Origin of the sequence: Mycoplasmopsis felis (genome assembly GCF_034647055.2) — a bacterium.
GTDB classification, from domain to species: domain Bacteria; phylum Bacillota_I; class Bacilli_A; order Mycoplasmatales; family Metamycoplasmataceae; genus Mycoplasmopsis; species Mycoplasmopsis felis.
In genome coordinates this window covers 519,042-634,384 of the sequence record NZ_CP141047.2, presented here as the reverse complement: position 1 = coordinate 634,384, position 115,343 = coordinate 519,042, and the positions used below count along the sequence as shown (strand labels likewise).

At 24.1% G+C, this 115,343-nt stretch carries 102 protein-coding genes, 1 tRNA gene, 2 rRNA genes and 2 pseudogenes (2 of these 107 cut by a window edge); 35 read left to right on the top strand and 72 right to left on the bottom strand.

The genetic code is table 4. From position 1 onward, the window contains the following. The 6 genes from gltX to RRG59_RS02735 all read left to right on the top strand — a co-directional run. A protein-coding gene (gene gltX, locus RRG59_RS02760) for a glutamate--tRNA ligase (protein ID WP_322902002.1) crosses the window boundary here: on the top strand, window positions 1-1,115 show its 3' portion. It extends 298 nt beyond the left edge of the window; 1,115 of the gene's 1,413 nt are visible here — the last part of the coding sequence; the start codon falls outside the window, past its left edge; its stop codon occupies window positions 1,113-1,115. Then, window positions 1,105-1,488 (top strand): DUF1934 family protein, encoded by a 384-nt coding sequence (locus RRG59_RS02755; protein WP_322902001.1) that lies wholly within the window; start codon window positions 1,105-1,107, stop codon window positions 1,486-1,488. Before gltX ends, RRG59_RS02755 begins: the two co-directional genes overlap by 11 nt. A 26-nt stretch (window positions 1,489-1,514) precedes the next feature. Then, a complete protein-coding gene (locus RRG59_RS02750; RefSeq protein WP_322902000.1) occupies window positions 1,515-1,904 on the top strand; it encodes a hypothetical protein in 390 nt (129 codons plus the stop codon). Between the two features lie 150 nt (window positions 1,905-2,054). Further along, window positions 2,055-2,252 carry a hypothetical protein gene (locus RRG59_RS02745; protein ID WP_322901998.1) on the top strand — a complete coding sequence of 66 codons (198 nt, stop codon included), beginning with the start codon at window positions 2,055-2,057 and terminating at the stop codon, window positions 2,250-2,252. Window positions 2,253-2,464: 212 nt separating this feature from the next. Beyond that, window positions 2,465-2,686: a hypothetical protein gene (locus tag RRG59_RS02740; RefSeq protein WP_322901997.1), complete on the top strand. Its 222-nt coding sequence runs from the start codon at window positions 2,465-2,467 to the stop codon at window positions 2,684-2,686. Between the two features lie 106 nt (window positions 2,687-2,792). Further along, complete coding sequence (locus tag RRG59_RS02735) at window positions 2,793-3,050, top strand: hypothetical protein (protein WP_322901995.1); 258 nt, start codon at window positions 2,793-2,795, stop codon at window positions 3,048-3,050. A 732-nt stretch (window positions 3,051-3,782) separates the two neighbouring features. Here RRG59_RS02735 and RRG59_RS02730 read toward each other — a convergent pair. The 17 genes from RRG59_RS02730 to RRG59_RS02650 all read right to left on the bottom strand — a co-directional run bounded on the left by RRG59_RS02730 (window position 3,783) and on the right by RRG59_RS02650 (window position 25,492). Then, window positions 3,783-4,943 carry an Mbov_0401 family ICE element transposase-like protein gene (locus RRG59_RS02730; protein WP_322901993.1) on the bottom strand — a complete coding sequence of 387 codons (1,161 nt, stop codon included), beginning with the start codon at window positions 4,941-4,943 and terminating at the stop codon, window positions 3,783-3,785. A gap of 96 nt (window positions 4,944-5,039) precedes the next feature. Beyond that, window positions 5,040-9,611 (bottom strand): Mbov_0399 family ICE element protein, encoded by a 4,572-nt coding sequence (locus tag RRG59_RS02725; RefSeq protein WP_419198143.1) that lies wholly within the window; start codon window positions 9,609-9,611, stop codon window positions 5,040-5,042. Next, on the bottom strand, window positions 9,601-10,161 hold the full coding sequence (locus RRG59_RS02720) for an Mbov_0398 family ICE element protein (RefSeq protein WP_322901989.1): 561 nt from the start codon (window positions 10,159-10,161) through the stop codon (window positions 9,601-9,603). The genes RRG59_RS02725 and RRG59_RS02720 overlap by 11 nt, the downstream gene beginning before the upstream one ends. 2 nt (window positions 10,162-10,163) lie before the next feature. Further along, window positions 10,164-12,932, bottom strand: coding sequence for an Mbov_0397 family ICE element conjugal transfer ATPase (locus RRG59_RS02715; protein ID WP_322901988.1), 2,769 nt, complete (start codon window positions 12,930-12,932; stop codon window positions 10,164-10,166). Next, window positions 12,932-14,227, bottom strand: coding sequence for an Mbov_0396 family ICE element transmembrane protein (locus RRG59_RS02710; RefSeq protein ID WP_322901987.1), 1,296 nt, complete (start codon window positions 14,225-14,227; stop codon window positions 12,932-12,934). Before RRG59_RS02710 ends, RRG59_RS02715 begins: the two co-directional genes overlap by 1 nt. Beyond that, window positions 14,227-14,595: an Mbov_0395 family pilin-like conjugal transfer protein gene (locus RRG59_RS02705; protein ID WP_322900596.1), complete on the bottom strand. Its 369-nt coding sequence runs from the start codon at window positions 14,593-14,595 to the stop codon at window positions 14,227-14,229. The genes RRG59_RS02710 and RRG59_RS02705 overlap by 1 nt, the downstream gene beginning before the upstream one ends. A gap of 47 nt (window positions 14,596-14,642) precedes the next feature. Then, window positions 14,643-16,397 carry a hypothetical protein gene (locus tag RRG59_RS02700; protein ID WP_322901986.1) on the bottom strand — a complete coding sequence of 585 codons (1,755 nt, stop codon included), beginning with the start codon at window positions 16,395-16,397 and terminating at the stop codon, window positions 14,643-14,645. A 27-nt stretch (window positions 16,398-16,424) separates the two neighbouring features. After that, window positions 16,425-16,637 (bottom strand): hypothetical protein, encoded by a 213-nt coding sequence (locus RRG59_RS02695; RefSeq protein WP_322876210.1) that lies wholly within the window; start codon window positions 16,635-16,637, stop codon window positions 16,425-16,427. 17 nt (window positions 16,638-16,654) lie between these two features. Then, the gene (locus tag RRG59_RS02690; protein WP_260622467.1) at window positions 16,655-16,897 is read right to left on the bottom strand and encodes a hypothetical protein; all 243 of its coding nucleotides are present in this window, start codon (window positions 16,895-16,897) and stop codon (window positions 16,655-16,657) included. A 70-nt stretch (window positions 16,898-16,967) separates the two neighbouring features. Then, window positions 16,968-17,270, bottom strand: coding sequence for a hypothetical protein (locus tag RRG59_RS02685; protein ID WP_260626776.1), 303 nt, complete (start codon window positions 17,268-17,270; stop codon window positions 16,968-16,970). Between the two features lie 15 nt (window positions 17,271-17,285). Further along, a complete protein-coding gene (locus RRG59_RS02680) occupies window positions 17,286-17,570 on the bottom strand; it encodes a hypothetical protein (RefSeq protein WP_322901985.1) in 285 nt (94 codons plus the stop codon). Continuing rightward, a complete protein-coding gene (locus tag RRG59_RS02675; protein WP_322901984.1) occupies window positions 17,563-17,904 on the bottom strand; it encodes a hypothetical protein in 342 nt (113 codons plus the stop codon). The genes RRG59_RS02680 and RRG59_RS02675 overlap by 8 nt, the downstream gene beginning before the upstream one ends. Further along, complete coding sequence (locus tag RRG59_RS02670) at window positions 17,904-20,060, bottom strand: hypothetical protein (RefSeq protein ID WP_322901983.1); 2,157 nt, start codon at window positions 20,058-20,060, stop codon at window positions 17,904-17,906. The genes RRG59_RS02675 and RRG59_RS02670 overlap by 1 nt, the downstream gene beginning before the upstream one ends. Window position 20,061: 1 nt before the next feature. Beyond that, a complete protein-coding gene (locus tag RRG59_RS02665; protein ID WP_322901982.1) occupies window positions 20,062-20,415 on the bottom strand; it encodes a hypothetical protein in 354 nt (117 codons plus the stop codon). 10 nt (window positions 20,416-20,425) lie between these two features. Next, window positions 20,426-22,987: a type IV secretory system conjugative DNA transfer family protein gene (locus tag RRG59_RS02660; RefSeq protein WP_322901981.1), complete on the bottom strand. Its 2,562-nt coding sequence runs from the start codon at window positions 22,985-22,987 to the stop codon at window positions 20,426-20,428. Beyond that, entirely contained in the window at window positions 22,987-24,225 is a 1,239-nt protein-coding gene (locus RRG59_RS02655) for a hypothetical protein (protein ID WP_322901979.1), read from the bottom strand. Before RRG59_RS02655 ends, RRG59_RS02660 begins: the two co-directional genes overlap by 1 nt. Window positions 24,226-24,583: 358 nt before the next feature. Continuing rightward, on the bottom strand, window positions 24,584-25,492 hold the full coding sequence (locus RRG59_RS02650) for a hypothetical protein (RefSeq protein ID WP_322901977.1): 909 nt from the start codon (window positions 25,490-25,492) through the stop codon (window positions 24,584-24,586). Window positions 25,493-25,962: 470 nt separating this feature from the next. Here RRG59_RS02650 and RRG59_RS02645 point away from each other — a divergent pair, with 470 nt between their 5' ends. Both RRG59_RS02645 and RRG59_RS02640 read left to right on the top strand, forming a co-directional pair. Then, window positions 25,963-26,214 (top strand): hypothetical protein, encoded by a 252-nt coding sequence (locus RRG59_RS02645; protein WP_322901975.1) that lies wholly within the window; start codon window positions 25,963-25,965, stop codon window positions 26,212-26,214. Between the two features lie 269 nt (window positions 26,215-26,483). Next, window positions 26,484-27,695: an IS256 family transposase gene (locus RRG59_RS02640; RefSeq protein ID WP_322901974.1), complete on the top strand. Its 1,212-nt coding sequence runs from the start codon at window positions 26,484-26,486 to the stop codon at window positions 27,693-27,695. 498 nt (window positions 27,696-28,193) lie between these two features. Here the strand turns inward: RRG59_RS02640 and RRG59_RS02635 are convergent, their stop codons facing one another. The 4 genes from RRG59_RS02635 to mnmG all read right to left on the bottom strand — a co-directional run bounded on the left by RRG59_RS02635 (window position 28,194) and on the right by mnmG (window position 34,647). Next, window positions 28,194-30,536 carry a DEAD/DEAH box helicase family protein gene (locus tag RRG59_RS02635; protein ID WP_322901972.1) on the bottom strand — a complete coding sequence of 781 codons (2,343 nt, stop codon included), beginning with the start codon at window positions 30,534-30,536 and terminating at the stop codon, window positions 28,194-28,196. Beyond that, window positions 30,523-32,199: a site-specific DNA-methyltransferase gene (locus RRG59_RS02630; protein ID WP_322901970.1), complete on the bottom strand. Its 1,677-nt coding sequence runs from the start codon at window positions 32,197-32,199 to the stop codon at window positions 30,523-30,525. The genes RRG59_RS02635 and RRG59_RS02630 overlap by 14 nt, the downstream gene beginning before the upstream one ends. Window positions 32,200-32,384: 185 nt before the next feature. After that, entirely contained in the window at window positions 32,385-32,819 is a 435-nt protein-coding gene (locus RRG59_RS02625; protein WP_322901968.1) for a 23S rRNA (pseudouridine(1915)-N(3))-methyltransferase RlmH, read from the bottom strand. A 1-nt stretch (window position 32,820) separates the two neighbouring features. Then, window positions 32,821-34,647, bottom strand: a complete 1,827-nt coding sequence (gene mnmG / locus RRG59_RS02620) for a tRNA uridine-5-carboxymethylaminomethyl(34) synthesis enzyme MnmG (RefSeq protein ID WP_322901966.1) — start codon at window positions 34,645-34,647, stop codon at window positions 32,821-32,823. Between the two features lie 77 nt (window positions 34,648-34,724). Here mnmG and trmB point away from each other — a divergent pair, with 77 nt between their 5' ends. The 8 genes from trmB (at window position 34,725) to tsf (ending at window position 42,647) form a co-directional block, all read left to right on the top strand. Next, window positions 34,725-35,336, top strand: a complete 612-nt coding sequence (gene trmB / locus RRG59_RS02615; protein WP_322901964.1) for a tRNA (guanosine(46)-N7)-methyltransferase TrmB — start codon at window positions 34,725-34,727, stop codon at window positions 35,334-35,336. A gap of 63 nt (window positions 35,337-35,399) precedes the next feature. Continuing rightward, on the top strand, window positions 35,400-35,555 hold the full coding sequence (locus tag RRG59_RS02610) for a hypothetical protein (protein ID WP_156951248.1): 156 nt from the start codon (window positions 35,400-35,402) through the stop codon (window positions 35,553-35,555). Between the two features lie 19 nt (window positions 35,556-35,574). Further along, a complete protein-coding gene (locus RRG59_RS02605; RefSeq protein ID WP_322900831.1) occupies window positions 35,575-36,951 on the top strand; it encodes an ABC transporter ATP-binding protein in 1,377 nt (458 codons plus the stop codon). Next, window positions 36,935-37,777, top strand: coding sequence for an ABC transporter permease (locus RRG59_RS02600; protein ID WP_161553121.1), 843 nt, complete (start codon window positions 36,935-36,937; stop codon window positions 37,775-37,777). Before RRG59_RS02605 ends, RRG59_RS02600 begins: the two co-directional genes overlap by 17 nt. Beyond that, entirely contained in the window at window positions 37,770-38,558 is a 789-nt protein-coding gene (locus RRG59_RS02595) for an ABC transporter permease (RefSeq protein ID WP_161553122.1), read from the top strand. Before RRG59_RS02600 ends, RRG59_RS02595 begins: the two co-directional genes overlap by 8 nt. Next, the gene (locus tag RRG59_RS02590; protein ID WP_322901962.1) at window positions 38,558-40,654 is read left to right on the top strand and encodes a type 2 periplasmic-binding domain-containing protein; all 2,097 of its coding nucleotides are present in this window, start codon (window positions 38,558-38,560) and stop codon (window positions 40,652-40,654) included. Before RRG59_RS02595 ends, RRG59_RS02590 begins: the two co-directional genes overlap by 1 nt. Window positions 40,655-40,915: 261 nt before the next feature. Continuing rightward, window positions 40,916-41,752 (top strand): 30S ribosomal protein S2, encoded by an 837-nt coding sequence (gene rpsB / locus RRG59_RS02585; RefSeq protein WP_161553443.1) that lies wholly within the window; start codon window positions 40,916-40,918, stop codon window positions 41,750-41,752. Between the two features lie 13 nt (window positions 41,753-41,765). Further along, the gene (tsf, locus tag RRG59_RS02580) at window positions 41,766-42,647 is read left to right on the top strand and encodes a translation elongation factor Ts (protein WP_161553124.1); all 882 of its coding nucleotides are present in this window, start codon (window positions 41,766-41,768) and stop codon (window positions 42,645-42,647) included. Window positions 42,648-42,672: 25 nt separating this feature from the next. On the opposite strand, the gene RRG59_RS02575 is transcribed toward tsf, so the two are convergent. From RRG59_RS02575 to efp, 23 genes are all read right to left on the bottom strand, one after another. After that, window positions 42,673-43,128 (bottom strand): hypothetical protein, encoded by a 456-nt coding sequence (locus RRG59_RS02575; RefSeq protein ID WP_322901960.1) that lies wholly within the window; start codon window positions 43,126-43,128, stop codon window positions 42,673-42,675. A 376-nt stretch (window positions 43,129-43,504) separates the two neighbouring features. After that, the gene (locus RRG59_RS02570; RefSeq protein ID WP_322901958.1) at window positions 43,505-43,855 is read right to left on the bottom strand and encodes a hypothetical protein; all 351 of its coding nucleotides are present in this window, start codon (window positions 43,853-43,855) and stop codon (window positions 43,505-43,507) included. Then, on the bottom strand, window positions 43,834-44,478 hold the full coding sequence (locus RRG59_RS02565) for a S8 family serine peptidase (RefSeq protein WP_322901956.1): 645 nt from the start codon (window positions 44,476-44,478) through the stop codon (window positions 43,834-43,836). The genes RRG59_RS02570 and RRG59_RS02565 overlap by 22 nt, the downstream gene beginning before the upstream one ends. After that, window positions 44,448-44,714, bottom strand: a complete 267-nt coding sequence (locus RRG59_RS02560; protein ID WP_322901954.1) for a S8 family serine peptidase — start codon at window positions 44,712-44,714, stop codon at window positions 44,448-44,450. Before RRG59_RS02560 ends, RRG59_RS02565 begins: the two co-directional genes overlap by 31 nt. Before the next feature lie 419 nt (window positions 44,715-45,133). Then, on the bottom strand, window positions 45,134-45,361 hold the full coding sequence (locus RRG59_RS02555) for a hypothetical protein (protein ID WP_322901952.1): 228 nt from the start codon (window positions 45,359-45,361) through the stop codon (window positions 45,134-45,136). A 210-nt stretch (window positions 45,362-45,571) separates the two neighbouring features. Then, window positions 45,572-45,712 carry a hypothetical protein gene (locus tag RRG59_RS02550; protein ID WP_322902741.1) on the bottom strand — a complete coding sequence of 47 codons (141 nt, stop codon included), beginning with the start codon at window positions 45,710-45,712 and terminating at the stop codon, window positions 45,572-45,574. A gap of 105 nt (window positions 45,713-45,817) precedes the next feature. Continuing rightward, on the bottom strand, window positions 45,818-47,482 hold the full coding sequence (locus tag RRG59_RS02545) for an IS1634 family transposase (RefSeq protein WP_322901920.1): 1,665 nt from the start codon (window positions 47,480-47,482) through the stop codon (window positions 45,818-45,820). A gap of 147 nt (window positions 47,483-47,629) precedes the next feature. Beyond that, window positions 47,630-48,043 (bottom strand): ATP synthase F1 subunit epsilon, encoded by a 414-nt coding sequence (gene atpC, locus RRG59_RS02540; protein ID WP_258408967.1) that lies wholly within the window; start codon window positions 48,041-48,043, stop codon window positions 47,630-47,632. 3 nt (window positions 48,044-48,046) lie between these two features. Beyond that, on the bottom strand, window positions 48,047-49,438 hold the full coding sequence (gene atpD / locus RRG59_RS02535) for a F0F1 ATP synthase subunit beta (RefSeq protein ID WP_322901950.1): 1,392 nt from the start codon (window positions 49,436-49,438) through the stop codon (window positions 48,047-48,049). Between the two features lie 11 nt (window positions 49,439-49,449). Then, complete coding sequence (gene atpG / locus RRG59_RS02530; RefSeq protein ID WP_322900839.1) at window positions 49,450-50,304, bottom strand: ATP synthase F1 subunit gamma; 855 nt, start codon at window positions 50,302-50,304, stop codon at window positions 49,450-49,452. Beyond that, on the bottom strand, window positions 50,297-51,874 hold the full coding sequence (gene atpA, locus RRG59_RS02525; protein ID WP_322900840.1) for a F0F1 ATP synthase subunit alpha: 1,578 nt from the start codon (window positions 51,872-51,874) through the stop codon (window positions 50,297-50,299). The genes atpG and atpA overlap by 8 nt, the downstream gene beginning before the upstream one ends. After that, window positions 51,875-52,423, bottom strand: coding sequence for an ATP synthase F1 subunit delta (gene atpH / locus RRG59_RS02520; protein ID WP_322901948.1), 549 nt, complete (start codon window positions 52,421-52,423; stop codon window positions 51,875-51,877). It abuts the gene before it with no gap. Further along, window positions 52,423-52,962 carry a F0F1 ATP synthase subunit B gene (gene atpF / locus RRG59_RS02515; RefSeq protein WP_036430929.1) on the bottom strand — a complete coding sequence of 180 codons (540 nt, stop codon included), beginning with the start codon at window positions 52,960-52,962 and terminating at the stop codon, window positions 52,423-52,425. Before atpF ends, atpH begins: the two co-directional genes overlap by 1 nt. Window positions 52,963-52,971: 9 nt before the next feature. Then, window positions 52,972-53,289: an ATP synthase F0 subunit C gene (gene atpE / locus RRG59_RS02510; protein WP_161553131.1), complete on the bottom strand. Its 318-nt coding sequence runs from the start codon at window positions 53,287-53,289 to the stop codon at window positions 52,972-52,974. 8 nt (window positions 53,290-53,297) lie between these two features. Then, on the bottom strand, window positions 53,298-54,065 hold the full coding sequence (locus RRG59_RS02505; protein ID WP_036430935.1) for a F0F1 ATP synthase subunit A: 768 nt from the start codon (window positions 54,063-54,065) through the stop codon (window positions 53,298-53,300). Continuing rightward, window positions 54,046-54,459, bottom strand: coding sequence for a hypothetical protein (locus RRG59_RS02500; RefSeq protein WP_322901946.1), 414 nt, complete (start codon window positions 54,457-54,459; stop codon window positions 54,046-54,048). Before RRG59_RS02500 ends, RRG59_RS02505 begins: the two co-directional genes overlap by 20 nt. A gap of 73 nt (window positions 54,460-54,532) precedes the next feature. Continuing rightward, window positions 54,533-54,901, bottom strand: coding sequence for a R.Pab1 family restriction endonuclease (locus RRG59_RS02495; RefSeq protein ID WP_473241510.1), 369 nt, complete (start codon window positions 54,899-54,901; stop codon window positions 54,533-54,535). A gap of 95 nt (window positions 54,902-54,996) precedes the next feature. Then, a complete protein-coding gene (locus RRG59_RS02490) occupies window positions 54,997-56,661 on the bottom strand; it encodes an IS1634 family transposase (RefSeq protein WP_322901944.1) in 1,665 nt (554 codons plus the stop codon). Between the two features lie 192 nt (window positions 56,662-56,853). After that, window positions 56,854-57,888 carry a nicotinate phosphoribosyltransferase gene (locus RRG59_RS02485; protein WP_322901942.1) on the bottom strand — a complete coding sequence of 345 codons (1,035 nt, stop codon included), beginning with the start codon at window positions 57,886-57,888 and terminating at the stop codon, window positions 56,854-56,856. A gap of 2 nt (window positions 57,889-57,890) precedes the next feature. Then, the gene (locus RRG59_RS02480) at window positions 57,891-58,838 is read right to left on the bottom strand and encodes an MAGa3780 family membrane protein (RefSeq protein ID WP_322901941.1); all 948 of its coding nucleotides are present in this window, start codon (window positions 58,836-58,838) and stop codon (window positions 57,891-57,893) included. A 1-nt stretch (window position 58,839) separates the two neighbouring features. Beyond that, window positions 58,840-59,160, bottom strand: a complete 321-nt coding sequence (locus RRG59_RS02475) for a hypothetical protein (protein WP_322900812.1) — start codon at window positions 59,158-59,160, stop codon at window positions 58,840-58,842. After that, complete coding sequence (locus RRG59_RS02470) at window positions 59,160-59,468, bottom strand: MMB_0454 family protein (protein ID WP_036430870.1); 309 nt, start codon at window positions 59,466-59,468, stop codon at window positions 59,160-59,162. The genes RRG59_RS02475 and RRG59_RS02470 overlap by 1 nt, the downstream gene beginning before the upstream one ends. Next, complete coding sequence (gene efp / locus RRG59_RS02465; protein WP_036430867.1) at window positions 59,468-60,031, bottom strand: elongation factor P; 564 nt, start codon at window positions 60,029-60,031, stop codon at window positions 59,468-59,470. The genes RRG59_RS02470 and efp overlap by 1 nt, the downstream gene beginning before the upstream one ends. Window positions 60,032-60,158: 127 nt before the next feature. Here efp and RRG59_RS02460 point away from each other — a divergent pair, with 127 nt between their 5' ends. From RRG59_RS02460 to RRG59_RS02450, 3 genes are all read left to right on the top strand, one after another. Next, a complete protein-coding gene (locus RRG59_RS02460; protein ID WP_322901939.1) occupies window positions 60,159-60,605 on the top strand; it encodes a hypothetical protein in 447 nt (148 codons plus the stop codon). A 23-nt stretch (window positions 60,606-60,628) separates the two neighbouring features. Beyond that, a complete protein-coding gene (locus RRG59_RS02455) occupies window positions 60,629-61,864 on the top strand; it encodes an ECF transporter S component (protein WP_322901937.1) in 1,236 nt (411 codons plus the stop codon). A 121-nt stretch (window positions 61,865-61,985) separates the two neighbouring features. Beyond that, window positions 61,986-64,382, top strand: coding sequence for a PTS sugar transporter subunit IIABC (locus tag RRG59_RS02450; RefSeq protein WP_322901935.1), 2,397 nt, complete (start codon window positions 61,986-61,988; stop codon window positions 64,380-64,382). 32 nt (window positions 64,383-64,414) lie between these two features. On the opposite strand, the pseudogene RRG59_RS02440 reads toward RRG59_RS02450, so the two are convergent. The 3 genes and pseudogenes from RRG59_RS02440 to dcm_N all read right to left on the bottom strand — a co-directional run bounded on the left by RRG59_RS02440 (window position 64,415) and on the right by dcm_N (window position 66,733). Then, window positions 64,415-65,569, bottom strand: a pseudogene (locus RRG59_RS02440) (MAG4270 family putative restriction endonuclease). 11 nt (window positions 65,570-65,580) lie between these two features. Beyond that, complete coding sequence (dcm, locus tag RRG59_RS02435) at window positions 65,581-66,354, bottom strand: DNA (cytosine-5-)-methyltransferase (protein ID WP_322901928.1); 774 nt, start codon at window positions 66,352-66,354, stop codon at window positions 65,581-65,583. Between the two features lies 1 nt (window position 66,355). Next, entirely contained in the window at window positions 66,356-66,733 is a 378-nt protein-coding gene (dcm_N, locus tag RRG59_RS02430; RefSeq protein ID WP_322901926.1) for a DNA (cytosine-5-)-methyltransferase N-terminal subunit, read from the bottom strand. A gap of 110 nt (window positions 66,734-66,843) precedes the next feature. Between dcm_N and RRG59_RS02425 the strand changes: the two genes are divergently transcribed. The 3 genes from RRG59_RS02425 to msrB all read left to right on the top strand — a co-directional run bounded on the left by RRG59_RS02425 (window position 66,844) and on the right by msrB (window position 68,544). Beyond that, window positions 66,844-66,927 (top strand) — tRNA-Leu (locus tag RRG59_RS02425). 64 nt (window positions 66,928-66,991) lie between these two features. Next, window positions 66,992-68,083 carry a M42 family metallopeptidase gene (locus RRG59_RS02420; RefSeq protein ID WP_322901924.1) on the top strand — a complete coding sequence of 364 codons (1,092 nt, stop codon included), beginning with the start codon at window positions 66,992-66,994 and terminating at the stop codon, window positions 68,081-68,083. An 8-nt stretch (window positions 68,084-68,091) separates the two neighbouring features. Then, window positions 68,092-68,544 carry a peptide-methionine (R)-S-oxide reductase MsrB gene (msrB, locus tag RRG59_RS02415; RefSeq protein ID WP_322901922.1) on the top strand — a complete coding sequence of 151 codons (453 nt, stop codon included), beginning with the start codon at window positions 68,092-68,094 and terminating at the stop codon, window positions 68,542-68,544. A gap of 249 nt (window positions 68,545-68,793) precedes the next feature. Here msrB and RRG59_RS02410 read toward each other — a convergent pair whose 3' ends face one another. After that, window positions 68,794-70,458, bottom strand: a complete 1,665-nt coding sequence (locus RRG59_RS02410; RefSeq protein ID WP_322901920.1) for an IS1634 family transposase — start codon at window positions 70,456-70,458, stop codon at window positions 68,794-68,796. 112 nt (window positions 70,459-70,570) lie between these two features. Here RRG59_RS02410 and RRG59_RS02405 point away from each other — a divergent pair. Then, window positions 70,571-70,747 (top strand): annotated as a pseudogene (locus RRG59_RS02405) (peptide-methionine (R)-S-oxide reductase); the annotation flags it as partial. 434 nt (window positions 70,748-71,181) lie between these two features. Here RRG59_RS02405 and RRG59_RS02400 read toward each other — a convergent pair. Together RRG59_RS02400 and RRG59_RS02395 are read right to left on the bottom strand one after the other, a co-directional pair. Continuing rightward, on the bottom strand, window positions 71,182-75,594 hold the full coding sequence (locus RRG59_RS02400) for a PolC-type DNA polymerase III (protein ID WP_322901918.1): 4,413 nt from the start codon (window positions 75,592-75,594) through the stop codon (window positions 71,182-71,184). Between the two features lie 10 nt (window positions 75,595-75,604). Beyond that, window positions 75,605-76,615 (bottom strand): phosphatidate cytidylyltransferase, encoded by a 1,011-nt coding sequence (locus RRG59_RS02395; RefSeq protein WP_322901916.1) that lies wholly within the window; start codon window positions 76,613-76,615, stop codon window positions 75,605-75,607. A gap of 56 nt (window positions 76,616-76,671) precedes the next feature. On the opposite strand from RRG59_RS02395, the gene RRG59_RS02390 reads away from it, so the two are divergent. Together RRG59_RS02390 and RRG59_RS02385 are read left to right on the top strand one after the other, a co-directional pair. After that, window positions 76,672-77,415, top strand: a complete 744-nt coding sequence (locus tag RRG59_RS02390) for a phosphotransferase (protein ID WP_322901914.1) — start codon at window positions 76,672-76,674, stop codon at window positions 77,413-77,415. 21 nt (window positions 77,416-77,436) lie between these two features. Next, window positions 77,437-77,787, top strand: coding sequence for a hypothetical protein (locus tag RRG59_RS02385; protein WP_322901912.1), 351 nt, complete (start codon window positions 77,437-77,439; stop codon window positions 77,785-77,787). An 84-nt stretch (window positions 77,788-77,871) separates the two neighbouring features. Here RRG59_RS02385 and era read toward each other — a convergent pair whose 3' ends face one another. The 5 genes from era to RRG59_RS02360 are packed head-to-tail and all read right to left on the bottom strand — an operon-like array spanning window position 77,872 to window position 82,070. After that, window positions 77,872-78,750 (bottom strand): GTPase Era, encoded by an 879-nt coding sequence (era, locus tag RRG59_RS02380; RefSeq protein ID WP_322901910.1) that lies wholly within the window; start codon window positions 78,748-78,750, stop codon window positions 77,872-77,874. Further along, window positions 78,750-79,148 carry a cytidine deaminase gene (gene cdd / locus RRG59_RS02375; RefSeq protein ID WP_322900797.1) on the bottom strand — a complete coding sequence of 133 codons (399 nt, stop codon included), beginning with the start codon at window positions 79,146-79,148 and terminating at the stop codon, window positions 78,750-78,752. The genes era and cdd overlap by 1 nt, the downstream gene beginning before the upstream one ends. After that, window positions 79,149-79,622 carry an rRNA maturation RNase YbeY gene (gene ybeY, locus RRG59_RS02370; RefSeq protein ID WP_411911580.1) on the bottom strand — a complete coding sequence of 158 codons (474 nt, stop codon included), beginning with the start codon at window positions 79,620-79,622 and terminating at the stop codon, window positions 79,149-79,151. Between the two features lie 38 nt (window positions 79,623-79,660). Then, on the bottom strand, window positions 79,661-80,065 hold the full coding sequence (locus tag RRG59_RS02365; RefSeq protein ID WP_322901908.1) for an MAG1140 family protein: 405 nt from the start codon (window positions 80,063-80,065) through the stop codon (window positions 79,661-79,663). Continuing rightward, window positions 80,052-82,070, bottom strand: coding sequence for an Mbov_0121 family peptidase domain-containing ABC transporter (locus RRG59_RS02360; RefSeq protein WP_322900795.1), 2,019 nt, complete (start codon window positions 82,068-82,070; stop codon window positions 80,052-80,054). The genes RRG59_RS02365 and RRG59_RS02360 overlap by 14 nt, the downstream gene beginning before the upstream one ends. Window positions 82,071-82,333: 263 nt before the next feature. Here RRG59_RS02360 and metK point away from each other — a divergent pair, with 263 nt between their 5' ends. The 7 genes from metK (at window position 82,334) to RRG59_RS02325 (ending at window position 90,141) form a co-directional block, all read left to right on the top strand. Next, window positions 82,334-83,455: a methionine adenosyltransferase gene (metK, locus tag RRG59_RS02355; protein ID WP_322900794.1), complete on the top strand. Its 1,122-nt coding sequence runs from the start codon at window positions 82,334-82,336 to the stop codon at window positions 83,453-83,455. Between the two features lie 129 nt (window positions 83,456-83,584). Then, window positions 83,585-83,836: a hypothetical protein gene (locus RRG59_RS02350; RefSeq protein ID WP_322901906.1), complete on the top strand. Its 252-nt coding sequence runs from the start codon at window positions 83,585-83,587 to the stop codon at window positions 83,834-83,836. Between the two features lie 7 nt (window positions 83,837-83,843). Further along, the gene (locus tag RRG59_RS02345) at window positions 83,844-84,233 is read left to right on the top strand and encodes a hypothetical protein (RefSeq protein ID WP_322901905.1); all 390 of its coding nucleotides are present in this window, start codon (window positions 83,844-83,846) and stop codon (window positions 84,231-84,233) included. A gap of 168 nt (window positions 84,234-84,401) precedes the next feature. Next, complete coding sequence (locus RRG59_RS02340) at window positions 84,402-84,626, top strand: hypothetical protein (protein WP_322901903.1); 225 nt, start codon at window positions 84,402-84,404, stop codon at window positions 84,624-84,626. A 65-nt stretch (window positions 84,627-84,691) separates the two neighbouring features. Beyond that, complete coding sequence (locus tag RRG59_RS02335; protein ID WP_322901901.1) at window positions 84,692-85,270, top strand: transposase; 579 nt, start codon at window positions 84,692-84,694, stop codon at window positions 85,268-85,270. Between the two features lie 416 nt (window positions 85,271-85,686). Further along, window positions 85,687-87,519, top strand: a complete 1,833-nt coding sequence (locus tag RRG59_RS02330) for a site-specific DNA-methyltransferase (RefSeq protein ID WP_322901900.1) — start codon at window positions 85,687-85,689, stop codon at window positions 87,517-87,519. A gap of 15 nt (window positions 87,520-87,534) precedes the next feature. Beyond that, window positions 87,535-90,141, top strand: a complete 2,607-nt coding sequence (locus RRG59_RS02325) for a DEAD/DEAH box helicase family protein (protein ID WP_322902738.1) — start codon at window positions 87,535-87,537, stop codon at window positions 90,139-90,141. A 293-nt stretch (window positions 90,142-90,434) separates the two neighbouring features. On the opposite strand, the gene RRG59_RS02320 is transcribed toward RRG59_RS02325, so the two are convergent. After that, on the bottom strand, window positions 90,435-91,646 hold the full coding sequence (locus tag RRG59_RS02320; RefSeq protein WP_322901548.1) for an IS256 family transposase: 1,212 nt from the start codon (window positions 91,644-91,646) through the stop codon (window positions 90,435-90,437). Between the two features lie 850 nt (window positions 91,647-92,496). Between RRG59_RS02320 and obgE the strand changes: the two genes are divergently transcribed. From obgE to RRG59_RS02305, 3 genes are read left to right on the top strand one after another with little or no spacing between them, the layout of a single operon-like run. Further along, a complete protein-coding gene (obgE, locus tag RRG59_RS02315; protein ID WP_322901898.1) occupies window positions 92,497-93,762 on the top strand; it encodes a GTPase ObgE in 1,266 nt (421 codons plus the stop codon). 9 nt (window positions 93,763-93,771) lie between these two features. Continuing rightward, the gene (locus RRG59_RS02310; RefSeq protein WP_322901896.1) at window positions 93,772-95,559 is read left to right on the top strand and encodes an ABC transporter ATP-binding protein; all 1,788 of its coding nucleotides are present in this window, start codon (window positions 93,772-93,774) and stop codon (window positions 95,557-95,559) included. 8 nt (window positions 95,560-95,567) lie between these two features. Then, window positions 95,568-97,496, top strand: coding sequence for an ABC transporter ATP-binding protein (locus RRG59_RS02305; protein WP_322901894.1), 1,929 nt, complete (start codon window positions 95,568-95,570; stop codon window positions 97,494-97,496). A 634-nt stretch (window positions 97,497-98,130) separates the two neighbouring features. On the opposite strand, the gene RRG59_RS02295 is transcribed toward RRG59_RS02305, so the two are convergent. From RRG59_RS02295 to RRG59_RS02220, 16 genes are all read right to left on the bottom strand, one after another. Continuing rightward, window positions 98,131-100,425, bottom strand: a complete 2,295-nt coding sequence (locus RRG59_RS02295; RefSeq protein ID WP_322901893.1) for a UU173 family protein — start codon at window positions 100,423-100,425, stop codon at window positions 98,131-98,133. Further along, a complete protein-coding gene (locus RRG59_RS02290; RefSeq protein WP_322901891.1) occupies window positions 100,415-102,061 on the bottom strand; it encodes a DUF2130 domain-containing protein in 1,647 nt (548 codons plus the stop codon). Before RRG59_RS02290 ends, RRG59_RS02295 begins: the two co-directional genes overlap by 11 nt. 176 nt (window positions 102,062-102,237) lie before the next feature. Then, window positions 102,238-102,663 carry a hypothetical protein gene (locus RRG59_RS02285; RefSeq protein WP_322901889.1) on the bottom strand — a complete coding sequence of 142 codons (426 nt, stop codon included), beginning with the start codon at window positions 102,661-102,663 and terminating at the stop codon, window positions 102,238-102,240. Between the two features lie 80 nt (window positions 102,664-102,743). Beyond that, window positions 102,744-103,031, bottom strand: coding sequence for a hypothetical protein (locus tag RRG59_RS02280; protein WP_322901887.1), 288 nt, complete (start codon window positions 103,029-103,031; stop codon window positions 102,744-102,746). After that, window positions 103,019-103,885, bottom strand: coding sequence for a hypothetical protein (locus tag RRG59_RS02275; protein WP_322901885.1), 867 nt, complete (start codon window positions 103,883-103,885; stop codon window positions 103,019-103,021). The genes RRG59_RS02280 and RRG59_RS02275 overlap by 13 nt, the downstream gene beginning before the upstream one ends. Before the next feature lie 203 nt (window positions 103,886-104,088). Then, on the bottom strand, window positions 104,089-105,213 hold the full coding sequence (locus tag RRG59_RS02270) for a YhjD/YihY/BrkB family envelope integrity protein (protein WP_322901883.1): 1,125 nt from the start codon (window positions 105,211-105,213) through the stop codon (window positions 104,089-104,091). Continuing rightward, on the bottom strand, window positions 105,197-106,618 hold the full coding sequence (gatB, locus tag RRG59_RS02265; protein WP_322901881.1) for an Asp-tRNA(Asn)/Glu-tRNA(Gln) amidotransferase subunit GatB: 1,422 nt from the start codon (window positions 106,616-106,618) through the stop codon (window positions 105,197-105,199). The genes RRG59_RS02270 and gatB overlap by 17 nt, the downstream gene beginning before the upstream one ends. Beyond that, on the bottom strand, window positions 106,611-107,936 hold the full coding sequence (locus RRG59_RS02260) for an amidase family protein (protein WP_322901879.1): 1,326 nt from the start codon (window positions 107,934-107,936) through the stop codon (window positions 106,611-106,613). Before RRG59_RS02260 ends, gatB begins: the two co-directional genes overlap by 8 nt. Beyond that, window positions 107,936-108,238, bottom strand: coding sequence for a glutamyl-tRNA amidotransferase (locus RRG59_RS02255; RefSeq protein WP_161553074.1), 303 nt, complete (start codon window positions 108,236-108,238; stop codon window positions 107,936-107,938). The genes RRG59_RS02260 and RRG59_RS02255 overlap by 1 nt, the downstream gene beginning before the upstream one ends. A gap of 8 nt (window positions 108,239-108,246) precedes the next feature. Next, a complete protein-coding gene (locus tag RRG59_RS02250; RefSeq protein ID WP_161553073.1) occupies window positions 108,247-109,086 on the bottom strand; it encodes an RluA family pseudouridine synthase in 840 nt (279 codons plus the stop codon). A gap of 86 nt (window positions 109,087-109,172) precedes the next feature. Further along, window positions 109,173-109,757, bottom strand: coding sequence for an SMC-Scp complex subunit ScpB (gene scpB, locus RRG59_RS02245; RefSeq protein WP_036431344.1), 585 nt, complete (start codon window positions 109,755-109,757; stop codon window positions 109,173-109,175). Continuing rightward, window positions 109,741-110,508, bottom strand: coding sequence for a segregation/condensation protein A (locus tag RRG59_RS02240; protein WP_036431346.1), 768 nt, complete (start codon window positions 110,506-110,508; stop codon window positions 109,741-109,743). The genes scpB and RRG59_RS02240 overlap by 17 nt, the downstream gene beginning before the upstream one ends. Beyond that, window positions 110,501-111,265 (bottom strand): lysophospholipid acyltransferase family protein, encoded by a 765-nt coding sequence (locus RRG59_RS02235; RefSeq protein WP_322900775.1) that lies wholly within the window; start codon window positions 111,263-111,265, stop codon window positions 110,501-110,503. Before RRG59_RS02235 ends, RRG59_RS02240 begins: the two co-directional genes overlap by 8 nt. Window positions 111,266-111,274: 9 nt before the next feature. Next, window positions 111,275-111,586 (bottom strand): 4'-phosphopantetheinyl transferase superfamily protein, encoded by a 312-nt coding sequence (locus RRG59_RS02230; RefSeq protein ID WP_036431352.1) that lies wholly within the window; start codon window positions 111,584-111,586, stop codon window positions 111,275-111,277. Between the two features lie 142 nt (window positions 111,587-111,728). Beyond that, window positions 111,729-114,615 (bottom strand): 23S ribosomal RNA (locus RRG59_RS02225). Between the two features lie 291 nt (window positions 114,616-114,906). Next, window positions 114,907-115,343: ribosomal RNA gene (locus RRG59_RS02220) — 16S ribosomal RNA — on the bottom strand (it continues 1,073 nt past the right edge of the window). Together the 16S and 23S rRNA genes form the textbook arrangement of a ribosomal RNA operon.

The following is a 115,343-nucleotide window of genomic DNA, read 5'->3' as shown; positions in this document are numbered from 1 at the left end:
TAGAAAAAGGTTATGCATATAAAGCTTACGATACTACAGAAGAATTAGAAGAACAAAAAAGAGAAAGCAAAGAAAAAGGTATCCCTAGTTTTAGGTATGATAAAAATTGATTAAAAATATCTGAAGAAGAAAAACAAAAAAGAGAAGCAGAAAATCAATTTTCTATAAGACTTTCTATGCCTAAAAATTTAAAATACGCTTGAAATGATATAGTTAGGGGAGAAATTTCTTTTGATTCGTCTGAAATAGGCGATTGAGTTATTTTTAAATCAGATGGATATCCTACATATAATTTTGCAGTAGTTATCGACGATCACGATATGGAAATAACTCATATATTAAGAGGTGAAGAACACATAGGAAATACGCCAAAACAATTAGCATTATATGATTTATTAAATTGACAAGTACCTGAATTTGGACATTTAACTATTATTACTAATATGGAAGGTAAAAAATTATCAAAAAGAGATACATCACTTAAGCAATTTATAGAAGATTATAAAAACGAAGGTTATATACCTCAAGCAATATTTAATTTTTTGAGTTTATTAGGCTGAACATCTGAAGATGCAAAAGAATTAATGACTAAAAAAGAAAATATTGATAAATTTGACCCACAAAGATTAAGTAAAAGTCCTTCTAAATTTGATATTTCAAAAATGATTTGATTTTCTAAACAATATATGAAAAACACTGAAAATTCTTACATAATAAATCATTTATCATTAAATAAATATGATAAAAATTCTGAATGATTAGACTTGTTTGTAGATACTTTTAAACAAAACTCTTCAACTTTTTCAGAATTATTAAATCATTTAAATACTTATTTAAACCCCAATGACATTAAATTTGACTTATCTTCTGAAGAAAAAGAAGTAGTTATAGAATTTTATAAAAACTTAAAAAATCAGAATGAATTTTCTGTTAATTCAATACAAGAATCAATAAATAAAACTCAAGAAGTATTAAAAGTAAAAGGTAAAAAATTATTTATGCCAATAAGACTAGCATGTACGTCTATTGAACATGGTCCTGAACTAGCAAAAAGCATTTATTTATTTGGAAAAGAATATACATATAAGGCACTAGAAAAATATTATGAAAATTAAATTTCATTCATTAATAAACCAAAATGATAATGAAAATATTATAGAATTTGAATCTGAAAGCGAATACTCAAAAGAAGATGGATATGAAATATTTTCATTTTATGAACCTTCAAATAATGTAAGAAATAGAATAGAAATTTCTGAAAATAAAGTTAATATATATGCAGGTAGCACTACTGTGTTTTTAGAATATAAAAAAGATGTCGATTTTGATTTAGATATAGAAAATAATAACAAAATTTCTTCATTAAAATTAACTTCTCATTGATTTAAAAAAGAATTTACAAATAATTCTTATTTATTTAAATACTCATTATCAAATGATAATTCAATTATTGGTGAATATGAAATTACCTTAACTGTTTTGAATTAATTTAGTCAAAAGTAAAATAGAATGTATTGGTTTTACCTTGGTTCCTATTTAAAGTAAAAATAAACGTTTTTATCTATTATATAGTTAAAAACGTTTATTTTTTTACTGAGATTTTAAGTCTTGAAAATAATAAACAAATCGAGAAATTAAATGAAAACTATAAAAAACTAATCGATAATATTATTACTAATTATGATGAAAAAGTAAATCCAGAACTTTTAAAAAATATAATTATGACAGGTTTCAATAAACCAAGTTATAAAAACATAAAAATTAATGCAGGTGTTGATGTTATTGAAAAATTTATAGATAAACTTAATCTTTTAAAGGATTTTAATTATGGAAAGCATAAAGTTATGGAAGAAATAATTAAATATAGTATGCAAATAAAATTTCTAATCCTTCCAGTATTTTAAATAGTTATTTCAAAAGAGATTTAAGTGGTTTAGATCTTGATTATTCAAAAAATAGTTTTTACCGTATGCTAAATTTATTACTAAATAATAAAAATACAATGTTAAAAAATATTGAAGAAATCAGAATAAATAACTCAACACAAAAAAATGATGTTCTTTGATTCTATAACATTATATTTTGAAAGTTTAACAAGAGATGGTCTAAGAAGACCTGGTTATTCAAAAGATTGAAAATTTAAAGAAGTTCAAATTGTTGTTGGTATGCCCTGTGATATTAATGGAATTACTATTTTTATAAAGTATTTCCCGGAAACACAAGTGATGTTAAAACACTGATTCCGTTTTTAATGAATTTAGAGAATTGTTCCCAAATAAAAAATGATTGTTATTGCAGATAGAGGAATGAGTTCACTGAAAACATAAAACATTTAGAAAGTAATAATATTGATTTTATTATTTCTTATCTCCCAAAAGCATCATCAAAAAAATTTAAGGAATATTTATTAGATGAAACTGATTATCAAAAAATAACTAACACACTAAGTTATAAAGAAAGATTTATGACTGTTTCTCAAGCTAGAAAAAATCCAATTGTTTATAAAAGAAAACAAATAGTTACACTAAGTGAAAAAAGAAAAGAACTAGACAAATTAAACAGAGAAATATTAATCCATAATTTTGTAAAAATGCAATATTCTAAAGGTTATGTTAGTGAAAAGCAAATGGTTGGTTATAAGAAAATGAAATTTTTCAGACAATTAAAAAAGAGACTTATGTTTTAGATAACGAAAAAATTGAAGAAGATAAAAAAAATGATGGTCTTTATGTTAACGAGACTTCACTAACAGAAGTTTCTGGAATAGATATTATTGATATTTATTACAATAAATGAAAATAGAAGAAAATTTTAGAACACTTAAGAACAATCTAACAATAAGACCAATGTATGTCTTTACTGATGACCATATTGAAGGACATCTTTTATTGTGTTTTATGTCATTATTTATTTTAAAAATATTACTTTTAATGTTGAAAAGATTCTATGATAATTATGGTATTCTCGTAAAATTAACAGAAGATGTAATTATAAAGATATTTAAGGATTTAAACTTTATAGCAACAACAGATTTAACAACAAAAAAATAATTAAAAAAGAAAAAAATGACAATGATTCATTCTCTGAAACATGAGATTTATATAGTAATATACAAGCATTTATTAAAAATATATAGTAAATTTTAATTTAAAAAAATTTTAGACCTACTGTATAGGTCTAAAATTTTTGTTATTTTACAACCAGGAAACTCAAGAGTGAGAAATCAATGTGAATTAAAAGACAACAAAATTGAGGTTATTTCACAAAATCTGTTATTTTAACATAAAAATTTTAGAAATATTTTAGACACCGAAGAAAAGAAGGGAGTAATTAATTACAAACTAAGCAATAAATATTCCTAAATTCTTACAAAAATATTATAACACAAACCAATCAATCAATAAAGCATTTTCAAAAAAAGGATGACCAAAAAGATAATTCTAAATTTTTCAGAATTATTTATTTTTTTCTTAATTTCTTCATTTTCCAAAGGATTTTTATAATTGTTTTATCAAAGATAAAACAAACTTCTTATTCGCGCGCTCACACGTACGCGCTACTTTAAAGTGCAAGAGAACGACGTTTAAATTTCTAACGAAAACTCTTATTTTACTATTACATAGTAATAGTAAGTTTAAAAAAATTTAGTGTTTACATTTTTACTTAACTGTAAGACACTTAGTAAGACATTTAGTAAACATTAATTTATTATATATACTTAAGTATATATAAATTTTATTTTAAAAGATTACACAAAGCAAACAAAGTACATTTTTATAAATTTAGCCTAAAAATCAATGAATATTTATTGCTTTACTGTTTTCACTATTTTTTAACTTATAGTAATCATTTATTCTTTCCTTAATTACACCTCAAGAAAATAAAGAAAAACGTTTAAAAACAGGACTTTTAATATATTGATTTATATGATATTCACATTGCCCATTTTTAACATTTCTATTAGTAAAAGTTTCATAAATATACCCTTCATTTTTCTTAAAATATCTAATAAAACTTTTAATTTCACCAACCTTAAAACCTTCTATTTTCTTATCAATTACTAAATTTTTAATATAAAAAATTAAGCTTTTCATTAATCAGAAATTGTTATTTTTAACACTTTTTAAAAGTAAATTAACTTCATTTATCAATTTATTTTCAATAAAAAATTCTTTATTTTTCTTAAATTTCTTACTTGTAAAACCAAAAACTTTTCACATTTTTTGAACAAAATGGAACTTATCTAAAGACCTAATCCCACCAACTTCATTAGCAATTTTTGTAAAAACCTTAGCAGCATCAGCGTTAATTATTATGTTATTCCTCTTAATTTTTTCATCTAAAAACGATTTAATTGTTAAAGAAATTTCATTAGTTTTATATTTAGAAACATCAAATAAAAGCATCGTTTTATGATTATTTTTACTTTCTAAAATCATTAACCTTAGACATATTTTCTTTTTGATTTTTCCAAAATTAACCTTAAAGTAAGTATCATCTATTCCAATATTTACTAAATTTTTATGTTTAATTTTTTCATTATTTTTATTATTTTTTATTCGTAAATTTCCTTTTTTAATATGATATTTAATTACATCTAAAGGAATTTCTAAACCCTTACAACTACTTCTTCTTTTATAGTTTTTAGTTAAATATTGAACGACTAAATCATCAGGATAATATTTCAATTTCCCAATCTTTTTTACTTCTTCATTATGATAATAAGTAAACTTTTTTCCAGTTTTTTTATCTAAATATACACCTAATTTATATTGATAAACTTTCCCAGAAATTATTATTTTCCTTAATCTTATATATTGTTTTCTTCAATGAATATATTTCTTATTTTGCTTTAAAATTACTTTTCTAAAATATTCTTCTTCTTTATTTCATTGATTAATTTTCAAAGTATTTTTTTCAAAAAAATTATTTATAAAATTCATATCAAAATTATAAATAACCACTATCAAAACACTTTTATCATAAATTTAAAGCATTAAAAAAAACATACACAGAAAAATGCTATGTATGTTTTTTATTTATTTAATTTTTGCTTTTGCTTTCTTTTTATTTTTTTTAAAAGAATTTATACCTATTTTAAATCCATATTTTATTGATAACGATTTAGCAATAAAAATTATTCCTATTAATGAACCAATAACACCAACAATACCAGAAACTATACTAATAACTTTTATAACTTCCTTCTTAGTTTCTTCCTTAGAATTAATTATATTTATTTCATCTTCAGTTTTTACATTATCATCTTTAATTAAATCTTCTACTTCTTTTATCTTATCTTCATTGATTTTGATTTCTTCTAATTCATTTTCATTAATAGAATTTATAATACCACCATAAGCATAATTAAAACTTTTGTTTTCCTTAGGTAAGATAATAAATTGTTTATAAAGACCTATCTTATCATTAACTATCATATTTAATAATGCTTCTTTTTGATTATTTAATAAATGAATTTCAGTTTCAGTTTCAGGTATAAATTTGATTAATTCACCATTTCTTAAAGCATTATTCTTATTTAAGAATTCCTTAAATTGACTTATTTTTTCTTTTCATCTATCACTTAATGTTTCATCATTAATATCTATTATTAAATCTAATCAATATAAAAATGTATTAGCACCATAAACTAAATAATTATCATTAATTTCTAAATTAATTTCTTTTCCTTTATTAGTTATTCATTGTAAAGTTTCATATCTTACATTTTCTAAATTAGAAGTATTTAATACCTTATTTGAACCAGTAAGTATTTTAGTAAAATCAGATAAATTAACTACATCATTTTTCCCAGAATTATTAAAAATAATTTCCTTGTAATTTAATAAATTAGCATTGTCTCCAATTAACCTTAAATAAATATCTTTATTAGGGCTATTCTTCAATCTACTAATTACTTCATCTTTATTAGTTATTAAAATATCTTTCCCTAATTCTAAATTAAATTCTTTTCCTTTATTATATTCAACTAAGAAATCATTAATTACTTTTTCTATTGCTTGATTTATTTTAGTTTCATAAAGATTATCTAAATAAGTTTCCCTATCAGTAAAGTTAGTATAAGAACTTAATAATTCACCATATTCGTCCCTTAATTCTTTCTTATCAACTCTTATTTTATTAATGAAATTAATGTTTAAATTAGATAAATCAACAGGAGGATAGATTGAATTTCAAGCAACATTAGAAATTCTAAATACAGCATTAGAATTATTATATTTTTTTAAACCAACTACATTAATATCAAAATAATTAACATCTAAATTTTCACTTTTCTTTTGAACAACACCAACTTTATTAATAAAATTTTGAGTATCTCTTTCATTTTGGAATTCTTCAATATAATAATCATTTTCATAAACTAAATCATTTATTTTATGAATATAACTAAATTTATTTAATTCTTTTTGTATAAATTCCTTAACTTTCTTAATAATAATTTCTTTTTGATCTAAAACTAATCCATTTAAATTCAGATTATTAAATTCATAACCTCCAAAAATATTATTTGAATTAATACTTTCAGAAGTTAAACTACCAAATAAATTATTATTAATAAAATCTAAATAATATTTCTTAACATTAACAAAAGATAGATTTTTAATTTCTTCTTCCTTCAGATTTCTATTATTAATTAAATAATAAGAAAAAGCATTAGCAACAGGATTGCTTATTTTTCAAAAATTACTTATATATTCATTAAGTTTAATTGAACCATTAATATTTAAATATTCTAAATTATTTGAACTACCAGGAATACTATTAAAATTAATTTTTTCTATTTCATCTAAGAAAAAAGAATCACTCTTATTATCTTCATCAATTAAGATTAATTGAATATCAGAAATACTATTAGCAGTTTTAGCCCACACTAAATAAATTCCTTCATTAGACATATAAGAACTTTCAGAAGATCCTAATTCAGCATTTAATGAAACTATCCTTTCTCCTTTATTTTCATATATACCTTTATTAACCTTATTAAATAATTGATATGAATAATATTCAGAATTAGCATTTCCTACAAAATTTCCAAATACATTTCTTAAAGCACCCTTCCCTAACACAGAAGCTTCAGCAAAAATACCAAAATTATATTTTCTATCTAACTTAGGAAAAGCAAAAGAAATTTTCCTTAATAATTCCGAATTACTTTTAAATAAATTAGTATCAATTCATACTAATTGCTTCTTAGTACCAGTTTGTTTATCAATAGAAGCATCATATTTAGGGTTAGGAATTTTGTTTCCATTTTTATCTTTAATATATTCACCATTTTCTATTAAATAAGGGGTTATTAAATCATTTTGATCTTTATTAATCTCAGGATTTCACGCATAGTATTTAATAGATTGCTCTATATCATAACTATCAATAATAAAATCAATCTTATACTTATATTCTTCTTGAGTATTATTAGTATTTTCTCTATACTTAATTAATTCAATACTATATTCATTTTTCTTATGAGAATTAGTTTCATTTGCTTCTTGCTTACTATTTTTATCATATAATTCTCTACTTTCATCATTAATACTTGAACGATTATCTCTTAAATCATACTTAAATCATCTATTCAAAACATCAACTCTATTCTTATTAATTAATAAAACTTCGCTTTCACTTAAATTTGCTAAAAATTTAACTTCGATCGGTGCTTTAACTTTTCATTTTCCACCATAATTAGCATTAGCATCAGGGGGAAGAATTTGAACTCTACGATCTAATTCTAAATAAGTATCTCTATTTCAATTATTTTGATTATTAATAAAATGATTTAATCTTACATTATCTTTAAGAACATAACTATAATTAAAAATAATTCTATCTTGTAATGCTAAATTATGAGAAATTCTCTTATATAAACTACTATCTTCTAAATCAATTTTAATATTAGACCTAATAGTTTTTGAATTATCTATTCAATCTTTAATATGATTTAAAACAAAATAAAGATATCTTCCATTTACATTAGTATCATTAAAGAAATTAAATGATTTTCTTAAATCATACCTTAAATTATTATTTAAACTATTTTTAATGCTACTACCAGAATATAAAATATCATCTAAGATTAATTTTAAATTCACATAATTTCTTCCATAAGAAGAAATTTGATAATCATACCTAAATTTTAAAGTTAAGTTTTTATAAACTATTTCAAATTTATTTTTATTTATTTCTTCTTCTAATTTTTCAATATTAGTTTTACTTCCAACATAAACACTTTTATTAATCTTATCAGTTAACAATGAAGTTTTCCCACTATCACTATAAATTAATATTTTATTATTATGAATTAAATTTTTAAATGCTTTAATATCATGTAAAGCATTATTTTCATTAATATTAATTAATGAATAAATTAAAAATTCAAATTCATCACCCTTAAGACCATAGAAATTATTAAATGTTATTTTTCCATTAGATTTTTCCCTTATATCAAAATCATAAGAAAATATCTTTTCAGGTACATTAGAATTACTATTAGAATTATGAGCAACTTTCTTTTGATCAATTATTCTTAATTTATCAATATTATAAGACCTTGAATTTACATTGAAATTTAAAGGAAATCCTTTTCGTAAATAATCTTCCATTTTACTTGAAAAACTAAGCAATGAATTTTTATAAACTAAGTTTCCACTTCAATAAAATAAACCCTTAATATCATTAAATCAATATTTCCCTAAGTTATCAACTTTCTTTATAATGATTTCTTTTCTTGTAGTATTATAAAGCAATTTATCAGCTAATGGCCTTGAACTATAATTTATATCTCTTGTATGATGAAATGAACCATAACCAGAAGGCCCAATTCTATGTGTCGTATTAGTTATAGACCAATCATCGCCATTAACCTCTTTAACAACCATACCATTTAATTTAGCAAATTCATTTAATGTTAACTTATAATCATCAGACAAACGTTTAATAAATTTATCAGCTTGAAAAATTTTGAATCGTTTTTCATTTGAATATGTATATTCAGAAACAGTACCATTATAAGAACTTGCTTCACTTAATGTTTTATAGAAATTCCTTTCCCACCTTCCATCGTATTCCTTAGCAGGAAACTTTATTCTATTTCTATCATTAAAATAATTGTAATTACTTCACGTATTAGAAAAATCAGAAATTCCATAATTATTAAAATCAGAATAGTTAATTTCCATAGCAGAAGTAGAACGATTTTTTCTTAAATCAAAAAACCTTATGTTATTTAAACCTTTATGATTTGTATTATGTAATCTAAAACTACTAAGTAAATAAGCATCATCAGTATTACTTCTAAATTTCAAAATATTATCTAATTCTTTTCTAACAGTTAAACCATTAAATAAAAAGTTTAAATCAGTATTATTTCTATAATAAGTATTAAAAACTTTTCTATTACTATTTAAATCAATTAAATTATAAGAATTATGTAATAAATTTCTATTAGCATTATAACTTCTAAAATCATTAGTACTATTATGAACCCCAAACCGATTAGAACTTACATTATTTGAAACATTAGTAGAAACTAAACCAACACTAAAAAACAAAAAAGGAGCAGTAAACCCCTTTAAAATAATTTTATTCTTCATCAAATTCTTCAATAAATTCTTCACTTTCAAATTCACCTTCTAAGTATTTATTAAAAGTGTTGCTTCTTTCTTTATCTAATTTTTCATTTTTTTCTTTAATTGCCTTTAATTCAGAACTTGAAATTTTCTTCATTTCTTCAAAATAACTAGCTTCTTTAAGTAATTCCCCAGGTATGTTTTCAATTTGAGATTTTTGATTAAATTCATTTGCTAATAAATTAATGATTAAATCTAATTTTTTATTCATAATAACTAATTGATTTTGATTTTCATTAATTCTTTCTTCTAAGGAATGCTTAAAAGGAGACATAGAAGCAAACATAGCTTTTCTTAAAGAATAAAAAATATTATCTTTACTTTTACGCATTGATACTTTAGTATCAGTATCTTCTATTTTTTCCATTAATATATTTCTAACAGAACTATAAACAGAACTTCCATTTTTTTCTATTTCTTGTTTTCAAATTAAATATTTTGCTATATCTTCATCACCATTGATTCGAAAACTTATCAAAACACTTTTATCAATAACTTTTGTTTTTCTTCGCATAATTAACCTTTCTTAAAGAATAATTGTTTTTCATAATCGTTATAATGTAAATCAATCTTATATCTAATATTATCAGTTATACCTAATAAGCATTGACCTTTCTTTTGTTGACTTAATAAATGAATTTCAGCATCAGTTAAAGCATTTTGAGAATTAGCAAATAATGATTTAACCGCATCAATATCAGAACTCTTTAAACCTAATAAAATTGAATAATTACAATTTTGTAAGATTCTTGATGCGTTTTCAGCTACACTCATTGAAGATTTATAATCAGAAGGATTTTGAGTAGTATGTATAGTAGAACCATCAAATTTCCTAATTGTTTTAGTAGTTTCAACAATATAATCTAATGCTAAAATATTTTTTTCCTTAATATAAATATGCTCTTCATCAATACAAAGAATAATTCTCTTAGTTAACATATCAATTTCATTAGCAGATAAATAATTTAACTTATTATCTTCCTTATACTTATTTCTTCTAACTTCATTTTCTAAAAAGTTTTGATAAATAATTTCATTACAAAAACTTAATACAAACATTAAACCTAATCTTCCAGCAACATCATCATTAGTATTAGTTAAATTATTCATCTTAAACACAATAAAATCATTTTTTAATTCTATAGTAGTATAACCATTAAATAAATCTTGGTATCTTCCATAATTTTCAAAACTATTAGAAAATTTATCAATTAAAGAATTAACATATTTTTTTCTTTCTTCAATATTAAATATGTTTTCATACTTATAATTTTTCATAAATTCAATAAAATCAGAAATCGTTTTTCACTCTTTATTTTTTATTTCCTTAATTGAATTTAATTCATAAATACCAATGCTTCTATAAAATTCTTTCAATAAACTTTCTAAAATATCCCAATTAATATCAGCATACAATGTTTTAAAGAATTTTTCTAATAAACTAATATGAGCATTAACTAATTGCGAAATACTTAATTGATCTTCAAAATCCCTAAGATTATTTCTAATTTGAATTATATTAATTCTTGTATTAATACCACTTCCTAAATCTATAATTTGGCCATTAAACTTCTTACAAAAATCTGAATATTCATTTTGCGGATCAATAATAATAACTTTATTATTAATTGCTAAATTAGATGCTAATATTTTTGAAACAACCGTACTTTTTCCAATCCCAGAACTTCCTAAAACAAACATATTATGATTAGTCCTATTAGAATTTCCTAAATCAAAAATATCTAAAGAAACAGGAGCATTAGAAGCTTTAGCAAAACCTAAAATTAAATTCTTCTTATCATTAAAAATTTCATATAAAAAAGGATAACCATAACCTAAAATATAAGAACTCATTTGGTATGCTTCCTTATGTAATTTGTAATTAATAGATAAGGAACTATCAACAAAACCTTGAAATTGAAAATAAGATAAACTTGATAATTTCATATTTCCCTTATTTAACAAAATATCATTTTCCCTTTCAATTTCCCTTAATTCTTTTAAAGAATTTGCTTGAACTATAACTATGAAATTAACATCTAATAATGAATAACCACCCTTAGAAATTTGATAAACAAATTCATTAACAGCATTAGCATCAATCCCAGCTTTAACTATTTCAGTAGCCTGTACTTCATTTTGAATTCGATCTTCAGAATGAATACTTGCTTTATTCAAAATCTTATCAATATCTTTTCTATTTTTATAAGGAAAGTTATTTTCTAAAATAGTACCATTTAAATTAAAAATTAATTTACTTCAGGTATTTTCTAATTCATAAGGTATCTTATCAATAGCTTTAATTGAATAAAATTTTCCATTAATCGTAAAATAATTTTTATGAAAAATCACTTCATCATAAACAAAAATATCATCTAAAATATCTTCATCAATCTTCTCATGATTGAGCATTATTTCTTTATTTTCTTCATATCATTTACAAAGTTTATCTTCAGAAATATTAAAGTTTCGATATTTATTTAAAAAATTCAATAATTCAATTTCTTCTAATTTCTTTAAAAGAATTTTACTTTCTAAAAATAAGTTATAAGCCAATGTAGCTTCATAGTTTAATTGATCAGGATTAGGAGCATTAATTATTAAATAATAATTACTTACTTTAACATCATTATTAACTATTTCTAAATCATTTTTATTATATTCTAAGTAAGTTTCTCATTCAGTTTCTTTCTTATAATTCTTTTCTAAGAAATTAATGTTATCTTCAAAATTAACATTTTCATCAATCTTAATAAAACTAAATTTATTGCTTAATGAACCTAATGCTTTTGTATACCTTTCTAACATTACATCTTGAGTTAATTGATCTTCATTAGCTAAATTAAAACCATGAATTTTGAATACACAAAAGCAATTAAACTGTACATCTTTCTTATTAATTAAACTATCACCTAAAACCCTTTTATTAATTACAATATCAGGGCCATATAACCTTGAAAAAGGATTTAATTCATATGTATCCCTTGATTTATTATCATTATTATTCTTATACTTCTTGGGAGATAATCAATATAAAAATATTCTTCAAATTTGATTATAAACTTTCCCTACACTTTCTTTATAAGGAATAATAAAGATAAAACCAAATAACATTAAAATAATTCAGCAAACATATTGAGCCCATGCTATTTCAAAATCTTTAAAAATAACTCATGATAAAGTATAAGTTAAAGCACAAATTACAATAATTTCTATAGCATCTCTTACACTAAATCACCTTGTTAACTTAGTCCATCTATTTTTTAATCTCTTAGGTTGAAGCATTATTTTTTCATCCCCACAATTCCTCTTAATATTCCCTTAGATACATCTTTAACAGCATCTAAACGGACTTTTCTTCTATCAGCAGCACCTAATTGCGAAATATGGTTTACTCCCTTTTCTTTTAATAATGAATTCTTAGCATCAGCATATTCAAAACCAACTCTTCCAGCGGCTTTACTATGCTTTAATAAACCAGCTCCCTTATTATTAGTATTTAATTCAGTACCAATATACTTAATAAATAAAGCAGATATACCCTTATAAGCACCAATAGAACCAGCCATAAATATCATCTTAATAAATACAGTTATCAAACCAGATACTTGATATATAAGCGGAAAAAATTTAGTATATCTTTTTGAATTATCTAAAGAATCAATAAATGAATTTCCTATATTAATAAATAATGAAATAAATTTTAAACCTATTAAATAAGCACTTAATGATAATAAAGCACTTAAATATTCATCTTTCCAAATCTTAAGTTTCTTTCCTCCATCACCAATAGACCATGGAACAATAACAGGAAAACTAACAAATAAAATCATCATTTGAAATAATTTTGAAATAATATCAAAAACCACCCCAAATATTATTTTTGCTATAATGATTAATAAAATAACACATAAGACAATAAAAACCATTAACCCAATAATTCCACCAGAATTATCATATAAATTAGAATATACACCTATAGAAAACGCTTCACCAATCCCAGTTATATTAGCATTACTAATTGCTTTAAAAATAGCATCCTCTTTATTTGGATCGTTAAAATTAGTATTTTCTAAAAACGATTTTAAGAATAACAAGACAAACATATTTTCAAAAGAAGCATCTCCAGAAACTAATAATGAAGTAATACTTAAAATAATAAAGTTTAAAACAAAGATTAAACCATTAATAATAAATAATAAACCAACACCTTTCATCGCCATAAAAAATGCGCTTTTAATTATTTCATTACTTTCATTAGAATTCCCTTTAACAGTAAATCTAATTACAGTAATCATAAACATAAGTATCCAAATTACTATGGAAACAATTAAGAAATGATATCAAACAGAAGGAACATTTAAAAAACTTTCATTTTGAAATGTAGCCGAATTAAAACCAAATAATAAATAGTTAGGGAAATAAAAGCAAAATACATAAATCATCTTAACCATTATTGAAATGATTAATAACCCTAAAATCAAAGGAATTAAAAATAAAGTAAATAATAAATAACCAGCACCATATTTAGTAATCAAAAGCGTTAAGGGACTAAATAATACTCCTAAGACAGCACCCATTAAAACCTACTTAAAACATTATTAAATTTAATTGATATATCACTTAAAGCATTAGGACTTATAGTTATTTGAGACTTAGAAACACTTGAAACAATCAAAGCAACTATTCCCCAAAAGAATAACACCCCAGCAATTCCAATAACAGCCCATAAGATTTTCTTATTATTTTGTTTCCGTAATTGAGGATCAGCAGTATTAGAATTTTGCGCTATAGAAACAATGATCGCCGTTACGAATAATAAGGCCATTATTCCAGCAGCAGCACCAAAAACTATATTAATTATTTTTCACATTTCATTAGTTACGTTATTAAACGCACCAGAACTAATTGAACCATCTTCAAAAACTTTTAAAATTTTACTATTCATATTACACCTCCTAAAAATTGAATAAAAAAATTAGTTATTAAATATAACTAATTAAAAATATTTTTTATCTTATTAATAAATGTTTTAACTCCAGCATTAGCTAATTTATTATTTAAACTTCTTAAATTCACTTTATATTCATCATAATTCAATCGATAAACTTTTTGCTTAGATTTTGCTTTCTTAGAATTTTCAAATAAATAATTTAAATAATAATGTATATAGTCATAAAACGGCTTATTTAAATTAGTAGCAGTCAAATCATAACCAGGCAAGAATTGATTCAAAGTAGTATCATTTTTATTTAATACAGTATAAAAAGGCAAGATTACATCATGTAATTCATTATTAGCAAATCTATAAGTATATTCAAAATCCCCGAATTTATTTTTTGGTAATAAATCAACAGCAACAAAATTATTCTTATACTTAGGTAATTTAGTTTCAGTTAAATTAAAAGTATTCGTACTTAAGAATTTAACAATTACATCTTTATATTCATCTAAAGCATTAATTCAATCATTATAAATATTTTGATTATCAACATCTAAAGTAATAACCCCATTAGCAATATTACTTAAATATAAACTAACTTCTTCACCTAATGGAACTATACTTATTAATTTATGATTAGCTAAATAAAATTTTAATGCCTTAATATAAAAATTCTTTTCCTTAGTTTCTAATTTAAATTTCTTCCCACCCGAATAAAATAATAAATCAATCATATTCGGCGGACCATATTCAACTATTTCCGTTTTCCCTAAATTCTTAACTTGAATTTGGTATCTTTCATCATAAGGATTTACTTTCCAATTATACTTACGTTTAATAAAATCATTATCCCCTAAAGAATAAGCACCAAATGATAATTGAAATAAAGGATTATTAAGAGGAGTTATGTTTAAATCACTTTCTTTTGTTTTTGAATTATTAATTTCTAAGACATCATTAATTCAATAATTCATTACATCCCTTTTTTGATTAATCATTAAATCATTAATACCTAATTTAAGAAATTCATTATAAGTAGAACTTAAACCATCTAAATCTCTTCTAAATGCTTCATATTCTTCAATAATTTCATCTTCACCTTCCCAGAATCTAACAAATGCTTTTTTATGCAAATCAGACTCAGGAATTTCATCTCTATAAAAATACGAATTATAATCAACTACTTTCTTATCAAAGAATTCCAGTAAATCATTAGCAAATTGAATATTAACTCCTGTTTCACTTGATATTTCATTATTAAGAACTTTTCTAACTAATGAAAATAACTTCCCATTAACTAAATATGAACTTAACTTCTTATCATCTAAAACAAATTCATTATCAATAAATTCAATTAAAGAATTCTTAAATGCTTTCTTTTCTTCAGTACTTTCATCTAATTTCTTTATCTTATTGTAATTCCTTAAAGAAATATAAGGCTTTTGTAATAATTCCTTCCAATTATGATTTATCAAAAGATTACTATTAAAATTCATATCAGTATTCTCATCTAATGCTAAATCTTGGAAAAAATACTTTTGATTAGGTAATAAGAAATTCTCAGAAGCATTTTCAAAACTTAAATAGTTATCTTCATTAACAAAACTATTATAAATTTTCTGTTCTTCAGGGCTATATTTTCTCTTAGGTGCTTCAGGCTTATCATTAGGATCTAATTTAGAATCACCTTCCCCAGAACCAATACCATTTCCAAAAGGATCACCCAACTTAATTTCAAAACATGATACAGCACTAACTAACGAACTAAAGGAACTAAGCATTAAAAATACCTTAACAAACTTCTTCATCTTTCCCCTTATAATTATTTTCAATAATTATAACATATTCTTATTAGTTTTTTTCTTCAGTTTTCAAAGAACAATATTCAAAAAGATTGAAAGTATAACAAATACAATAATACAAACACTAACAATCAATTTTGTTTCATTGCTTCAATCTAAATCCTTATCATTAACTCCATATCAATAAATCGATAAAAAGATATCTAACAATACAGTACAAACCAAAACAATAATACGAGTTTTCAAAGAAACTCTCCTATGATCTAAAATAATCTCTTACTCCTATGATCATGTTGCGATTTCTTAAAACCATATTTCTTTTCATACAAATAATTCCGATTAATTAATGAACCTTGAACTATTTCAATTTTATTTTCCTTAAACTTTAATAATTCCTTAGCTTCAGCATACTTCTTAAAGAACCCAATTACTTTCCTAGATCCATTTTCAAAAACTTCAAAAGCAATAAAATTTTTATCTAAGTTAAATAAAACTTCTTCTTCCATTATTATTCCTCCTTCGTATGTATGAGCACACATACACACATGTACGCATTATGCGTACGCATGCGTAAGACTATTCATTAAATAATAAATCAATTGAATGCCCTTTTAAAGATAATTCGAACTTATTTTCGTCCTTAACTTTCCGATAAACAATTTCACCAGATAATCTAACTAAACTATCTTTAACTAAACCTAATTCCCTTGATTTTTTCACTACAGCTTTATCAAAAACTACAATGTTATAAAAATACTTATCTTGCTTAACACTAATTACAAACATTTCTTCAGATTCCTTAGTTTCCATATTGTTATATTTTGAATAAGTAATTGAAGAAACCAAACCATCAATAATAAACTTATTTTCAAATTTCATCTTATTATTCCATTCTTAATCTATATAAAATTCCCTAAATGCGCCGCACTTAATATTAAATTTTCTACCATTACTTGTTTTTAAAACATCTTTTAAAAAGTTATTAAATTTCTCTTTATCAATATCAAATCTATAAGCAATACTCTTTAAAGATTTATACATCCTATAATCTTTAACCTTATAACCTAATTTTTTTAATTTATTAATTATTGCTTCTAACTTATCTATTTCAGATTTATTTTTAAGATCCAAAACAGAATAATTAACTCAATAGAATCTCTCTTCCTTGAATTTATACATTAGCCTTTTCCTTAAAATACATATTCTTTAAATCATCATAAGATAAAAACACAACTTTCTTTTGATAAATCATAAAATATTCCCTATCCCACAATTCATCAATCTTAATTAAATTATGATATTGCTTTAGTAAACTTAAATAATAACCACTATCTTTATAATTCTTAACTATCTCTAAAAAATTACTTCTTAAATAAATTTCCTTATTCTTAGCATATTCTTCAACTTGATTAATTAAAGCATTTAATTCATCTCTTTCTTTTGCTAAATGTTTCAATCACATTAATGAATTAGCTTTATTAACTTCAGCAACTCTAATCTCTTTATTTTCCATTATCTTTCTTTCCCTTCATTTAATTTCTTATCATTATCAATATCTTTTTGTATTACATCTAAATTATGAACCTTAGTATTTTCATTAATAAAACTCTTAACTAATTGATTCATTGTTTTATGCTTAAATTTATCATCAACATTTAACTTTTCATTAAAACTTTTCTTATAAAATGTTTCATCTTTAAATGAATTTTGATCCATAGTAAAAATATAATCTAAAGGTATAGCAAAAATGTTATTCGGCTTTTCTAAATAAATTAAATTATTAATATTCGATTTCTTTAATGAAGTAGCATTACAAATTACTCCAAAAGCAACTTCTTTTCCTTTTTTAGATAAAGGAACAACACCAAATGGATTCCCTAAATTATATTCAGCAAACTTTTCGTCTAAGTTTTCCATATAACCATAAACTTTAAATAAACTAACACCCCAATTACTTCTATCAATTATTTTTTCTTCCTTATTATCTTCTAAGTTATTATTCATATCTTCATTAATAACTTCAATCTTTTCGTCAGAAACAAAAGAATCATCAAACAACGATAATTGTTTTCCTGTTTCTTTTTCTTTATTTTCTTCTAAACCTTCAAACAAATTAATGTTTTCAAATTTCTCTAAATCATTATCAATCATTTTTTCTTTAATTTTAAAAATTCCCTCATACATTTCAAATAATTTATCTCTATCAGCATTATCTAATTCATTAAAGACATCTTCTTGTATTGAATCTAAATATTCTATGCTTGGATTAAATAAAGTATTTTCAAAACCTATTTCAATTAAATACCTTTCAAAACCCCTAGCAAAAACTTCAGTATGCGAAGTTAAATATTCTTTTTTATCTATTAAATCAATATTTTTCCTATGTATTTCGTTAAACTTATCTACATATTTTGAATGTATTTTTAAAAATTCCGGATTACTTAATGAAAAAGGTAATATTAATTCGTTTACTTTTGTTTTGCTTAATCCTATTTCATAATCTATAAACTGCGCATATTCTTTCATAAATGATTGATAATTTAACACATCTTGAATTTTATTTAGATTAGTATTAATTGTTATATTTTTTTCTAAAGGAAAGTAAATACTTTTAAGATTTGGATTATCTATTTTTTTAAATCATAAGGTTAATTTTTCAGTATGTTTTTTTAATAAAAATGGAATTATCTTATTGAATTCTTTTTCTAATCAATCAACAACTTCAAGATCATAACCAGGACCCGTTCCAACTTTATTAAAGTTTTTTGAAAAAGAATTAAATTTTGTTAAATTAAGATTATTTTGGATACTAATATTTTTTTGTAATTCTTTATACATATTTATTTTTAAATCAAATTCTTTATGATATTGTTTTACAGAAGATTGAATCAAATAATATTCTTTAATAGCTTCTATAGATCTTTTTAAAACTAAAAACTTTTTTATTCTTTGTTTATGATGAAATAAATCAAAATCATATAAATAATCTAATTTTCAATTTTCTTTTATTTTGTTTATATGTAAATTTACTTCATTTTCTGTAGGAAGATTTATATAACCTTTTTTTTCTAATTTAACAAATAAAGGATTATTAATTCCTAAATCAAAATCATCAATAACTTTATTCAATCATTTTGGATATATATAAAAATTATCATCAGAATTAAAAGTTAAAATTTCTTTATCAATTATTATTGGATGAGAAATTGACTTAAAATCATTCCATCTAAAGTCAGGGTCATTATTTTTATTTATATAAAATTTTTCTTTCGTTTTTTTATTTTCAATAACAAGATTAAGCGAATCTCAGTCATTTGTTTTTTTATATCCTATGAATTGAAATTGTTTCTTATGATTCTTATGATATGGAAGTAGATTATATATCGCCATATCTATTAACAATTTTTCTTTTTCCTTTTCATTATCAATAACTAACTCAATTAGAAGAGGAAAAATTGTTTCTATGTTTTTAAAATTTAAATGATATTCTAAGAAAGAATAATCTAACTCTTCCTCATTTGGTCATGATTTATAGTTTTTATCTATATAACTTCAATTTTCTTTAAAGTATCAATCTAATTCTTCATTGTAATTTTTATCATCTAATCATTTATGAACTTTAGTATTTAGAATATATTTTAAAACTGTTTCATTCTCAAAAAACTTCATTTTATTTCCCCTTAATTTTTTCGAATCTCTTTAATTCATAAAAGCATAATAAGTATTTATAATAATCTTTTTCATCTTTTATTTCATCAACATTTCTCATTACTCATTTAGTTAAATTTTCTAAATTAACTTCCTTAATATCATTAATAGTTTCTAAAAATTCTCCAAATTTATTGCTTATAGCTATTTGAGGATCTATATTCTTTTGTTTTGCTTCTTTAATTATATTTTCCTGTTTTCTTTCTAAATCATCAATCATTCCTTGTAAAATCAAATCTTCTTTTGCTTGACTTACATTAAAGTTATTATTAATTATTTTATTTCAAAACTTACTTTTTAATTCTTCTATATTCATTTTAAACTCCTTAATTTTCTGTTTCTTCTATAATATTTTTTATCTTTAATATTTGCTTATCTAAATTTAATTTAGTTAAATCATTTTTATTTTCTTGGTATTGTTTAAGTAATTTTTCATAATTATTTAATTCATTATCATTAATTAATATTTGAATATTCTTAAAGATAATATGTAATAAAGAATATTTATTATCATTCCTTAATTCATCAATTAAACTATATCTAAGTAATATCTTTTTATCATTATCAAAATAAAGACTCTTAGATTTCAATAAGATTTCATTAATACTATGTTTAATAATTCCATCAAAATTAGAATCGTTTTTATACTTACTTATTAATTCATTAAACACATTTAATTCATTACTATTATTAACTTCCTTAATATCTTTAAAAACACTTCTTAAGAATAAATACTTTCTTTCGCTTATTAATTCATCAATAACTTCTTTTAAAACTATTAACTTATCTTCATCATTAATTCTTATAAATGCTTTTTCTAATACATTATTTTGCTTACCTAAAGACTTATCAATAAATTCATTTTCAATTTGATTTTGATTATTTAATGTTAAATCTAAATATTCCTCAATAGTATCGAAATTATCATTATGTATTTGATTAACCATTTCATTTTGTAATTTAGCATTGATTCTAAAATCATTATTAATTAACTTTTGTTTTTCATCATCTAATAAAGGACTTAAATTCTTTTGGACTAAATCAGTTAATTCATCATTAATTTCAAAAATTTTATAATCATTTAATTCCTCTATAGTTTTATAAACGTAATTATCATTTTTAAAATATTTATATGCTAAAGAAGTTTTTAAATATAATGGCAATAAACCTTCAATTAATATCAATATATCATTAGCAGATTTTTTAGATAATTGATCTATTTCCATTAAGTTTTCCTTTTGATAACTTATGTTTTGACTTGATGAACTACCAGAAGTACTATAAGAAGTTTTTTCAATTTCTTGTTTCCCTAAAAGTTTAATAATGTAATTCTTGGTTTCGATATCAGAAGTATTTAAGAAATAAACAAATTGTAAATTAGATAAAATGATTTTATCTATTTCTCTATTTTCATTTGTATTATATTTCTTTAATTGATTCATATCTTGAACAACTAAGTTAAATAAAATATTCCTACTTCTATTAATTGCTAATTTGTTTTCTAAATTAGGTATCTTAGGAAGATTTCCAAATTCTTCTAAAAAGAACAGTAATTTTCTTTCTAATTTTTCATACCCTAAATTTTTCTTATTTCATTTTGCTTGCTCTATAGCAGTTTGGTAAATTTCATCAACTAACATACTAATTAATTTATGATTAGCAGTATTTTCATCAGAATAATGAATAAAGATTACAAATTTTTCATTAGCACTTAAGATTTCCCTTAAATTAAAGTTTTCAGTATTCGAAGTTAAATTCTTAATAAAATCATCTTTATTAAAACTATCTAAAGGCCTTAAAGCAGATTGAAGCATTGAACCTAATGTATTTTCAGAATTAGCTAAAATACTTTCTAAATCAGTTTTTACATCTTTTCATCTATTATGAATTTCACTATAAGCATTTAAGGTATTTAATAAAGGACTATATCTTGGATTAAAATTTGAACCATTAATATTCTTAGCAACATTAGTAAAATTAAATTCTTCCCTTGATACAGTATCAGTATGATAAGCAAATAATAGCATTGACTTTAAAATAATTTCTATTATCTTTTTCCCAGAAGCAGTCCAAAAATCATCACCACCCCAATTAAGATTTTCAATAATATTAATTAACTTTTTATTTGCTAATGATAAATAATCTTCATCATTAGTTTCTTTTGCTTTAAGCATTAAATCATAAATATGCGATAAAGGATTTCATTTTAAAGAATTTAAAGTATCTTCAAAATCTATTACATAAATTTTATAACCATTATCTTCTATTCTTTTTCCAGTAAAACTTATTAATTCTTTCTTAGGATCAATAATAACTAAATTAGGCTTATATTCATCTAATAAATTAATGTTATATAGAATGTTAGGTAATAAGACTCTTTGAGTTTTCCCAGAACCAGTACCACCAATAATTAAACTATTTCTATCTAACTTATCATGCGAAATATTTAACCATCTTTGTTTCTTAGTAAGTTTATTAACTTTAAATGATAAAACTCAACCAGAAGAATTATAAAAAGACTTCTTAATGTATTCCCTAAATTGCTTATAATCTTTTTCATTAGTTTTTTCATTAAATAATCATTTTGATTTAAATTCACCTTGCTTAGAAAATGTTTTTGCTATTTCCTTAATTTTTTCCCTAAACATCCAACCACTAAAAGCTAATAAAAATATGAAATAAGAAGAAATGATCGGAAATCTAATATAAGGATTTTCATTATTAGCAACAAAGAATAAAGCCTTTAAATAAACAATATCTTTAAATATTTCTCCAGTTAATTCATTTCGTTTTAAAATAACATAAACTACAGCAGAAATTAATATCAAAAACAAATAAGCAACAATAAAAATAGCTAAAATTTTTAATATAAAAAATATTACTCTCATTATAATTCCCTCATAAAATTATCATATTGCTTAGCATTTTCTATATCAAAAATAATATATGCTAACCTTAACAATCTCTTAGTATGCTTAGATAAATACTTATAATCATCACGACTCATTTTAGAATATGAATTTGAATATAAAGCAATACTTTTATTCTTACTTACATTAACTTCATTAGATTTATCTTTTTTAAAACTTAATAATTCTTTTAATACCAGGTTATTAATTTTCCTTTCAAATTCATTTTTTTCTTTATCTATTTTCTTATGATAAAGCACCCTTAAACTTTTTTTCTTTATATCTATCTTCTTTAATTCATCATAATTAAAATAATATTCATTAATAGCATCTCTAAAACTTTCATTATGTTTCATTAAATATTCTCTAGCATTAGCAACAATGCCCTTAGATTTTTTACTTAACCTTGAATATCAAATATTCTTATTCAACATACACTCACTCTTTAAAAACAAAATATCATCTTTTTGAATATTGGGACCATTAACTAAATTCTTATCAAATTTTGCTTTTAATTCTCTTATTTCAGATATCTTTTTATCAATAGAATTAATATCAAAATCATCAGTAAATCTTCTTAAAATTCCCAATCTTAATTCCTCGAACTTCCTGCTTGCTATTTGATTTTGAATCCCTATTACTTTCCTATCTAAATTCCTTAAATTAGTTTTTTCAAAAAATGCTAAATGAATATGCGGATTATCAGTATTCCCATGAATAGAATAATATAATTCTAAATTCTCCCTCTTAAAACCTAAACCAGAACTTTCCAATCACTTTAAAACTTCCTTTTCAACTAATTCCCTTCACTTATTATTCCCAACCATACCAGATTTAATCATTTCATCATTACTTGATATTATCATTTCATAAAAAGGTAATTTATTATCTTTTATTTTTGATTTTAATTCATTAACATTAACGCTTTCAATATACCTTCCACCATCAAACCCTTGTAATCCACTCTTAAATGAAGTTTTATGAACTTCTACAGCATCTTTATACAAATTTAAAACAGTATCTCTATCATTTAAAAACATTAACTTATCTTCATCTAATTTAGAAAAATCAGCACACTTCCCTAACTTTGTAAAATAATCAATTCAAGCACCAGTATTAACCCAACCTTTCATATCATGGTAATTTTCCAAACCAGTTTTATAACCATTATCAGAAGTAATAAATTTAAAATCAATAAACAAATTTTTATTAACCACAACTACCTCCATTATTCTATTAGATATATCTAATATATATATCTTTCTCACATACACACATAAACAAAAAAAATAAGCAATTACATCATTTAACAATTAACTCTTCTAAGAGTTAATTAAGATACCATTTTTGGACTAACCAACCAAAATAAAAGAATTTTTAACAAAAAATTCATATTTAACCCAAAAGGATAAAACTAAAAACAGCATAACTAAATATTTATGCTAAAAACACAATAACAGAATATCAATCATATTTCATTTAAACCCCTTAAACTTTAGAAGAAAATTCACTTAACTTACAAATAATTTACAAAGTAAACTTTCTTCTAAAGTCTAAGTAATAAAGGGCTTAAATTTATGATAAAAACACCCTATAACTATTCAATTTATTTTCATTAGAATTTCATACTTTAAGAATTTTAAAAACCTTATCATAAGATTTCCCTAAAAAACCATAAGTAAAAATTTTAAAAGATTTTAAGATTCTCGAATTATTTAAACCACACCCTAGCAACTTTAATAACTTATTATTAACCACAAATTCCTTAATTCTAAATTTATGATAACTTCTTTTTATTTCAATTTTCTTAGCATTTCTAGTTTTAATACTATTAACTAATCTTCTATTCAAAATAAAACTTAAAGCAGTTTTATAACCAAAGCAAAATAATACAAAACCAGAAAGAAAATCAAACTTAAAATACTTATTATCATAACTCTTTAAGTTTCTCTTAATCAAAGTTAAATAACCTTCTTTTTCTTTCAAAATACCTAATCTAATAAATTTCTTAATACTTTCATAACAAGTACTTTTAGCACCATCAAAACTACGTAATTTATTAACTACTTCAGACTTTAAAACTTTACTTTTGTAATTCTTAAAAAAACATTTAATCAAAATAAAAATTCTAAAATCTTCAGTATTAAATTCCTTAACAAAACTATCAGAAACAGTTAATTTAAAACTACTATCAAAAAGATAATCTCTTACTTTCTTAAAATTTCAATCACCATGAATTAAATTTCCATTATCAAAAGCAATTTGCTTTCTAAAGCAAAAACTATCTTCATTAATTTCTTCATCATCAATTCACGCTAAAGCAAACAAACCATCAATATCTCTCTTATGCCTTTCTTTAATCTCGTTTATTTGATCAATCTTCAAACTTAACAACCTCTCAGACTTCTCAAAAACATTTTTCAAATTTAAATTTAAATTTTCAAATTCTTCTTCCTTCAATTTCAATTCACTAAGTTTACTCATTATTTCTCCTAATTTTTTTTCAATCACGGACGAAATAATGTATAATAATTTCGTCCGTGATTGAAAGGACTAATCCGGTGAAAACTTCGCAAGAAGTTTTTTTTAATCCTTTACAAAAACAAAAAACCACAAGCACTTAGCTTGTAGTTTTTTACTCTCTTATTTTCTACGCTATCATATTTTATGTTTATAATTAAAATTTATTCTGTTAATAAGAATAAAAATATTTAGAAAGGTGAAATGAAATTAAATTTATTAAAAAATATTATTTTAGCAACTAATGTAATTTCTTCTTATAATAGTTCGCTTATGAAAGATGAAAAAAACTTGATGTAAACTTTTCTTTTGACTGAATTAATTCAACTAATCAAGACTATTTAACAAAAATACAAAATATAGAAAAAATTGTATCAAAATTTAATCATAAAAATAAATCATATTTTGTAAGTGAATATACAAATTTTATTTTTTTGAAATTTAAATACATAAATATTTATGAAAAAGAAAAAATTTTAAAAGAAATTAAAACTTATTTTAATGTTAATAATGTTTATTCTAATCATTATAAAGACAATTCTTTTAAAAAAAATAAAAGTTCAGTTAATAATTTTGTTATAGATAATAAAAACAGCAATACATTCAATGTAATGAATTTTAATTATGAAGAAAGACAAAAAATTTTATCGATATTAGAAAATAAAAAAATATGGGTAAAAGAATAAAAGTTGGTGTGCTTGATGATGGTAAAATAGAAAAAAGTGTGAATATTTTTCTGATGAAAAAGATATTCATTTAATTGACAATAAAGAAAGATTTTGGTGATTTAATAATAATTATGGGGATCACGCAACAAAAGTTGCATCTGTTATTGGTGGAAAAAATGGTATAAATCCTTATACACATTTATAATCCTGGGAAGTGTAGTTAATTTTGTGTAAATTCTCTTAATAGCAAATATTTAATTTAAAATATTTATATTAGGAGATTTTTTATGCAAAAGAAAAATACATTTAATCTTGATACTGAAAAATTATTTAATCAGTATAAACCAAAGACTATTGAAGACGTTCAAGAAATTCTTAAGTCTCAAACTAAAGATTTAATTGAAAAAATTTTACAAGAAGAGATGAAAAATTATCTTGGTTATGATAGATATGAACATGAAAAAGCAATTAAAGATAATTACAGAAACGGTTCATATGATAAAAAAGTTAGATCACAATTTGGTGATATAAATTTAAAAATACCAAGAGATAGAAACGCTGAGTTTGAACCACAAGTAGTTCCAAAATTTCAATATGATATTTCTTTTATTGAAGGTGCAGTAATTAAACTTTATAGCAGCGGTATGTCAACAAGAGATATTTCTTCAACATTACATGAAATTTATGGTATTGATGTTGAACCATCATTTGTAAGTAGAATAACAGATAAAATAATACCACAAATAATTGAGTGAAGAAACAGACCATTAGAAAAAGAATATGCTATGGTTTTTATAGATGGGATTAGATTTAAAGTTAAAGAAGAAAATAGATTGGTTGAAAAATCTGTTTATATAGTTATGGGTTATACACTTGAAGGACAAAAAGATGTCTTAGGTTTTTGAATAGGTGAATCTGAAAGTGCAAAATACTGAATGCAAGTACTAAATGACCTTAAATTAAGGGGTGTACAAGAAATTTTTATTATTTCAAGTGATAACTTAACAGGTATATCAAATGCTATTAAAGCAGTTTTTCCTAAAACCCAAATACAAAAATGTGTAGTTCACCAAATCAGAAACTCAGTTAAATTTGTTAATTACAAAGACTTAAAAGAGTTTACAAAAGATATGAAAAATATTTATCAGGCAAATAATATTGATGAAGCAACAAGATTTTTACAAATTTTTGAAGATAAGTGAAAAGATAAATATATGTATGCCATTAAAAGTTGAAGAGATAATTTTGAAGAATTAGTTACATTTTTTAATTTCCCAAAAGAAATAAGAAAGTTAATTTATACAACTAATATTATTGAAAACCTTAATAGAAACATAAGAAAAATTACTAAAACAAAAACTTCTTTTCCAACAGAAGAATCACTTATGAAATCAGTATATTTTGCTATAAATAATCAACTTGCAAAATGAGATAAAATTACTCCAAACTGAGGACAAATCTTAAGTCAATTATTAATAATATTTAAAGAAAACAACTAAAAATTATTTTTAAAATTAAAGTTTTTTGTCTTACTTTTTTTAAAAAAGTAAGGTATCCCTTGATTGCAATCAAGGGACGGAAGGGTTAAAAAAACAAAAACCAAACAAAATGTCAAAAAGCGGAAATGACATTCCGTCTTTTTGACATTTTGTTTGGTTTTTTCTGTTATAATAGAACCAGATTTGTGTTTTGCTATCACTTTTCTCTTACATTAAAAAGTAAGTTAAAGAGAATTTACACAAAATATAATACAGTTCCATCAAAAATAGGAATCAAATAATTTTGATTTTCTGGTGTTTCCCACTTATTTATTAAAAAATACTTAAACATCTATATTATGGTTGTTTAAGTGTTTTTGTTAATTATTTATTTACAATTTTTGAATAAATAATCAAGAATTATTAAAGCTTAGTTTTATCTTGTTTTTGTTTTTTAATTAATCAGACACTCGGGTTTTCTGTTAGAATTAGAGACATTTTTAAATTTAATTAAGTATTTTAATGTTTAAATATATCATTTAAACCATTAACTAAATTGCTTTTAATATTATCATGAATATGATTTTGATTTTCTAATATACTTAATAATTTCTCATTTAATTCAGGAATTGAACTACTTCCTGCAAAATATAATTTGTCACTAGAATTATCTACTAAACAAATTAACATTGTTAATTGATAATCATTACTATTAAATGATTCAATATATTTTTTATATTGTTCATATAAAGTTTTTGTTTTATTTTCATCAATATCACTTTTATATGTTTTAATTTCTATATAAATATAATGATTATTATATTTAATAATAAAATCAGGAAATGAAATATGTAATTCATAATTATCATCTAAGTATTGAAATGAAATACCATCTGGTAATGGATTTTTAGACCATAATTTAAGATGATACATATCTTTATAAGTCTTTAATTTATCAACAAATATTTTTTCTGCTAATGAATCTAAATAAAAACTTGAAATATCAGATTTATTTAAATCTTCATAAACAAATGATTCATCTGTTTTAATAATATTTTTAGTATCTTTGTTTTCAATAAGTATATTAACTGGAAGATTTTTATTGAAATCAATTTTATATTGTGTATTTTGATTATTGATTTGAGTTATAATTGTTTGTTGATAAATACTTTTAAACTCATTTGCTAAGTCTTTATAAACTAAATAATCAAATCATTGTTTAGAAATTTTGTTATTCATTTGATTAAATAAATTATTTAAATAATCATTTATATTCTTTGTAAAGTATTTTTTGTATTTCTTTTTTAATTTATTTAAATATATTTGTAAATCTATTATGTTAATGATTTTAGAATTTATAAATTTTGCAGTTCCATATGACTGACTTTCAAATGAAACAAAATCATTCTTTTGATATTTATGTTCATATTCATCATATGAACTTTTAAAAAATGATTCATTGATAAATTTATCATTAGAATTTTTAAACTTTTTGTTTAAAAATTCAATTACTTCTTGTTCATAAGTTTGTATGTCTATAATTCCTTTTTCAATAGAATAATAATTGCTTTCTAGATAACCAAATGGAAATTCTTCTTGAACATATTTTTGTTTAATTACAGCAGTAGTTGTATCACTATCTATAACATTTAAATTGCTATAAATATAATAATTATTAGCAATAGAATTTATACTAAAGTCAAAACCAGGATTCGGATTTCTTTTAATTCTACCAATTGTTTGGATACTTAAGTTCTTAGACGAAATATTTCTAAGTTGTACCAACATACAAGCTCTAGGAATATTTCATCCAATTGATGGACCTATTTTAAAGATAATAACATCCACTGGTGAAGTATTTTTAGATATATCTCTTAGAGTTCAGTTTTCTTTTGTTCTAATATTTGTATTTTTATCTTTTGAATCAAAATATTTAACTCAAGTTAATCCGTTTTCTTCTAAGATATTGATAATTTGATTAATTTGTTGATTGAATTCTTGATTTTTTAATTCGTTTTGACTATCATTGTCTACTTGAATTAACATTGCAGGATTAATTCCAATTAATCCTTTTTCATTAATATGATCATTATAATGTTGTTTGATTAGTTTAAATTCTTGACAAGCAAGTTTTAATATCGATTCATTATCATAATCTTTATTAGATTCTAAATTTAGATTATATTGTTTATTTGATTTTAATAATTTAACTTTATCTGATTCTAATTCTTTTTCAGATAATTCTACTATCATTCCATCATAAGATGGAGTTGCTGTCATTTTTAAAACAAAATCTGCATTATCTTGCATTTGTTGTTCAAATTTTACTTCATCTTTGTTTTTAATGATATTTCCACCAATATGAGCTTCATCACGAATATAAATTAATTTATAATCTTTTTGTTTGATTTCATTTAAAAAAGATTCAATTGCTTGTTCTTCTCGTAAAATTGAATTCTTTTTAAAAGAAGCTCCACCCATAATATAAACATTGTTTTTTTCAGCAAAGAATTGATAATTTTTTTCTACTTTTGTATTTTTCTTAGTATTAGATGGAGATTCAATTCTTTGGATATTTAAATCTGTATTATTAATATAATACTTATATTCTAAAAAACTTTCTTCCATTTGTTTAGGTAATTCAGCAGATGATAATGTAGCAATAACAAAAACTAAATCTAAGTTATTTTCATATTTAGATAAATCAATTAATTTATCAATGTAATTTAAGATCATAAAGGTTTTTCCAGAACCAGTTGGTGCTTTGAAATATAATGAATCTTTTTTATGAGTAATTAATTTATTTCAAGTAAAATCAACTAATTTAGAGACTGCTGAATTTTGTGCTTTAGTTAGTTCCATCTTCATCCTTTATCAGAGGTTTTAATGAACTTAAATCAGTTAATAAATCTATTTCTTTAAGATTTTGGATTTGTTCTTTATTTAATCCAAAATCTATTAATAATTCAGTTAATAACTGAATTAATTGATCGATATTCTTTTTGTTATTAAATAAATCAACATTATAATAATTTATTTTATATACATTTAAATTATTTAAATAAGGTTCATTATTTTTTAATCAAGGAAAAGCTTGATTTTCTGTACCTTTTCCTTGATTAATTCGATATAAACGTTCATATGTTATATTTTGTGCTATATTATTTTCATTATTGGTAACTAATGTAAAAGTTCGATTTCCACCATCTTCTTTATTTAAATCTAACACAGCATGACCGGTTGTACCGCTTCCAGCAAAGAAATCTAGGATACGGGAGTTTTTATTTTTAATTAGATTAATGATATATTTAATCAATAAAGTAGGTTTTGGATGATCAAAAGTTTTAGTATTAAAAATATCTTTTTGTTCTTTTGTTCCGTTAGAACCATGAGCATCTAAAATTAAATTACTAAATTTAGATGATCTATGAATTAAATTTCCTTCATTATCAGCAAATTGATATTGTTTTGAATAAACTTTATCATTTTGAAATACCAAATAGTCATTTTGTATTCCTCATTGAACCTTTTCCTTACTTCATCTTCATCGTCAATCCTTTTCAGCATGTTCTCCATTTTGTCTTTTTTGTCAGTTTTCTTTTGATTTTCCAGGATAATAATTTTGTCCATTATGTTCAATAATATAGTCAAGTCCTTTGCTTCAGGTTAAGGAAGCACGATCTAATTGGTTTAATTTATATTTACCTCTTGTTAATATGTGTTCATCTTCATTATTATAACTTTTGTCATCTGTATCTAAGTCTTGTGAGTTTGTTTCTAATAAATTTATATTTTTAGAATACATTAAAACATATTCATTTAATATTTTTATATATTTTGCATCATCTGCTGATCCTGCATTTTTCTTTTGTCAGACAAAGTTCCCTACAAAATTCTCTTCTCCAAAAATTTCATCCATTAATACTTTTAAATATGCCTGTTCTGCATCATCAATTGATACAAAAATAACTCCATCATCTTTGAGAAGTTGTCTTGCTAATCTTAAACGCTCGTTCATTAAGTTTAATCAACCATTACGAGAATATTTATCACGATAAATAAATTTGTTTGCTTTTATATTTTCTTTATCATCTGCAATTGAATTTCCGTCATCTTTTGATGTTTCTGTATTATAAGGAGGATCGATATAGATTAAGTCATATTTATATTCTAACCCTGCTCTCTCTCTCTCTCTCTCGATTACTATTAAATTCTTTAATGCATCATAATTTTCACTGATAATCAATGAGTTTTGATTTGATTTATTTGGATTTAATTCAAAACTCATTGATTGATCTTTTTGTAAAATACCAATTACTTTCGAATTAGCTTCTGGAGCTATATCAAATCTAAATCCTGTTTTGATTCTTTGACAGATAAATTGGAATACATATTCCAATTTATTATCAGGAAATTTAGATAATATTTCATATGCTAATTCTTTTTGGTCTTTGTTTAATTGTTTAGATGAAATTTCATCTAATAAATCTTTAAATTTTGCTAATAATTCTGATTTATTTTCCATATCTTATTCTCCTATTTATTAAATTATTTATATTTTAAATTATTAATAATGAGATTAAAGCAAAATATAATATAAAAACAGAAAACAAGGATTTTTTTAAACTTGTTTTCTGTTTTTATATTAAATCTTTTAATATGATTATTTGATTTATCTTTTATTTATTTCTTTAAAGAATTTAAATAATCTTATTTATGATAAGGAATATTATTTTTAATTGTAAAACCACGATAAATTTGTTCTACTAACATTATTCTGAATAATTGATGTGGAAAAGTCATTTTTGAAAAATTGATTTTGTTTTTAAAATAACTTTCATCAACACCATTAGAACCACCAATGATAAATGTAATATTATCTGTATCAACAAAAAGTTTTGAAAATTCAATTGAATTTAATTGTTTAGCATTAGTAGATAAATAAAATACCATTGAGTTTTTAGGTATTTTATTTAATATTAATTCTGTTTCTTTTTGAATTTTTAATTCTATGTTATCTATTTTTTGTTCTTTAATTTCAATTAAATTAATCTTTGCAAAAAAACTAATTTTATGAATATATTCATTATATAATCTCTTATAATCTTCTGATAGTGAACCAATTGCTATAATATTTAATTTCATATTATTTTTTAGATGCTAAATGAAACATTAGCATTTGAATATCAGATGGATTGATACCAGAAATCCGAGATGCTTGTCCAATTGTTAGTGGTTTGATTTGTTCTAGTTTTTGTCTTGCTTCTGTAGCTAAATTTAGTATTTTTGAATAATCAATATTATTTGGTATTTTTAAAGAATCTAAACGGTTCATTTTTTGAGCTTGAGTTTCTTGTTTTTTAATATAACCGTCTAAACGAACAATTGTTGTTAGTTCATTTTTATATTCAAAATCACCTAAAACTTCTGATGCAGATATTTCTGGTCTTGCTAAAACTTTGATTAAAGAAACACCATTTTCTATATTATATTTTTTTGCTATATCACTTTTTGCAGATAAGTATTGATTTGATAATTCATCTATTTTTGCATAGATTTTATTGTATTTATCAACTACTTTTTGATATTGTTCTTTAGTTAATAAACCAACTTCATAACCATATTTACTTAATCTTAAATCAGGGTTGTCATTTCTTAATAATAATCTATATTCAGCTCTTGAAGTTAACATACGATATGGTTCTCTAGTTCCTTTAGTTACTAAATCATCTATTAACACACCAATATATGCATCATTTCTTAATAAAATTAATGGTTCTTTATTTTCTAGTTTCAATCCTGCATTAATTCCTGCGATTAATCCTTGTGCTGCTGCTTCTTCATATCCACTAGTTCCATTGATTTGTCCTGCTGTATATAAGTTTTTAATTAATTTAGATTCTAAAGTAGGTTTGATTTGTAATGGATTTAATGCATCATATTCTATTGCATAACCTCATTTTTGTATTTGACAATTTTCTAGTCCTGGAATAGTTCTTAACATTTTATCTTGAACTTCAATCGGCATTGAAGTTGACATTCCATTAACATAAATAATAGTTCCATCTGCTGTTTCAGGTTCAAAAAAGATTTGGTGTCTGTTTTTATCTCTAAAACGCATTACTTTATCTTCTATACTTGGACAATATCTAGGACCTATTCCTTCTATTAATCCAGAATACATAGCAGATTTATTGATATTTTCTTCAATTATTTGATGTGTTTTTTCATTTGTATATGTTAAATAACATGAAATTTGTTTATCTAATTTAATATTTGAACGTTCTGAAAAAGTTAATAAGGTATCTTCTAAATTTTCTTTTTCAACTTTTGAAAAATCAATGGAATTAGCATAAACTCTTGCTGGTGTTCCTGTTTTTAGTCTTTGTAATTCTAAACCTAGTTTTTGTAATGATAAACTTAATTTTGGTGTAGTTTTTTGATTATCTGGTCCAGATATTTTTATTTCGTTCCCTCTTAAAATTCTAGAATTCATATAAGTTCCAGTAGTAATAACTAAAACATCAGTTTTAATGATTTCTTCATTATCTAACTTAATACCAATTACTTTTTTGTTTTCATCAACTAAGACTTCTTCAACTACACCTTCAATTAAAGAAATATTTGGATGATTTTCTAGAGATTCTTTAATTATTTTAGAATATTTTTCTTTGTCAATTTGGGCTCTTAGTGCTCTTACTGCTGGACCTTTTGATTCATTTAACATTTTGATTTGAATCATTGCTAAATCAGAGAAATATCCTTGAACTCCACCTAATGCATCAATTTCTCTTGTTATTATTCCTTTTGCAGGACCTCCAATTGAGGGATTGCAAGGCATCATAGCAATTTTATTTAAATCAAAACTTATTAATGCGACTTTATGACCTTTATTTGCTAAAGCAAATGTTGCTTCTACTCCAGCGTGACCCCCACCTACTACAATAGTAGGAAAATAAGTAATATTTTTCATAACAATTATTCTATCAAAATATTTTTATATTATCTGAAATGATAAACAAAAAATAAATACTTTGTATAATATAAAATATGAGATTAAGACATGATAATACAGCTCAAGAAAAGTTAAATAATTCTTCTTTTTATATTAAAGATTTTCCTGTTTATTTAAATGAAGATTATGTTCTAGAAATAGGTTCAGGCAAGGGAGAAATGATAAGTCAACTTGCTTATTTAAATCCAAATATTAAATATATAGCAATAGAAAAATATCCGACTGTTGCATTAAAAATATTAAAAAAGATTAATGAATTAAATTTAAAAAATTTATTCATTATAACTGAAGAAGCAATTAAACTACCTGAAATCTTAAAAGGTAAAGTTTCAACAATTTGATTAACTTTTTCAGATCCATGACCAAAAAATGCACATAAAAAAAGAAGATTAACTTATAAAACATATTTAAATTTATATAAAGATTTGTTAAGTGAAAAAGGACAATTGTTTTTTAAAACTGACAATGATAAATTATTTAATTTTTCAATTGATTCTTTAAAAGAAAATAATTGAGAAATTATGTTTCTTACTAATGATTTACATAATTCAAAATATAATGACCCAAACATTAAAACAGGTTATGAAATTAAGTGGTCAGAAAAAGGTAAAAACATTAATTTTCTGATTACAAAACCCATAAAATAATTTCATTATTTTTTTAAGAAAAAAACTTTTAAAAAATCTACATCATATATAATAATAAATAATATGAAAAACAAAGAAATTTTAATACAAATTTTAAGTATAAAAAATATACTTATCAATTTCTCTGATTTACACTACCCATCACTTTCTCATAGTATTGAAGAATACTCTGAGAATCTTTTTGATACTGTCTCCCTGATTGATGTTTTTCAAATATAAAAAACATACAAGGAGATTTATGAATAAAAAAACAAAGAAAAATCAACATATCATTGAATTAAAAGAAGTTGTTAAAGAATTCGGTGACAAAACTGTTTTGCATAAAATAGACCTTGAAATTAATCGTGGAGAATTTGTTACATTATTAGGACCTTCTGGTTCTGGTAAAACAACAATCCTAAGATTGATTGGAGGTTTTGAATGAGCAACGCGTGGTGAAATTAAATTTAATGGTTATGATATTAAAGATTTATCACCTCATAAACGTAATGTATCAACTATTTTCCAAGACTATGCTTTATTTCCTCATTTAAATGTAGAAGGAAATATTGCTTATGGTTTAAAACTAAAAAGAGTTAAAAAAGAACAAATTAATCAAAGACATATTTTACTATTAGAAGAAAAAACCAAAAAATGAACTAAAAAAGCTAATCAAAAAATGTTAGAACTTGAACAAATTCAAGAAAAATACACTAACGAATTACAAAAATTAAAACCTGGAACTTATCAGTATAATCGTAGACAAGCTTGATTAGATGATTCAGATTTTAAATATTCATATTGAGAAAATTATGTTAAGCAAAATACAGAAACTTTTGAAAACAGATACTTCAAAAGAAAAATGACAACTCAAGAAATGAATGACAAAATAAATAAAATTATTGAGTTAGTTGGACTTAAAGGAAATGAAACTAAGGCTATTTCAGAATTATCTGGAGGTATGAAACAACGTGTTGCTCTAGCCCGTAGTTTAGTTATAGAACCAGAAATTTTATTATTAGATGAACCATTAAGTGCTTTAGATGCTAAGATTCGTCAAAAAATGCAAGTTTTATTAAGAAGTGTTCAACAAGAATTAGGTTTGACTTTCATATTTGTTACACACGATCAAGATGAAGCATTAGAATTATCTGACAGAATTGCAGTTATGCGCAATGGTGTGATCGAACAATATGATACTCCTAAAAATATATATGATTATCCTGTAAACATTTGAGTTGCTAAATTCATTGGTGATTCAAATATTTACGATGCTAAATTTACTAAATCAGGTTATGTAAAAGTACTAGGACATGAATTTAAAACCGTACATGAAGTAAATGAATTTAACACTTCTGAAACTTTAGATGCTTTAATAAGACCAGAAGATATCGATATAACTAATAATACTTCAAATACAAAAGGTAAAATTGTCGGTTATGTAAAAGAAATTTCATATCGTGGAAGTTATTATTATTTAACTATTGAAACTGTTGATGAAGATATAATATATGTAGAAACAGCTAAGAAATTTGAATTAGATGAAAAAGTATATTTAAGTTGAACTATTGATTCAATTCATTTAATGAAAAAAGATCCAAAGTGAGATTATACAACTGATGTTTTTAAAAATTAAATCACTTTTTAAATTTGATAAAAAAGTTTGATTATTTTTACCTTATTTTTTAATTTCAATTTTCTTAATTGTTCTTCCTGTTTTAATGATAATCATAAGCGCATTTAGTCCTAGTGTGTCATCTGAGTTTGATGCATGAGTATTAGTAAAAGAACCTAATACATGAAACATTATCGGTAGATCATTATGAGTTGGTATTGTTTCTGCTTTATTATGTTTAATTATAGGATTTCCTTATGCTTATTTTGTGTCAACTTCTAAATCAAAAGTTTTCAAATTGTTTGCCTTAAGTTTAATAATCAGTCCAATGGCTATTTTTACAATTGCTAGAATATATTCAATAAAAGGCCTTGCACTTGCTATCTTTAGCAATGATCCAAAAACATTAAATTCAGAATTATTTATAATTTTTGGTCTAACATACTTAAATTTACCTTTAATGATTTTACCTTTATACACTGTTTTTAAAGATATGCCTAAAAATATTATTGAAGCAAGTAATGATTTAGGTTATAACAATACACAAACAATGTTAAAGGTAATTATTCCATACGGAACTAAAGCTATTTTAAGTGGTTTAGCTATGATATTCTTAGCTTCTGCAACTACATTTGTTATTAGTTCTAAATTATTAGTAGATGGTTCGCAACATCAATTAATTGGTGATATTTTAAATTCTAAAATAAATCCTGGAAATAAATATGATTTAAGTAGTGGTTCTGCTTTAGTTATTGTTGTATCAGCTATCTTTATTGGTGTTTATTCGTTATTTTTATTAATACCTAAATTAATATTTAAACTTAAAAAAGGAGCAAATTATGAATAAATTTACTAATTTTTTAAGAAAATCATATATTTATTTAATTTTAGCAATTGTTTATGTTCCTTTATTATTTGGTGTTTGATTTAGTTTTAATCAATCTACACCAAAAGGTGAATTTAACCCTACATGAACAAAAGGAACATTCGAAAACTGAATTACACTTTTTGATTCTGGAAGAAATTTAGCATTAATTAATACTATTTTACTAGCGTTTATAGTAAGTTTTTTAGTTGTTTCAATTAGTATAGTGACAGTTTATGCAATGTATAAACAAAAAAACAAATTAATGAAAACTACACTAAGTACAACTTCTAATATTCCCTTGATTAATCCTGATAACATTACTGCCTTAGGATTAGTTTTAGTCTTTACATTATTCTTTGGAATAGTATCAGTAGACAGAGAAGGTTTTGGAAGATTAGTTGTAGGTCATACAATAATGGCTTTGCCTTATGGTATTTCTTTAATGCTACCAAGAAGTCAAAAATTTAATAACAATTTATTTGAAGCATCGCAAGATTTAGGTTATTCTAAAATTAGAGCATGATTTAAAACTTATTTAGTTTATATGATTCCTTCAATAATAACAGTTATTTTAGTAAGTTCGGTGTTGAGTTTTGATGATTTTATTATTGCTAGAACCACATCAAATGCAACAACACTTGGAACTAAGTTATATGAAGGAGCATTTGAGCCTTGAGGATTGGTTATTGGATCAATTGTTTTGGTTTTAACTATTATAGGTAATATAATCTATGCAAGTTATAAAACTAAGAAAAAATAATGAAAAAATTTAAAAGATTCATTATTTTTGGTGCTTCATTGTTATTTTTATCAACTATATTCATAACAACTTTAACACTTAAAAAAAATAAATCATTTAAACCTAGTTTTTATAATTACAAATCTTATATGTCAGACGATAATATAGAACATCTTAATAATACATTTGACTATAAAGAATTCGATGAAATCAATCAATTTACTAATGCTTTAATTAACAATAAAGCAGCAGCAGGTATAGGTTCTGATTTCTTAGCAGCAGAATTAGCTAATAAAGGATTGATATCTAAATTAGATTATTCAATCTTATTAAACTTACCAGAATTAAAAAATTATTTAAAGTATGATGATTATTTAAAAGAATTCAATGAATTAAATATTCAATTAAAAAATACTAAAGATCAAGAACAAAAAGCATCATTAAATAATAAAATTCTAAAAATTCAACAAAATTTAAATGATTCAAAAAAAGCAAAAGAATTAATTAAGCAATATGTTAAATTAACACTTAGGCCAGAAATTTGAAACCATTTGAATTCATATAATTTAAATGATAATAATGAATTATGAGAATATTTTTATCCTTATTATTCTCAAGATATGGTTATTGCTTATAATATTAAAAAAGTTTCTATCAATCCAGAAAACTTAGATGAAAATCAATCTATAGATATATCTAAATATATTGATAAATTTATTAATACAGAACCTAATAAAGAAATAATTCAAAATCCTTATTCTATTATTAATCTTTTAAAAATTATTTCAGAAAACGGTTATGATAAATGGGTTATCACAGATGCAGTAAGAGATAATATGTTATATGGTTCTTCATATTGACCTTTACCAAACGGTAGAACAAATGAAAAATTCACCGGTATTGTTCAAGAAGAAGATAATAATAGTAAGCCTTATGAAATTTTAATTGATTCATTTGTTGATTTAATTAAAGATGGAACAGGTTTTGACATAAGAAATAATAAACACATTACTTTAAAAGGTGATGGATTAGAAATAGTTAACGATTTAATTAATCCAAATCGTCCCGATATTAATGCAGCAATAATGTACAATGGTGATGCAATTGATTCTTATTATGGATCTGATAACTTCCCTAATCAAGTTGAAGATGGAGAAATTAGAGCAATAAAACCAAATCAAAATATATTATTAGTAGATGGATTGGTTTTATCAAATAAATTAAACCAAGAAACCAAAGATGATTTTATGCATAACATATCAACAGGTTATTATTCATATTTGTCAAAAGTAATTCAAAAATATAAAAGTATTTTTAACCAAGATTTAAAGCAAAATTTTGATAATTTACAAAATAAATTAGTTGAAAATCATATTATAGAAATTTGAAAAGATTTTAAAACTGAAGAATTATCAGAGCAATTAAATGATTTAAATAATGATGTAATAATCAATTTTGTAAATAAAATTGCATCAATAATCGATCTAAGTTCTCAAGAAAATAATCAAGAATTTATTAATTTTTATGACTTAAGACAAAAATATCTTAAAAAAGCAGAACAAGATATAAATAAAAATGATGCCATTAATTACTCTTCATATTTAATGAAAGAATTTCTTAATAAAAATTATTCAGATTTTATGAATAATTTGGTAAATAAAATCTTAGAAATTTCTAACAATAACTTTGAAGTTAAAGAAGAAGAATTGCTAAAATTAAATCAAGATGAATTTAGTAAAATGATTATAAAAAATACACTTACTTTTATAGAAGAATTTCTTCAAAAAATTAAAGAAAATGAAAATAAAGAAGAATTCATTTTTGATACTATAATTAATTCATTAGTATTTATTGATTTATCTAACGAAGAATATTTAAAAAATTATAATAATCTAAGTAATTTTAATTTTATAAATTATGTTCCAACCAGTATAACTGATTATGAATTAATTTATAGATTTTATTTCTTCGATAAATATGACAACCTTGATTTCAATGCTATTAATATGTTTGAAATAATAAATACAGATGCAATAAAACATGAATCAATTAAACCGGTGAATGATAAGTTATTAAGTAAAATAACTACATATTATTTTTCTAAAATAAAATCATAATAAATTTTGAAAGTAAAAACTTTTGCATAAGTTTTTACTTTTTTACTATAACTAAGGTTTAAAAAAAGAGATACTTTATTTCTATTTACAAAATAAAAGTATAAAATTATAAATAAGAGTTATTTATATATAAATAAAACTCTAAATTATAAATTAATTATATTGATAAATATGAATTCACTTGGGTGTGCTGCAATGATTTAGTGCTAGGTGTTAGAAGTATTTATTAAAACAAACAAACTAAATAAAGGAAATATTTTAATGACAACAGAAAATAAAAAAGTTGAAACAAAACCTGTTTCAAAAGAACAAAAAGAAGTAAAACCACAAATTATTTCAAGAAATAAATTATTAGAAGCTGGAACATATTTTGGACACAAAAAATTTGCTTGAAATCCTAAAATGAAAGAATTCTTGGTTCCAAATAAAACTAACAGAGGAGCACACATTATAGATATTTTTAAAACACAAAAATACTTAGAATTTGCTTATTCATTAGTTCATTCATTAGCAAGCAAAAATGCACAATTTATTTTTGTAGGAACAAAAAAACAAGCTCGTGATGCTGTTAAAAAAGCAGCTGAAAGAACTAATTCTCTTTATGTAACAGAAAGATGATTAGGTGGAACTTTAACTAATAATGAAACAATTATGTCTCGTGTTAAAAAAATGGAAGAATTAGAAGAAAAAGCCGCTAATAATTTCAAAGGTTATACAAAGAAAGAAGCTTTGAATTTTTCTAAAGAATTAGATAAATTACACAAAAATTTAGAAGGTATACGTTCAATGAAACGCTTACCGAATGTTATGATAGTAGCTGATCCTATTCAAGATGAAATCGCTGTTAAAGAAGCAAAAAGAAAAGGGCTTAAGGTTATTTCACTTTTAGATTCAAATGCAAATCCAGATGCTGTAGATTTTGGAATTCCAGCAAATGATGATTCAAGTAAATCAATTTACTTAATAATGACTGTTTTAGCAGATGCTATTGTTAAAGCAAGAGGTGGACAACAATTATTTGCTTACCAAGATGAAGAAAATGTTGTTTTACCTGAATTTCAAACTAAAACTTCAGAAAAAACTACAGAAACAGAATAATTAGGAGATATTTATGGCTATTAATAAATTAGAATTAATTAAAGAATTAAGACAAAGAACTAATTCTGCTTTAGTCGATGTTAAAAAAGCATTAGAATCTACAAACTATGATATTGAAGCAGCAGTTCAATGATTAAAAGAAAACGGAATTGTTAAAGCTGCTAAAAAAGCCGGAAGAATCGCTGCAGAAGGCGCTGTTTTAGCTATCGGAAATCAAACACGTGCTATTTTAATTGAAATTAATTCAGAAACAGATTTTGCTGCTAAAAACGATAAATTTGTGGAACTCTTAAATCAAACTGCAAATTCAATTTATGAAAGTAAAGCAAGCACATTAGAAGACGCTTTAAATGTAGTTTTAAGCAATGGACAAACTGTTGAAAATGAATTAATGAATGCTACATCAGTTATTGGTGAAAAAATCTCTTTACGTAGAGTTTTAGAAATACAAGCAAATGAAGGTGAAGTATTAGGGATTTACAATCACATTAACAAACAAGTTTCTGCAGTTGTTAATATAAAAGGTACAAATCCTGAAGTGGCAAAAAATGTTGCTATGCATGTTTCTGCTATGAATCCTGAATTTTCTTTAGTTTCTCAGCTTTCAAATGAACGCTTAAATGAAATTAAATCGCAATTTGAAAAACCTGCTGGTTTTGAAAGTAAACCTGCTCAAATCCAAGAAAAAATTGTTAGTGGTTGATTAGATAAACAATTATCAGAGTTTGTATTAGAAAAACAAGCATATGTGTTAGATGATGCTTTAACTGTATCTAAATATTTATCAAGTGTTAATTCAGAACTAGTTAACTCTTATAGATTTGAAGTTGGAGAAGGAATAGAAAAAGTGCAATCAAACTTTGCTGCAGATGTAGCTGAAATGGTAAAACACTAATATAATTATATTAAAAGATAGCAAATTAATTGCTATCTTTTAATATGTTAAAAAAGTTTAGTGCATATTTATAATTTTCTTTTTCTTTTTCATAGGAAGTTTTTGGTTCATGATTAATAAAATTAAGTTTTGTGTTTTTTGGATATATCAACATATGGATTAATGGGATTTGTAATTCCTTAGATTTATTGGGTGTTTCAACTAGATGTGTGTATATATTATCATTTGTATATATACCTATAAAGTAATTCATTTGAAGTTTCCTTAAATTTATATTTACATTGTCTTTATTTTCTATATAGAAATATATATCAGAACCTGGAATTGAACCTTGATTTGTAAAGTGTAAAAAGATGTTGTTAGTTTCTAAAATATTTTCAATATTTTTTGTTCCTGATATTTTATTTAAAAGTTGTTTAAAATTAATAAATTCCTCTTCTTTATAATCTATATTTTTAATTGATAATATGCTTTTATACATATCTTTAATATCATTATAATTTGAAATATTAAATTCTTTTTCTTTTCTCTCTCCATAAAAAATATCACCTAGTAATTCTATTTTATATTTTTCAAAATATTCATTTCTCTGTTGCTCATCTAATTCTCACCTATCTAATAAGATTATTCCATTTTCTTTTTGATTTGCTTTTATTTTATCAATTAATTCCTTGAATAATTCATTATTAAATATAGTTATTTCATTATACTTTTTTTCATAGGTTTGTTTATTTGTTTATTTGTTTATTTGTGTATTTGTGAGAATAATAAGAAATATAAATTGTAGAACCAAAAGCAAATATCATAAATAAAAGTATAATAAAATATTTTAATTTCTTTTTCATAATATTTTCCTTTTAATCAATAATATATGATAAAGCTAAATTATCATCGACTGAATTTTGATATGAATCACTATATTTGTAAATTACTATTCTATATACACCTTCATTATCTGCTGTATAACAAATTAATTCATCATTTGATGTAGAAGAGTTTGATATTTTTATATCTTCTCATTTTCCATCTTTATTTTCTTTTTGTAAATACAAATCATAATCACTGAAGAATTTATTACCTAATCTATTAAAACTCTCTTTTAAAGTTAGTTTATTTTCATTTTCATGTGTTTCTTTTGGATGAGGAACATTTTTAACTAATGATATAGGATAATTTCCATGAATATTTACATCAAAATCTTTTTTCATTCAGGTGTTTTTAATATTCCCGAGTTAAATAATCAAGATAATGCAATAGAAATTTTGTTTTCTTTTTTTAGTTCAAATTTTTCACTTGTATATACAAAAGTTTTATTACCCTCATCTTTTGCTATTGTTATATTTTTTAAATTTTCTTTAGCCTTTAGCATTCTTTCAAAATTAAGAATTCCTGAACCTGATTTTGAATCAAAACCACTTAGTTTAGTCTTTCCTATTTTTAATTCAGTAGATGATGCTGCAATTATTGATTTTATTGATTGAACTCTATTTTTATCATTATTTATCTTATTATTTTCTTCTAAAGAAAGAAAAAGTGATATTGCTCCTGATACTGCAGGTGCTGAGAAACTTGTACCATTTACATAAATATCCTTCTTAACTTTATATTCAGTTCTTCAATGACCTAATTCATTTAATAATTTATTATTATAATAACTATATGTTCCTGGTGCTAAAACAAAAGGTTTTGAAATGTCTTCATATTTTTCATATACTCTTCAATTAGAATAATAAGAAATATTTGTATTTGAATCGTTTAGTGATCCCACAATAATAGAATTAAATGCTAACTTTCTTTCGTTTATCCATTCTTTAGAGTTTTTGGATTTCATTCTCCATTACCAGAAGAAAATAAATTTATCACCCCATATTTTCTCGATAAATAATCTAGATAATAAGATTTTTCTTGATATAAAGATTCATCTCCTGTGAACCCATAACTATGATTAATTATTTTAACATTATTTTTCAAAACTAATCATTCCAATGCCTTCATTCATTCTTGAGAATCTTTAAAATTAGAAAAATAAATATTCGAATTTTTATGAATTCCATTTTCTCTGCCCAATATTTCTGAAACTAGAACTACATATTCTTTAATCCTTGGTTCTATAGACTTATTAACATTTAATGAATTCCTTAAATTATCTACAATGAATTCTTTTCCTTCTTTTTCATCACTACTATAGTATTCTAATGTACCGACTTCATTTTTATAATTATCATTATAATATTTATAAATAGAAGGTATATTTAAGAAATTTTTATTTTTTGTGTTTAAAATAAATTGATAATAAGGAATGACGTACCTATTTTGATTTTTTTTATCTAATCAATTTAACGATTGGCTTTGTACATTATTTTTTTTAACTATATTAAATTCATAATTATTTTCATTTAGTTTTTTTATTGTTTCATCTAATTGAGATTTATTTATAAAAATTCATATAATAGGAAAAATTTTGCTTTTGTCATATTTTTCAAATTTTATTTTTGTGTTTCTAATCTTTTTATAAATTTATCATAAAAATTATCATCAATATTTTCCTTATCACTTATATTTAAATTTAATTGTAATTTGACATATTCATTTTTATTCTTATCCTCTTGTTTTGTATTTTCTACTACTTCTTTAAAGTTTAATGAAACGCTAGTTGAAATCATTCCAAACAAAGTTAAAATACCTATTAATTTATTAAATTTAACTCTTTTCACAAGTTACCTCTTACATAATAATGATATATCTTTTTTATAAAAATAATTTAAAATGAAATAATAGAATAACTAAATTTATATAAAATGTGAAAATTTCCATATATAATTAATGGTTTTATGTTTTAAATATACCATCTTATTGATTAACTAAAGATTATTTAGTAATTAATAGAGTTATTTAATAAAAATAAATCAAGATTAATTCTTGATTTATTTGTTATATAAATTATATGTTTCAACTCGAAATAAAGCTTTTTTAAGTTTGGTTTCTAGTTTTAAAATATCAACTGTATCTTTATTTTGTTTGATTTGGGTTTGTAAATTCTCTATTTCGCTTTTTGCTCTGTTTATATCTATATCCTTAGCGTTAATTATATCATCTGTAATGATCCTGAGTTTCTGAGTTAATTAAGATAAAAAGACGAATAACCCTATGAAATAGGGAAATTCGTATTTTTATATATCTAATTTACTATGTATAAAATCTGTGAATTTTTTAATTAATACATAATTCTGAAAATCTTTTTTGTTATTTTCATTTGTTTCAAATAATGTCTCTATTATTTTGTTATCAACCTTTTTAACTATTTTGTTAGCTGTTAATATAGCTTTAATAAAGTTATCAGTTGTTATTTTAAAATCAATAAGTCCTGCATCTTTTTTAAATGACTCATTCAATAAGTGAATTATTGTCTTAATTATTACTAAAGATAAATAACACAAGATAAAGTGACCTTTAATATGAGAATTGGTTCATACATATACAGGTCTTACTTTTAACGCTGTTTTTAATGTTCTAAAATTTTCTTCAATTCTTCATTGGTTTTGGTAAATTTGAACTACTTCTTGTGGTGTTAAATCAGTTCTATTTGTTTCATATACATAAATACCATCGAACTTTTTATCTTCTAAGACTTTTTCACAATTTAGTTCAAAATCACTACGACCTATTTGTTTAAAAAACTTATATTTTTTTGAAGCAAACATTTGTTCACCTCTAACAATTCCGTCTTTATTTTGTCTTTTCTCAAAATTATTTATGAGTATTTTACGATCTTCTCTATCTTTAATTGCTCTTGATTTTGAATAAGTAATAATTCTTCTTCTAGTTTTCCCGTTAAATCTTTTGTTGTTTCATAATGACTTATATTCAATTTCTTTATATCTAAATTCAGAATTACCAACATAACCGTTTTGATCTAAAATATAGTTCTTAAATTCAGCGCTTCCTGACTTTGCTCTATATGAAATAATAAAATTTATACCTAAATCTTCTAAAAAACGAATATTTCTATTTGTGGACATACCTTTATCAGAAATAATGGTTATGTTATTAATTTGATAAGTTTGTTTTAAGTCTAAAATAAAAGGGATAAAAGTATTTGGATCTGCTGTATTTCCTTTGAATAATTTCATATGAATTGGTATTCCATTAATATCAGTTGCCATACCCAAAACAACTTGGTCTTCTTTAAATTTTCCGTCTTTTGAATAACCAGGAAATCTCAATCCATCTCTTTGAAAAGTTTCAAAATAAACAGTTGACGAATCAAAGAAAACAAGTTCAATTTCTCTGTTAGTAATTTTACTTAATTTATTGTTTAAGTTCTTTAAAATACCTTTTTCATTTTCTACTAATACATCTAAAAGAGAATAAAATGCATCTTTTTGTGATTTTATTGTATTAATAAAGTTATCTTTAATTTCAAAATTTCTAATGATACTATTTGAATTAATTATTCTAGAAGCAATGCAATATTCTAAAATTGATTTTAAATCCTTATGCTTGGTTTTTGATATCGATTCAAAGATTTGTAGTTTGTCTATAAATTTATAAATAACTTCTATTCCATAGTTAATTGAATTAACTGTAATTTTTTGATTTTGAATAGAATTTAGTAATTCTTGTTTAACGAAATCTTTTTCCATATCTTCTGTAAGTTCTTTTGCTTTTGTTTTTAAAATAGAAATAACATCAGGATTAATTTGTTCTAATTGTTCTAACCAACCCAAACCAATTTGTTTCTTAGTACCAGCACCATAACCACCAGAAATTCCAGCAAAAATATATATTCCTTTTGCTCTTTTGCTTTTTCCAATTATGTAATTATTCACTTTCATATAATAATTATACATTGTAATCATAGTATTCAAAACAAAAAATAAAAATTTCTATATATGTATACATATATAGATTCTAAAAAAATTAAAAATTTGGTCTTCAACTCAGAAACTCAGGATAAAAATAAATCAAGATTAATTCTTGATTTATTTGTTATATAAATTATATGTTTCAACTCGAAATAAAGCTTTTTTAAGTTTGGTTTCTAGTTTTAAAATATCAACTGTATCTTTATTTTGTTTGATTTGGGTTTGTAAATTCTCTATTTCGCTTTTTGCTCTGTTTATATCTATATCTTTAGCGTTAATTATATCATCTGTAATGATATTGATTTTCTTTTGGTCTGCATAAATAATTCCACCACCAATATAGAAGTTTTGTGACTTATCAGAGTTACTTCAATTAATAGTTAAATTTCCAATTTCTACACTAGAAAAAAAAGGAGAATGACCTTTTTGTATACCAATGTATCCTCTTGCTGTTTTTAATGTAAGAATATCAATTTCTCCTTCATAAAAAACACCATTTGGGATAATTATTTTTAAATAAATAGTATTCATTATTTATTTTTTTTGATATCTTTCTATTACATCATCAATACTTCCTGCATATCTAAATATGTCTTCAGGATAAGAATCATAATCACCATTTAAAATAGCTTTAAAACTTCGTATTGTCTCACTTAAAGGAACATATGCACCTTTAATACCTGAGAATTTTTCTGCAACTGTAAATGGTTGAGATAAAAAGTTTCTAATTCTTCTTGCTCTAGCAACTATTTTCTTATCTTCTTCTGATAACTCACCCATACCTAAAATTGCTATAATATCTTGAAGTTCTTTAAACCTTTGTAGAATTGAAATAACTTTTTGTGCTACATCATAATGATCTGCACCAACAATTAAAGGATCTAGTAATCTAGAAGATGAATTTAATGGATCAATAGCTGGATAAATACCAAGCGAAGCAATACCACGATCTAAAACTGTTTTTGCATCTAAGTGCGTAAAAGTTGTAGCAGGTGCTGGATCTGTTAAATCATCTGCTGGAACATAAACTGCTTGCACAGAAGTAATTGAGCCACGTCTAGTTGAAGTAATTCTTTCTTGCAAAGCACCCATTTCTGTAGCTAAAGTCGGTTGGTAACCAACAGCAGATGGCATTCTACCTAATAAAGCAGACACTTCTGATCCTGCTTGAGTAAATCTAAAAATATTATCAATAAATAATAAAACATCTTGATTTTGTTTATCTCTAAAATACTCAGCCATTGTTAAACCAGATAAAGCAACTCTCATACGAGCACCAGGAGATTCGTTCATCTGCCCAAAAACTAAAGCTGTTTTATCTAAAACTCCTGCTGATTTCATTTCATGGTATAAATCATTTCCTTCACGGGTTCTTTCACCCACTCCAGCAAAAACTGATAAACCATTATGTTCAGTAGCTATGTTATTAATTAGTTCTTGAACCAAAACAGTCTTACCAACTCCAGCGCCACCAAATAGACCTATTTTCCCTCCTTTTGCATAAGGAATTAATAAATCTATTACTTTAATACCTGTTTCTAAAATTTCTGAAGAAGTTTTTTGTTCTTCATATGTAGGAGATGAAGCATGTATTGGATGACGTATTATTTCTTCTTGTAATGGTAAATCATCGATTGGATTTCCTAAAACATCAAACATTCTTCCTAAAACAACATTTCCCACTGGAACTGAAATTGGTTTTCCCGTATCTAATACTTCCAAACCTCTTTGCAATCCGTTAGTTGTTCCCATAGCTATTGTTCTTGCTGTATCATCACCAATATGCTGAGCAACTTCAAAGGTATATAATTTACCACCTTGAACTACAGTTAAAGCATTTAATAATTTAGGTAATTTTCCTTCATTAAACCTTACATCAACTACAGGTCCTAATATTTGTACTATTGTTCCTTTATTTTGAATCATCTTTTCTCCTTTTAGGTTGCATCTGCTCCTGCTACTATTTCTGTTATTTCTTGAGTTATAATACCTTGACGTTGACGATTGAATTCTAATTTTAAGTCTTTAATTAAATCACCTGCATTACTTGTTGCATTTTCCATTGCATTTCTTCTTGAAGCCATTTCAGAAATTTTTGAATTAGCAGATAAACAATAAATCATACTAGAAATAAACATGGGAATAGTTTCTAATAAAACAGTTTCAGCATTTGGTTCAAATTCAATAGAATCAGTTTGATTTTGTGTTTTAGAATATGAATTAACATTTATCGGGAATAATTGAAGACTAATTGGAGTTTGAGTTAAATTATTAATAAACTCAGTATAAATTAAATTAATTTTTGATATTTTCTTATCTGTATAATATTCTAAAGCCAACTTAGTAATTTCATTTGATAACTTATATGATAATTTATCACCGATATTAATATAACTTTTAATAACTTGATCTTTTAAAGAAGAGCCTAAAACTAAACCAACACCTTTAGTTCCTAAGATTATAATCTTATCATTTTGTTTTATTTTTTCAGTCAGTAATTTTATAATATTAGAATTATATGAACCACATAAACCTAAATCACTTGTTATAACAATATATAGTGAACTTTCAATATTATTTTGTGGAAAAATGTCATAAAAATCATTTGGTTGCACATGTGCTATTAGTTCATTAAAAGTATCTTGCAATGTCTCTAAATATGATTTTACTTGTGTATATTCATTTCTTAATCTTCTTAATTTAGAAGTAGAAACTAATTCCATTGCATTAGTTATTTTTTGAGTACTAGAAACAACTGAAATTCTGTTTTTTAAATTGTTTAAATTAGGCATTTTCTATATATTTCTTTGGTAGTGGTTTATATAAACGTTTGTTATAATTAGGTATAGTAGCAACTATTTCATAAACTATTTTAATTAATGCTTTTTCTATAATTTGATAATCTTCATTTGATATATTACCATTATGATGAATTCTAGAAAATACTGCAATTCCATCTTCTTCATGAGTTGCTCAACTAATGACTTTATCACGATATTCATGCATATAATTTATAGGCAAGATATTAATTATTCTTTCTTTAACACCAACTAAAATAATTGCCTGAATTTCTTGAGATATTGGATAATATTGTTCTTGTTTAAGTAATTGATATACTTTTGCACCATGGTCAAGAATTGTTTTTGTTGAATCATCTAAATCAGAACCAAATTGAGCAAACGCAAGCATTTCATTATATTGAGCTAATTCTAATTTTAAAGAACCTACTACTTGCTTAGTTGCTTTTGTTTGAGCAGCTGAACCAACACGTGAAACACTAAAACCTATATCAACTGCTGGTCTTTGACCTGAATTAAACAAACTTTCTTTAGTAAAAATTTGTCCGTCTGTAATTGATATAACATTAGTTGGTATATATGCACTTATATCACCTTGTTGAGTTTCTATAATTGGTAATGCAGTTATAGAACCACCACCATAATCTTTATTTAGTCTAGCTGCTCTTTCTAGTAATTGTGAATGCAAGTAAAAGACATCACCTGGGAATGCTTCCCTACCAGGAGGTCTTCTTAATAATAATGATAAGGTTCTATAAGCAATAGCGTGTTTAGATAAATCATCATATACTATTAATACATCTTCTCCGTTTTGCATTCACTCTTCTGCAATAGTAATACCTGTATATGGAGCAATATATTGTTGAGGAGCTAGTTCACTAGCTCCTGCTACTACTATTGTTGTATATGATAAAGCACCTGTATCAGATAACTTTTGAACTATTTGTGCAACTGTTGAATTTTTTTGGCCTATTGCAACATAGACACATTTAACATTTTTACCTTTTTGGTTAATAATTGTATCAATTGCAATTGCAGTTTTTCCTGTTTGACGGTCTCCAATAATTAATTCACGTTGTCCTTTACCAATTGGTATCATAGAATCTATTGCTAAAATCCCGGTTTCAAGTGGTTGATTAACTTCTTTCCTGGTCATAACACCAGAAGCAGTTTTAAAAATTTCGGATTTCTTAGTAAATGTTAGTGAACCTTTTCCGTCAATTGGATTCCCCAGAGCATCAACTACTCTACCTAATAATTGATCTCCTACACCAACTGAAATAACTTCTCCTGTTCTTTTAACAGTATCACCTTCTGAAACTGAGTTTGCATTACCAAATAATGCAACTCCTACCGTTTCTTCTTCTAAGTTTAAAGCAAGACCATAAACAGAATTATTAAATACCACTATTTCACTATTTTTAACTTTTTCTAAACCAGTTACCACTGCAATTCCGTCTCCGATAGATATAACTCTACCTATTTCAGAAAAATCTACTTTAGAACCAATATTTTTTATTCTGTCTTTTATAATTGCAGAAATATCATCTAATTTAATTGCCATTTATACTTCCTTTTCATGTTTTATTAAGTAATATTTTAAATTCTCTAAATCATTTTTAATGCTCATTTCATGAGTTTCAGTTCTTGAAACTATTTTAAAGCCTGCAATTAATGATTTATCAACGTGATTAGTTATTTCAATAGTTCTTCTAGTTTTTAATTGTAATTTATTTTTTATTGCTTGTAATTGTTCGTTAGTAAGTGGATAAGCAGAAATAACATCTAAATATCTTATTCTTAATTCCTTATTAGATAATTTTAAATATTCAATAAGGATTTTAACAATGTATTTAAATGATTTTCTTCTTAAAATAATTTTTAATGAGTTGATAATGATTCAATCAAAAGATTTAAAAGCTAAATCAATAGTTTTAAATCTTTCTTCTTCTGAAATCGTGTGATCACTAAAAAAATCAATGTAAGATTTATTTTCTAAAAATAAATCTTTTACTGCTTCAAATTGTTTATGCAATTCTTTTAGTTTATTTTCTTCTTGAACTAAATCAAAAATTGCAACAGAATATGCAGAAATATGTTTTTTTTCAAGCATTATAATTCCTCTACATCACTATCAGTTGTTAAATATTTATCAATTATTTCATCATGTGTGCTTTGAGACATTTCACGCTTTAAAATTTTTTGAGATAAATCTGTTGCTATTTCTACAATATATTTTTTTGCATTTAATTGAAACTCTTTTTGCTGAGTATTAATATCAACCATAGTTTCATCTAATAATCTTTTAGCTTCTGTTTTTGCTTTGTTTGTATAAAATTCAGATACTTTTTCTGCTTTAATTTTAGCTTGGGTGACTATTTCATCAGCAGTTAGTCGAGCATTTTTTAAATTTTCATTTGCTTGTTCTAACATTAACAAACTTTCTTCTTTTTGTTTAATTGATAAGTCAATATTATCTTGAACAAAATCTTTTCTTTCTTTCATCATTTTTTTAATAGGTTTATAAAAGAAAAATCAAAGAATAATTCCAATGATAATAAAAGCTATAATTGTAGCAATCATTAAAGGAATATTTGGGTATAAACCATCAAATTTTTCTTTAATTAATTCACTTGATGTTTTAATATTCATAACTTAATATTATTTTAAAACAAATAAAACAATCATTGCAATAACGAAAGCATAAATAGCTGCAGTTTCAGCTATACCAGCACCTATAATTAACATAAGTTTAATTTTAGGTTCTGCTTCTGGATTTCTTCCTACTGCTTCTGCAGCTTTTCCTGCTGCATATCCTTGTCCTATTCCTGTTCCAATAACACCTAATGCTGCAATACCTGCACCAATAGCAACTAATCCTAGTCCTACTGATGTTCCAGTTGTGTTTGATGATTGTTCTGTTGTTTTTGTTGCAACTTCTGTTGTTGTTTCTAAAACTGTATTAATTGTTGATAACATATTTTCTCCTAATATATAGATTCGATTTTTCTTTTACTAAATTTTTTAAATAATCCTTGTTTAGATATTTTTTTATGGCTTACTTCATTTTCAGATTCTAAACTTCAATAAACTGCTGTTAATAATGTGAATACTAAAGTTTGTAAAATTGCTCCAAATACATCAAAATAAAAATGTAATAACGGAGTTAAAATAACACCTAAAATATATGTAAATGGAAATGCTGATGAATTTGATGCTTGCATTAATCCAAATCCTGCTAAGCCATAAATCATAACCAAAATAGTAGAACCACCTATTAAATTACCATACATACGTGCAGATAAAGAAATTAAGGGTGAAAACTTACCAATTCAATCCATAGGTTTAATTAATATTTCTTTGATATATTTCAATTTCTTATGAATTAAACCTGCTATAAATACTCCCATTCAAGTTGATATAGCTAAGGTTAATGGTACTGAAAAAGCAGTTCCGATCGGCTCAAAACCAAGCATTGGTGTTAAATTTCCTACTAACAAAAATGTAGCAAGTGTAAAAATGTAAAATCTCGCACTTGGTAATCTGTGACTTGTTACTTCATCAAAAGTTCCATCAATATAACCAACATAACCTTCTGCTATTAAAACAATACCAGAAGGTGCTTTGTCTTTTTTTACTTTTTTAACTTTAATAAAAATAATAATAGATAATGTTAGTATTATTAAAATAGTTACTACTAATGAAATCATTTGTGGTAAATCAAATATAAACAGCCTATTTTTTATTTCTTCCAATTTTACCTCCTTTAATTTCAAGTAAATAATGTATTAAAATAACTATTAAATTCAAATTAATTCCGCCTAAATAATAAAAGAAATTAATTGGATAGTTTAAATTATTTTTTGTATATAAATTATTTATTTTTAAAATTAAATAAATAATTGTTAATATAAATATATAAAAAATAAACATTTTTAAGATATTCAAAAAATAAACAAATAATTTATTTTTTGAATTATTAAAAGTTAATATTAATGTTATTTTAAACAATATGTAAGAACATAAAGATCCTATAGCAAAACCAAAGAAAGCGCCATTATGTTCTAAGGAAACTAATCCAAATAAAACACAAAAAAAGATTCATAAAGTTCAAAAAATAATTTCATATTTTTTTTGAAACTTTATCATTTTTTGTCTCCTTTAGTATGCTTTTATTATTTTATTACTTTTTTTAAATTATTAAATATTAATATTAGTTATTTTAGTTTTTACACATATTTTCTTCTATATTTATTGAATAATCTAATATAGAATTTAAAATACGCAAAATATCTTGATTGTGTTCTTTTGATAAATTAGCAAACACTAAAACTAAATTAACAAATAAATTCATAAATTTTTTAGGGTCAATAACATATTGAATTACATCTTTGGTTTGAATATTTTTACCTATAATAGATTCATTGTTAATATAGAAATTTTTATCTGATAGATTCAAAAATAACATTGGTTGAATACCAACTGCTTTTTGTTTTTTTATTATAATTTCAATAAAATCATTATCTATATATTCACTTATTAAAACTGGTTTAACAATTTCATATTCATTAAATGTTAATGGAATAATCATATGATTATTCTGATTTCTTTTCCTGAGTTTCCCACTTATTTATTAAAAAAATACTTAAACACCTACAATATAGATGTTTAAGTATTTTTTGTTAATTATTTATTTACAATTTTTGAATAAATATCAAAATAATATCAAGAGTTATTAAAACTTTGTGAATCCTCCCTTTCTCTTTTTAAAATTTCTTTTGTTTTTGAGTTTAAATCTAATCTTTCTCTTACTTTATTGAGTAATTTAATAAACTTTTCTTCAGTTAATTTTTCATCCAATACACCATTGTCAATCATTGTTTTATTTATTTTATGTATTAGTAGTTTTAAAACAACTAAAGAAGTAAAACATATTAGTGTATGTGAATAAATGTGGTCATCTACTCTTAAGAAGATGGGTCTAATATTAAGAAAACTTTTAAGAATTCTGAAGTCATTTTCTATTTTTCATTGATTTGCATATTTTTGAATAATCTCTTTAGGTTCTAAGTCAAATAGATTTGTTTCATATACATAATAACCATCTAATTTTGCGTCTTCTTGTACCTTTTCAGTATCTAATTCAAATTTTAGTTTTGATATTTCTTTAAAAAATTTACATTTCTTAGAACCTAACATTTTATTAGAATCCACAGTTCCATCTTTGTTTCTTTTCTTATTGAAATTATCTATTAAAATTTGCCGTTCTTCTTTGTCTTTTTTTGCCCTTTTATTACTGTGAGTAATAAATTTAAGTCTTAAATGATTTAAATCCCCTCTTTTCTTTTTATAAGTAGATACAAAAGAAAATGATTTATATTTATATTCATTGTCTATTTGAATATAATCTTTTTCATCTGTGATATAGTCTTTGAATTTATTACCACCTGTTTTTGCACGATAAGAAATAATAAACTTATATCCTTTCTTTTCAAGAAATCTAATGTTAGCAGCAGTACTCATGCCTCTATCTGCTACAACCATTATATTTCTTGTTCCATATTTTCTTTCTATTTCTATAAAAAACGGAATTAATGTTTTAGAATCAATTGTATTTCCTTTAAATAACTTAAAATGATAAGGGATTCCATACTTATCACAAGCAAGAGCAATAACTATTTGGTCTTCCTTAAATTTTCCATCTTTTGAATAACCAGGATGTTTTATTCCATTTCTTGTGAATGTTTCAAAATAAATAGTAGATGTATCATAATAAATTTCGTTTGTTTTTTCTTTTAATTCTTTTTCTACCATTAGTCTAAGGTGTTCTAACAATTTGTCACTGTTTTTATAAACAACATCCAGTGTTCTATAAAAAGCATTTTTAGAAGATTTAATATCATTCAAATATTCATCTTTTTCATTAAAAGAATTAAAAATACTAGACGGATCAATTATTCGTTTGGAAACTAAGAAACTAAAAATTTCATAAGAATTTAATTGTTTTGTATTATTGAAGAGATTTTTAAATTTATGTTTGTTTAAAAATTTATAAATTAAATCTACTCCAAATATTCTACTTGTTTTAAGAATGTTTTCAGTTTCTAAACTTTGTAGTAATGCTCATTTTACAACTTCCATATCATCATTTCTTGTAAATGATTTTAGTTTATCTTTAAGTATTTCGACAGCATTTGGATTTTTATCTAAAAGTTTTTGTAGATTTCCTAAACTAAATAATCTTGTGGGATTCGTTCCATAACCATTACCATATCCAACATATTTGTAAACAACACCTTTCTTAGTTCCTCATACATTAAATAAAACTAAATTATTACTCTTTTCCTTCATATTCTTATTATAACATAATTGTAAATAAATGTAAATATAAATTTAAAAAAATTAAATAAAACACATATATTTATATATAAATATATGTGAGGTTAAAATTCATAACATTTTGTTTATTTTTTAATAAACAAGTGGGAAACACAGGAGAAAAATATGTTTGCGATGTTAGTAAGAAATAACAAAAATATCGGATTAATTTCCGATATTTTTGTTATTTTGTAATCCTTTAAATTCAATTAAATTAGGATTTAAACGATAGTATCTTCCCTCTTTTGCTTGTTTTTCTCCATTTAAAATAGTTGCATCTGCTGAAAATGAATTATTTAATTTAAAAATACTTTGACCAACTCCGTAATAATCAACAGGAACATTTAATGATTCGAAATATTCTATTTTCTTTTCATCAAAACCAGAAGAAACAACAATTTTATAATCTTTAGCTCCTGCTTCATCTAAAGCTTTACGTAGTCTAAAAACTTGTTCTGGATTTACTCCGTATTGTGGTGTTTCATTATCAAACATATGATCTGCCATATTTTTTGATGTATCAATTCTTATCCCTCATACTTTATTTCCTAAAGCATTTCAAACCTTTAAAGAATCGCTTATAACATCATTATTATAATCAACAAGCGATATTAATTTATGATTAGGGAAATTTTTATGAAATGCTTTCGTTGCTTCAACCACATCACCATTAAAACCTTGTATTAATATGTGAGGCATACTTCCAAAAACATTATCATCATTTATGTTATTTTTATTTTTTTGAGCTAATGTTGAAACAATATTTATACCACCAATTCTTACTGCCTTACCATCGTTTTCTTGATTAATATAATGATCAGCTCGATCGCCCATAAAAATAACCTCTTTATTTTTTGCGGCTTTTTTACATCTATATGCATTTGTTGCAATAGAAGTACTTCTAGCTAAAATACCATCTATCATACCTTCTCAAATACCAAATTCATGATATGGACCAATTAATTCTAAAACTATATCTAAATTATTAATTAAAGAACCATCAGGTAAATATTTGATTGTATATTTAGTTATATCTGTAACTTCTGTTAATAAATTTAAAACTTCTTGCATCCCAGCTAAAATTGAATCATCTTTTCTTTGAAAAAATTGTAGTGTTATTATGTTGTTTGGTTTTTCATTTTTTAATATAGTTTGAGTTTTTTTAAAATAACTAGCAATGTATTTTTCTTTATTATTCATTTTTACTTTCTTCTTTTAATGAAATATATTTTTTGTAATTTTCTTTGACCTGGTTGTAAAATACGCAGAATTTTTCTTAATAAAAAACCAATAATTGGAGCAGTAAAAAAAGCAGAGAGTATAATAAAAACTATTAAAACACTTTTTAAGTATGTATTATCACCTTTATATCCAAGAGGTTCTCAAAAACTTATTGCTGAATAAATAGTGATCCCTCTATCTATTTCTCGATTAAATTGAATTGGAATAGGGTTGTTAGATGAATTAGTATAACTAGGGAAAAATTCAACTGCATTAAGATTTTTAAATTTATAACCAAAAAAATATATAAATAATATAAATATTAAATAACAACTTGGAAAAATAGAAAAAGATCAAATTCTACCAGTACTTATTTTAATTCTCTTCCTTTCTCAAAAGATTGTTAAGATTCCTAAAAAAGGAGCAATTCCGTGTCAAATAATTGTTCTATAAAAGTCATTTTGAGTGAAAGTACCACCAATATTAGGATCAGAAATTCAACCAAATCAAAATACTAAAACAACTATTATAATATATACAATCCCAGCAAAATAGAAATTTTGTGCTTTTTTTGATTTTTTAAAAAAAGGAAATAAAACTATTGTTATACTCATATAAATATTAGACATAAAAGTAAATCAATAAGTTGTTTCACCTCAAAGTAATAATGTTGCATTTGGTAACAACGCTTTATAAACTATATTGCGTTGTTCGTCATCCTCATATGCACTTGCTATTTCATTTATTTTTGCTATTATTTCAGGGTTATCATAATAAGTCTTTCATGTTAAATAACTTTTATCTCATCAGTTTCACAGAATAATAGATAAATAAAGTAATATTAACATAATTCCAATAGTAAATGTTGCTCAATCTAAAATTGTAAAAGATTTATATTTTAGTAAAAACTTCTTAAATTTATTTTTCATATTATATTAAAAAAGGAATTGTAATACTTAGTATTATAATAAAAAACAATAAAAATCCCCCTACAATCCATCAAACAACTCTTTTTAATTGGTATTCTTTTTTAACTTTTAAAAAAGCTAAATAATTAGCTTTTAAATCTTGACTTTTTATTGAATAATTTCTTAATTCCTTTTTTAAACCAACTATCATTTTTAAGTAATCAGTGTTAGTTTTATTCTTTTTGAATTTCTGTATTTTATTTATTTCATTAGATAATAAAATTTCAAATTTAGTTCTAAAAATAGCATAATCATATGAAATATCATTTTTTTCTTTTTTCATTAGTAATAACCACTAAAAACTATCTGAATATTTTTAGGACTTTTATCTATTAATGACTTAATTACACTATCTATATCTTTTGTTAATTTATTAATAATTTCATATAACTGATTTGAATTTTGTTCTTTAATTTTTATATCAACTAAAATTCAAACATTTGAATTATTTTCAAATTTTAAATTTATAGATTTATTTAATTTAACATTATTATAACTTTCTAAAGCACTATTCAAAACATCATAAATAGCTTCTTGTTTAATTATATAAACTTGGTCTGAGTTATAATAAACATTTATTTCATTAGACATTATTTATTGCTTTTTCCTGTATATTTACCTGTTTCAGTTGATATAGTTATTAAATCACCTTCTTTAATAAACATTGGAGTTTCTAATTCATAACCAGTTTCAACTATAACTTTCTTTTGTGGATTTGTTGTTGTATTCCCTTTAACTGCATCAGGAGCAGAAGTAACTTCTAGTGTTACGTTTGCTGGTAATTCAACATCTAAAACTTCATTTTCAAATTTTCTAATTTGAACTTCATTTCCTTCTTTTAAGAAATTTAATTCTCATTGAACTTTGTTAACAGAAATTTCAATTTGTTCATATGTTTCTCTATCCATTAAAATAATATTTTCACCATCTGAATATAAATAATCCATTTTTCTTTTATCTATATGTGCTGGTTTTACTTTATCTCCACCTGTATATGATTTAATTGTTGTAGCACCAGTTCTTAAATTTTTTACTTTTGCTTTAACATTAGCTTGTCCTCTACCTTGTTTTGAATGTTGCGCTTCTAAAACAACATAAATTTCATTTTCATCTTGAAATGTTATTCCTGGTTTAAATTCATTTACATTTATCATAATTTTGTACTCCTTAAAACTAAATGTATATTAATTAATATTATACATTAGTTAAATTATAATACATTAAACTTTGTTCTTTTTTAGTCCTATCAAAGAATTTAATTATTCTTTAAGTGAGGTAAGAATGAAAAAAGACAAAAACAATAGAAAAACAAAATTATTTAGATTATATAAAATGAATGAAAAATTACATTCTTCATTATGCAAATTTTCACAAAACGATATTTATGGTTTGTTTCCTATATTTATTATAGAAAAGGATGTTATATTTGGTGAATTACTAAATAATAAAACTAACACAGAAGATACCGATTTCACTGAACTTTATAATAATAAAAAAATGTGAAATTTAAAATTAATGTACAAGAATTTTTATCGAATGGATATTGATACATTTTCAGAACACACTTTTATTGATGAAGAAAGTGAAAAATTAGGAAATATTAGCGAAATGAATGAATTAAATATTTTAGACAAAATTAAATATCATTTCACTAATGAAGAAATTCAAACAAAACTAACTTATATTTATCTAAAACAAAATTTAGAAAATAAAACAGCTACAATTTAAATTTAATATATTATAATAGATGCATGAATTACGAACAGAAAGAAAAAAAACTATGAAAATTATTTTCATTAAATACATTTTTTAAGTTTTTTTGAGTTTTAATACTTATAGCATCTATTTTTTCTATCCCTAATTTAGGTTTAATAACTTTTGAAGAAAAAGTGTTTAATATAGTTAAAATAATTAATATTTTTTTAATATCTATTACCATTGTGTTTATACCATTTTTGGTATATGTTTCATATTTAGAATATTCATATGAAAAAGAATTTTTCATAAATTTAGACCAAAAAGAAAAAGATAACAATAAATTCAAATGAATATTAATTTCAAATTATGGACTTTTAGTAGGTTCTCTATTTAGATTTCTTTATTTAATATCATTATATGAAGAAGATAAAAAAATATATAAAAATTATAAAATAGCTAAAAAGAAAAAACGTTTTGGTTTTTCTACACAAGATGTAGCTTTTGCAGGAATATTATTTTCTTTATTTTTAATTATTTCATTAATTAAAAATTTTACAGTAGCAAGGGTTATTAACTTAGATTTTGAATATATTTTTTATATTTTATTTGCTTATTTCTTTGGTAAATTAAAAGGTACATTATTATCTTTTATGGCAGATTTTTTTGGTTTATTATTTGCTGGAAGAATAGGTTTTTACCATTGAGCTTATGCAATTGTTCCTATTATTGGGACAATATTAATTGGACTATTTTTAGACTTATTTAAAAAACACAAGAATTTATCTATTGTCATAATGAATATTTTCTTATTAGGTATTTTTGCAGTTTTAATTTATATTTTTACAACCCAACTTAATGATCCAAAAGGGTTAAGAATTTCTAGAACATTCGGACTATCTCGAATTTCATTAACTGCAGGAATTGTTCTTTTAACTTTATCTTTAGTTATTTTAAGTATTTTCTTTTTATTAGTTATTATTTATTTTAAAACTAATAATAAAGTTAAAAAAGAAAAAATAGCATTACTAATTTTAGTTTATTTCCTAACTGTATCATTAATAGTTTTAGCAAGATGAATATGAGGTCCATTTGCATTTATAAGATATGCAAACTTTTTCTTGGGAAGATCATATAATATTAAAGATCAATACTTGATATTAATGACACCAATAGTTATTAGATCAATGATATCTATTCCTATCTATGTTTTCGTGTTATTTAGTATATTAATACCTTTATCAATTATTAAAAAACATTATACAAAGAACAAACTAACTACATATTATTAAAAATAAGGTAATTTTTTCATATTATATTTTTCAATAAATTAATAAAATAAAATAGTGATTTCATTTTTATTTATAATAATAATGCTTATATTTAAGCAAAATTATTTAAAAAGGAAATAACATGAATTCATTATTTAAAAAATCAAGTAGAGTAAAAGAAACAAAAAAGATGAATAATAGTTCATCTGGGAAGTTAAGAAAAATACTTTCTAAGATTTCTGGTGCTTTTATGCTACCTATTTCTGTTATGTCTATAGCTGGTTTATTCTTAGGAGTAGGTGCAGCTATTGAAGGGATTGATAAAGCAAATATCGCCCTTGTGACAACAGGAAGATTCATTAAACAATTAGGTGATCCAGTTTTTGCTGTATTACCATTGTTGTTTGCTGCTGCTTTTGTTATTGCATTTACTGACGAAGCAGGTGTCGGTGTCTTTGCGACAATTATCTCGTATATGGTTTTCTTAGCAATTCAAAGTGTTTTTATTACACCTGAATATAACGCTGAAAAACAGATAATTGGTTATACAGTTCTGTTCAATGGAGCTGGAAGAAGACCAGAATTATTGCAAAGTCTTGTAGGTAATTCAATGGGTGTTAGATCACTACAAACTTCTGTTTTTGGTGGAATAACAATTGGATTAACAGTTCAATACTTATACAATAGATTTCACACAATTCAACTACCTAAAGTAATTTCTTTCTTTGGTGGAAAAAGATTTGTGTCAATTATTGCTATTCCAGTTTCAGCTCTTCTAGCAATAATTTATTTAATTTTATGACCTTGAATTGGTGCAGGTCTTAATATATTTGGTTCATCATTAGGTAAAGTACCATATGGTTTTGAATCATTTATTTTTGGATTTATTGAAAGATCATTAATTCCATTTGGTTTACACCATGTATTCTATTCACCATTATGATATTCAAGTGCTGGTGGAGATGTTAATTCATTATTACAAACATGAATTCAAACTCAACAAGACACTTATGGTGATAGTTTTGTAATTGGTAATACATTACAAGAATTAATTAATGAAGTTCAAAAAGATCCAACAAAATATGCTGGAGATTCAACTGCTTCATTATCTTTATTAGGATTTTCAAGTTCGACAGTTGATTATACAATCAATAAAGTCACACACATAGTTCCATTATTTACATTCATCGAAAGAATCGGAATGAAAATAGGACGTTTTGCTGATGGTAAGTTTTCATTTATGATTTTTGGACTACCAGCAGCAGCTGCAGCTATGATTTTAGCTGCTCCAAAAGAAAATAGAAAATTAGCATTAGGAACAGTTGTTCCGGCTGCGTTTACTTCTATTATTACAGGGGTTACAGAACCAATTGAATTTACATTCTTATTCTTAGCTCCATTATTATTCTGAGGATTCCATGCTTTAATGGCTGCATTTTCATTTATGTTTGCAAACTTAGCTGGAGTTCATATTCCAATGGCCTTTTCAGGTGGAATTTTAGATATGTTATTATATGGAATTATTCCAGTTGCAAAAGGAACAAACTTCTGATGACCACTTGTAATTGGTTTAGGATATATTCCAATTTACTTTATTGTGTTTTACTTCTCAATCAAAAAATTTGATTTACATACACCAGGAAGAGGTGGAAATACCAAATTATTTACAAAAGCTGATTATCTTGCAAAATCAAACTCAGACAATAAAACTGATTCAAATTTAGATCCACAAGCATATGCAATAGTTCAAGGTTTTGGTGGAACTGAGAACATCACAGCATATAATAACTGTGCTTCTAGATTAAGATATGATGTTAAAGATACTTCTAAAGTAGATGTAGAAAAACTAAAATCAGCAGGTGCTATAGCAGTTAAATTTGAAGGTAAAACTCATGCTCAAGCAATTATGGGACCAGTAGCAGAGCAGGTAAATGCTAAAATTCAATCACAAAGAAACTTAATTGCTGAATACGAAAAAAAATCTTCTGATAATTCAGAATTAAAATTAGAAGAAATTAAACAAAAAGAAAACTCAACTACTGAAGACGAAACATTAGTTAAAAGTTCTAATAAATCAGTAAGAATACAAACTGCTGCAAAAGGTGTATTAGTACCATTAGAAGAATTAAATGATGGTGTTTTTTCGTCAAACTTAATGGGAAAAGGATTTGCTGTTAAATTTGATTCAGAAAAAATCGGGAACGTATACTCGCCAGTTGATGGAACAGTAGATGTTTTATTAGATTCTAAACATGCTTATGGAATAACAACAAAAGAAGGTGTTAAAGTATTGGTTCATATCGGAATTGACACAGTATCATTAAATGGAGAAGGCTTTAAAAACTTTGTTAATCTTGGAGACAAAGTAAAAGCAGGTGATAAATTAGCTCAAGTTGATTTAGAATATGTAGCTCAAAAAAAACTTAGATCTGATGTAATTGTTGTTGTTTTAAATGAAGGAACAATGTCTGATTTTACTATTAATGAAGGTAAAACAGTAGCAGAAACAACTTCTGACCAAATTGGTAGAGTTAGATAATTATAAAAATACAGAAATCCGTTTCTGTATTTTTATTTATTCCTTAATGTAAAATACCTTCTTCTCTCTTCATTGAAATGAATATCTGGTATTTTATTAAACTTGGTTTTTAGTAAATTTATATAATAGTCATCTATTTCTTCATTATAATTATAAATTTGCAACATACCGCTATATTCGTTATAAGTAAATAAGTTTGAATCAAATAATGTATGTAATTCTGAAGGTAAGTTTATATAATTATTTATATCTGAAATTTCATCTAACTTTTTTTGAATCTCTAAAGAATCTAAATCTTTATTTTCATTTATTATCTTACTTATAACTTCTTATTTAATTCTAGAGACAGGATAAATATGTGCTCTTTCTGTTGTTTTTTTGTATATTGTTTCAAAAACAAAATGTTCATCTAATTTTATATTTTTATAATATTTATGCCTTCTTTCTTGGATTAATTTATTTATTTTGGATAAATTTAATAACTTGTGAAATTCTTTTATAATAGATTTCCCCATATCATTAGTTTTTTTAATCAACAATAGAGTTATATTTTTTATTAAATTTTTAATTCTTGTGTTTTGAGTTTCTTTTAATAAGTTTATATAATTTAAAGTTTCTAAATTATTAAAATTACTTGGTTCAAAATATATAGAAAAATCATATTTGTTTTCTTTGAAAAAAGAGTAATTTTCAAAAAAAATACTGAAATTTTGTTCTAATATATCAACGGATTCAGAAATTATAATAGGTGCATTTTGGTGATTTTTCAATTCACCTGTTGGATTATTTCCACTGAATAAAAACTTTACATTCTTTATTGTACTTTTATACTCATTTAGTAAATAATCATTAATAATATTTAATTTTTCATATTCATTAGGTTTTATATGAACTAATTTATTGTCATTTAAATGATTCCTGATTTCCTGTTTTAAATTTAACTTCCTAAATAATTCTTCTCTTCTTTTAAAATTATTGTTATTTGATTCAAATCAACTTTTAGTTGTTTTTAAATCTATATAACATTCATCTATAATAATTCTATAAGCATATAAAATCAAGGTTTCTTTATGAAAAATGATTATTATTTTTCCTCTAAATTTTGATGAATTAGTGTTTTTATTTCAATTTGAAGTTTCAATATTAAATTCAAATTTCTTTAAATCAATATAGTTTATTTGATACATTTTATAATGCTTTAGAATAATGATTCTAATACTTCAACTGAAATAGAATTACCACAAGTAAAAATCATTTTACTTTTATTTATTAAACCTGAATTTATAACTTTATTAGCATCTTTCTTTGAAAAACCCATATATAAATAAGATTCAAGTGGAGTAATCTCTTTAACTTTATCCACTGAACCGAAATAAAATTTTATTCTTGAATTAGCTCCAGAAACAGTTAAAGTAGGCCCAAATCCGAAAGGTTTATATAAATAGTTTTCAGAATTAAATTTAGTATATTCTAAGATAAGACTTTTAGTTATATTATTTTTAGTTACTTTAAATTCTGTTATTTGTTTATCTTTTAATTTATCTAGAAAAATATCATCTTCATTGAGTTTTATTATATTTTCTAATGTTTTGTTATGAGAAAAAGGAATTGGTCAATTAAATTTTCTTAATTGTTTATTTTTTAAAATAGAAACCATAAATAAACGTTCTCTATTTTGACAAGAACCAAAATCTGAAGAATTTAAAATTTTATATTCAGATACATAACCTAATGATTCCAAAAATAAAATTCATTCATTTAATGAAGTAGTAAATTTTTTAGATCCTAATGCTTTTACATTTTCTAATAATAAAACAGCAGGTAAATTATCTTTATTTATTTCTAAAATTCTTTTAACTTGTAATAATAGTCTAGATCTTGTTTGCTCATTGATTCCTTTTTGTTTTCCTTGTTGGGATATATCTTGTCAAGGAAATGAATAAGTAAATATATCAATATTTGATGGTAGCAAATTAACATCATTTATATCAAGGTAGCAATTTAAGTGCTCTCTCTCATATATTTTTCTTAATAAACTTTTTTAGATATGGATAAATACTTCTCAATCTCTCTGCAGTTAGTTTACTAAAATAATTAGGTGAAACTATATTTTTAGAATCAGAACTAATTTTTAAACTAGATAAAGATTTTTTTATATCCTCTATGTTTGTTTTTTTATCTTGTTTTAAGATTTTATTATTTATAATTTCATAAGAAATTATTGCGTCTAAATATCATTCTACAAATCCTAAACTTTCAACTTTCAAATTAAATTTGTTTGAAATATTCTTTAATGCTTTGATTTGTGAACCGATTCCTGCAAAAGTTTCAAAAATAGTTATTTTATTCATAATAATATGATATCGTATTTTGTTTTTATATTTTCTGTTTACTAAACAAAATAACAATATTTTTATTTTTACTTTATTATTTTAAAATTAAAGAGTATAATAATAAATATGCCTTAGTGGTGGAATGGCAGACACTGCGGACTCAAAATCCGTCGGAGAAATCCATGCAGGTTCAAGTCCTGTCTAAGGCACCAATTAAATTCACTCCATATGGAGTTTTTTAATTGGTGTTTTGTATATAAAATATGGTAGGTAATTATGGAAAATAAATATAAAGATTTAATAAAAAGATTAGATTGCTATATGTCTATCGAAGCAATTTCTAGATTTGAAGAACCGGTTGTAGATGAATTGAAAAAAAATATAAATTCAAGTAAATTTGAAGTATTTAGAGATAAACTAGGTTCTGTTATTTTTTACAAAAAATCTTCATCTAAAAATGCACCTAAAATTATGATAGCTGCTCATATGGATGAAGTCGGTTATATGGTTAGAATGATTAAAGATAATGGAAACATTATGGTTAGTCCAATTGGTGGTGTGTGAGCAAGTACTGTAATAGGAACTAAAGCAGTTGTTGTATCATCCAAAACAAATAAAAGTTATTATGGTGTTTTTGGTCATACCAGTATTCATATCCAAACTCCAGAAGAAAATAAATCAGCAATGAAAAATGATGATTTATATGTTGATTTAGGTTTTAAATCAAAAGAAGAAGTTCAAAATGCTGGTATTGAAATTGGAGATAAAATTTTTATTTCAGGAGAAACTTTATTATTAGCAAATAATTTAATTGGTGGAAAAGCAATGGATAACAGAGCAGGAGTTACATCACTTGAATTTATTGCAAAAAATATAGAAAACCTAAACCTAGAATGTGATGTATATTTAGTTGGAACAGTTCAAGAAGAAGTTGGAACAAGAGGTGCTAAAACATCTGTTTCACTAATCAAACCAGACATAGCATTTGCTTTAGATACTGGAGCTTCACATGATACAACAGGTGCAAAAGTAGGAACACCAGTTTGTGGAAATGGAGTAAGTATTTTAGTAAAAGATGGTGGTACATTACCAGATCCAAAGCTTATTAATTATTTAATGAAATTATCAAAAGAAAAAAATATACCTGCTTATAAATACATTGCAGGTGGTGGAGGAACAGATGCTGCCGAATTGCAATTTGGTGAAGGTGGTGCATCTGTAGTAACAATTTCTATACCCCAAAGATATCTACATAGTCCACTAGGTGTAGCTTCACTTGTAGATATTCAAGCAGCAATAGATTTATTGACTGAATTTATTAAAAATTATTCTTCAGAAATACATGATAAAGAACTAAGTTATAAATAAAGGATATTATGGAAAAAGAAATATTAACAGAAGAACAAAAACTTATGAAAGAACATAATTTATCACAATTAAGCTATGATGTTCTCAAGAAGTCTGCAACAGAAAGAAGTTTTACTTCAGAACTAAATAATGAATATAGAAAAGGTATTTATGTAGAAAAAATTAGTAAAGAACCGCTTTTTTCTTCTACTACTAAATTTGATTCAGGTTGCGGTTGACCAAGTTTTTCAGAACCGATATTAAAAGAAAGCCTTTTATATTTACAAGATAACTCTCATAATATGGTTAGAACAGAAGTAAGATCTGGAAAAGGTGATAATCACTTAGGACATGTATTTAATGATGGTCCAAAAGAAATGGGTGGTTTGAGATATTGTATAAATGGTGCTGCACTAGATTTTATTCCGTTTGAAGAAATGGATGAAAAAGGATATTCAGAATACAAAAAATTTGTAAAATAGAATAAAGCAAATAAAACACACAAAAGTTTTAATTTCTACATAACTTTTGTGTGTTTTATTAATTTAATTTGTTTCGAACTTTAATTTTCTCAAAGAAATAATAAATCTTTTTTGTAACTATAAGGAGGATGAGGATCATCAAAAATTTTACAATGTAGGTTTCAAAATCTAGTTTATTTTTCTCCTGAGTTTCTGAGTTAATTAAGATAAAAAGACGAATAACCCTATGAAATAGGGAAATTCGTCTTTTTATATATCTAATTTACTATGTATAAAATCTGTGAATTTTTTAATTAATACATAATTCTGAAAATCTTTTTTGTTATTTTCATTTGTTTCAAATAATGTCTCTATTATTTTGTTATCAACCTTTTTAACTATTTTGTTAGCTGTTAATATAGCTTTAATAAAGTTATCAGTTGTTATTTTAAAATCAATAAGTCCTGCATCTTTTTTAAATGACTCATTCAATAAGTGAATTATTGTCTTAATTATTACTAAAGATAAATAACACAAGATAAAGTGACCTTTAATATGAGAATTGGTTCATACATATACAGGTCTTACTTTTAACGCTGTTTTTAATGTTCTAAAATTTTCTTCAATTCTTCATTGGTTTTGGTAAATTTGAACTACTTCTTGTGGTGTTAAATCAGTTCTATTTGTTTCATATACATAAATACCATCGAACTTTTTATCTTCTAAGACTTTTTCACAATTTAGTTCAAAATCACTACGACCTATTTGTTTAAAAAACTTATATTTTTTTGAAGCAAACATTTGTTCACCTCTAACAATTCCGTCTTTATTTTGTCTTTTCTCAAAATTATTTATGAGTATTTTACGATCTTCTCTATCTTTAATTGCTCTTGATTTTGAATAAGTAATAATTCTTCTTCTAGTTTTCCCGTTAAATCTTTTGTTGTTTCATAATGACTTATATTCAATTTCTTTATATCTAAATTCAGAATTACCAACATAACCGTTTTGATCTAAAATATAGTTCTTAAATTCAGCGCTTCCTGACTTTGCTCTATATGAAATAATAAAATTTATACCTAAATCTTCTAAAAAACGAATATTTCTATTTGTGGACATACCTTTATCAGAAATAATGGTTATGTTATTAATTTGATAAGTTTGTTTTAAGTCTAAAATAAAAGGGATAAAAGTATTTGGATCTGCTGTATTTCCTTTGAATAATTTCATATGAATTGGTATTCCATTAATATCAGTTGCCATACCCAAAACAACTTGGTCTTCTTTAAATTTTCCGTCTTTTGAATAACCAGGAAATCTCAATCCATCTCTTTGAAAAGTTTCAAAATAAACAGTTGACGAATCAAAGAAAACAAGTTCAATTTCTCTGTTAGTAATTTTACTTAATTTATTGTTTAAGTTCTTTAAAATACCTTTTTCATTTTCTACTAATACATCTAAAAGAGAATAAAATGCATCTTTTTGTGATTTTATTGTATTAATAAAGTTATCTTTAATTTCAAAATTTCTAATGATACTATTTGAATTAATTATTCTAGAAGCAATGCAATATTCTAAAATTGATTTTAAATCCTTATGCTTGGTTTTTGATATCGATTCAAAGATTTGTAGTTTGTCTATAAATTTATAAATAACTTCTATTCCATAGTTAATTGAATTAACTGTAATTTTTTGATTTTGAATAGAATTTAGTAATTCTTGTTTAACGAAATCTTTTTCCATATCTTCTGTAAGTTCTTTTGCTTTTGTTTTTAAAATAGAAATAACATCAGGATTAATTTGTTCTAATTGTTCTAACCAACCCAAACCAATTTGTTTCTTAGTACCAGCACCATAACCACCAGAAATTCCAGCAAAAATATATATTCCTTTTGCTCTTTTGCTTTTTCCAATTATGTAATTATTCACTTTCATATAATAATTATACATTGTAATCATAGTATTCAAAACAAAAAATAAAAATTTCTATATATGTATACATATATAGATTCTAAAAAAATTAAAAATTTGGTCTTCAACTCAGAAACTCAGGACAGAAGTAAGATCTGGAAAAGGTGATAATCACTTAGGACATGTATTTAATGATGGTCCAAAAGAAATGGGTGGTTTGAGATATTGTATAAATGGTGCTGCACTAGATTTTATTCCGTTTGAAGAAATGGATGAAAAAGGATATTCAGAATACAAAAAATTTGTAAAATAGAATAAAGCAAATAAAACACACAAAAGTTTTAATTTCTACATAACTTTTGTGTGTTTTATTAATTTAATTTGTTTCGAACTTTAATTTTCTCAAAGAAATAATAAATCTTTTTTGTAACTATAAGGAGGATGAGGATCATCAAAAATTTTACAATGTAGGTTTCAAAATCTAGTTTATTTTTCTGAGTTCCCACTTATTTATTTTTAATATGTTATTATTGTTTATAATTGCTAAACTTAAAAAAATGGAAATATAAAATTACTTAAAATTACATATTTAATCCATTTTTAAATCTGATTTTCTTATTCCTTTTTAATTTTCCCATCTTTATTTTATTAAATGAGAGTAATTTTATTAAAAAACAATTATTTTTTATTAAATAACATTATTTTCCGGAATATTTCCATATAAAAAAATTGACAATAAGTCAATTTTTAAAATAATGTCATTTGATCTGTATCTGTTAAGTTATTTAAAATTCCCATTTCTTTTAGTTTATTATATAAAGTTTGATTTATTCCACTTCTTCCTTTAAAATCTTCTTTAGATCTAAAAGGTCTTTCTTGTCTTGCTAAAATTAGTTTTTCTGCAGCAGAAATACCTAAATTTTTAATCGAAGTAAAAGGAGGGATTAAGGAATTATTTTCTTTATCAATGATTCAATCTTTAGCTAATGATTTTTCAAGAGTAATATTTGAAATTTTAAAACCTCTTGCATACAATTCCCTTGCTACTTCTAAACAAGTTATTAAATCTTTTTCATTTGCTTTAGGATTTTTTAATTTATTTAATTCGCTTAGTTTTTGATTTATTTTATGACAATATTTGTCATTTACCATAATCTCTAAATCAAACTCTTCTACTCTTGTACTAAAGAATGTTGCATAATATTCTAAAGGTTTATATAATTTAAATCAAGCAATTCTTCAGGCCATCAAAACATATGCAGTAGCGTGTGCTTTAGGAAACATATATTTAATTAATTTCATACTTTTTATTGTTCATTCTGGGACCTTTTTACTTCTTAAGAATTCTTCTTCTTCTGTAGTTAAACCTTTTCCCTTACGAACTTTTTCCATTATATTAAATGAATATAAAGGATCTACATCTAAATGGATTAAATAATTCATAATATCATCTCTACATGAAATTACTTCATTTAGTTTCATACCATTTTCTTTTATTAGGTCTTGAGCATTCCCTTTTCATACATCAGTTCCATGCGATAAACCTGATAAAGAAATTAAATCTGCAAAACTTTGAGGTTCTGCTTCCTCTAACATTTTTCTAACAAAGGCAGTACCAAATTCCGGTATACCTAATGCACCAGTTTTTTCGTTTCCTATTTGTTCAGGTGATATATTCAGTTCTTTAGTAGAAGAAAATAGTGACATTACTCTAGGGTCTTTTTTTGGTATGTCTTTTTTCACATTTAAACCTGTAAAGTTTTCTAACATTTTAATAGCAGTTGGATCAATATGTCCTAAGATATCAAATTTAATAACATTATCATGAATAGCCCGATAATCAAAGTGAGTAGTCTGTCAATCTAAATCTTTATCGTCTGCAGGAAAGTTAACAGGAGAAAAATCTTCTACAGAAAAATTTTGAGGAATAATAATTATCCCTCCAGGGTGTTGTCCTGTTGTTCTTTTAACATCCTCTAGTTTTGTTGAAAGAAAATCAATAAAATCATTAGAATAATTAAAATTAAACTCTTCGCACATTTTTTTTATATATCCAAAACCAGTTTTACTTTTAACTGTTGATATTGTTCCAGCTCTAAAAGTATGATCACTACCAAAAATTCTTTTAATTTCATCATGAATTATTTTTTGATATTCACCAGAAAAATTTAAATCTATATCAGGGACTTTATCTGCATTAAAACCTAAGAAAGTTTCAAAAGGTATTGAATTACCATCTTTATCCATTATCATATTGCAATTTGGACAACTTTTATCATCTAAATCAAAACCTGATGTTGTTGGAGGATTTTTTACTAATTCAAAAAACTTACAATTACTACAAATATAATGAGGAGGAAGAGGATTTACCTCTGTTATTCCTGCTAATGTTGCTACTAACGAAGAACCTACACTACCTCTACTCCCTACTAAATAACCATTGTCTAGTGATTTTTTTACTAATATATGTGAAATTCAATAAATAACATCAAAATCATATTTTAATATAGGATCTAGTTCTTTTTTTATTCTTTGTTCTATGATTTCAGGTAATTTTTCTCCATATTTTTGAAATGCTGTGTCATAAACTAATTTTTTTAGTTTTGTTTTTGATTGGTCAAAATTAGGAGTATATAACTTTTCTTTAATTACTACTATATCATCCTGAACCATATCAACTATTTTATTTGTATTATTTATAACAATATCTTGTATTAATTTATCGTTTTCTATATATTCAAAACCTTCTAGCATTTCTTGAGTATTTAAATAATATAAATCAGGTATAACTGTTAAATCAAGTTTTTTAACTTTATCTTTTTCTGTTTCATCTTCATTATTTTGTTTTTCTGCTTCAGAGTTTTTTGTTCTTAATAAAAAATGTCTACTTCCACCTAATCCTTTTGTATAAACTAATGATTTATAAAAAATTTGGTCTTCTTTATTTTTATATCTTGCATCTGAAATACCAATAACTATTTTGTTATTTTTAATAGATAAATCAATTAGTTCTTTAATTAATTTTTGAACTTGTTCTTTTGTAAATTCACTTTTAGTGTAATAATGTTTTAATGCATCTATATGTGGAATTTCAACGTAATCACATTTTTCAAGTGCTTGTTGTATTCCTAAATCAGATGAATAAAACAATGCATCTAGTAAATTTCCTTTTAATCCGCTAGAACCTATTAAAATATTATTAGTTTTCTTGATATCTTCATAAAAAAGTTTAGGACTACCGAACATTCTTTTTGTTAGTGTTAGAGAAACTAATTCAAATAATTCCTTCAATCCATTTTGATTTAGAGCTATTATTGAATATTGATTATTGATCGATCTAACTCTTTTATAAAATAATTCTGGATTAGGTAAGAAATTATATAATTCATCAAAATTTTGTATACCAGCATTATTAAACATAATAATGGATTTATGAAATGCTTTTGATAAAACTTCAGCATCATAATCTGCACGGTGAGCTACATCAGAATCATATGAAACATCTAAATATTTACAAAAATCACCTAGTGAGTGTTTATTTTTTTCTGAAAATAAAATTCTAGAAATCATTAGTGAATCTAAAAAAACAGTTTTAGGTAATTTCATATTATTTTCTATAAATTTTTGGGTAATGAAATGCATATCAAAATTAGCATTATGAGCTACTGCAATTTTATTATTTAAAATATCATATATCTTGTTTAAACCATCTATTAGTTCCAAACCATCTTTATCAAGCATATCTTGTGTTATATTTGTAAGTTTTTGAGTGAACTCAGATAGTTTTTCTTTAGATTTAATAAAAAATTGATAAGAATTAATTTTTTGGCCTTTACTAATCACTGTCGCTCCAAATTCAATTATTTCTCCTAACTTGGGTGAAAGCGAAGTTGTTTCAATGTCAAATACAACATATTCTGAGTCAAATAGATTTTTTGATTTATCAAAATCTTTATTAAGTATAATGCGATTATTTTGATGAATAAAATCAAAAACAGAACCATAAATTGGTTTGATGTTATGTTTTTTTGCTAAACTATAAAACTCTGGAAAAGATTGCACACTATTACTATCTAAAATACCTACTGCTTTATGTCCAAAATCCTTTGCAGTTTTAATAATATCTGCAACATTAAAAATACTATCTAAAGCATTCATTTTTGACTTTACATTTAATTCAATTCTTTTTAAGTCATTTTCGTCCGTTCTTTTTACAATAGGATTTTCTAATTTTTGAATTGAATCTATAGTTAGTGAACCTTTTATTTCACCATTAAACGAAGTAAATCTTAACCTACCAGATACATTTATATAATCATCAATTTCTAAATTTTCCTTAAGTGGTTCATCTTTATTTAAATATAAAACAGTTTGTATTGCTTCTTTTAAGTCTGTAATACCAAATCTATAAATTATAGTATTGTTATTTGTGTTTTCTGATATTTCTTTTTTATAAATATATCCATCAAAAGAAATATAGTGATATTCTTGATTTTTATTTAAATTATTAATTTGGTACAAATTGATTTTAGAATAAGTTTTACTTTTTGATTTAAAGTTTTTAGGTTGTGGAATTTCTATTTTTTCTTCTTTGTTTTTTAATTCTTGATAAATTTTATTTCAATTTTCTTCTTGTATCGGAACTCTTCTTTGTTCTTGATACTCTGAAAGTAATTTAAATCTTAAAAAACCCATTTTATGCATATTTCTAGTAATAACTTCTGTTGCTTCTAAGATTTCATCTTGCAAATTTAAATCGCTATAAGTAATAAATCACTCTTGAGTTTCGTGTTTTGCATATAAATTTAATGGATTTTTATTCAAAAAATCAAATAAATTAATTCACTTATTTGATTCTTCTTTTTTAATCCTAATAATGTTTAATATATAATCTTTAAACATCGGTAAATCAATTACATAGTCTTTTACTTGGAAATAAACTCTATAATTCTTCTTAAATTTTATTGCTTTTTTTAAACTGTTAAAATCTTTAAATAAAGGTGCAGTTTGAATGCATACTTCAACTTCTATTATTTTATCTGAATCATTATTTTTAATTTCTTTCATATAAACAATATAAGCATCATGAAATGCATCCATATTCCCTATGTTTAATTCATATGCGAAGTTTGCAAAACTCTTATCTTTATAATAACTCATAAAACCTCTTTTATATTATTAAAGAAATAAAAGTTCAAGCAAAAAAGACAAATGATATGCTATCTACTCTATCTATTATTCCTCCATGACCTCTTAAAATATTTGAATAATCTTTAATTTCTAGTTTTCTCTTAATAAAAGAAAAATATAAATCACCTGTTATGGATAAAAGTGGGGCAATGCTTAATAATAAAATCAATCCAAATGAATGACCCGTAAAATTATTTATAATGCTTCCTATATCATGTGTAATACTGTAATTCTGACCTATTCCGTAATATACATAAATGAATAATAAAGAAACAATCAAAGAAGATAAATAACCAACAAATGCACCTTCCCATGTTTTGTTAGGACTTATCATAGGAGCCATTTTTTTTGTAAAGAATTTGTTTCCAAAAAACATTCCTCCAAAATAACCGCCAATATCACTACTTGAAGCTATTAAAATAAATAGAACTATATATTCTATACCTGAATCAATTGTATTTAAATAAACAAAAGCTTTAATGAATGTTGATAAAATAAGTAAACTGATAAAATATGTAAAAGTCCTTAACAATAATTGTAATCAATCAACATTTTTTATGATATAAACTCTAAATAACATACAAATGATTGAATTTAAAAATAAAGTTAAGAAAAACTCTCAATCTTTTCAAAATATATTAGTTATATGATTATTTATTCCGTTTTCTTGTATCAAAAGAACACTAAATAAGAATCTTTGATTAACAAAAAATAAACATAATAAAAAATAGCTTTGCAATACAGAAAAAAATTTATTTTTTAAATAAGCCTTTGATATTTCAAAAAATATTCAAAAACTAAATAATAAAATAATAATTATTGATAAAGACCTTGCAATTCAAAACAATGAAATATTTGTTTTTAGCAATTCAAAACTTCAATAAAAAGAAAATCTAAGTAATACAACTGAACAAATTAAAAAAACAACAATAATTATTGCAGGTATAATTCTTTGATTCCATATATTTTTTTTAATATTAATTGAATTCATATTTTTATATTATACAATTTATTTATTGAATTATAATAATCAAAGCAAGGAGTTATATGAAAAGAATTAAAATAGGTTTTACTAACGAATCTTATAAAGATACTAATAAATTCATTCAGTACAAAAAAACTAATAAATTTAATCATAAATTAGATTATGAAATTCTAAGCGAATTAGATTTTGTTCCTAAACTGATTGAAAATTCAGAAACTTTATCTAAATGAGAATTTATTGAAAGTCAGGAATTAAAATTCAATGAAGATGAATTATTTCAAATAGCTGACAATTTTAAAAAATTGCATGATAGTAATTTAGTTTTTCCTAAGACTAATCATTCAGCAAGGGTAAAAGAATATAGAAAAATATTAAAAGAAAAAAACATTAATATTCCTGTTTTGAATCAATATTATAAGAGAATTAATCTGATTTTATCTAAAAGTCAAAACAACAGACCTTTACATAATGATTTATATACAGCAAATATTTTAAAAGATAAAAATAACAAAATATATTTTGTTGATTGAGAATATGCATCAATGGGTGATAAACACTTTGATTTAGCATACTTTATAACAGGTTCTTTTTTATCACAAGAACAAGAAAATATCTTTTTGAATAGATATGAAACATACTGAGAAGAATATTTAATTCAACAAAAAATTCTTGTTTATTATTTAATTATTTTATGAATAAATGCTCAAGAAGTAAAGCCTTTTGATGATGCTCCTTCTATTAAAAAATTAATAGAAACAGTTGAATTCTACGATTATAAAAAACAAAATAATTTATTTAAAAGATAATTGATATGTTAAAATAAAATTATGAACTATGTTGTATCAAACTTATTAACTGTATTCATGGAGAATAATTCATCAAGCACTCAGAGTCAAAATCAACCAAAGTGAGTATATTTAGTAGTAGGGATTTTATTAATAGTTGCATCATTAATTTTGTTATATTTCTATAAACTATCATTACAAAAAATGAGAAATTATAAAGAAAAACAACTAGAAGAATTCAAAAAAGACAATCCAAGATTAAAAGGTATCACTTATGAAAATTCAGGTTTATATTTACCAGGATGAGAAAGAATGAAGTACAATATACCATTATTTTTAAGTGTCTTGTTTATAAGTATTGCTATTTTAATGTTTATTTATTCTGCGAACTAAAAATATTATATTAACTAAACCTATAAAAAATATTCGGAGTATCCGAATATTTTTTATAGGTTTATAATTTAGATATATTTTTATTTATTTATAACCAAATTTAGATAATAACTCTACATTATCATTTCACTTTTTAGCGACTTTCACTTTTAATGATAAATTAATTGGGGTTCCAAACTGTTGCATTATTTTAAGTCTAGCGTTAGTGCCTATTTTTTTAATTTTTTCTGCTTTTTTACCTATAACCATACCTTTTTGAGAATCTTTTTTCACATATATAATGGCATCAATAAAAATACGTTCAGGATCTGCTTCGTTAAATTCTGTTATTTCTATCGCTATTGAGTGAGGTAATTCATCATATAACAAATTAATTGCTGATTCTCTAATGATTTCTTTAGCAATAAATCTAATTGATTTATCAGTTAAATATTCAGGATCATATTGTAATTGACCTTCATAAGAAAATTCTTTAATTAAGTTTATAAGATTTTCTATTGAATTTAGATTCTTTATATCAGTTGAAATTATATGCTTAAAATTATATGAAGTTAGTTCGTTTATTTTTTGAGATACTAATTCAGGTTTGCCTTTTGCTTTATCTATCTTTGAAATAACTGCTATTTTGTTTTCTATTTTAGATATTTTATCTAAAATCATTTTATCCCCTGGTCCAATTTTTTCATCAATTGGAGTTAGAAATAATAAAACATCTATATCTTTAATAGAATCATAAGCATTTTTGTTTAAGGTTTCCCCTAATTGGTTTTCTGGTTTGTGAATTCCTGGTGTATCAGTGAAAATAATTTGATGAGTATCATCAGTATAAATTCCAGTTATTTGATCTCTGGTAGTTTGTGCTATGTCTGTAACAATTGCTACATTGTATCCAATTATTGAATTAAGTAAACTACTTTTTCCTACATTAGGTCTACCTAACATACTAGCAAAACATATTTTCATTATTTAATGTTATGTGAGTGAATAGGAAAAGGTACCATTTCAACTACCTTATTAATTCTTACCTTTTTTCCATCATTTGAATATTGATATATTAAAGCATCATCAGGCATAAATTCAGTCATTACTTGTCTACAACCTGCACAAGGACTAATAATATCTTCTGATGATGAAATAATATGGATTTCTTTAAAAGTACCTACTTTTGCTCCGTGAGCAACTGAACCAAATAAAGCACTTCTTTCAGCACATAATCCTGATGGATATGCAGCATTTTCTACATTAACTCCAATGAATTCTTTGTCATTTTCATCAATTGCAATTGCTGCTACTTTGAATTTAGAATAAGGACAATATGAATATCTTAATAAGTCTCTTAATTTTTGAATATCTATTTGCATTTATTCTCCTCTAGTGATTTTCAATGGATTGAATATAGCATCAACTATGTTATCCATTTCTTTTTTTTCTTGTTCTATTTCATGATCATAACCTTGCAAGTGAACTAAACCATGTGTAAATAAATAACAAAACTCTCTTTTTATTGAATGATTAAATTCTTTTGCTTGCTTTTTTATTTTATCCCAACAAATAACTAATTCACCAAGAAAATAAATTGGAAGTTCATCATATAAAGATTTATCACCAAAATCAAATGACAAAATATCAGTTACATAATCTTTGTTTCTATACTCTTTATTTAGTTCTTTTATTTTGTTTTTTGAGACAAAAGTAACATCTAAGATAATTTTTTTGTTTTTAGAAATTTTAAAAAAACGAGCAAAATTTTGTAATATTTGTTTCATTTCATCAAGAAAAATTATTGTACTTTTTAGGTTATTTGAAATATTTATTTCTACATCATAATCGAACATAATTAAATTATATTAAATTAATTTTAATTAATAATTAACTATTTAAATTGAAATATTTTATTTATAAAATCAAAAATTACTTCATATATCTTCTTTGTACTTATGATTAATTTAGAAGTATATATTTCTCAATTATTTTCTTTGAATAAATTAAGTAATTCTTTACTTTTAATTAATATGTTTCCATCACTATCTACATCAACTATTTCAATGTTATAAAATAAAATATCATTATTAAAAAGTATTTTAATTTCATGTTTATTTAAATTTAATTCTTTAAAAAGTATATTTTTTAAATATAAATTATTATTATCTATTTTTATTATTATATCTTTTTGGTAACTATAATTAATAGTTAATATTAAATAAGTGAATAATAATAGTAATAAAACAAGTAAAACTAGAATAATATATTCTAGTATATGTATTTTATAATGCTTCAATATTTATAACTTTTGAGTTTTTAAAAATATACTTTTGATTATGACTTATTTCCAGGACTAATTTATCTTTTAAAATGTTTTGAAAAATCGAAATTAATTTATTATATATATTAATTGATAATGACTCAAATGCTTCATCAAAAACAATGAAGTCATAATCTAATAGCAATATTCTTAAAAGTTTAATAAATTGTAATTGACCAGAAGAAAGTTGATTAATTTTTATTTCGTTTAAATTATTTAAATTCAGTTCCTTCATTATTTCTATTAAACCAAACTTATTTAGTGTATTTTTAAAATTTAGCTTATCTTGTATCATTAAATATTCTAAACAAGTCATATTTAAATTTTCTTTTTTATCTCCAATATAGTATATTCTGTCTTTAATTTGATTTTGATTAAATATTTTTACAACTTTGTCATTGATTAGAATTTCTCCAAAATCATTTAAGTATTTCCCTGTTAATAAATTACATAATGTTGTTTTACCTGACCCGTTTTTCCCTGTTAATATAATCTTATCTTCTAAAATCAATCTCGGTATATTTATCACTTTGAAATTTTGATTTTCACTATACGAAAAGGAAACATAGGATAATTGAATTTTTTTAATTTCTTCATTTCAATTTATAATTTCTTCTGATTTTCTTTGTGATTTAAATAAATTTAAAAGTTCTAGATTAACAACATAATCTTTATGTTCTTTTATCATTTCTGGAACAGATTTTAATGGTTTTAAAAATAAATTAGATGCTGTTATGAAAAATAATAAATCATATACATTTAATGATTTATTTCAAACTAATATTGCACCATATACAAGTATTAAAAAAGGAAATATAAAATCTAAAAAAGATTCAAATTCATTAAATAAAGATAAATTCACGTTAAAAACCGAAGATTCTTGAATTAATTTATTTTGATTAGCAATAATATCCATCTTTTTTTTATTCATAAATGAATTTTCATAATTAGATTTAAGTATATTTATTCAATCACTTAAATTAGAATCATAATTCATTGATATATTAAATAAATTATTTTTATTCTTCTTATATCATATTAAAAAAATCAAACTAAACAATGATGCAATAAAGGAAAAAATCAGAACAACAAAAATTAATTTTTTATTTATAAAAAAAATAACAAAAAAAGAAATTACTAGGGAAAACATATTTATAAATGTTTTTGCTATAAGTGTGTTTTGGTAATTAATAATTTGGTAAATACTATTTATCCTATTCTTAATCTCTATATCAGATAAATTATTAATAATTTTAATGTTTTCATTAGCTCAACTAATTAATATTGAATTCGTTTTATTAATGTAAGAATTTAATAATTTGTTTTCAAAAATCCTAATTATAAATACTTGTATTAATAAAGAAATTATAAATATTGTTAAAAAGAATGTTGAAATAATAAATAATTCATTTTTAAGTCTTTCTGGGATAAGTATCTGTAAAACATATTTTGAAAACAAAGCAGGAATAAAAGAAGTAATAAATTGTAACAAATATAAAAATGCTAATTTAAGCGAAATAACAAATTTATGCTTACTAAAAACTATTGTATTATCTTGGTTTACTTTGTATTCAACCTTAATTTTGTTAAATTTTAATATTAAGTTGTCAAAATTTTCTAAAAATTTTTCTGTTTTTGTTTTTAACTCAGTTCCGAATTCGGGATCAAAATAATAAACATTATTATCTTTTATTTTATCTATTAATACCATATGTTTTAAATTATTTCTATTTATAATTACTGCTAAAGGAAATTCATCATTATTAATTTTGAGAAATTCTTCATTAGAACAATTAAAAGTTTGAGTATTGAAGTTATTTTCTTTATATAATTTAGTTAATTTAAATAAACTAATCCCTCCTTTTTCATATTCAACATTTCTTTTTAGTTTATTTATATCAATATCTTTATTAAAATACTTATATAAAAAGAATTTAAATACATATAAACCGCAGTCTCTTTTGTCTTTTTGCTGAAACATAATATTTATATATTTCTATTTTTAAAAATAACTATTAATAAACTAAATATTAAAATTTACATAAAATAAATAGTTAAAAATCTTTTTATGCTATAATTTTTTAACCATATGCAAAAGCATTATGGATAAAGCATAAAGAGTATGGTAGTTTGACAACGATAACCATAGCCAACCGGTTATAAAATACGGTGGATAGTCAGGAGCATTTGCTTAACATGCTATTATCTTCTTTATGCCTCTATTAGTAAATTGAGAGGATATTTATGAAAAAATTATTTACAAGCGAATCAGTTGGAAGAGGTCACCCAGATAAATTGTGTGATCAAATTTCAGATGCCATTTTGGACGCTTTTTTAATGTTAGATCCACAATCAAAAGTAGCTATTGAAACAATGGCATCTGGTCATAATATTTTTATTGCAGGAGAGGTTAAATCTAATGCAGACATAGATGTTATAGAAATTGCTAAAAACATTCTAAAGGATTTAGGTTATTATACAACTCAAACAAGTTTTCACACTGATATCAGACACCAAAGTCCTGATATAGCAAAAGGAGTTGAATTAGGTGATGATATTGGTGCAGGAGACCAAGGATTAATGTTTGGTTTTGCAACTAATGAAACCCCTGAATTTATGCCTTTAGGAATTACAATAGCTCATGAATTATTAAGAGTAGCCGAAGATCTAAGAGTTAAAGATTTGTTTAAATGAGCAAAAGCAGATATGAAATCTCAAGTAACTTTAGATTATACTGATCCTAATCAAACAAAAGTTGACACAGTGCTTTTAAGTATTCAACATTCTCCTAAATATGATGAAGTTGAATTTAAAAACTACATAAAAGAAAATATTATTTTTCCTGTATTATCTAAATTTAATTTATCTAAACCAAATCAAATTCTTATAAATCCTACTGGTTTATTTACTATAGGTGGACCTATTGGTGATACAGGTTTAACAGGTCGAAAAATAATAGTAGATACTTATGGTGGATATTCAAGACATGGTGGTGGAGCATTTTCCGGGAAAGATGCTACTAAAGTAGATAGATCTGCTGCATACGCAGCAAGATGAGTAGCTAAAAATGTTGTTGCAGCAGATTTAGCAAGTAAAGTAGAAATTCAAATTGCTTATTCAATAGGAATAGCAAAACCTGTTTCAATAATGGTTGAAACCTTTGGAACTGAAACAGTTGAAAAAGAAAAAATCGAACAAGCAATTTTAAAAACCTTTGATTTAACACCTAAAGGAATTATTGAAGCACTAGGATTAAGACGTCCTATATTTTCTAAAACAGCATATTTTGGTCATTTTGGTAGAACTGATATTTCTTTACCTTGAGAAGAAACTAATAAAGTAAAAGAACTAAAACGAAATATATAAAATTAAACTTTCAGTGTTTTATACTAATACCTGTTTTTGATAAAAAACTGGTATTTTTTAAAATTTAATTATTTCTTAGTTTTTTGGATTATTTTAGTATAGTTATTATACTAATCAAAAAGGGATAAAATGATTGAAAAATTTAAAAAAGTTTTAATTCCTGATGGAGCAAAAATTAGTAAAAGAAAGAATGCTTGATATGTTCAATTTGTAGTTAAAAGAGAATATATAAAAAGTAAAAAATACTACAAAGAAACTAAGGCTGCAGTTGGTAAAAAAGTTTCAATGGATGACAATGAAACATATATGTTTCCAAACTTAAATTACTTTATTTATTTTAAAGAAGGCAAGGTTGAAGAAATAGTATACACAAGAATTTAGTAATTCTGTGTCTTTTGGTTTACATTCTACTTCTGAATTAATTTTAGAAAAAATTAGAATAAACAAAATTTTAAAAGATGTTTTTGGCAACAAATCAGAATTAATTAAAGTATTAGTTAATTATTATTTAAGTGATGCAAATAACACCATACAAGGTTTTAAATATTGATTATTAAAGAATTATGCAGGCTTAGAAAAAATCTATTCAGAATCTTATATTTCTAATCTTTTAAACAGACAATTAACCTCTGAAAAAATATATAAATTTCAATCAGAATGATATAAAACTTATAAAAAATTAAATGGTGAAAATATCAAAGAATGTTATATAAATGTTGATTCTACAAATATCAGTTCTACATCACAAAATATCGAAAAAGCAAAATATGGTTATTAAAAAAATAAAAACAATAAACCTATTATAAATATTGGTTTAATTACAAATCAAAATAATGGATTCCCACTTTATTATGATATTTATTCTGGTTTTATAACAGATATGGATAAATGTGAAATTTTAGTTGAAAAAGCAAAACAATTAGGTATTAAAGAATAAACATTAGTAATGGATAGAGGTTATTTTTCATCCAAAAACATCTCTTTTTTAGAACAAAAAAACTTTAAATTCATTATGATGGCAAAGTTATGAAATAAGAATTTACAAAAACTTTTAGATGCAAACAAAGACATTTTAAAACATAATATTAATATGTTCATAGATGATAATGAAACATTTGTAACTATAATTAAAGACAAAATGTTTACTGATAATCAAAAGAATTTAATATAGTATTAATACACAATCCTATAAAAGAAACTGAGAGAGTTTCTTATTATACAAAGTACTTTACTAAAATGGTTAATCAAGTTAAACAATTAAAGAAAATTAAACCTCATATTATTGAAAGTTATGAGGATTATTTAGATATTGAACTAGATGAATCGGGAGAATTAATTAGTGTAAAACCAAATAATGAATTATTTCAGAAGCACATTCAAAATTATGGTTTTTATGCAATCATTTCAAACATAAATAAAGATGCAAAGGAAATAATTAATGCATATAGAAAAAGAGATAGTATAGAAAAAATGTTTAAATGAATAAAAACTCAAACTAACTTTAATAAGAACTATTCATATAATGATGGTGTATTAGAAAGTAAAACATTTATAACTTTTATTTCAAGCATTATTAAAAGTTTTATAACCTTCCATTGTTTGAAATTAATGAAAAAATCTGATTTAACTTTTAATTCTATTTTAGGAGAATTATCAAAAATAGAAGTTACTAACATCAAAGGAAAATATGTAAGAAAAAATTCATTAACAGCAAAACAAAAAGAAATACTTAATTGCTTAAATGTCTCGGGTAAAGAACTATATAAATCTATCATTTCTATTAACGAAAAAAGTCTTAATTTTGTTTTAGTATAAAAATTACTGAAAGTTTAAATTATAAACAAAAAAATAAGGATTATAAAAATATAGAGATAATTTTGAAGAATTAGTTTTTTGATTGTGTTATTTCATATTAAATTTATGAAGAGTTATTGGAATTAAAAATAATGAAGAATGAGAATTGTCTAATAAGTTTTATGAGCAAAAAACATAAATGATCTATTGAAAATTATTTCTAAATATGATAAAAATTATAATATAAATGATAAAAATACTTTTTTTTAAAATAGTTAACCAAGTAGTTATAAAAATGATTTCTAATATAAAGTAATTTAAAAACTGTACTGAAAATTACTCAATAGGTTTTTTATATTTTCTTAAATTTAAAATTATTGTATTAAAAGTTATAAAGAAACAACAAGTAACATTACAAGAAAGGAAGCGTATATTCTATGAACAAAAATATTTTTCAAACAACCAAAGAAATATTAATGAATAATCCAAAATATATATCAGAAGACAACGAACTCTTAAAAGCAAAAGTTTATAGTGATGTTATGACTATGAATAAAGATTTATTATCTTTATTACTAAGTAATAACGATATCAAACAAAGATTTTTTATTGAAATTAATGGAACATTAATATTTGACAAACAAAAATTTGCTTGATTTATCGATTCTAAGGAGTTTTTACCTGATTCATACACAAGATATACAAACAAAATCGGATTAACTCATAATGGTGAGTTTTTATCTAAAACAAACGATGTTCTTTTAGATTTTCCTTATAAAGATTGTGTGCTTGAAGGTGGACAAAATAAAGATGATCAAAAAAGAGATGAAATCTTTTATAATGAAATAATAGCTTCTGATGAAATTAATCAAATGCTTGCGCCAAAAGTTTTAAGTAATGCTAAAAGATATACAAAAGATGGTGTTCAAGAAAATATCACGTTTGACGAAAATGATAATTTAATTATTAAAGGAAATAATTTAATTGCACTTGCTTCTCTTTTAAAAAGATACGAAGGTAAAGTAAAATGTATTTACATTGATCCACCATATAACACAGGAAATGATAGTTTTAATTACAATGATTCATTTAACCATTCAACCTGACTTGTATTTATGAAAAATAGATTAGAGTTAGCAAGAAGATTATTAAGTGAAGATGGTGTTATTTTTGTACAATGCGATGATAACGAACAAGCTTATTTAAAAGTATTGATGGATGATATTTTTGGAAGACAAAACACGGAAACTCTTATTTGAAATAAGGAAGCTGAAAATAAATCTGGAACATTAAAACAAGTTAAAAGATTTAGATCGATTCATGAATTTATAAATATCTCTTACAAGAATATAAATAATATTTCATTTAACAAAATATCAGAACCAATTAAAGGTCGTGAAAAAGAATTGAATACCGCTAATTTAGCTGTAAATGAAGATAATTATTCTGCTGATCATCCAAATAATTTTGAAATAGTATCTCCTTCTGGTATAAAGTGATTTAAACACTGAAAATTTGATATTAACCAGATAAATGATTTCATTAAACAAGACTTATTATATTTTGGTAAAGATGGAACAAAGCAACCAAGATTAATTATCCCTATGGATCACAGAAGAAAAGTTTATTTAGAATCAATATTAAATAATGGTTCAACAACAATGGGGAGAAATGAAATCGAACAATTATTTTCTTCAAAAATTTTTTCATATCCTAAACCAGAAATTTTAATTAATAAAATTATTGATGCAAGCACTCAACTTGGAGATTTAATACTTGACTTCTTCCTTGGCTCAGGAACAACAGCAGCAGTAGCACACAAAATGAATCGTAGATACATAGGTATTGAACAAATGGATTACATAAATGATATAACAGTTGAACGTCTAAAAAAAGTTATTGATGGAGAACAAGGTGGAATTTCAAAATCAGTTAATTGAAATGGGGGGGGGTCATTTGTATACTGTGAGTTACTTGAAAATACAAATTCTTTAATTTCACAAATCCAAGATGCAAGTGATGAAAACATTACAATCATTAAAAACCTAATTTATTCTGATAACAGAATTGTTCCATATTTAACAACAAAAGAATTACAAGGTGTTGATAAAGATTTTGAATCATTATCATTAAAAGATAAAAAACAAGCACTTATTAAATTAATAGATAAAAACAAGTTATATGTGAATTATTCTGATATTGATGATTCTTCATTTAATATAAATGACTCAGATAAGAAGTTTAGTAAATCATTTTATAAGGAAACATAATATGAATAATAATCAATTTTTATATGAAAAATACAAATATTAAATGAGGCCGGTTTAGTTTCTGAACTTCCTAAAATAATTGAAAGTGGCTTATCAAAAAAAATTAAATTAAGACCTTATCAAATAGATGCATATGAAAGTTTTGTATCATATTTTGAAAATGAAAAATTACGCAAAAATAAACAAATTAATAATTTGTTTCATATGGCAACTGGTTCAGGGAAAACAGTTATAATGGCTGGTTTAATTTTGTATTTATATACAAAAGGTTATAGAAAATTCTTATTTTTTGTAAACCAAACAAATGTTTTGGAAAAAACAATTGATAACTTTATTAATAGCTTATTAAATAAATATTTATTTGATAATGATATTGAATATTTAGACAACAAAATTAAAATTAAAAAAGTTGACAATTTTAGTAATAACACACTAGACAATGATATTGAAATTGTTTTTACTACTACACAAAAACTGCACTTAGATTTATTCTTTTCAAAAGAAAACGCAATTACTTATGATGATTTTGAAAATAATAAAGTTGTCTTTATCTCAGATGAAAGTCATCACATCAATTCATTAACTAAAAAACCAACTAAGGATGAACAAGAAGAGAAAAATAGTTGAGAATATTCAGTAATGAATGCTTTTAATAGAAATAAAGATAATGTAATGCTTGAATTCACTGCAACTTGTGATTTAAAAGATACAAATGTTTTAAATAAATATAAAGACAAAATTATTTTTAATTATCCTTTAGTATCATTTAGACAAAGTGGATACACGAAAGATTTTCAAAATTTAGCAACAGATACTGATTTGTGAACCAGAACTTTAATTGCACTCGTAATAAGTGAATACAGAAAATTTTTATTTACTGATTTAAAATTAAATATTAAACCGGTTTTAATGTTAAAATCACAAAAAATCACTGAATCAAGAGCTTTTTATGATGAATTCTTTAAAAACATAAAAGAAATTACAACACAAAACTTATTTTCATTAATTCATGCTGAAATTCCTGTTTTAACCAAAGCATTACAATACTTTAAAGAAAAAGATAATTCCCTAGAATTATTAGTAAATTCAATTCAAAATTCATTTACTAAAGAAACATCTATCATTATGAATGATTCTGAAGACAATAACAAAACTAATCAATTATTAGTAAATTCACTTGAAGATACTAATAATCCAATTAGGTTAATTTTTGCTGTTGATATGTTAAACGAAGGTTGAGATGTATTAAACTTGTTTGATATAGTTCGTTTATATGATACAAGACAAGGATCGGGAAAACCAGGAAAAGTTGGTACATACACAATCAAAGAAGCACAATTAATTGGAAGAGGAGCAAGATACTGCCCATTTATAGATGAAGATGAAGAACTAAAGTTTGTTCGTAAATATGATAATGATTTAACAAATGATAAAAGAATTTTAGAAACAATGTTTTTTCATAGTAAAAATGATTCAAAATATATTTTTGAACTAAGACAAGCATTAATTGAAACAGGATTACAATCACCAGATCCAATTAAAATTGAATATAAATTAAAACAAGAGTTTAAAGAATCTGATTTTTTTGAAAATGCTTGAATCTTTTCGAATAAAAAAGAAATAAAAAGCAGAAAAGAAGTTAAAAGTATTGATTCATCTTTAAAAAACAATACATACTATTATAAGTCTTATATTGGTAAGGGTAATGTTTTACATTTATTTAATGAGCCAAATAATAATGATATTATCACTAATAAAAAAATGAATATTACATTACTTAAAATTAAAGAAATTAATTTAAATATTTTATTAGGTGCTTCAGAATTTTTTAATGAATTTAGATTTGATTTTTTAAAAGCAAAATATCCTACACTAAAATCAAAACAAGAGTTTTTTACAAGCGATGATTTTTTAGGTAATATTAAAATTGAAATCTCTTATCTTGATGATCATTTAAGTGGAAGGGAAATTTTTAGAGCACTCAAAAAAGTTTTAAGTGAAATATCTACAAAAATATCATTAATCAAACCAGAATACAAAGGCTCTAAAACCTTTGAAGCAAAACCGCTTAAAAACATGATTAAAGATAAAACAGTTTATCTAGAAAAAGTTGACAACAACGGTGGTAAGGGTGCTTCGCAAAACGAATCACACAATCAAGAATATCAAATTGACTTAAATAATGAACAATGATATGTTTTTAATGATAACTATGGTACTTCTGAAGAAAAACTTTTTATTAAATATTTCAAAACACAAATTGAACAAAAATTAAAAGCAAAAGATTTAGAATATTACTTAATTAGAAATGAAAGATTTCCTGAATTAGCAATTTATTCTTTTGATTCAGGTGAGTGTTTCGAACCAGATTTTGTACTATTTTCTAGAAAAAAAATCAACAATTACAATATCACATATCAAACATTTATCGAACCTAAAGGAACGCATTTATTAGAAGAAGATAAATGAAAAGAAGAATTTTTAAATCAAATTAGTAATACCTCACAAATTAATAATTTATTTTTTAAAAATTATAAAATTATTGGTTTGCCATTTTTTAACTCAACAACAAAAGTTGAAGAATTTAATCAAATGGTTGAAAAATTTATAAACCAAATTTAGTGAAATAAATTAAATATATAAAAGTAGCAAATAGGGAACTGTATTATATTTTGTGTAAATTCTCTTTAACTTACTTTTTAAAGTAAGAGAAAAGTGATAGCAAAACACAAATCTGGTTCTATTATAACAGAAAAAACCAAACAAAATGTCAAAAAGACGGAATGTCATTTCCGCTTTTTGACATTTTGTTTGGTTTTTGTTTTTTTAACCCTTCCGTCCCTTGATTGCAATCAAGGGATACCTTACTTTTTTAAAAAAAGTAAGACAAAAAACTTTAATTTTAAAAATAATTTTTAGTTGTTTTCTTTAAATATTATTAATAATTGACTTAAGATTTGTCCTCAGTTTGGAGTAATTTTATCTCATTTTGCAAGTTGATTATTTATAGCAAAATATACTGATTTCATAAGTGATTCTTCTGTTGGAAAAGAAGTTTTTGTTTTAGTAATTTTTCTTATGTTTCTATTAAGGTTTTCAATAATATTAGTTGTATAAATTAACTTTCTTATTTCTTTTGGGAAATTAAAAAATGTAACTAATTCTTCAAAATTATCTCTTCAACTTTTAATGGCATACATATATTTATCTTTTCACTTATCTTCAAAAATTTGTAAAAATCTTGTTGCTTCATCAATATTATTTGCCTGATAAATATTTTTCATATCTTTTGTAAACTCTTTTAAGTCTTTGTAATTAACAAATTTAACTGAGTTTCTGATTTGGTGAACTACACATTTTTGTATTTGGGTTTTAGGAAAAACTGCTTTAATAGCATTTGATATACCTGTTAAGTTATCACTTGAAATAATAAAAATTTCTTGTACACCCCTTAATTTAAGGTCATTTAGTACTTGCATTCAGTATTTTGCACTTTCAGATTCACCTATTCAAAAACCTAAGACATCTTTTTGTCCTTCAAGTGTATAACCCATAACTATATAAACAGATTTTTCAACCAATCTATTTTCTTCTTTAACTTTAAATCTAATCCCATCTATAAAAACCATAGCATATTCTTTTTCTAATGGTCTGTTTCTTCACTCAATTATTTGTGGCATTATTTTATCTGTTATTCTACTTACAAATGATGGTTCAACATCAATACCATAAATTTCATGTAATGTTGAAGAAATATCTCTTGTGGACATACCGCTGCTATAAAGTTTAATTACTGCACCTTCAATAAAAGAAATATCATATTGAAATTTTGGAACTACTTGTGGTTCAAACTCAGCGTTTCTATCTCTTGGTATTTTTAAATTTATATCACCAAATTGTGATCTAACTTTTTTATCATATGAACCGTTTCTGTAATTATCTTTAATTGCTTTTTCATGTTCATATCTATCATAACCAAGATAATTTTTCATCTCTTCTTGTAAAATTTTTTCAATTAAATCTTTAGTTTGAGACTTAAGAATTTCTTGAACGTCTTCAATAGTTTTTGGTTTATACTGATTATATAATTTTTCAGTATCAAGATTAAATGTATTTTTCTTTTGCATAAAAAATCTCCTAATATAAATATTTTAAATTAAATATTTGCTATTAAGAGAATTTACACAAAATTAACTACACTTCCGCAAATTAGTTTTTTTACATAAAAACGGTGGTTTGGTATAGAGTGGTAGTGGTACAGTCTCTAAAACTGCATGTAAGGGTTCTATTCCTTTAACTCCCGCCATATGTAAAATCACCAAATAGGGATAAAAATAATTCATGTATTTTGTAAAATACATGAATTTTATATCTAATTTTCATTCGCTTCTTTATAATCAAAATATGTTTTGTTTGAAATACTATAGTATAAATCTTTGTCTTTTATTAAGAATCCATAAATTCCTGCATATAAAACTTCTTGATTTTTAATAGTTTAATGTTTTGAATTTTATTTCAATTGTAACAAAACTATCTCGATCGTTTAGTGAGGTTGTAGTTTTAGTAATTAGTAATAAAAATTATATACCATATAAATCCTATATAAACATATTTTCTCTTGTTCTTGAGTTTTATTTTGCAATCTTTATAATCTTTTTAACTCTGAACGGATAATTAAATTCTTCTTTTCTGTTTCTTTATAATAATCATCTTTGTAAAATGAAGTATAAATAGCACTAGTAGAAAAAATTATACAAATTCCACTAAAAATAAGTAAATTTTTAATATTTTTTAATCAACACAATCACTCTTATAATTAAATTTTACAAAACGATAAAACAAAGAGATTTATGAACCCATTTTCTTTTTATATTTAAAATTATTTTATTTAAACAAAATATAATTCAACTAATGCATTATTTTTAATAATATGATAGAATTTAAAAATATTTATACTAACTATTAAAAAGAGGTTTTATGGCTAGATTTATTGATGAAATAACTATAAGTGTCCAAGCAGGAAAAGGTGGAGATGGAATGATTTCGTTCCGTAGAGAAGCACACGTTGATAAAGGCGGACCTGATGGTGGAGATGGTGGTAGAGGTGGTCATATTTACTTTGTTGGTGACTTAGGCAAAAATACATTATTAAGTTTTTATAAAAACAAACATATTGTTGCAAAAGACGGAATAAAAGGTGGACCTAAAAATTTATATGGAGCAAATGCTGAAGATACATATATAAATGTTCCTATAGGAACATTAGTTTATAATGGGAATAAATTAATTGCAGATGTTATTGAAGCTAATAAACCATATTTAATCGCTTCCGGAGGAAAGGGTGGAAGAGGAAATAATAAATTTAAAACTGCTAAAAATACCGCTCCTAAAATATGTGAAAATGGTATGCCTGGAGAAAAATATGAAGCTAAAATAGTGTTAAAAATTCTTTCTGATGTAGGTGTAGTCGGAAAACCCTCTGCTGGTAAATCTACTTTTTTAAACTCTATTTCAAATGCAAACGCAAAAGTTGCGGATTATGAATTTACAACATTAGTTCCGAAATTAGGAATGGTAGAATACTTTGACAATTCATTTACTGTTGCTGATTTACCTGGTTTAATCAAAGGTGCTTCACTAGGTAAGGGTTTAGGAATTCAATTTCTAAAACATATAGAACGTTGTAGAGTTATAGCACACATTATAGATTTTGGTTCACAAGATAAAGATCCAATTCAAGATTATGAAGTCATAAATAACGAATTAAAAACATACAATTTAAAACTGGAACAAAAACCACAATTAGTAATTGCTAATAAATCTGACACTGATTGCTTTAGAGAAAAAGTTAAAAAGTTTAAGAAAAAATATCCAAATATTGAATTAATAGAAATATCAGCAATTTTTAGAGAAAATTTAGATACCGTAAAAGGTAAATTGTGAAAACTAATACAAGAATATAACTTTACCACTATTTCTAATGAAACAACAGAACTTAAAGTTATTTCATATGAACCTGATTTTATTATTAATTCTCCATATAAAGGTTATTATGAAGTTTCTGGAAAAAAAGTAGAAGAAATATATAATAAAATACCAATTAACACATATGATAATTTGGTTAGATTTAATAATATTTTAAAGAAAATAGGTGTATGAGAAGGTTTAATGAAAAAGGACATCCAAAAAGGTGATACAGTTTCAATTTATGGTTTTGAATTTGAATGAGAAGATGAAAAATAAGGAGAAATTATGTTAAAAATGTTTAAAATTTTACCTAAACAATTAAAAAAACAACTTTTTTTAGGTATTTGTTTAGTTTTATTAAATGTTATTTTAACTATGTTTATCCCTATTTTAATAGCTCAATTTCTTCCTTTATTAATAGAAAAAAGAGAATTGTATAAAATAGTTTTATTTAATAATGAAGTTTATACAACAACTTCTTTTTCTAATGCTTTAGTCTTACTTTTAGGTCTCACCGTTTCTTTGATTATAGTTTCTTCAGTTATATCAATAACTAGTTTATTATTAATCGTGTGAGCAGGTGAAAAAGCATCTAACTTTTATCGAGATACTTTATTTAAAAAATATCAATTACTTTCTTTAAAAGATATTGCTCATTTTACACCAGAAAGTTTAATAACAAGAATAAATGATGATGTAGCAGTTTTTTGAGACTTTTTAGTTAGTGCTTCTACTTCATTAGTTAAAGCTCCTTTTTATATTATTGCTGGGTTAGTTTTTGCTTTTTTAACTGATGTTAATTTAACTTTTTCAATTATTGCTGTAATTCCTTTGCTTGTTTTAGTAATGGGATTAATTTTTAAAAAAGTAAGACCTTTAATTTCTAAAAATAGAAAAAATTTAGATGCAATAACAAAAGAATCAGATGAAAATATTTTAGGTATAAGGTTTATCAAAGCATACAACCTACAAAACCAGCAATACAAAAAATTTAAAAATATTAATACAAAATGAAAAAATACTGAAATAAATGTCTTTAACTTATTTTCAGCAGCTATGCCTTCGTTTTTCTTTATAGTTAATTTGGTTGTAGTCTTCATATATACAACTGCATATTTAATGATTCAAAATCAACCCGATCTTGATCATGCTCAACTAGTTGCTAAAATTAACACATTTATTGAATATGAATTTATTATAGCTTTAGGTATAACTACTTTTAGTCAATTTTTAGGAACTTTTTTTAGGGCTAGAGTTTCTTCTAAAAGGGTTATTGATGTTATTGAAACAAAATATGATGACTTATTAGTTCTAAATGGACTTAACTTGTCTAAGGATTCTAATTACTCAATTGAATTTAAGAACTTTAATTTTAAATATTTTGACACATCTGAAGATTATGTACTAAAAGATATCAATTTTAAAATTCCTGCTGGTCATACATTAGGAATTATAGGACCAACTGGTTCTGGTAAGTCAACCATTGCTAATTTATTAGTTAATAATATGAAATATAATGATGGTAATATTTTAATTGAAAATAAAGAAGTTAAAGAAATAAATTCCAAACAACTAAGAGAAAACATTGGAATTGTTTATCAAGATTCATTGTTATATTCAGGAACAATAAAATCCAACTTATTATTTGCTAAAACAAATGCAAATGAAGATGAAATACAAAAAGCAATTAATAATGCTTGTGCAAACTCATTCATTAATTCATTTCCAGATAAATTAGATCATATAATAGGTCAAAGAGGAAAAAACTTATCTGGAGGACAAAAACAACGTTTATCTATTGCTAGAACATTACTTATAAATCCTAAAATTTTAATTCTTGATGATTCAACAAGTGCTTTAGATAATATAACAACCAAAAATTTAATTCAAAATATTAAAAACAACTATAATACAACTAATATTATAATATCTCAAAAAATTAACTCAATAAAGCACGCAGATAATATTATTGTATTAGATAAAGGTAGAATAATTGCTCAAGGTACTCATCAAGAATTAATAAAAAATTGTCCTTGATATCAAGACGTTAATAATAATCAACTAGAACAATAGGAGGAATTTTGAAAAGTAATAATATAAAAACTTTAAAAGTTTTGCTCTCTTTTATTAAAGAAGACAAAAAAATTCTTTATATTTCTTTTATTTTTTCTCTAATCAATGCAATTGCATATATTGGTGGAAGTTTTTTAATAGGTTTTATAGTTAACTTGATATTTGAACCAATTGCAAAAGGTGATGTAAATCCTTTAGATGCAAACGAACCTCTGTTTTGAGGTTTAGTTACTTCTTTATTAATAAGTTATTTGATATATGCAATTTTTAGATATCTTGAAAATAGAATGTATGTAAAAATTTCATTCAATGCAACAAGTAGATTGAGAAATAATTTAATTCAGAAACTACATAAACTACCAATTTCATATTATGATTCAAATAAAACTGGTGATTTAATTTCTAGTTTAATAGTTGATGTTAATAATATTGCAAACTCTTTATACCAGAGTTCTACACAAATAATTAATGCGTTATTCAATATCACAATATCTATAGTGTTTATGTCATTTGTTTCATTTGCTTTAACTATAATTGTTATACCTTTATCTATATTGATGTTTATTGGTGTCATTTTACTAATAAAAAAATCTCAACCTTACTTTATAAAAGTTCAAGAAACTTTTGGAGAATTAAATGCTTTTGTAGAAGAAATGCTATCAAACACTAAAGTAACAAATGTGTTTAATCAACAAGATTTTATATATAAACAATTACAATCTATTACTAAAAAAATTAGGGATATTTCATTTAAAGGTGATATCATAGTGCGTAGTTTTGAAACTATATATTATGTTATTTCAAATTCAATTATATTAATTATCACTGTAATTTCTGCTTTATTTTATTTAAATTCTTGAAGTGTATTAGGAATACCAGGTCTAGGTGCTGATTCTAATGGAAAAGCTACTGCTGCACTAATTTTTACTTTTATTTCTCTTAATTGAAACTTTATAGGTCCTACTCAAGCTGCACTTGGAACAATATTTAGTTTACAAGTAGGTATTGCTTCAACTACTAGAGTAATGAAAATTCTTGTTTCAAAAGAAGTGAATAGAGAAAACGAAAAAATTAGAATAGTAAAAATAAAATATGATGAAAAATCTAATAGTTACATAGAAACTAATAAACAAGACTTATTTGGATTTTATGCTTGAAAAAAAATAAATTATGATACTAATTTAACAGAATATAAATCAGTAAAAGGTAAAGTAGAATTTGAAAATGTTTATTTTAAATATAATGAATATTCAGAACAATACCAATTAAAAAATGCTTCCTTTGTGGCAGAACAAGGTAAAGTAATTGCTATTGTTGGACCAACAGGTGCAGGTAAAACTACCATTATTAACTTAATAACAAAATATTATGATTATGAAAAAGGAAGTATTAGAATAGATGGAAATGAGTTAAAAGAAATTAATTCAGATGATTTAAGAGATATTTTAACAATAGTATTACAAGATTCATTTTTATTTAATGAAACAATACTAGAAAACTTAAAAATAACTAATCCCGATGTTTCTTTTGAAGAAATTAATCAAGCAACTGAATTAACTCAAGCGCACCATTTTATTCAAAATATGGAAAATGGTTATGATACTTTAATTGAAAATAATGGAATGAATATTTCACAAGGTCAAAGACAATTGTTGTCATTATCACGCGCTATATTATCAAATAGAAATATTTTAATATTAGATGAAGCTACATCAAATATAGATTCAAGTACAGAAAGAATTGTTCAAAAAAGTATGTTGTATTTAATGCAACATAAAACTTGTTTTGTTATTGCTCATAGATTAAGCACTATTAAGAATGCTGATTTAATTTTAGTTGTAAATGAAGGAAAAATAATAGAATCTGGTTCTCACCAAGAATTATTAGATCAAAATGGTTTTTACACTAATTTATATCATTCTCAATTTGGTAATTAGATAGTTATCAATTAAATATAAAATAACTTCTAAAATATTAACACTTCAAATTCATTGAAGTGTTTTTAATAGGAAATAGTTTAGATAATAGAAAAGTTGAATATTTCTTTTCAACTTTAAAGAGTGAAATATTCCCAAACTTTAATCAAACTTGTCAAAAACTTACATTTTCTGGGTTATCAAAAAAAAATAAAAGATTTTATTAATGGATTTTAAACTTTCAGACTAATGCCCGTTTTTAATAAAAATCAGGTATTTTAAAGGCGGACAAAAAAGTTAACATGGTAATGTTAGCTTTTTTGTCCGCCTTTATTGTGCAATATACGAATCTTTTAGAAAGAGAATGTCATCCCTTTTCCATTTATTTCTCGGAACTTCTATTTACCCTCTGTATTTTACTTTAACATTACCATTTCTATCATACTTGCTTCTTGCTTTCAAATATCAATATCTTTCAGTATATTCATCATAAAAAATAATTACAGGATGCTCGTGAATTGGTTGTTATAATGTATCAAAAGTAATATTTTCTAAAGGTAAAAAAAGGTTTCATTTTATTTATTTTATTATTCATTTATATTCCTACACAGTTTTAAATGAATTATTTAAAATTATTTTAATAATTATTTATATTTTAATTTGTTTCAAGAAAAAGTTCATCATCAATGAAAGTGTATTTGTTATTTTCTATTTCAGTTAATTTGTATTCATATTCATTAATGTTTTTAAATTTTGTTCTAAATAAATACATAATAAACTCATATACCATAATCATTGCTCTAACATCATTTTCACAGTATTTTTTTAATTCAGGAACAATATTATTGATTCATACTGCATCATTAGTTGCTCCCAAATATCTTAAAATGGCCGCTTCCATTGCCATTGTACCTTTTTGAATAACTAATTCATTATAAGGTGTTATCTTTGTTTTTAAGTCAAAATTCATATGAGTTATGTATTTTTCAATTTTTTTAATCGAGTAAAAATATTTTAAAAAGTTAATATGAATTAAAGATTTATTATAAGTTATGTTTTTATTATAAAAATCTAAACTATTAGGTTTAATTTTTATAAGATTTTCTTTTTCATAAAAACTAATAAAGTTTTTTATATCGATATTCAAATTTTTCTTATGACTAAAGCAATCAGCTAAATCTATGGTATTGTTGTTTATGTATGTAATAATGCTTGTAAAATCACTTATATTATTATATTGAGTTAAAAACCAAGTTTGAAATTCTTTATTACTAAAAAATTCATATGAAACTAATTTAGATATTTCTTTATTTCTTGTATTTTCATAATTTTTATTATAAACAACAAAGTAATCAGGTTTATTATTATAAATAGTTTGGATTATTTTAACTAAATCTTTACAACTTATATTTTTGGTATCTATAACTAAATTTTCAACAGATTCTTCTATTCCATTTTTTGTTATTATAACTGAAACTTGGTTTACAAGTTGGTTGTATGGGGCAATTCTATTCATTGGTGGATATAAATCTGAAAAACCTTCATAATCATATCAACAAATTCTTGCATTTTTTTTGTGTAATTTTATGAGTATATTCAATGCATCAATATGAAAAAAATTATCTATTTCTTTGTAAATTAACATTTTATTTTCCATTGAAACTAAATTATTTTTTTCATTATTAGAAAAATAAGACATAGATAATTCTTCAAAATTTTGTCCTATAAATAATTTTAAAAGTTCATTTTTTTCTTCTTTGTTTAAAGATGAACTTTCATTTATATAATAATTATCCGATTTTACTTTATAAATGAATCTGTTACTTTCAAGTCAATTATTTATTTCTTGAATAATTGACTCTTCATCAAAGGAAGCAAAATATTTAATAGCACCAAAATTTGTGTTTTCATAAAATTCAGTAAATGATTTTTCTATTATTTTTATGTAATAATCAAAATCATAATATTCTTTGTTATGTGTTTTTTTTGGTATTTTCAAAAATCACTTCAGGTTAAAAATATCACCATCAAACATTTCTGTTTGACATTTTTCAAAATCTGAAGAAATAGAAAAACAAGGTATTTGATTTCTTTTTATACTATTATAAAAATTATATTCAGATTTCTTATCATATCCGTGTTTTTTTAACAATAAAATATCACCTGTTTTCTTTATGCACTGGTCAATAAGTATTTGATTTTCATTTGCTTTCTTACTTGTGCTTTTAGATATTGTTTTAGTGTATACTGAACTAAATCCTTCATAAAAATCTATATAATTTTTTTTAGTTTTATTTAGTATTTTAGTATATGGATTAATTAAAACAACCGACATATCTTTAATTATTAAATTATTTTTTTTAAAAATATTAAAATAATAAAAGAACTTAGAAAAAAACTCATATTTAATTCTAGTTGTATAACTAAGTAAAACTAATTTACTATTTTTTTTATCAAAAATAAAGAATGGAGCATTATAATTTATTTCTTTTTGATTTCACAATAAATTTCCGTTCACCACTAAATTAATATTTGGTTTGTCAAAAGCATTCATTGTTTGAATATGCCTAGTTTCTCAATTTGATTTGCTAGATATATATTCAATTTCATTTGAATTAAAACCATATTTATTAATATATCATCTAGTTGCATCTAATAAATATCTATCATAACTATCTTTTGCTACTTTTATATAACTTTCAGAAACATCATTTATTTCTAAATTAATTTCATGAATTGAATTATTATTTAAAGTTTCAAAAATCTCAAAATCAATTAAAGCTTCATCACTGTTTTCTTCGTCTATATCATTAGAAAGAATATTTTCTTTTTTATATTTTAGAAAATATTCTTCTTGAATTAAATTAACAAAATTTTTTGGTGTCCAAATTAAAGCAGGATTATTGCTAAACACTTTTTTAAAAACGTTTCAAGTAATATTATTCTTCATCTATTATTACCTGAACCTCTGTTTCTTCTTTGTCTTTATAAGATTCTAATTCATTTCTTTCTAACTTATCAATTTGCTTAATAAATTGAGAATTTTTAAATTTCTCAAAGGTGTTATTTAGTTTTTTGAAACTATTTCTTTTTATTTCATCAATTAAATCATATATTTTTTTTGCTTCTTGTTCTATTGATAAAGCAGTGTTAGAAATTGAATCTATTTTTGCATTAACAATATTAATATTTTTTTCTATATTATCTTGAACAAATTTATTAAATTCATTCAGTATATATTCTTTATTATTAAATTCAATTTGCGAAATTATTAATTCAGATTTTTTTAACAAGACTTCTCTTAATAATCGTATTAAATTAATTAAATTTTCTCATCTTACAATATAAATATCATCAAAATTTGGAACTCTTTTAATAAATATTTCTTCCTGTGGATTTAATTCTGTTGACAAAATAGCATAATCTGCTTTATAGTTTATTTTGTCTTTGTTAAGTTTACTGATGAAATCTTCATTCTTTTTTGTTCCGGTTTCAGTTGATTTATTTTTTGCTTCTATTATTATAGAACCGATTGGTTCTTTTTTATTATGAATATTTTTTTTGTAAAAAACTATTTCAAAATCTGGCTTATTATTTTCTATGATTTGATTTGCTTTATGAAATACAACTAATTCGTCTAAACTAAATGCTTCATTTAATAAATTCATTAGATGATCTTCATATACTTCACCAACTTCTTTAGTTGAATTAAATCTTCTGGATTTGTTAGTGATTTCAAGTTGATTCTTTGTTTCTTCTAAATCTTTTGACAATTTTTGACTCTCTTGGTTTTTTAAATCGATTTTTTCGTTTAAATTTTGGATTGTTAATTGTTTTTCTTTTATTTCATTTTCTTTTTTATTAAGTTCTTCATTAAACTTAGATTCTAAAATAAGTTTTTCATTATCTATTTCTTTAGATTTAATTTGATTTAAATATTCTTTTTCTTGTTTTAATTTATTAATGATTTGATTTAATTCATCTTTTTCTTTTTGGTGTCTTTGTTTTTCTTCATTAAACTTAGATTCTAAAATAAGTTTTTCATTATCTATTTCTTTAGATTTAATTTGATTTAAATATTCTTTTTCTTGTTTTAATTTATTAATGATTTGATTTAATTCATCTTTTTCTTTATTTAATTTTCTTTCTAATTCAAAAAAGGATTCTTTTGTTTTAACCTCAATTGATTCTGTTTTCGATTCAAGAAGTTCATTAAATCTTTGTTGTTCTTTTTTTATAACTTCTACAATATCTTTTTCTTTTTTTAATTCATATTCTTGTCTTAAATTATTTTGCAATTCATTTAATTCTTTTATTTTTTGTTCTTTTAAATTTAAATACTCTTTACTATTTAAAACACTATTAGAATATTGTTCTTTAAATTCCTCATAATATTTATTTTTTAAACTTTCTTTTTCTGCATCTGAAAAATTTGACTTAATTGTACTTATTATTTCAGTAATTGCACTTGTATTTAAATTTAAAAAATCTTTTAAATCTATATAATCACCTGCTTGTGCATTTTCTTGGATATAAAATTCATAGTTATTGATATCTTTTATTGAAATTTTTATTTTTTTGCTCATAGTACCTCATTAAAATAATTAAATATTAGAAATTTATTTTTTATATGCTATTAACAATTGATTAAATATATCTGAGATTAAATCATAAGGAATAGCAGAAGCAGGCCCTGCTTCACATATTTGTTCATTTACCATTTTATTTTTTTGTGTTGGTGTTTTTGAACGTTGAACAAAATCTAAACCCCCATACCGCTTTTTGCTTTACGTGCTTTAATCATTTTATTTATGGAGGCAAGCCCTATCATTCGACTGTCTAAATCTCTTCTTAATTTTACTGTTTTATCATCTTTTAATACATAATATTTTTGTCCATCTATTATTTCTATAGTATAAGGAGGTTCTATTTTCCCTTTTTTTAATTCTAGTTTAACGTTGCTATAAAAATATGTAGCTTTTGTAGTTAGAAAACCATATTTTCCATAACTAGCTTCATTTAAATAATGATTTTCATTATGAAAATCAGTTCTATTTAATATTATATATTTTCACATCATAGATTGTTTTGGATTTTCTATATAAAAGAATTTTGGTTTATAAAATTTAATTAATTCTATTGTATTATTAATACACTTTTCACCTAATCTTTTTATAAATAATTGCACATCTGATTTTAATTTTTTTGAAAACCCGATTTTAATTGTTCAAACTCTTCTACTGTTCTTTCAATTACTTTTGTTTTATCTTAGTTTAATTTCCAAAAAGGTGTTCCACCACCTTTCATTGTTAAAACACAACTAAAACTTTGGCATAGAGGACTTGCTACAATAATGTCTGGTTTGGGATATTTTTTAAATAATTCCACTATGTTATCAGAAGCTAAATCCAATTTATAATGAAATTCTCTTGTAGGTTCAGTGATATCTCATGTATGTACTTCAAATTTTTCCTTTAGTTTAGGATCATTATTAATTGAATTGAAAACTGAGTTTTGTCCACCACCAAATAAATCTCACACTATTATTTTTTTCATTCTATCCTCTTGTATTCTTTTATTAAGTTTTCTAAGTTTTGTATATCTGTATTATTTGTTAAAAAGTTTATAAAAATCTTTATGTCTTTTTTTAATAAAGTTTTTAAATTTATTAACTCATTAATTATTATGTTCGTTAATAAATTATTAGAATCGTTTTGCACTAGTGATTTATGTATTCCTTGATGGCAAATCGAACACAAAGGTATTAAGTTTAATTTAGAATGTATAATTTGTCAGTTTGGTATATCTTTTAATAAATCATAATAATTCAAAAAATAATATTTAGGAATAAGATGATGAATATCAGTGTAATTTAATTCATATTTTTCTAATAATTTTTCAACAAAAATTTTTATAGGACATCTATAATCTTTATTTAATGAATAAAACATTGCACACTTATTATTTCAATATTCCCTTATTTCTTTTGTAATGGTTTTCGAAATTATCGGAACATACTTATTTTTTAAATTATCACCATAGGAATTTAATTCCATACTATCAATATCATTAATAAATCTTTTAAAGATTTTTTCATCAAAATTATTATTTACTGTTATATAAAATAAATACTTTATCTTTTGTTTGCTCTGCAAATAATAATTTAAGACTGTATCATTTTCAATATATTGAAAATTGTTCATCAAATGCTTAAAGAAATCAAAAGTAATAAATGAGTTTGAAGATTGTGTACTGAAGTTGTATCCATAAAATGATTTAGAATAAAAGATAAGTGTAATAATTTTGTTATTAATTTTTATAGAAACTATTAATATAGACTGTTCTTTATTTGATGCACATAATAAAAATTTATCATTTCTAATCCTTATTAGAGTTGGATTATTTTTCATGCACATTGATGTAAAGTTTTATTTATATATTTTGTTTATATCAAAATTATTTTTCAATAAATATTCATATATTCTAGTTTTTTTTAAAATCAAAGTTCTTTATTTTACAATTATTTAGATTTTCTTGAATTTCTTTATATGATGAATACATGTTCATATACAACCCCCCTTTATAAAATAGTAAAAACACTTATTAAAGTGTTTTAAAAGACAAATAGTGAATAAATTTTCTTGGGTATTGTATGTGAACTGACATAACTTTTATAATATGAACTATTAAATACAATCCCTAAAAACATAAAATATACGTATCAGTTAATAAAAAAACCTATACTAAAAAAGAAACCTACTGCTGCACCATATTTATAATAATTTAAAATTTTGTTTAAATATGTATAAATAATAACTAAAAAAAGAGAGGGTAAAAAAGAAACGAAAACTCCTCTATATATTGACTTATAACTTAATTTAAATGATGGACCTTCTTTAAACAAAAATAAAAAACTAAAAACAAAGAATAAGATAATAAATGATAAATAAGCAAAATCACTCAAACCATAAGATAAAGTCTGATGATTGTTATAAATTGAAGCTTGACTAAATATATATAAGGTAGAAAAAAATCATAATAAAAACGATATTCCTAACACTAAATACAAACCTTTAAGTTTATTTCCTATAAATGTTCCTGTCTTTTTGTGATAATAAATTGTATTAAAAGCAGTAACTAATTTCCCATATCCTCCTGCTGATATATATAAAGAAGGTAATGCAATAACTGAACCCGGAATTCATGAGTATAATTTAAAATTAGAACTAACATCTATTTCATCTAAACTTAAAAAAATCTCACCACCTGGAATAAATTTATTAAAAACAATATTATTAAATAACGATTGAAAAGTGCTATATTGAGTGTTTAATTCTTGTTTTTTAACTAAATTAGAAACTAAGTTTTTAAATGTTGTAATATTATCATTTATAACTAAATTTAAAAAGTTAACAATGAAGATTACAGCAACAAATGAAATTAACATATAAAATGTTATTGATAATCAAATAAAATTATATTGTTTTGAATTAAATAATTCAAATATGTTGAGTATTACTCTTTTTCTTTTTATTTTTGCGTTTTCAGTTCTTGATATTATTAAAATATTAGCAAAAATACTAATTATACTTTTGATAAAAAATTCATAAATTTTTTCTAGAAAAACAAAAGGGTTTCTCGGAATTATATTTTCATAATATTCTTTATATATTATCTTAGGAACTTTTCTTTTGGTTATTTTTTTATAATTTAATATTTTATTATTTAAATTTTTCATTTAGTAATTTAATAGCTAAGTCATTTGAAACAATCGGATTTACTTGTCCGTTTGTTTTTTTCATTAAGGTTCCTAAAACAAATTTAACTACTTTTTCTTGTCTTATCGGATATTCAGAAACTAAATTTAGATTATCATTTATAATTTGTATTAATAATTCATTAATCAATTTTACATCAGTGATTTGTTTTAAATTATGTTCTTCAAGTAAATTATCAATGTCACCTGAATAATTAACTAATAAAGGTATTAGTTTTTTTAATGATTTTCCTGAGATGACTTCTTTATCTAGTAATTCTATTGATTGAGATATGTGATTAATATCGATTCCCAAATCATAAGCTAATATACCTTTTGCATTTGCTAAAGATACTATTTCAGCAAAAAATACTTTGGATAATTTTTCTTTGTCTGGATAAGGAATGCTATCAAAGTAATCAGCTAATTTTATATCGTCTAATAAACTATTAATATAAATTTGTTGAATATTGTTTTTTTGGTATCTTTCTTGTTTTTGTAGTGGTAGTTCTTTAATATTAATGGAATTTATGAATTCATTAGACAATTTAATTAAAGGAATGTTTGGTTCTGGAAAATATCTATAATCAACTGTATCAGTTTTTGTTCTCATTACTATATTTTCTTGTTTTTGATCATCAAATCTTTTTGTTTGTTGCAAAATAATTTGATCTGTTAGTATTGCTTGACTTTGAATTTTTATCTCGTTTTCAATTGCTTTTTTAATATTTGATAATGAATTCATATTTTTTATTTCAACTTTTGTACCAAACTTTTTAGTTCCGTATGGTCTAAGAGAAATGTTGATATCAGCACGTAATGAACCAGTTTCTAATTTTCCTTCAGAAATATCTAACGATTGAACTATTTTTCTTATCATGTCTACATATGCTACTGCTTCATTTGAACTTCTAATTACTGGTTTAGTTACTATTTCAATTAATGGCACACCTGCTCTATTATAATCTAACATAGTCCCTAGTTCTGTATGATATTGTCTTGCTGTATCTTCTTCTAGATGAATTCTTTCTATTTCAATATTTTTTGTTTGATTATCAACTTGAATTGTAACAATACCATTCTTTCCTATCGGATTAAAATATTGAGTTATTTGGTAACCTTTAGGTAAATCGGGATAAAAATAGTTTTTTCTATCAAAACATAAAACTGTGTCTATTTCCATATTCAATGCTTTAGCAAAAGATAATGCATGTTTTACAGCTTGTTTATTTACTAAAGGTAAAGTTCCTGGGTAACCCAAATCTATTTGATTTACATTAGTATTTGGTAAGGCACTTAAATTGATTTCTGAACTAGAAAACATTTTTGTTTTTGTATTTAATTCAATATGAATTTCAATTCCTATGATAACTTCAAAATTATTCATTTATTTCTCCTATAATTTCTTCTATATATTCAGCATAACCTAACAATTTTTCATCTGAATATATTTTAGATTCGATTGCTAGTGAGAAAGGCATATTTTGATATTTTGATAAAGGAATAGTAATTGATGGATTACCAACTAAATTAGCACCAGTTAAGATATAATCCATTACCCCGTATTCCTTTAATTCATTGAATTTTGGAGCAATTCCCCCAAATGCTGGAAAAATAATTATGTCATAATCATTATGCAACTTAGTGTAATAATTTTTAATTAATCTTCTTACTTTTTGTGCTTTAAAAAAGATTTCTTCTATATTGTTTGAATATAGAAAATAACTACCTAATGATAATCTTTCTTGAACCATTTTTCCAAAATTATTACTTCTTGTATATAACATTAATTCTTCTCAAGATGAACCGTCAACTCTATTCCCAAAAGAAACACCAGTTAAATTTGATAAATTTGAACTAGCTTCAGAAAATGATAAAACTTGATAAACAGGTTTAATTGTTCTTAAAATATCAATATTAGGTTTTATTTTTTCTATTATTATTCCTTGATCATTTAATTTTTTAAATAATTCATCCATTTTTTGGTTTACATAATCTTCACAAAAATCAGAAAAATCTCACATAACTATTTTTTTAGGTTTAGTTTTAATTACATTAGAAATTTCAATATCTTTAGATGTCATATCTTTTGTGTCTTTACCAAAAACTGCTTGACTTACTAATATACAATCATTAACATTATGAGTAAAATAAGCAACTGTGTCTAAAGAAGAAGCAAAAGCAAATAATCCATATCTACTAATAGCTCCATAAGATGGTTTAAATCCTACTATACCATTATAACTAGCTGGCAATCTTACACTATCTCCTGTATCACTACCTAAAGCAATACCTATGTTTTTAGTAAATGTTGCAACAGAACCAGAAGATGAACCACCAGCATAATATTCTTGGTTTTTAGGATTTTTTATAATACCAAATGCACTATGTGTTCCTGTTCCCCCTAATGCTAATTCATCAAGATGAACTTTTGCTATTTTTAAAGCTCCATTTTCATATAATTTGTTTAGAATCGTTGCATTATAATAAGGAGTAAAATTTTCTAATATTTTTGATGAAGCTTTAGTTTTACTTTCTTTTGTTGCATAATTATCTTTGATAGTTAATACAACATTACTTAAAAATTTGTTAGGAATATAATCATTATTTGCATATGGATATAAAAATGATACTGAATTATTATTATCATTTTTTAATTCATTGTATGCTAATTCATAATTTCCTTTATTAATAAATTTTCTCATTACTTTACTACCTTTGTTAAAATTACATAATCATTATTTTTTTGTGGTGCATTATTAATTAACTCAGATTTATTTATTGAATCTAAATTATTGAAATCATCTTCTCTTAAAAAATCTATATAGTATTCTTCATCTATTTTTGACATAGGTTCTATATTTGTTAGGTCTAAATTATCAAATCATTTAATTTCTTTTTCTAGTTTTAATCAATTTTTTAAGATATTATCAACTACTTCTTCTGTTGGCTCAAACATTAATGTTTTTACTATTTTTTTTAATTTTTCTCTTGTTATTTGTTCCATTATAATTCCTATCATTTTGGATGTGAATAAAATTCTAAATTATTAAGATATTTTAACTCACCATCTAAACCATTTAATTTAATGTAATATGAATGTAGCATTAATCTTTCAGAGATTTTACCACCATATTTTTTATCACCATAAATTGGTTTGCCTAAGTATTTTAAAGTTAGACGAATTTGATGTTTTCGTCCTGTTTTTAGTTCTGCATACTTTTTATTATTTTCTGTATATAAAAGAGTTTGTGCATATTTACTTTTATCTGTTTTATTTTTAGAAACTTTGATTTTACCTGTTTTATCTTTATAAAAATATAAATCAACTATTTTTCTAGATTCATTAAAATCACTTTTAAAAATATACCTTTTAGTAAAAAGTGATTGAGTATTATTAAATTTTGATACAGTCATATAATTTTTCCCATATAAAATCAATCCACTTGTTTCCTTATCTAATCTTCCTATGTGACTTGGAATAAAACTATCATTATGTTTATAATTTAAATATGAAAGCACTTGTAAATCTAAGCAATCATCAGTTCCATGAACCTCAACACCATTTTTTTTATCAATAACTAATAAATTATCATCTTCATATATTATTTTAAAATCAAAAGGTATTTTGCTAAAGTTTGTTATTTTTTTTCAGTCTTTAATACCATAAACTACAACAATGTCATTTTCATTAACTTTATCATCTTTATTGATTTTTCTATTACCATTTATTTTTATGTCCTTTTTTCTGAATAGACTTTCTATTTTACTAATTGGTATATTATTTAAATACTTACAAATAACTTTGAAAATTGTTCTTTGTGAATCATTTTTAGTTGCTTTTATTTCAAACACTTTATACTCCTTTTTATAAAATTTAATTATACATTATTTAAATTAACTAATTTATTATAAGTAAATAAAAAACGCTATTTTAAGCGTTAATTATCTATTTCTCTTTGACTTGAGAATAAATCAAAATCATTTGTTTCATTTTCTACACCATCTATGTAATTAAAATCATTCATTTTAGGTAAATCGCGTAATGAAGATATTTTAAAATGGTCATAAAACTTATTTGTAATACCATATAAAACTGGTCTACCTGGTGTTGGAGAAATTCCCACTTCTTCAATAACACCTTTAATTAAAAGGGTATTAATAACTTGGTCAGATGCTGCTCCCCTAACTTTATTAATTTGTCCTCTTGTTATTGGTTGTTTATAAGCTATAATCCCTGCCACTTCTATTGCAGCATTTGACAATCTTTGTGGTTTATTTACAGTAATGAACTTAACAATATATTTTTTAATTGATTCTCTAGTTGCTAACTTGTAAACGTCATTAAAATTAACAACTTTTAGTCCATGGTCTAATTCGTTATATTCTTTATGGAAATCCATTAGCAGTTTTTTTGCTTCTTGTGTTGTTTGTAGATCGAATAAATTTTTAACTTGTTCTAAATTCAGACCATTTTCACCTTCGATGTTCAGAATAGCTTCTAAAACTTTATGAGTTTCTTTCATTAAAATTTTCTCCTTTTGTTATTGTTATATCACCATATTCACCTTCTTGTTTAATTTTTAAAATTTGTTGTCTTGATAAATCTAGTAATGCTATTAGTGTTATAGCAAAATGATTTAATGAAGGTTGATTAAATACCATTTCAAAAGTAACAATTTCGTTATTTTTTAAAAGTTCTATAATGAAAGGAAATTGGTCAGATGGTGTTAAATTAAATTTTTCAATTTTTGTTTGTCTTAGATTTTGAGCATAAACTCTTTCAAACATTTTTCTAAGAACATTAATAAGTTTTAATGGAGAAGAATGACCGTCTAATTTTGAGTTATCTTCATCTACAATATATTCATCATAACTGCTTGGTTTTTTTATAAATATATCGTTTCTATCATTCTGAAATGTTTTTAATGCTTCACGAATTTTTTTAAAATGTTCATACTCAATTAAGTCTTGAATAAATAACTTTTTCTCTTCTTCTATTTCTTCATTTATTTCACCAGGTTCTTGCAACATCATTTTAGTTTTTAAATTGATTAATGTAGCAGCCATTACTAAATATTCACCAGCTATATCTATTTCCATTTCTTTTATTTCGTCTATTATTTGAATATATTGAGTTGCTAGTTCTATTAAATTAACATCTTTTATATGAATTTTCTTATTTTTAATTAATTCTAATAATAAATCTAATGGACCATTAAAATCATTTAATTTAAATGTATGTTCATATGTATAGTTTAAATTTAGTTTACCCATTTATTCCTAAATCCTTTGTAATTTCTTGTTTTATTTGATTAGAAATGGCATTTGGATCTTTTGTTATATTATTTTTTGCTTTATGTGGTTGTAAAAAAGAAACAATAACTTCTTTTCTTGATTTTCTTTTTAAGGAATATGAATCAAGAGTGTTTTTAATAGATACAGGTATAATATCTACATAAGAATTTATAGCAAATTTGAATACTCCAGAACTGAATTCACCTAATTCTTCTTGTTTAATTCTTGTTCCTTCTGGGAATACAACTCCATATGTTTTATTTATTTTTATAAATTCTGAAAAATCCTTCATTGTATTTAAAGAATCTTTAATACTTCCCCTATCTATAAAAAATGAATCAATTAAATTCATAGCCTTATAAATAGTTTTTTGTTTTTTTAATTCTTTTTTTCCAACAAAAGTAGGAATTCTAAAATTATCAATAAACTCTTGATTAGTTTGTTCTAAAGCCACAATCATTGCTAATGCATCTAAATAAGATTTATGGTTTGGTGTTAAAATAACACCACCTTTATTAGGTAAATTTTCTAACCCATTAACAGTTAAATCAATATTATATAAATTCAAAATCTTTTTACTTAATTTTAATATATATTTATATCTTTGTTCTTTAGTAATTAATCCTGGTGTTTTACGGTATTTCCTATTCAATGAATTTATTTTAATAAATCTAATTATTCATATTGGGAAAGTAAATAATAACTTAATTCTAGAATCGATAAAAAATTTTTTCATAACATTCCTTTATCCAACAACAAATGCCACTATATAATCATCTTCATAAGATATAGAAATCTTAAAATTTTTAAAGTGTCATCGTTTATTTCTTTTGTATAAATTTATTTTATTAAATTCAAAGTATTTATTATCTGATTTAAAAATAGCTTCTTTAATTGCTCAAGATCTAGCTAAAAATATAGATTTTTCTTTTTCATTATTTAATTTTTCAAACTCTTTAATTTCTTCTTTTGAAAGAATTCTATTAATAAAAAAAATATTTTTATTTTCAAATCTAGAAATACGTGTCAAGTCAACACCTATCTTGAATTTATACATAATATTTTAATTATATTAAATTTTCGCTTTTTTGTAAATCATTAATATACATTAAATAAAATAAAAAAATGCCCATTAGGGCTTTGTTCTTTCAAAACTGAATAGTAATTAATAATTCATTAAAATGTCTGAATACATTTTAACTTTTAAACCTATCAATTTATTAGTAATGGTCAGCTGAATGTATTACTACACTTACACTTCCATCCTATCAACCTCGTAGTCTACAAGGAATTTCAAGGGAATACTTATCTCTGAGGAGGCTTCCCACTTAGATGCTTTCAGCGGTTATCCCTTCCGTACTTAGCTACCCAGCTATGCTCTTGGCAGAACAACTGGAACACCAGCGGTACGTCCACTCCGGTCCTCTCGTACTAAGAGCAGCTCTCATCAATATTCCAACGCCCACATCAGATAGGGACCGAACTGTCTCACGACGTTCTGAACCCAGCTCGCGTACCGCTTTAATTGGCGAACAGCCAAACCCTTGGAACCGACTCCAGCTCCAGGATGCGATGAGCCGACATCGAGGTGCCAAACCTTGCCGTCGATGTGATCTCTTGGGCAAGATAAGCCTGTTATCCCCAGGGTAACTTTTATCCGTTGAGCGACTGCCGTTCCATGACGTACAGCCGGATCACTAAGTCCTGCTTTCGCACCTGCTCGACTTGTAGGTCTCGCAGTTAAGCACACTTCTACCTTTGCGCTCTACATACGGTTTCTGACCGTATTGAGTGTACCTTTGAACGCCTCCGTTACCTTTTAGGAGGCGACCGCCCCAGTCAAACTACCCACCACGCACTGTCTCCCCACCGGATAACGGTGGCAGGTTAGAAACTCAACATACCAAGGGTGGTATTTCAAGGTTGACTCCTCTAAAACTAGCGTCTTAGTATCATAGTCTCCCACCTATCCTACACATGTTAGGCCAAGTTCCAATACGAAGTTGTAGTAAAGCTCCATGGGGTCTTTTCGTCTTGATGCGGGAACCCAGCGTTTTCACTGGGACCATAATTTCACCGAGTCCAATGTTGAGACAGTTGAGAGATCATTGCGCCTTTCGTGCAGGTCAGTATTTAGCCGACAAGGAATTTCGCTACCTTAGGACCGTTATAGTTACGGCCGCCGTTCACCCGGGCTTCATTTCAACGCTTCGCATAAGCTAACGCATCCACTTAACCTTCGGGCACTGGGCAGGCTTCACCCCCTATACATCACCTTGCGGTTTAGCAGAGAGCTGTGTTTTTGATAAACAGTTGCCCCTCACAATTTACTGTGGCCAACTCAAAAAGTTGGCACCCCTTCTCGCGAACTTACGGGGTTAATTTGCAGAGTTCCTTAACATTGGTTTTCTCGCTCGCCTTAGAATACTCATCTTGGGAACGTGTGTCCGTTCTCGGTACAGGCACATATATATTTTAAATGTTTAGAAGCTTTTCTTGGAAGTATGAATTCACATAATTCAGCTGTTAAACCTTTGCATCATAACTCCCGGTTATAAAACACGCATTTAACTATATTTTACAGTTGTTATTTACACCCAAATCCATTAATGGGCTATGCTATCCTTCTCCGTCACTCCATGACATATATAAGTGGTACAGGAATATTAACCTGTTATCCATCAGGTACGCTTTTCAGCCTCCCCTTAGGTCCTGACTAACCCTGGGTGGACGAACCTTCCCCAGGAAACCTTTCCCAATAGGCGTTGTGGATTCTCACCACAAATCGTTACTCATACCGGCATTCTCACTTCTTAACGCTCCACCAGTCTTCACAGTCTAGCTTCAATGCATTAAGAACGCTCCTCTAACGTACTTTCGTACCCGTGACTTCGGTATCGTGTTTTACTCCCGTTAAATTATTGGCGCAAGATCTCTTGACTAGTGAGCTATTACGCACTCTTTAAAGGGTGGCTGCTTCTAAGCCAACCTCCTAGTTGTTTATGAAATCTCACAACCTTTCTGACTTAACACGATTTTGGGACCTTAGTCGACGATCTGGGTTGTTGCCCTCGCGAGCCGGGACGTTAGCACCCCGGTTCCGACTGCATGACAATACACGATGGTATTCGGAGTTTGATTATAGTCAGTACCGCTAGGCGCGGCCATTCCATATTCAGTGCTCTACCACCAAAGTTTAACATCACACGCTAGCCCTAAAGCTATTTCGAGGAGAACCAGCTATCTCCAAGTTCGATTGGAATTTCTCCACTATTCACAAGTCATCCGGGCACTTTTCAGCGTACTACGGTTCGGTCCTCCATTTGGTGTTACCCAAACTTCAACCTGCTCATGAATAGATCACATGGTTTCGGGTATATGTCAACATACTAAACGCCCTATTAAGACTCGATTTCTCTGCGGCTCCGCTTTTCTCTGCTTAACCTTGCATGTTAACATAACTCGCCGGTCCATACTGCAAGATGTACGCCATTAGCCATTAACGGCCTCTGACTAATTGTAAGTAAGTTGTTTCAGATTCTATTTCACTCCCCTCCCGGGGTTCTTTTCACCTTTCCCTCACGGTACTAGTTCACTATCGGTGTCTGGTTAGTATTTAGCCTTACCGGATGGTCCCGGCAGATTCAGACAGGGTTTCACGTGCCCCGCCCTACTCAGGATACTATCAAAAGTTCTTATTATTTCACATACAGGAGTTTCACCTTCTGTGCTTCAGTTTTCCAACTTATTCTGCTATAATAAAAATTTGTAACTTTATGTAGATAGTCCTACAACCCCAACTAAGTTGGTTTGGGCTCTTCCAATTTCGCTCGCCGCTACTGATGGAATCATTATTTATTTTCTTTTCCTGTTGCTACTAAGATGTTTCAGTTCACAACGTGTCTCGCTAATTAGAACTATATATTCATTCCAATGCAGTTAGAAATTACTCTAACTAGGTTTCCCCATTCGGAAATCCCCGTTTCGTAGCTTATATCCAGCTCCACGAGGCTTATCGCAGGTAATCACGTCCTTCATCGACTTCCAGACCCAAGGCATCCACAACTCACTCTTACTTATTTAAAAGTTATCAATATTTACCTATTGTTGATGTATTCAAAGACATTTTAATAAATTATTATATTAATATAATAATTAACTCGGTATCACAAAACAAATTGACTAATTTATTTATTGATGTCGTTGTTATATTAATTTATCTTTACTATTCAGTTTTCAAAGAACAAATGAGAGAAAGTTCTCTCAAAACTAGATATATCTTTTGGACTATTATCAAAAGCACATAACATTTATTAAATTTAAATAGTCATATAAAGTGTAATGTTACTAAAATGAATTGTAACTTGTACTCCGTAGAAAGGAGGTAATCCATCCCCACGTTCTCGTAGGGATACCTTGTTACGACTTCACCCCAGTCACCGGCCCTGCCTTAGGCAGTTGTCTCCGTAGTTAACAAAACCGACTTCGGGCATTACCAGCTCCCATGGTGTGACGGGCGGTGTGTACAAGACCCGAGAACGTATTCACCGTAGCGTAGCTGATCTACGATTACTAGCGATTCCGACTTCATGTAGTCGAGTTGCAGACTACAATCCGAACTGAGAATGGTTTTTTGAGATTTGCTCAACGTCGCCGTATTGCTTCTCTTTGTACCATCCATTGTAGCACGTGTGTTGCCCCACTCGTAAGAGGCATGATGATTTGACGTCGTCCCCACCTTCCTCCCAATTACTCGGGCAGTCTCCCTAGAATATTTAACTAAGGACAAGGGTTGCGCTCGTTGCAGGACTTAA